The organism is Streptomyces sp. NPDC001568, from assembly GCF_042893755.1.
Taxonomy (GTDB): domain Bacteria; phylum Actinomycetota; class Actinomycetes; order Streptomycetales; family Streptomycetaceae; genus Streptomyces.
In genome coordinates this window covers 57,672-171,423 of sequence record NZ_JBIAVF010000021.1, presented here as the reverse complement: position 1 = coordinate 171,423, position 113,752 = coordinate 57,672, and the positions used below count along the sequence as shown (strand labels likewise).

General features: G+C 73.2%; 100 protein-coding genes and 4 riboswitches (2 of these 104 only partly in view). Of the genes, 53 read left to right on the top strand and 47 right to left on the bottom strand.

Annotated elements, in window-relative coordinates:
• Together ACFY0I_RS32800 and ACFY0I_RS32795 are read right to left on the bottom strand one after the other, a co-directional pair.
• Nucleotides 1–59 carry the 5' end (the start) of a helix-turn-helix domain-containing protein gene (locus ACFY0I_RS32800; RefSeq protein ID WP_388902542.1) on the bottom strand. It extends 697 nt beyond the left edge of the window, so only the first 59 of its 756 coding nucleotides appear in the window; the start codon lies at nt 57–59; its stop codon lies beyond the left edge, outside the window.
• 654 nt (nt 60–713) lie between these two features.
• Nucleotides 714–1,613, bottom strand: a complete 900-nt coding sequence (locus ACFY0I_RS32795) for an SDR family NAD(P)-dependent oxidoreductase (RefSeq protein WP_388902540.1) — start codon at nt 1,611–1,613, stop codon at nt 714–716.
• Between the two features lie 89 nt (nt 1,614–1,702).
• On the opposite strand from ACFY0I_RS32795, the gene ACFY0I_RS32790 reads away from it, so the two are divergent.
• Complete coding sequence (locus ACFY0I_RS32790; protein WP_388902539.1) at nt 1,703–2,170, top strand: MarR family winged helix-turn-helix transcriptional regulator; 468 nt, start codon at nt 1,703–1,705, stop codon at nt 2,168–2,170.
• 50 nt (nt 2,171–2,220) lie between these two features.
• Here ACFY0I_RS32790 and ACFY0I_RS32785 read toward each other — a convergent pair whose 3' ends face one another.
• On the bottom strand, nt 2,221–2,904 hold the full coding sequence (locus ACFY0I_RS32785; RefSeq protein ID WP_388902537.1) for a TetR/AcrR family transcriptional regulator: 684 nt from the start codon (nt 2,902–2,904) through the stop codon (nt 2,221–2,223).
• A 64-nt stretch (nt 2,905–2,968) separates the two neighbouring features.
• Between ACFY0I_RS32785 and ACFY0I_RS32780 the strand changes: the two genes are divergently transcribed.
• Nucleotides 2,969–4,579, top strand: coding sequence for an FAD-binding oxidoreductase (locus ACFY0I_RS32780; RefSeq protein WP_388902535.1), 1,611 nt, complete (start codon nt 2,969–2,971; stop codon nt 4,577–4,579).
• Between the two features lie 83 nt (nt 4,580–4,662).
• On the opposite strand, the gene ACFY0I_RS32775 is transcribed toward ACFY0I_RS32780, so the two are convergent.
• Nucleotides 4,663–5,019: a hypothetical protein gene (locus tag ACFY0I_RS32775; RefSeq protein ID WP_388902533.1), complete on the bottom strand. Its 357-nt coding sequence runs from the start codon at nt 5,017–5,019 to the stop codon at nt 4,663–4,665.
• A gap of 220 nt (nt 5,020–5,239) precedes the next feature.
• On the opposite strand from ACFY0I_RS32775, the gene ACFY0I_RS32770 reads away from it, so the two are divergent.
• From ACFY0I_RS32770 to ACFY0I_RS32755, 4 genes are all read left to right on the top strand, one after another.
• A complete protein-coding gene (locus tag ACFY0I_RS32770) occupies nt 5,240–6,136 on the top strand; it encodes a DUF4344 domain-containing metallopeptidase (protein ID WP_388902532.1) in 897 nt (298 codons plus the stop codon).
• Between the two features lie 46 nt (nt 6,137–6,182).
• Nucleotides 6,183–7,361, top strand: a complete 1,179-nt coding sequence (locus ACFY0I_RS32765; RefSeq protein ID WP_388902530.1) for a serine hydrolase domain-containing protein — start codon at nt 6,183–6,185, stop codon at nt 7,359–7,361.
• 167 nt (nt 7,362–7,528) lie between these two features.
• The gene (locus tag ACFY0I_RS32760; RefSeq protein ID WP_388902528.1) at nt 7,529–8,509 is read left to right on the top strand and encodes a TerC family protein; all 981 of its coding nucleotides are present in this window, start codon (nt 7,529–7,531) and stop codon (nt 8,507–8,509) included.
• A 103-nt stretch (nt 8,510–8,612) separates the two neighbouring features.
• Nucleotides 8,613–8,753, top strand: a complete 141-nt coding sequence (locus tag ACFY0I_RS32755) for a hypothetical protein (RefSeq protein ID WP_388902526.1) — start codon at nt 8,613–8,615, stop codon at nt 8,751–8,753.
• A 67-nt stretch (nt 8,754–8,820) separates the two neighbouring features.
• On the opposite strand, the gene dhaK is transcribed toward ACFY0I_RS32755, so the two are convergent.
• Nucleotides 8,821–9,825: a dihydroxyacetone kinase subunit DhaK gene (gene dhaK, locus ACFY0I_RS32750; RefSeq protein ID WP_388902524.1), complete on the bottom strand. Its 1,005-nt coding sequence runs from the start codon at nt 9,823–9,825 to the stop codon at nt 8,821–8,823.
• A 269-nt stretch (nt 9,826–10,094) separates the two neighbouring features.
• Here dhaK and ACFY0I_RS32745 point away from each other — a divergent pair, with 269 nt between their 5' ends.
• From ACFY0I_RS32745 to ACFY0I_RS32735, 3 genes are read left to right on the top strand one after another with little or no spacing between them, the layout of a single operon-like run.
• A complete protein-coding gene (locus ACFY0I_RS32745) occupies nt 10,095–10,943 on the top strand; it encodes an MIP/aquaporin family protein (protein ID WP_388902522.1) in 849 nt (282 codons plus the stop codon).
• 42 nt (nt 10,944–10,985) lie between these two features.
• Nucleotides 10,986–12,503, top strand: a complete 1,518-nt coding sequence (glpK, locus tag ACFY0I_RS32740; RefSeq protein WP_388902520.1) for a glycerol kinase GlpK — start codon at nt 10,986–10,988, stop codon at nt 12,501–12,503.
• A gap of 56 nt (nt 12,504–12,559) precedes the next feature.
• Complete coding sequence (locus ACFY0I_RS32735; protein ID WP_388902518.1) at nt 12,560–12,865, top strand: DUF6479 family protein; 306 nt, start codon at nt 12,560–12,562, stop codon at nt 12,863–12,865.
• A gap of 108 nt (nt 12,866–12,973) precedes the next feature.
• Here the strand turns inward: ACFY0I_RS32735 and ACFY0I_RS32730 are convergent, their stop codons facing one another.
• Together ACFY0I_RS32730 and ACFY0I_RS32725 are read right to left on the bottom strand one after the other, a co-directional pair.
• Nucleotides 12,974–14,062: a glutamate--cysteine ligase gene (locus ACFY0I_RS32730; protein ID WP_388902517.1), complete on the bottom strand. Its 1,089-nt coding sequence runs from the start codon at nt 14,060–14,062 to the stop codon at nt 12,974–12,976.
• Between the two features lie 78 nt (nt 14,063–14,140).
• Nucleotides 14,141–14,896 (bottom strand): DUF4232 domain-containing protein, encoded by a 756-nt coding sequence (locus tag ACFY0I_RS32725; protein ID WP_388902515.1) that lies wholly within the window; start codon nt 14,894–14,896, stop codon nt 14,141–14,143.
• Between the two features lie 212 nt (nt 14,897–15,108).
• On the opposite strand from ACFY0I_RS32725, the gene ACFY0I_RS32720 reads away from it, so the two are divergent.
• From ACFY0I_RS32720 to ACFY0I_RS32705, 4 genes are all read left to right on the top strand, one after another.
• Nucleotides 15,109–16,596, top strand: coding sequence for a helix-turn-helix domain-containing protein (locus ACFY0I_RS32720; protein WP_388902513.1), 1,488 nt, complete (start codon nt 15,109–15,111; stop codon nt 16,594–16,596).
• 173 nt (nt 16,597–16,769) lie between these two features.
• A complete protein-coding gene (locus ACFY0I_RS32715; RefSeq protein WP_388902512.1) occupies nt 16,770–18,446 on the top strand; it encodes an FAD-dependent oxidoreductase in 1,677 nt (558 codons plus the stop codon).
• Nucleotides 18,443–19,930: an ATP-binding protein gene (locus ACFY0I_RS32710; protein ID WP_388902510.1), complete on the top strand. Its 1,488-nt coding sequence runs from the start codon at nt 18,443–18,445 to the stop codon at nt 19,928–19,930. The genes ACFY0I_RS32715 and ACFY0I_RS32710 overlap by 4 nt, the downstream gene beginning before the upstream one ends.
• Nucleotides 19,927–20,289, top strand: a complete 363-nt coding sequence (locus tag ACFY0I_RS32705; protein ID WP_388902508.1) for a UBP-type zinc finger domain-containing protein — start codon at nt 19,927–19,929, stop codon at nt 20,287–20,289. Before ACFY0I_RS32710 ends, ACFY0I_RS32705 begins: the two co-directional genes overlap by 4 nt.
• Before the next feature lie 112 nt (nt 20,290–20,401).
• Here the strand turns inward: ACFY0I_RS32705 and ACFY0I_RS32700 are convergent, their stop codons facing one another.
• Nucleotides 20,402–20,755, bottom strand: coding sequence for an SH3 domain-containing protein (locus ACFY0I_RS32700; protein ID WP_388902507.1), 354 nt, complete (start codon nt 20,753–20,755; stop codon nt 20,402–20,404).
• A gap of 351 nt (nt 20,756–21,106) precedes the next feature.
• On the opposite strand from ACFY0I_RS32700, the gene ACFY0I_RS32695 reads away from it, so the two are divergent.
• Entirely contained in the window at nt 21,107–21,424 is a 318-nt protein-coding gene (locus ACFY0I_RS32695; protein ID WP_281204769.1) for a hypothetical protein, read from the top strand.
• 59 nt (nt 21,425–21,483) lie between these two features.
• Here the strand turns inward: ACFY0I_RS32695 and ACFY0I_RS32690 are convergent, their stop codons facing one another.
• The 3 genes from ACFY0I_RS32690 to ACFY0I_RS32680 all read right to left on the bottom strand — a co-directional run bounded on the left by ACFY0I_RS32690 (nt 21,484) and on the right by ACFY0I_RS32680 (nt 26,599).
• A complete protein-coding gene (locus tag ACFY0I_RS32690) occupies nt 21,484–22,959 on the bottom strand; it encodes a multicopper oxidase family protein (protein WP_388902505.1) in 1,476 nt (491 codons plus the stop codon).
• A gap of 120 nt (nt 22,960–23,079) precedes the next feature.
• Nucleotides 23,080–25,416 carry an FUSC family protein gene (locus tag ACFY0I_RS32685; protein WP_388902504.1) on the bottom strand — a complete coding sequence of 779 codons (2,337 nt, stop codon included), beginning with the start codon at nt 25,414–25,416 and terminating at the stop codon, nt 23,080–23,082.
• Nucleotides 25,417–26,227: 811 nt separating this feature from the next.
• Nucleotides 26,228–26,599, bottom strand: a complete 372-nt coding sequence (locus ACFY0I_RS32680) for a hypothetical protein (protein ID WP_388902502.1) — start codon at nt 26,597–26,599, stop codon at nt 26,228–26,230.
• Nucleotides 26,600–26,951: 352 nt separating this feature from the next.
• Between ACFY0I_RS32680 and ACFY0I_RS32675 the strand changes: the two genes are divergently transcribed.
• The 3 genes from ACFY0I_RS32675 (at nt 26,952) to ACFY0I_RS32665 (ending at nt 28,893) form a co-directional block, all read left to right on the top strand.
• On the top strand, nt 26,952–27,077 hold the full coding sequence (locus ACFY0I_RS32675) for a hypothetical protein (protein WP_388902500.1): 126 nt from the start codon (nt 26,952–26,954) through the stop codon (nt 27,075–27,077).
• A gap of 122 nt (nt 27,078–27,199) precedes the next feature.
• Nucleotides 27,200–28,705 carry an aKG-HExxH-type peptide beta-hydroxylase gene (locus ACFY0I_RS32670; protein ID WP_388902498.1) on the top strand — a complete coding sequence of 502 codons (1,506 nt, stop codon included), beginning with the start codon at nt 27,200–27,202 and terminating at the stop codon, nt 28,703–28,705.
• Entirely contained in the window at nt 28,702–28,893 is a 192-nt protein-coding gene (locus tag ACFY0I_RS32665; RefSeq protein WP_388902496.1) for a DUF2180 family protein, read from the top strand. The genes ACFY0I_RS32670 and ACFY0I_RS32665 overlap by 4 nt, the downstream gene beginning before the upstream one ends.
• Before the next feature lie 74 nt (nt 28,894–28,967).
• Here the strand turns inward: ACFY0I_RS32665 and ACFY0I_RS32660 are convergent, their stop codons facing one another.
• The 3 genes from ACFY0I_RS32660 to ACFY0I_RS32650 form a co-directional block, all read right to left on the bottom strand.
• Entirely contained in the window at nt 28,968–29,615 is a 648-nt protein-coding gene (locus ACFY0I_RS32660; RefSeq protein WP_388902495.1) for a response regulator, read from the bottom strand.
• Nucleotides 29,612–30,889, bottom strand: coding sequence for an ATP-binding protein (locus ACFY0I_RS32655; RefSeq protein WP_388902493.1), 1,278 nt, complete (start codon nt 30,887–30,889; stop codon nt 29,612–29,614). The genes ACFY0I_RS32660 and ACFY0I_RS32655 overlap by 4 nt, the downstream gene beginning before the upstream one ends.
• A 95-nt stretch (nt 30,890–30,984) precedes the next feature.
• Nucleotides 30,985–31,830 (bottom strand): DUF692 family multinuclear iron-containing protein, encoded by an 846-nt coding sequence (locus ACFY0I_RS32650; protein ID WP_388902492.1) that lies wholly within the window; start codon nt 31,828–31,830, stop codon nt 30,985–30,987.
• Nucleotides 31,831–32,048: 218 nt separating this feature from the next.
• On the opposite strand from ACFY0I_RS32650, the gene ACFY0I_RS32645 reads away from it, so the two are divergent.
• Complete coding sequence (locus ACFY0I_RS32645; protein ID WP_388902490.1) at nt 32,049–32,783, top strand: aquaporin; 735 nt, start codon at nt 32,049–32,051, stop codon at nt 32,781–32,783.
• Between the two features lie 97 nt (nt 32,784–32,880).
• Here ACFY0I_RS32645 and ACFY0I_RS32640 read toward each other — a convergent pair whose 3' ends face one another.
• Nucleotides 32,881–34,080, bottom strand: coding sequence for a helix-turn-helix domain-containing protein (locus tag ACFY0I_RS32640; RefSeq protein WP_388902489.1), 1,200 nt, complete (start codon nt 34,078–34,080; stop codon nt 32,881–32,883).
• A 219-nt stretch (nt 34,081–34,299) separates the two neighbouring features.
• Here ACFY0I_RS32640 and ACFY0I_RS32635 point away from each other — a divergent pair, with 219 nt between their 5' ends.
• From ACFY0I_RS32635 to ACFY0I_RS32625, 3 genes are all read left to right on the top strand, one after another.
• Complete coding sequence (locus tag ACFY0I_RS32635) at nt 34,300–35,742, top strand: alkyl sulfatase dimerization domain-containing protein (protein WP_388902487.1); 1,443 nt, start codon at nt 34,300–34,302, stop codon at nt 35,740–35,742.
• Nucleotides 35,739–37,106: an MFS transporter gene (locus ACFY0I_RS32630; protein WP_388902485.1), complete on the top strand. Its 1,368-nt coding sequence runs from the start codon at nt 35,739–35,741 to the stop codon at nt 37,104–37,106. The genes ACFY0I_RS32635 and ACFY0I_RS32630 overlap by 4 nt, the downstream gene beginning before the upstream one ends.
• 519 nt (nt 37,107–37,625) lie before the next feature.
• Nucleotides 37,626–38,924, top strand: a complete 1,299-nt coding sequence (locus tag ACFY0I_RS32625; protein WP_388902483.1) for a bifunctional 3,4-dihydroxy-2-butanone-4-phosphate synthase/GTP cyclohydrolase II — start codon at nt 37,626–37,628, stop codon at nt 38,922–38,924.
• Between the two features lie 48 nt (nt 38,925–38,972).
• Here the strand turns inward: ACFY0I_RS32625 and ACFY0I_RS32620 are convergent, their stop codons facing one another.
• The 3 genes from ACFY0I_RS32620 to ACFY0I_RS32610 form a co-directional block, all read right to left on the bottom strand.
• The gene (locus ACFY0I_RS32620) at nt 38,973–39,269 is read right to left on the bottom strand and encodes a hypothetical protein (RefSeq protein WP_388902482.1); all 297 of its coding nucleotides are present in this window, start codon (nt 39,267–39,269) and stop codon (nt 38,973–38,975) included.
• 60 nt (nt 39,270–39,329) lie between these two features.
• Nucleotides 39,330–40,811, bottom strand: coding sequence for a peptide MFS transporter (locus ACFY0I_RS32615; protein WP_388902480.1), 1,482 nt, complete (start codon nt 40,809–40,811; stop codon nt 39,330–39,332).
• Nucleotides 40,812–40,988: 177 nt separating this feature from the next.
• Entirely contained in the window at nt 40,989–42,329 is a 1,341-nt protein-coding gene (locus tag ACFY0I_RS32610; RefSeq protein ID WP_388902478.1) for an aspartate aminotransferase family protein, read from the bottom strand.
• A gap of 204 nt (nt 42,330–42,533) precedes the next feature.
• On the opposite strand from ACFY0I_RS32610, the gene ACFY0I_RS32605 reads away from it, so the two are divergent.
• The 8 genes from ACFY0I_RS32605 to ACFY0I_RS32570 all read left to right on the top strand — a co-directional run bounded on the left by ACFY0I_RS32605 (nt 42,534) and on the right by ACFY0I_RS32570 (nt 51,016).
• On the top strand, nt 42,534–43,988 hold the full coding sequence (locus ACFY0I_RS32605) for a purine-cytosine permease family protein (protein WP_388902477.1): 1,455 nt from the start codon (nt 42,534–42,536) through the stop codon (nt 43,986–43,988).
• 26 nt (nt 43,989–44,014) lie between these two features.
• The gene (locus ACFY0I_RS32600; protein WP_388902475.1) at nt 44,015–44,812 is read left to right on the top strand and encodes a nitrilase-related carbon-nitrogen hydrolase; all 798 of its coding nucleotides are present in this window, start codon (nt 44,015–44,017) and stop codon (nt 44,810–44,812) included.
• Nucleotides 44,813–44,989: 177 nt separating this feature from the next.
• Nucleotides 44,990–45,193, top strand: coding sequence for a hypothetical protein (locus ACFY0I_RS32595; RefSeq protein ID WP_388902473.1), 204 nt, complete (start codon nt 44,990–44,992; stop codon nt 45,191–45,193).
• Nucleotides 45,194–45,301: 108 nt separating this feature from the next.
• Nucleotides 45,302–46,240, top strand: coding sequence for an oxidoreductase (locus ACFY0I_RS32590; RefSeq protein WP_388902471.1), 939 nt, complete (start codon nt 45,302–45,304; stop codon nt 46,238–46,240).
• Between the two features lie 480 nt (nt 46,241–46,720).
• Nucleotides 46,721–47,938: a YcaO-like family protein gene (locus tag ACFY0I_RS32585; RefSeq protein WP_388902470.1), complete on the top strand. Its 1,218-nt coding sequence runs from the start codon at nt 46,721–46,723 to the stop codon at nt 47,936–47,938.
• Between the two features lie 4 nt (nt 47,939–47,942).
• Nucleotides 47,943–49,448, top strand: a complete 1,506-nt coding sequence (locus ACFY0I_RS32580; protein ID WP_388902469.1) for a TfuA-like protein — start codon at nt 47,943–47,945, stop codon at nt 49,446–49,448.
• 160 nt (nt 49,449–49,608) lie between these two features.
• Nucleotides 49,609–50,277 (top strand): DedA family protein, encoded by a 669-nt coding sequence (locus ACFY0I_RS32575; RefSeq protein ID WP_388902468.1) that lies wholly within the window; start codon nt 49,609–49,611, stop codon nt 50,275–50,277.
• 235 nt (nt 50,278–50,512) lie between these two features.
• The gene (locus ACFY0I_RS32570; protein WP_388902467.1) at nt 50,513–51,016 is read left to right on the top strand and encodes a hypothetical protein; all 504 of its coding nucleotides are present in this window, start codon (nt 50,513–50,515) and stop codon (nt 51,014–51,016) included.
• Nucleotides 51,017–51,046: 30 nt separating this feature from the next.
• Here the strand turns inward: ACFY0I_RS32570 and ACFY0I_RS32565 are convergent, their stop codons facing one another.
• The 3 genes from ACFY0I_RS32565 to ACFY0I_RS32555 all read right to left on the bottom strand — a co-directional run bounded on the left by ACFY0I_RS32565 (nt 51,047) and on the right by ACFY0I_RS32555 (nt 53,196).
• Nucleotides 51,047–51,781, bottom strand: coding sequence for a class F sortase (locus ACFY0I_RS32565; RefSeq protein WP_388902563.1), 735 nt, complete (start codon nt 51,779–51,781; stop codon nt 51,047–51,049).
• Entirely contained in the window at nt 51,781–52,608 is an 828-nt protein-coding gene (locus tag ACFY0I_RS32560) for a hypothetical protein (RefSeq protein ID WP_388902561.1), read from the bottom strand. The genes ACFY0I_RS32565 and ACFY0I_RS32560 overlap by 1 nt, the downstream gene beginning before the upstream one ends.
• Before the next feature lie 168 nt (nt 52,609–52,776).
• Nucleotides 52,777–53,196: a ribosome-inactivating family protein gene (locus tag ACFY0I_RS32555; RefSeq protein ID WP_388902466.1), complete on the bottom strand. Its 420-nt coding sequence runs from the start codon at nt 53,194–53,196 to the stop codon at nt 52,777–52,779.
• 652 nt (nt 53,197–53,848) lie between these two features.
• Here ACFY0I_RS32555 and ACFY0I_RS32550 point away from each other — a divergent pair.
• The gene (locus ACFY0I_RS32550) at nt 53,849–54,061 is read left to right on the top strand and encodes a hypothetical protein (RefSeq protein WP_388902465.1); all 213 of its coding nucleotides are present in this window, start codon (nt 53,849–53,851) and stop codon (nt 54,059–54,061) included.
• Between the two features lie 12 nt (nt 54,062–54,073).
• On the opposite strand, the gene ACFY0I_RS32545 is transcribed toward ACFY0I_RS32550, so the two are convergent.
• Both ACFY0I_RS32545 and ACFY0I_RS32540 read right to left on the bottom strand, forming a co-directional pair.
• On the bottom strand, nt 54,074–54,388 hold the full coding sequence (locus ACFY0I_RS32545) for an NIPSNAP family protein (protein WP_281204776.1): 315 nt from the start codon (nt 54,386–54,388) through the stop codon (nt 54,074–54,076).
• Nucleotides 54,389–54,425: 37 nt separating this feature from the next.
• Nucleotides 54,426–55,211 carry a fibronectin type III domain-containing protein gene (locus tag ACFY0I_RS32540; protein ID WP_388902464.1) on the bottom strand — a complete coding sequence of 262 codons (786 nt, stop codon included), beginning with the start codon at nt 55,209–55,211 and terminating at the stop codon, nt 54,426–54,428.
• A 327-nt stretch (nt 55,212–55,538) separates the two neighbouring features.
• On the opposite strand from ACFY0I_RS32540, the gene ACFY0I_RS32535 reads away from it, so the two are divergent.
• The 5 genes from ACFY0I_RS32535 (at nt 55,539) to ACFY0I_RS32515 (ending at nt 63,555) form a co-directional block, all read left to right on the top strand.
• On the top strand, nt 55,539–56,828 hold the full coding sequence (locus ACFY0I_RS32535) for a TerD family protein (protein WP_388902462.1): 1,290 nt from the start codon (nt 55,539–55,541) through the stop codon (nt 56,826–56,828).
• Between the two features lie 204 nt (nt 56,829–57,032).
• On the top strand, nt 57,033–59,699 hold the full coding sequence (lanKC, locus tag ACFY0I_RS32530; protein WP_388902460.1) for a class III lanthionine synthetase LanKC: 2,667 nt from the start codon (nt 57,033–57,035) through the stop codon (nt 59,697–59,699).
• Entirely contained in the window at nt 59,696–59,833 is a 138-nt protein-coding gene (locus ACFY0I_RS32525) for a SapB/AmfS family lanthipeptide (RefSeq protein WP_281204780.1), read from the top strand. The genes lanKC and ACFY0I_RS32525 overlap by 4 nt, the downstream gene beginning before the upstream one ends.
• A 66-nt stretch (nt 59,834–59,899) precedes the next feature.
• Nucleotides 59,900–61,759: an ATP-binding cassette domain-containing protein gene (locus tag ACFY0I_RS32520; RefSeq protein WP_388902459.1), complete on the top strand. Its 1,860-nt coding sequence runs from the start codon at nt 59,900–59,902 to the stop codon at nt 61,757–61,759.
• Nucleotides 61,756–63,555: an ATP-binding cassette domain-containing protein gene (locus tag ACFY0I_RS32515; protein WP_388902457.1), complete on the top strand. Its 1,800-nt coding sequence runs from the start codon at nt 61,756–61,758 to the stop codon at nt 63,553–63,555. The genes ACFY0I_RS32520 and ACFY0I_RS32515 overlap by 4 nt, the downstream gene beginning before the upstream one ends.
• Before the next feature lie 74 nt (nt 63,556–63,629).
• On the opposite strand, the gene ACFY0I_RS32510 is transcribed toward ACFY0I_RS32515, so the two are convergent.
• A complete protein-coding gene (locus ACFY0I_RS32510) occupies nt 63,630–64,238 on the bottom strand; it encodes a LuxR C-terminal-related transcriptional regulator (RefSeq protein WP_388902455.1) in 609 nt (202 codons plus the stop codon).
• Between the two features lie 538 nt (nt 64,239–64,776).
• Between ACFY0I_RS32510 and ACFY0I_RS32505 the strand changes: the two genes are divergently transcribed.
• On the top strand, nt 64,777–65,229 hold the full coding sequence (locus ACFY0I_RS32505) for an ATP-binding protein (protein WP_388902454.1): 453 nt from the start codon (nt 64,777–64,779) through the stop codon (nt 65,227–65,229).
• Nucleotides 65,230–65,323: 94 nt separating this feature from the next.
• Here the strand turns inward: ACFY0I_RS32505 and ACFY0I_RS32500 are convergent, their stop codons facing one another.
• The 9 genes from ACFY0I_RS32500 to ACFY0I_RS32460 form a co-directional block, all read right to left on the bottom strand.
• Nucleotides 65,324–66,175 (bottom strand): phosphatase PAP2 family protein, encoded by an 852-nt coding sequence (locus ACFY0I_RS32500; protein ID WP_388902452.1) that lies wholly within the window; start codon nt 66,173–66,175, stop codon nt 65,324–65,326.
• Between the two features lie 63 nt (nt 66,176–66,238).
• Nucleotides 66,239–67,192, bottom strand: a complete 954-nt coding sequence (locus ACFY0I_RS32495; RefSeq protein WP_388902450.1) for a YihY/virulence factor BrkB family protein — start codon at nt 67,190–67,192, stop codon at nt 66,239–66,241.
• A 69-nt stretch (nt 67,193–67,261) separates the two neighbouring features.
• Nucleotides 67,262–69,130, bottom strand: coding sequence for a diacylglycerol kinase family protein (locus tag ACFY0I_RS32490; RefSeq protein WP_388902448.1), 1,869 nt, complete (start codon nt 69,128–69,130; stop codon nt 67,262–67,264).
• A gap of 163 nt (nt 69,131–69,293) precedes the next feature.
• Nucleotides 69,294–69,614 (bottom strand): hypothetical protein, encoded by a 321-nt coding sequence (locus tag ACFY0I_RS32485; RefSeq protein WP_388902446.1) that lies wholly within the window; start codon nt 69,612–69,614, stop codon nt 69,294–69,296.
• Nucleotides 69,615–69,714: 100 nt separating this feature from the next.
• A complete protein-coding gene (locus ACFY0I_RS32480) occupies nt 69,715–70,827 on the bottom strand; it encodes a glutamate--cysteine ligase (RefSeq protein WP_388902444.1) in 1,113 nt (370 codons plus the stop codon).
• Nucleotides 70,828–70,955: 128 nt separating this feature from the next.
• Nucleotides 70,956–73,196 carry a catalase gene (locus ACFY0I_RS32475; protein ID WP_388902443.1) on the bottom strand — a complete coding sequence of 747 codons (2,241 nt, stop codon included), beginning with the start codon at nt 73,194–73,196 and terminating at the stop codon, nt 70,956–70,958.
• 159 nt (nt 73,197–73,355) lie between these two features.
• A complete protein-coding gene (locus ACFY0I_RS32470) occupies nt 73,356–74,540 on the bottom strand; it encodes an alcohol dehydrogenase catalytic domain-containing protein (RefSeq protein WP_388902441.1) in 1,185 nt (394 codons plus the stop codon).
• A 149-nt stretch (nt 74,541–74,689) separates the two neighbouring features.
• On the bottom strand, nt 74,690–76,723 hold the full coding sequence (locus ACFY0I_RS32465) for a S9 family peptidase (RefSeq protein ID WP_388902439.1): 2,034 nt from the start codon (nt 76,721–76,723) through the stop codon (nt 74,690–74,692).
• 44 nt (nt 76,724–76,767) lie between these two features.
• A complete protein-coding gene (locus tag ACFY0I_RS32460) occupies nt 76,768–78,549 on the bottom strand; it encodes an N-acetylglutaminylglutamine amidotransferase (protein ID WP_388902437.1) in 1,782 nt (593 codons plus the stop codon).
• A 313-nt stretch (nt 78,550–78,862) separates the two neighbouring features.
• Between ACFY0I_RS32460 and ACFY0I_RS32455 the strand changes: the two genes are divergently transcribed.
• Nucleotides 78,863–80,116 (top strand): spore photoproduct lyase family protein, encoded by a 1,254-nt coding sequence (locus tag ACFY0I_RS32455; RefSeq protein WP_388902436.1) that lies wholly within the window; start codon nt 78,863–78,865, stop codon nt 80,114–80,116.
• A 51-nt stretch (nt 80,117–80,167) separates the two neighbouring features.
• Here the strand turns inward: ACFY0I_RS32455 and ACFY0I_RS32450 are convergent, their stop codons facing one another.
• A complete protein-coding gene (locus ACFY0I_RS32450) occupies nt 80,168–80,479 on the bottom strand; it encodes a hypothetical protein (protein WP_388902434.1) in 312 nt (103 codons plus the stop codon).
• A 153-nt stretch (nt 80,480–80,632) separates the two neighbouring features.
• Between ACFY0I_RS32450 and ACFY0I_RS32445 the strand changes: the two genes are divergently transcribed.
• The 3 genes from ACFY0I_RS32445 (at nt 80,633) to ACFY0I_RS32435 (ending at nt 82,388) form a co-directional block, all read left to right on the top strand.
• A complete protein-coding gene (locus tag ACFY0I_RS32445; RefSeq protein ID WP_388902433.1) occupies nt 80,633–80,860 on the top strand; it encodes a DUF2945 domain-containing protein in 228 nt (75 codons plus the stop codon).
• A 159-nt stretch (nt 80,861–81,019) separates the two neighbouring features.
• A complete protein-coding gene (locus tag ACFY0I_RS32440) occupies nt 81,020–81,385 on the top strand; it encodes an STAS domain-containing protein (RefSeq protein WP_388902431.1) in 366 nt (121 codons plus the stop codon).
• 253 nt (nt 81,386–81,638) lie between these two features.
• Complete coding sequence (locus ACFY0I_RS32435) at nt 81,639–82,388, top strand: VOC family protein (protein ID WP_388902559.1); 750 nt, start codon at nt 81,639–81,641, stop codon at nt 82,386–82,388.
• 65 nt (nt 82,389–82,453) lie between these two features.
• Here the strand turns inward: ACFY0I_RS32435 and ACFY0I_RS32430 are convergent, their stop codons facing one another.
• The 4 genes from ACFY0I_RS32430 to ACFY0I_RS32415 all read right to left on the bottom strand — a co-directional run bounded on the left by ACFY0I_RS32430 (nt 82,454) and on the right by ACFY0I_RS32415 (nt 85,523).
• Complete coding sequence (locus tag ACFY0I_RS32430) at nt 82,454–83,323, bottom strand: S1 family peptidase (RefSeq protein ID WP_388902430.1); 870 nt, start codon at nt 83,321–83,323, stop codon at nt 82,454–82,456.
• Between the two features lie 102 nt (nt 83,324–83,425).
• Complete coding sequence (locus ACFY0I_RS32425; protein WP_388902428.1) at nt 83,426–83,872, bottom strand: hypothetical protein; 447 nt, start codon at nt 83,870–83,872, stop codon at nt 83,426–83,428.
• Entirely contained in the window at nt 83,859–84,311 is a 453-nt protein-coding gene (locus ACFY0I_RS32420) for an Ohr family peroxiredoxin (protein ID WP_388902427.1), read from the bottom strand. The genes ACFY0I_RS32425 and ACFY0I_RS32420 overlap by 14 nt, the downstream gene beginning before the upstream one ends.
• Before the next feature lie 76 nt (nt 84,312–84,387).
• Nucleotides 84,388–84,451: riboswitch (guanidine-III (ykkC-III) riboswitch) on the bottom strand.
• A gap of 52 nt (nt 84,452–84,503) precedes the next feature.
• A complete protein-coding gene (locus tag ACFY0I_RS32415) occupies nt 84,504–85,523 on the bottom strand; it encodes an AraC family transcriptional regulator ligand-binding domain-containing protein (protein WP_388902425.1) in 1,020 nt (339 codons plus the stop codon).
• 242 nt (nt 85,524–85,765) lie between these two features.
• Between ACFY0I_RS32415 and ACFY0I_RS32410 the strand changes: the two genes are divergently transcribed.
• Together ACFY0I_RS32410 and glgX are read left to right on the top strand one after the other, a co-directional pair.
• A complete protein-coding gene (locus tag ACFY0I_RS32410; RefSeq protein ID WP_388902423.1) occupies nt 85,766–86,539 on the top strand; it encodes a type 1 glutamine amidotransferase domain-containing protein in 774 nt (257 codons plus the stop codon).
• A 119-nt stretch (nt 86,540–86,658) separates the two neighbouring features.
• Nucleotides 86,659–88,779: a glycogen debranching protein GlgX gene (gene glgX, locus ACFY0I_RS32405; RefSeq protein ID WP_388902422.1), complete on the top strand. Its 2,121-nt coding sequence runs from the start codon at nt 86,659–86,661 to the stop codon at nt 88,777–88,779.
• A 10-nt stretch (nt 88,780–88,789) separates the two neighbouring features.
• Here glgX and ACFY0I_RS32400 read toward each other — a convergent pair whose 3' ends face one another.
• Together ACFY0I_RS32400 and ACFY0I_RS32395 are read right to left on the bottom strand one after the other, a co-directional pair.
• A complete protein-coding gene (locus tag ACFY0I_RS32400) occupies nt 88,790–89,290 on the bottom strand; it encodes a DUF5709 domain-containing protein (RefSeq protein ID WP_388902420.1) in 501 nt (166 codons plus the stop codon).
• 5 nt (nt 89,291–89,295) lie between these two features.
• Nucleotides 89,296–89,481 (bottom strand): hypothetical protein, encoded by a 186-nt coding sequence (locus ACFY0I_RS32395; protein WP_388902418.1) that lies wholly within the window; start codon nt 89,479–89,481, stop codon nt 89,296–89,298.
• Between the two features lie 1,252 nt (nt 89,482–90,733).
• On the opposite strand from ACFY0I_RS32395, the gene ACFY0I_RS32390 reads away from it, so the two are divergent.
• Nucleotides 90,734–92,215: a UDP-N-acetylmuramoyl-L-alanyl-D-glutamate--2,6-diaminopimelate ligase gene (locus ACFY0I_RS32390; RefSeq protein WP_388902416.1), complete on the top strand. Its 1,482-nt coding sequence runs from the start codon at nt 90,734–90,736 to the stop codon at nt 92,213–92,215.
• Nucleotides 92,216–92,447: 232 nt separating this feature from the next.
• On the opposite strand, the gene metE is transcribed toward ACFY0I_RS32390, so the two are convergent.
• The 4 genes from metE to aceA all read right to left on the bottom strand — a co-directional run bounded on the left by metE (nt 92,448) and on the right by aceA (nt 99,198).
• Complete coding sequence (gene metE, locus ACFY0I_RS32385; RefSeq protein ID WP_388902414.1) at nt 92,448–94,772, bottom strand: 5-methyltetrahydropteroyltriglutamate--homocysteine S-methyltransferase; 2,325 nt, start codon at nt 94,770–94,772, stop codon at nt 92,448–92,450.
• A 171-nt stretch (nt 94,773–94,943) separates the two neighbouring features.
• A riboswitch (cobalamin riboswitch) is annotated at nt 94,944–95,170 on the bottom strand.
• Between the two features lie 148 nt (nt 95,171–95,318).
• On the bottom strand, nt 95,319–96,203 hold the full coding sequence (locus tag ACFY0I_RS32380) for a 3-hydroxybutyryl-CoA dehydrogenase (protein WP_388902412.1): 885 nt from the start codon (nt 96,201–96,203) through the stop codon (nt 95,319–95,321).
• On the bottom strand, nt 96,200–97,798 hold the full coding sequence (aceB, locus tag ACFY0I_RS32375) for a malate synthase A (protein ID WP_388902410.1): 1,599 nt from the start codon (nt 97,796–97,798) through the stop codon (nt 96,200–96,202). The genes ACFY0I_RS32380 and aceB overlap by 4 nt, the downstream gene beginning before the upstream one ends.
• A 116-nt stretch (nt 97,799–97,914) precedes the next feature.
• Entirely contained in the window at nt 97,915–99,198 is a 1,284-nt protein-coding gene (gene aceA / locus ACFY0I_RS32370) for an isocitrate lyase (RefSeq protein ID WP_388902409.1), read from the bottom strand.
• On the opposite strand from aceA, the gene ACFY0I_RS32365 reads away from it, so the two are divergent.
• The 4 genes from ACFY0I_RS32365 to ACFY0I_RS32350 all read left to right on the top strand — a co-directional run bounded on the left by ACFY0I_RS32365 (nt 99,197) and on the right by ACFY0I_RS32350 (nt 101,744).
• Nucleotides 99,197–99,388 (top strand): hypothetical protein, encoded by a 192-nt coding sequence (locus ACFY0I_RS32365; protein WP_388902407.1) that lies wholly within the window; start codon nt 99,197–99,199, stop codon nt 99,386–99,388. The two genes, aceA and ACFY0I_RS32365, sit on opposite strands and share 2 nt — an antisense overlap.
• A 187-nt stretch (nt 99,389–99,575) precedes the next feature.
• Nucleotides 99,576–100,991, top strand: a complete 1,416-nt coding sequence (locus ACFY0I_RS32360; protein ID WP_388902405.1) for a short-chain fatty acyl-CoA regulator family protein — start codon at nt 99,576–99,578, stop codon at nt 100,989–100,991.
• Nucleotides 100,992–101,052: 61 nt separating this feature from the next.
• Nucleotides 101,053–101,601: a hypothetical protein gene (locus tag ACFY0I_RS32355; RefSeq protein WP_388902404.1), complete on the top strand. Its 549-nt coding sequence runs from the start codon at nt 101,053–101,055 to the stop codon at nt 101,599–101,601.
• A complete protein-coding gene (locus tag ACFY0I_RS32350; protein WP_388902402.1) occupies nt 101,544–101,744 on the top strand; it encodes a hypothetical protein in 201 nt (66 codons plus the stop codon). Before ACFY0I_RS32355 ends, ACFY0I_RS32350 begins: the two co-directional genes overlap by 58 nt.
• Before the next feature lie 113 nt (nt 101,745–101,857).
• On the opposite strand, the gene ACFY0I_RS32345 is transcribed toward ACFY0I_RS32350, so the two are convergent.
• The 3 genes from ACFY0I_RS32345 to ACFY0I_RS32335 all read right to left on the bottom strand — a co-directional run bounded on the left by ACFY0I_RS32345 (nt 101,858) and on the right by ACFY0I_RS32335 (nt 104,689).
• Nucleotides 101,858–102,679, bottom strand: a complete 822-nt coding sequence (locus ACFY0I_RS32345; RefSeq protein WP_388902400.1) for a CbtA family protein — start codon at nt 102,677–102,679, stop codon at nt 101,858–101,860.
• Nucleotides 102,680–102,693: 14 nt separating this feature from the next.
• Nucleotides 102,694–102,921, bottom strand: a complete 228-nt coding sequence (locus ACFY0I_RS32340) for a CbtB-domain containing protein (RefSeq protein WP_388902398.1) — start codon at nt 102,919–102,921, stop codon at nt 102,694–102,696.
• Between the two features lie 355 nt (nt 102,922–103,276).
• Nucleotides 103,277–104,689 carry a hypothetical protein gene (locus tag ACFY0I_RS32335; RefSeq protein WP_388902397.1) on the bottom strand — a complete coding sequence of 471 codons (1,413 nt, stop codon included), beginning with the start codon at nt 104,687–104,689 and terminating at the stop codon, nt 103,277–103,279.
• A 117-nt stretch (nt 104,690–104,806) separates the two neighbouring features.
• A riboswitch (cobalamin riboswitch) is annotated at nt 104,807–104,883 on the bottom strand.
• Between the two features lie 161 nt (nt 104,884–105,044).
• Nucleotides 105,045–105,114, top strand: a riboswitch (cobalamin riboswitch).
• Nucleotides 105,115–105,247: 133 nt separating this feature from the next.
• Here ACFY0I_RS32335 and ACFY0I_RS32330 point away from each other — a divergent pair.
• The 6 genes from ACFY0I_RS32330 to ACFY0I_RS32305 all read left to right on the top strand — a co-directional run.
• A complete protein-coding gene (locus ACFY0I_RS32330) occupies nt 105,248–108,040 on the top strand; it encodes a prenyltransferase/squalene oxidase repeat-containing protein (RefSeq protein WP_388902395.1) in 2,793 nt (930 codons plus the stop codon).
• Nucleotides 108,037–108,999, top strand: a complete 963-nt coding sequence (locus ACFY0I_RS32325) for a hypothetical protein (RefSeq protein ID WP_388902393.1) — start codon at nt 108,037–108,039, stop codon at nt 108,997–108,999. Before ACFY0I_RS32330 ends, ACFY0I_RS32325 begins: the two co-directional genes overlap by 4 nt.
• Nucleotides 109,000–109,003: 4 nt before the next feature.
• The gene (locus ACFY0I_RS32320; protein ID WP_388902391.1) at nt 109,004–110,191 is read left to right on the top strand and encodes an energy-coupling factor transporter transmembrane component T; all 1,188 of its coding nucleotides are present in this window, start codon (nt 109,004–109,006) and stop codon (nt 110,189–110,191) included.
• A complete protein-coding gene (locus ACFY0I_RS32315) occupies nt 110,188–111,843 on the top strand; it encodes an ABC transporter ATP-binding protein (protein WP_388902389.1) in 1,656 nt (551 codons plus the stop codon). The genes ACFY0I_RS32320 and ACFY0I_RS32315 overlap by 4 nt, the downstream gene beginning before the upstream one ends.
• Entirely contained in the window at nt 111,840–112,658 is an 819-nt protein-coding gene (locus ACFY0I_RS32310; protein ID WP_388902387.1) for an ECF transporter S component, read from the top strand. The genes ACFY0I_RS32315 and ACFY0I_RS32310 overlap by 4 nt, the downstream gene beginning before the upstream one ends.
• Nucleotides 112,659–112,932: 274 nt before the next feature.
• On the top strand, nt 112,933–113,752 hold the 5' portion of the coding sequence (locus ACFY0I_RS32305) for an alpha/beta fold hydrolase (RefSeq protein WP_388902385.1). Its footprint extends 737 nt past the window's final position; 820 of the gene's 1,557 nt are visible here — the first part of the coding sequence; the start codon lies at nt 112,933–112,935; the stop codon falls past the right edge of the window.

Genomic DNA, 113,752 nt, shown 5'->3' with positions numbered 1-113,752 from the left:
ACCACGGTCGCGGGCGTCCGGCCCGCGACGGGATCCCCGAGCAGAGCGGTTGTGGCCACGGGCCTACCTCCAGCACTGAAGCGCCCGGCCGTTCCGGGTCTCCGGGGACCGCAGCCGCCCCCTGGTCACGGGCGGGCCGGGCTCTCGACACCGAGCCACCCCCGCAAGTAAGGCTACCCTAAGTTCCGAGTTGGGCGGGGTGTCGTGCGGCCCCGGGCCCGGGCCCCGCCGGCCGCCACGGCCCCCGATCGAGGACATGGCCGCCGCGCCGGGCGGCGGCGTCGGGAGCCGGACCGCGCTCATCCCCCTGGACGGCGCCGACGGCTTCAACGAGGCCCGCTCCGGGCCGCCCGGGCATGCACGGTGAGCCGCCGGAGCGGAGCCGACACCCATGGGCACTCCCCGGCACGGCGGGAGACGACCGAGGCGCCCGTCACAGGACGTTCATCAGGATGATGGCCACGAGGTTCAACAGGATGACGGCGATGACGCCGCCCACGGCCATCCAGGCCCGTTGCGATTCGTCCATGCCCACGAGGCACCTCCCGGCTCGGGCGTGTCACCACGCGCGGCTCCGGCGGCAGCCGCTCGGAGCCGGTCCGCCCCCGGCCATCATGCCCCGGTTCCGCGCGGAGCACAGTTCGGCCGCCGGGGGCCGATCCGCCCGGGTCCGGCCCGGCCCGACTCCGCCGGGCCGCTCGCGGGACGGCCGGTCAGGAGACCCAGCCGGTGGTCATGCCGAGGACGGCGGAGCCGTCCCCGTCGGCCAGCTTCGTACCCGTGAAGTCCCGGGCCCACCGAGAGGTCTGGATGCGGAACGCGGGACGCTCCTCGGTCAGGGCCTCCATGACCGCCTCGGCCGCGCCGGCCGGGGTCTGGGCGCCGTCGAGGAACTGGCCGACCGTACGGTCGACGTAGCGGCGCATCGCGTCGGCGTACGGGCCGGCGGCCGCGATCCGGCCCTCGACGTCGAGTCCGATGTTGTTGACGAACTCGGTGGCCACGGCGCCGGGTTCGACGACGGACACGCTCACGCCGACGGCGCCCGCGACGGGCGCCAGGCTCTCCATGTACCCCTCGACGGCGAACTTCGCGGCGCAGTAGGCCTCGTTGAAGGGCTGGCCGACGACGCCGCCGACGCTGGTGACCGTGATCAGTCGACCCCCGGTGGCCCGCAGGTGCGGCAGGGCGGCCTTGGAGACGTTCAGTACGCCGAAGAAATTGACCTCCATGACCTCGCGGACGTCGGCGACGGTTTCGAGTTCGAGGGTCCCGACGTGTCCGGCGCCCGCGTTGTTCACGACGGCGTCCAGCCGGCCGTGGTCGGCGATCACTCCGTCGACCGCGGCGGCGACGGACCGCTCGTCGATGACGTCGAGCTGTCGGATGTCGATGTCCACGCCGGCTTCGGCGGCGGCCTCGCGCAGGGCGCCGGCCCGACCGATGTCACGCAGCGTGGCGATCGTACGCCAGCCGGCCCGGGCGGCCGCGATGGCGGCGGCCAGGCCGATACCGGAGGACGTTCCCGTGATCAGGACGGTGCGACGGGTGGCGTCCGGGGTTGCGGAAGCGGCTCCGGGAGTGGCTTCGGGGGTGGTGGGGAAGGACGACATGACGGTCACCTTTCACGGAACGTGATTTATGTGCGTGCACACACACCATAAAGTTATGTGCGTGCGCACGCAACCTCTAGACTGCCGACATGCCGAAGAAGCTCACCGAAGCCGAGATGTCGGCGGCCGACCACGCCTTCTACGGACTGGTCTGGGCCGGCACCGTGATGACCGACCGCGTCGACCGGGCCCTCATCAAGGCCCACGACCTTCCCGTGTCCTGGTTCGAGGTCATGCTGTGGCTGGCCTCCAGCCCCGAGCCCGTGCCCGCGTCCGTCCTGGGCAACAGCACCCTGCTCAGCCGCAGCCAGGTGTCGCGGGTCGTGGACGCCTTGCAGGCGCGGGGCCTGGTGACGCGCACGCCCTCGACCCGCGACGCCCGGTCGGTGGAGGTGTCCCTCACGGAGGCGGGGCGCACCGTGTTCGCCGAGGCCGACGCCACCCGCCGCGAAGCCCTCGCACCGGCCTTCACGGAACTCCTCGACGCACAGGACCTGGAGGCGCTGGGCACCGTGTGGCGCAAGCTCAAGGCCGCGAAGGGCGCCGAGGGCGCGTAGACCGAGCCCTCGGGTCCCGGGGCCGCCGGGGCCCCGGTGACGTCCGGGACCTAAAAGGCCTCGGAGCCGCCGGCGTCGGCGACATCGACATCGGCATCGGCATCGGCATCGACATCGGCGGTCGCGAGTCCCGCGGCGGCCGCGAAGAGTCGGGCGCAGCGCCGCGTCATGGCCTCGGGGGTCTGCTCCGGATGCTTGACCCACCAGCGCACGAGGGTGGCGACCAAGTCCCGCCAGACGTACTTGAGGGCGTCGGCGTCCAGCGGGTCGGTGGATCCGGTCGCGCGCAGCAGTTCGGCGGTGCCGCCCGCGGCGAGCCGGTCGATGGCCGCCCAGTACCGCGAGGCCCGCCGCACGGCCTCGCCGTCGGGCGGCAGGGTGGTGTCGTAGAGCACGAACCACGCCTCCCGCTGCCCCTCCAGGGCCGTGAACAGGGCGCGGAGCACGCGCAGGGGGGTGCTCGGCGAGGTCCCGTCGGGGCCCATGGCCGCACGGATGGTGGCGAGGACGCGGTCGCCGACGGGGACCAGGCAGGCGACGTAGAGGTCCTCCTTGGTGCCGAAGTACTGGTGCAGCAGCGTCTTCGTGACGCCCACCCGGGCGGCGATGGCGGGGAGCGAGGCGGCCGCGTAGCCGCGGGTTCCGAACTCCTCCGTGGCGGCTTCGAGCATCTGCTGCCGGCGGTGCTGCCGCGGGACTCCCTTGGTGCCGGCTTTCGATGGAGGGGTTGCCATGAACGGATATTATCAGTAAGTAATTTACCCCTAGGTAAATTCCTGCCACCTCCGGAGCGCATCCATGGCCGGCACCACCGTTCAGCCGACGTCCCGTACCCGCTCCTGGTGGGGCTGGGGCTGGGCGGACGCCCACCCCGACGACGCGGAGTGCGTGGCGATGGGCGCCCTGCTCCCCGGCACCCTCGCCCGGCCGCTCCCCGTGCCCCGCGTACGCGACCTGGACATCGCCGCTCCCGCCGTCGCGGCGCCGTCGAGCCTCGCCCATCTGGTCCGCGACGACCCGGCGGACCGCGCGGCGCACGCCATGGGCAAGGCGTACCGCGACGTCGTACGGGCCCTGCGCGGCCGGCCCGGCCGCATCCCGGACCTCGTCGCCCGCCCGACGGACGAGCAGGAGGTGGCCGACCTGCTGGACTGGGCCGGTGACCGGCAGGTCGCCGTCGTCCCGTACGGCGGGGGTTCCTCCGTCAGCGGGGGCGTCGAATACCGCGGCGACGCCCACCGCGCGGTGCTGTCCTTGGACCTGACGGCCATGGGCCGGGTCCTGGAGGTCGACACCGAGGGTCGGGCGGCCCGCATCCAGGCCGGCGCGCTGGGCCCGAGCCTGGAGGACCAGTTGCGGCCCCACCTGCTGACCCTGCGGCACTTCCCGCAGAGCTTCGAGTTCTCCACCCTCGGCGGCTGGCTCGCCACCCGGGCGGGCGGGCACTACGCCACCGGGCACACCCACATCGACGACTTCGTGCAGTCGCTGCGCGTCGTCACGCCGGCCGGCACCAGCGGCTCCTGGCGGCTGCCCGCCTCGGGTGCGGGCCCCTCCCCCGACCGTCTGTTCCTGGGCTCCGAGGGGGCGCTCGGCGTCATCACCGAGGCCTGGGTGCGCCTCCAGGAGCGGCCCCGCCACAAGGCGTCCGCCTCCGTGACCTTCACCGACTTCCAGGACGCGCTGCGGGCGGTGCGCGCCCTCGCCCAGTGCGACCTCTCCCCCGCCAACTGCCGGTTGCTCGACGCCGGTGAGGCGGCGCTGGCAGGGGCGGCTCAGGGTGACCGCGCCGTGCTGGTGCTGGGCTTCGAGTCGGCGGACGAACCGGTGGCCAGGCGGCTCGAACGGGCCGTGCGTCTCGCCCTCTCCTACGGTGGCCGGCGCGGCGGAGCCGGCGGCGGGTCGCCGGCGGCGACCCCGGGCGGCGACGCCGCCGTGCGCGCCTGGCGGTCCGCGTTCTTGCGGATGCCCTACCTGCGCGACGGCCTGGCCCGGATGGGAGCCGTCGCGGAAACGTTCGAGACCGCGGCGACCTGGGACCGGATACCGGGCCTGATCGACGCCGTGCGCACCGAGGTCGGCGCGGCTGCGCTCCGGGCCACCGGTCACCCCGCGACCGTCAACTGCCGCCTGACGCACGTGTACCCGGACGGCGCGGCGCCCTACTTCACCGTCCTCGCCGCCGGCCGCGCCGGTGACGAGGTGGCCCTCTGGGACGACCTCAAGGCCGTGGCGGGGGAGGTCCTGCACCGCTACCGCGCGACCATCACCCACCACCACGCCGTCGGCCGTGACCACCGCCCCGGCTACGACCTCCAGCGCCCCGAGCCCTTCGCCCTCGCGCTGCGGGCCGCGAAGGGGGCGCTGGACCCGCGCGGCATCCTGAACCCCGGCGTGCTCGTGGACTGAGCGGGGCCGAGGGGACCGGGTGGGGCCGAGGGGCTTCGCGGTCCGGCCGGCGGTCGCCCGCCGGTCGGGCCGTCAGTCGTCCGTCACCACGCCGACCAGGGCACGTGGCAGGTGTGGGGGCCGGCGCCTTCCGGGCACAGCCCCCTGATCACCGCCTTGCGGACCGCCCGGTAGGTGCGCAGCGAGCAGACCAGTCGGACGTGCAGTTCGACGGCCCGCCGCTCACCGGGGTCGGCGCCGGGATGCTCGATGGCCCACTGATCGACGAGGAACGAGTACGCCTCGGCCATCGACGGCTCACCGGCGGGGGACGTGCGTACGACGGCCTTGTCCGTGATGCGGGCCGCGCGGGAGGCGACGTGCCGGTCGATGATCTCCCCGACCCGGGCCAACCCCTCGGCGTCCGCGTACAAGCCGAACTTCACCCTGCGTGTCGCCACCGACCGCACCCTCCCCTTCTCGACGTCCCGCCAGGTCTTCACGTCCTGCACTCGACGCGCAGCGCCATGATCCCTCGGATGTTTCGTGGCGTCGACACCATTACGCAGCTCCGCGCAACCGCTCAGATCCCCCATCACCCGTCCGGTCCATCAGAATCGCCCGTCCGGCAGCCCTGCCGGATCGTGGCCCGTGGAATGCCGGACAGATCGGAGGTCTGCTGTGAACCGCTGGAGCAGTTCCCTCGCCGCCGTGACGGTGGCCGCGGCGTGGACCCTGTGCGTCGCGGCGCCGCCTGCCGGCTCCTCCGACGTCCCCGAGGGCGCGGCGCGCGCCGCCCGTGCCGTGCGCGCCGTCAGCCCCGAGCCGTCGGCCGCCGCCGAAGGAGCGTTTCTCGGCGCGTACGCGCCGATCGAGCAGCCGGACGAGGGCGCCGCGGCGCGCGGCCGGGAAATCATGCGGGGCGGCCGGTACCTGGAGGAGTACACGGAGCTGTCCAACGCCCTGCTGGCCATCCCGCAGGACATCACCGTCCGTGCCGCGCAGTGCGGCCACGCCAACGCCTCCTACCAGCAACGTCGGATCGTCCTGTGCTACGAGTACGCGGCCGAACGGGAGCGGATCTTCACCGAGGCCAACGCGGAGAAGGACGCCACCGCCCCCGGCTCCACCCACGACCCGGTACTGGCCGACGTCGAGGGGGCGATGCTGGGCACCTACTTCCACGAACTCGGGCATGCCGTGATCGACGTGTACGACCTGCCGACCACCGGCAACGAGGAGGACGCGGCCGACGAACTCGCCGTCCTGCTGCTCCTCGCGGTCGACCCGAGCGGCGACACCACGCGCAGCACCCTGTGGGCGAAGAAGCTGGCGGCCCGGGAGGAGGCCGGGGCCACCCCCGACTACTCGGACGAGCACGCCCTGAGCGGCCAGCGCTACTACAACCAGCTGTGCATGCTGTACGGCTCCGACCAGGTCAAGTACGCCTGGATCGTGTCCGAGGAATGGCTGCCGGAGCGGCGCGCGGGCCGCTGCGACGGGGAGTACCAACAGGCCCTGCACAGCTGGGGCCAGCACCTCGCCGGCCACTGGAAGAAGCAGCCGCCCCAGGAGTGACCGGCCTCCGCCCCCCGCCCGCCCCGACCTGCCTGGAGGCATCGTCGTGCGCCGTTCCAAGTCCCTCACGCTCGCCTGCCTGCCCCTGCTCCTCGGCGCCTCACCGGCCGTCGCGCCGGCCGTCGCCCGGGCCGCGGCGGCCCCCGCCGCGGCGTGCCCGGCCGGCCAGTCCTCCGTGCGCGGTACGTGCGTTCCCGCCGATGCGGCGGCGTTCGTGCGCGAGCGGGTGCGCGACGCGCTCGCCCGGTACAAGCTGACCGCGGCCATGGCCGAGGTGTGGATCGACGGCGAGCGCGTCACGGAGGCCGCCGCCGGTGAGGCGATGACGGGCGTGCCCGCCACCACCGACATGCGTTTTCGGATCGGCGCCGTCTCGATCCCCTACCTGACGACCGCGCTGCTCCAACTCGTCGACCGGGGCAAGGTCTCCCTCGACGACAAGCTCTCCCGCTGGCGCCCCGACGTGCCGCACGCAGACGAGATCACCCTGGGCATGCTGGCCTCGACCACCTCCGGCTACGCGGACTACGTCCGGGACCCGAAGTTCATCGCGGACCTGTACAAGGATCCCTTCCGGAACTGGACGGCGTCCGAACTCGTGAAGATCTCGGTGTCCAAACCCCTGGTGCGCGAGCCGGGTTCGGGCTTCGCCTACTCCCACGCCAACTGGGTGCTGCTCGGCGATGTCATCTCCCGGCTCAAGGGCCGCCCACTGGCCGAGGTGATGGAGGCGGACGTCCTGAAGCCGATGGGTCTGACCGCGACCGACATCCCGACCACGGCGGAGATACCCGCGCCCGTCCTGCACGGATTCGACAACGAGCGCGGCGTGTTCGAGGACGCCACGTACTGGAACCCCTCGTGGACGCTGGCACCGGGCGCGGTCATGACGGGCACCCTGGGCGACATGGCGAAGTCGTTCACGGCGATCGGCGAGGGTGAACTGCTGTCCCCCGAGTCCCACCGCGAGCAGCTCGCGCCGGTCTCGCGGATCGATCCGAACACGTCCTTCTCCCTCGGTCTGGCCCTGCAGAACGGCTGGATCGTCCAGAATCCGTCCTTCGCCGGGTACGCGGGAGCCGTCGCGTACCTGCCCTCGAAGAAGATCGCGATCGCGACGGTGGCCACACAGGGGCTGGGCAGCACGGTGCAGAACGCCGCCGCGTCCTTCCTGGCGGACATCGCCGGCCATCTCGTCCCCGAGGCCGCGCTGAAAGCGGAATGACCCGCGGACCGATCGGGGGCTCCGCGTCGCGTCCGGCCGTCGGAAGGTGGGCGACGGCCACGGATCTCACGGTGCGCCGGAGGGTGAAATGCCGCAGACTCCTGTAAGAGGCTCGACCGGGTAGGGCCCGTACGTCGCGTGCGGGTCGCCGTAAGGGTGTGTTCGGCGTGCTCGAAGTCCCGTTGTGGCTGTGGGGGACGTTCGCCGCGACCGTGGTGGTGTCGCTGGCGATCGACCTGTTGGCCCACCGCACCGCCCATGTGATCGGCTTCAAGGAGGCCGCGCTGTGGAGCGGCCTGTGGGTGAGCCTCGCCCTGGCCTTCGGGGGGCTGGTCTTCCTCGTCCTCGGTTCGACGGCCGGTACGGAGTACACGACCGCGTGGCTGCTGGAGAAGAGCCTGTCGGTCGACAACCTGTTCGTCTTCGCGGTGATCTTCGGCTACTTCAAGGTGCCCCGCGCCTACCAGCACCGGGTGCTGTTCTACGGCGTGATCGGGGCCCTCGTGTTCCGCGGGATCTTCCTGTCCCTCGGCGTCGCCGTCGTCACCCGCTTCACCGCCGTGCTGTTCGTCTTCGCCGCCGTCCTCTTCTACAGCGCGTACAAGCTCGTCAAGGACGAGCAGGACACCTTCGACCCGGGCAAGAGCTTCGCCGTGCGGCTGTTGCGCAAGGTCGTGCCGGTCCGGGACGAGTACGCGGGGACGAAGTTCTTCGTGAAGGAGGCCGGCAAGCGCGTGGCGACGCCGTTGCTCGCGGTGGTCGCCGCGATCGAGGCGGCCGACCTGATCTTCGCCGTCGACAGCGTCCCCGCCGTCCTCGCGGTCAGCGACGACGCGTTCGTCGTCTACACGAGCAACGCGTTCGCGATCCTCGGCCTGCGGGCCCTGTACTTCCTGCTGGCCGGACTGTTGGACCGGTTCCACTACCTGAGCAAGGGCCTGGCCGTCATCCTCGCCTTCATCGGCGTGAAGCTGATCTTCCAGGCCTCCCACAAGATGATCAGCCCGAGTGTTCCGGAGATCCCCTCGCCGGTCAGCCTGGCCGTCATCGTGGTCGTCCTGGCCTTTTCCGTCGTCCTCAGCATCCGCCGACCGCCCGACGCAAAGGAGGACGAGCCTTCGCGGTCGTCGGACGGACCGCACCCTTGACCTCCCATTCCCGGACAGACGGGTCTATTGTTAAAAAATGAGTAAAACCGAGCATGAGACCGGGCCTCAAGGCGCGCTTGCGTGCCCGGCCTGCAAGCAGTCCGTGAGCACCGCCGTCAAGAGGCGGCACAAGACGCTGGGGGTCTTCGTACCCGTGTGGGTCCCCGGCCCCTGCCACAACCCCGAGTGCCGCGAGTACCTGGAGGACACACGTCGCGCCGAGTACGGCCACGAGGCCCGCTGAGCGCACCTCCCGCGCACGACCCGACCGGCCCGCCCCCGGTGGACCGGTCGCGTCGGGCGCGGCTCCGTCAGCGGCCCCAGCGCAGGGCGGCCGTCTGTACGGGGGCGTCCCACAGTCGCAGCAGTTCGTCATCGGCCCGGCACAGGGTCACCGAGCAGCCCGCCATGTCCAGCGAGGTGACGTAGTTGCCCACGAGGGTGCGCGCCACCGGGACGCCCCGGGCGGCCAGGATCCGCGCCACCTCGGCGTGGAACCCGTACAGCTCCAGCAGCGGCGTCGCGCCCATGCCGTTGACCAGGGCCAGCACCGGCCCGTCGGCGGGGGCGACGGCCGCCAGGTCCTCCAGTACGGCGGCCACCGCCACCTCGGCGATCTCCCGCGCGGGCATCATCGGGCGCCGCTCACGGCCGGGTTCACCGTGGATCCCGACGCCGAGTTCGAGTTCGCCGTCCGGCAGGTCGAAGGTCGGGCTGCCCTTCGCGGGGGTGCTGCAGGCGCCCAGCGCCACGCCGAAGCTCCGGGAGGACGCGTTGACCCGGCGGGCCAACGCGGCGACCCGCTCCAGCGGGGCACCCGCCTCGGCGGCCGCGCCGGCGATCTTCTCCACGAAGAGCGTGGCCCCGGTGCCGCGCCGTCCGGCCGTGTACAGGCTGTCGGTCACCGCGACGTCGTCGTCGACCAGCACCCGCTCGACGCGGATCCCGTCCTCCTCGGCGAGTTCGGCCGCCATGTCGAAGTTGAGGACGTCGCCGGTGTAGTTCTTGACGACGAAGAGCACGCCCTGCCCCGAGTCGACGTCCGTCGCCGCCCGCACCATCTGGTCGGGCACGGGTGAGGTGAACACCTCGCCGGGACACGCGGCCGACAGCATTCCGTAGCCCACGAACCCGGCGTGCAGGGGCTCGTGGCCGGAGCCGCCACCGGACACCAGGCCGACCCGGCCGCCCTCCCGGGCACCGCGCCGTACGACCACCCGGCGCTCCACGTCCACATCGAGGTCGGGGTGGGCGGCGGCCATCCCCCGCAGGGCGTCGGCGACCACCGTTTCCGCACTGTTGATCAGCATGTTCATGGAGTACCTCCCGGGTGGCCGATGGCGGTCGGCGGTCGGTCGCGACCGGCCGCCGGGCCCCGCCGTACCCACCAAGTGTGCCGCCGCGCCGGGGAGATCCGCGAGGGTGGCGCGCCCGCCGACCGCCGCCGTCCGGCACCGCCGGGGGCGGGCCCGACGTAGGGGTGGCATATGTTCCGGTTCGCGGGGAATACGTCGATTATTGAACTGTGTGCGCAGAGCGCGGGGCGCAAGACGACCGGTTCCCGGCCGTCGGGAAAGGGACCCCCATGGTCAAGCGACTCAAGGAATCAGGGCTGGTCGGCGAACTCTCCGCCGAATTCGCCGGCACCATGATCCTCATCCTCTTCGGTTGCGGCGTCGTGGCCCAGGTGGTCGCCGGCGGAGGTCTGACGGACCCCGCGGGCGGGCTCGGGAACCACGACAGCATCGCCTGGGCGTGGGGCCTCGCCGTCACCCTCGGCGTCTACGTCGCGGCCCGGCTGAGCGGCGCCCACCTGAACCCGGCGGTCACCGTGGCCCTCGCCACCTTCAAGGGCTTCCCCTGGAGCAAGGTGGCTCCGTACGCGCTGGCCCAGACGGCCGGCGCCTTCGTGGCGGCGCTGATCGTCCGGTGGAACTACACCGAGGCCCTGGCGAAGTTCGACCCGGGCCACACGATCAAGACCCAGGGCGTCTTCTCCACGCTGCCGGCCAACGGCAACACGAACCTGCCGGTCACCGAGTGGGGCGCGCTGCGTGACCAGATCATCGGCACGGCGATCCTGCTGCTGCTGATCCTGGCGGTCACGGACCTGTTGGGCACGCCCCCGGGCGCCAACCTGGCCCCGTTCATCGTCGGCCTGATCGTGGTCGCGATCGGCATGGCCTGGGGCACCAACGCCGGCTACGCCATCAACCCCGCACGCGACTTCGGCCCCCGACTGGCCAGCTTCCTCACCGGCTACGGCGGGGCGTGGCGAGATCAGTACGGGCACTTCTACTACTGGGTCCCGATCATCGGACCGCTCATCGGCGGCGTGCTGGGCGCGGGCCTGTACAAGGTCTTCATCGGCCGGTTCCTGCCGACCGCCGAACCGGAGCCCCCCGGCCGGGTACCGGCCCCGGACGAGAGCTGACACCGGCCCGAGAGAGTGACCGACCCGAGAGGAGGCCCTCCCATGGCTGACTTCGTCGGCGCGGTGGACCAGGGGACCACCAGCACCCGTTTCATGATCTTCGACCATGCGGGCAACGAGGTGGCGAAGCACCAGTTGGAGCACTCCCAGATCCTCCCCCGCTCGGGCTGGGTCGAGCACGACCCCGTCGAGATCTGGGAGCGCACCAACTCGGTGATGCAGAACGCCCTGCGGCACGGGAACCTCTCGGCTTCCGACCTGGCGGCGATCGGCGTCACCAACCAGCGGGAGACGACCGTGGTGTGGGACCCCCGCACCGGGCGTCCCTACTACAACGCCATCGTCTGGCAGGACACCCGTACCGACTCGATCGCCGCGGCCCTGGAGCGGTCCGGTCAGGGGGACGTCATCCGGCGCAAGGCCGGACTGCCCCCCGCCACGTACTTCTCGGGCGGCAAGATCCAGTGGATCCTGGAGAACGTCGACGGGGTCCGCGCCGCGGCCGAGGAGGGCCACGCCCTCTTCGGCAACACCGACTGCTGGGTGCTGTGGAACCTCACCGGCGGCCCCGACGGCGGCATCCACGCCACCGACGTGACCAACGCCAGCCGCACCATGCTGATGGACCTGGAGACCCTCGACTGGGACGACGAACTCCTCGGCTTCTTCGACGTGCCGAGGGCGATGCTCCCGAGCATCCACCCGTCCTCCCACCCGCAGGCCTACGGACAGACCCGTACGTCCCGGCCGCTGCGCGCCGCCATCCCCATCACCGGGGTCCTCGGCGACCAGCAGGCGGCCACCGTCGGGCAGGTCTGCTACGCCCCGGGCGAGGCGAAGAACACCTACGGCACCGGCAACTTCCTGGTCCTCAACACCGGCACCGAGCTGGTCCGCTCGCAGCACGGGCTGCTCACCACCGTGGCCTACCAGTTCGGTGACGAGCCCGCCGTGTACGCGCTGGAGGGTTCCATCGCCGTCACCGGATCCGCGATCCAGTGGCTGCGCGACCAGTTGAAGATCATCAACGACGCGGCGGACAGCGAACGCCTGGCCCGCACCGTCGAGGACAGCGGCGGCATCTACTTCGTACCCGCCTTCTCCGGCCTGTTCGCACCGTACTGGCGCTCCGACGCCCGCGGCGCCATCGTCGGACTCGCCCGCTACCACGACAACGGCCACCTGGCCCGGGCCGCCCTGGAAGCCATCTGCTACCAGAGCCGCGATGTGGTGGAGGCCATGGAACAGGACTCCGGTGTGCACCTCGACGTGCTGAAGGTCGACGGCGGCGTCACCGCGAACGACCTGTGCATGCAGATCCAGGCCGACGTCCTGGGCGTACCGGTCAGCCGCCCGGTCGTCGCCGAGACGACCGCGCTGGGCGCCGCCTACGCCGCGGGGCTGGCCACCGGCTTCTGGCGGGACACGGACGAACTGCGCACCCATTGGCAGGAGTCCCGGCGCTGGGCGCCCCAGTGGTCCGAGGAACAGCGCGCGCAGGGGTACGAGGGCTGGAAGAAGGCGGTGGAACGCACTCTCGACTGGGCCAAGGTGGAATAGGCCCGGCACCCTCGGTCCGCGCACATGGGCCGTGCGGCGGCGGGTAGGCGCAGCCCATGAACACGACGCTCGCAACCTCGATCACCACGGCCGCGGAGACCTCGGGCGGCGCCTGGCTGCTCCCCCTGATCGGCATCGTCATCGCGGCGGTGCTGATCGGCGCCGTCTGGTGGGGGATCAAGCGGCGTCGGACGATGCGCCCCGGCCGCACGGCGCCGGCGGAATCCACCCCCGGCACCACCGCCACCCCGCCCCCGGCGGACCCCGGTGACTTCGCCGGCGACCACGGGCGGCACCGCGGACCGCACGACTTCCCCGGGTACGGGAACATCGGCGACGGCGGCGAGAAGCGCGACGGCTGACCGTCCCGGTGGTTTCCCCTTGGTGGGCCCGCACTCATGAGAGTGCGGGCCCACCAAGGGGTCGAGAACGGGGTCGAGTCGTCCGTGATCGGGCCGAGGGGTCGGCTATCAGGCCTGACCGCCGGTGATCAGGCCGAGGAGCCCGGGCAGTCCGCCCTCGGCCAGGGCGCGGCGCTGGCGGTCGGCGGGCGTGCCCTCGCGCAGGAGCCGGGTGACGAGGGCGCTCACCTCGCGGTGGTCGCCCGCCTCCTCCAGGGCCGGCCCGATGTGGCGCAGCAGGGCGCACATCACGTCGCCGCCGCTGTGCGGCCGACCCGCCGGATCGAGCAGGGTGCCGCTCAGGCCGTACCGGGCCGCGTGCCAGTTGCCGGCCTGGACGAGTTCCGGCGCGGTGACGGCGAGCGGGGCGCGGGCCCGCTCCTCGGCGATCGCGGTGGCGACCAGGGCGCGGATGATCCCGGCCAACATCACCGCCTCGTCGGCCTGGAGCTGTACGTCCGCGCAGCGGATCTCGACGGTGGGGTAGCGCTCGGAGAGCCTCGCCTGCCAGTACACCTGCCCCCTGTCCTCGATCACGCCCGACTCCAGCAGGGCGTCGAGGCGGCGTTCGTAGTCGGCGAGGCCGTCGAAGTGCGGCAGTGGCCCACTGACCGGCCACCGGCCGAACACGATGGTGCGCCAGCTCGCGAACCCGGTGTCCTCGCCGTTCCACAGGGGTGAGTTCCCGGACATGGCCAGGATCGTCGCCAACCACGGCCGGATCCGGTTCAGCACCGCCGTGCCGGTCTCCCGGTCGGGCACCCCCACGTGCACGTGCATCCCGCTGATCAGCTGTTCGCCGACCAGGTGCCGGGCCGTCCCCTCCATCCGCCGATACCGGGCGTTCGCGGTCACGGGGACGGGAACGGCCCCCCGCAGGGGTGCGGCGCCCGTGGCGGCGATCCGGCAGTCGTTCGCCTCGGCGGCCGAGGCCAGCGCGTGCCGCAGGCGCAGGAGGTGGCCCCCCACTTCCTCCAACCGGGTGCACACGGGCGTGGCCACCTCGATCTGTGCCTGGAGCAGCTCGTCCTGGACCTCGCCGCGTTCCGCGACGAGCCCGAGTCCGGCCGTACGGCGTACGTCCTCCACGCGTGGCGCGGGGAGCCCCGTAGTGGGGTCGACCAGCAGGTATTCCTCTTCCACACCGACAGTGATCACGATCTGCGGCTACCCGGAAGCGCCATGATCACCCCTGCGGGGTACGACGTACCCGCCCCCCGGACGCGTCGGAGACGTTCAGGATCCGAGGGCGTCCTCGACGTTCTGCTGCCAGTAGCCGACGGTCAGCGAGCTGTCGTAGTGGACGCCGGCGGCCGGCAGCGAGGGCGTGGCGGACGCGCCTCCGCTGCTGTGGGGCGTCATGCCCTGGAAGGCGACGGTGAGCCGGTGTCCGGTGGTCCCGCCCTCGCCGCTGCCGTCGGCCGCCGACAGCAGGGCCGCCGCGTAGCCGGACTCGCCGGGCGCGAGGGACACGACGGCCTGCGGCTGGGTCTCCTTGCGGGCGGCCGGCGCCCACTGCATCTCGTCGAAGCGGAGCACCGGGTAGTAGGTGAGGTCGCACGGCTTCGAGCCGGTGTTCTTCACCGTGATCAGCAGGTGGTTGAGGGGCCGCGACACCGGCTGGGCGGTGACGGCGGTGTTGGAGCCGTTGCACAGGACGCGCTTCCCTGCGGTCGACGGCTCCGCCGGGCCCTTCGATGCGGCGGGGCCGGTGCCGCTCTGCCCGCCGCCGTTGCTCTTCGCCCCGCCGGCGGTCGTCGCGGGAACCCGGTCGGGGGTGCTCGGTGTCCCCTGCGGGGTGGACGCGCCGCCCCGGGGGGCGCTCGTGGCGCTCGTCGGGGTGGCCGCCGCGGTTCCCTCGTCCTTGAGGCCCGTGCCGTCCTGACAGGCGGTGAGGGCGAGCGCGGCCACGACGGCGGCGGCGGCTCCCGCGAGCCGTCGGTGGGTGCGGGTGACGGACGTCGTGGTGGGGCTGGGACGGAGCTCGAACACGGCTGACTGCCTCTCATGCGGGGTGCCCACGGCGGCTGTCGGGACCGGCTGCCGGGGGCGGTGTGCTTGGATGGCAGCAGCCTGCGGGGTGATCCGTCCCGGGCACCACATCCGAGCGGCAATCAGGGATGCTGGGACGCTCACACAGGCTCTGAGCTGCTGAAACAACCCGTTCCTGGGATGCGGGACGGGATACTGGGGTGGGAGGAACAGTGTCGTCCGACACCGCTGGGTCCGAGTTCGCCGGGCTGCTGCGTGAGTTGAAGGACCGGTCCGGCCTCAGTTACGGGACGCTCGCCAAACGGCTCCACATGAGTACGTCGACCCTGCACCGGTACTGCGGCGGCGACGTCGTCCCGCCGGAGTACGCACCGGTCGAACGGTTCGCCCGGCTGTGCAAGGCGTCGCCCGACGAACTCGTCGCGCTGCACCGGAGTTGGGTGCTGGCGGACGTGAACCGGCCCCGCAAGGGCGGCGATCCGGGCAGCAGGACACCGGCCGGGCCGGTGGCGGCGGCGGCTCCCGAAACGGTGGCAGGCGAGGCGGTCGTAGGCGAGGCGGCGGCTCCGGTGGACCGGGTTGACGGGGAGGCCCCGGCTACGTCCGGGGCCCGGCCGCCCGAGTCGTCCCGGCCGTCCGAACGGTTGCTGGACGTGCCTGCGACGCCCTCGGAGGTGACCGGGCCGTTCGCTGCTCCGGCTGAGGTTTCCGTGGCGCAGGCGCCACCGCGCCGGCCGCGCAGGGCCGTCCTCGCCGGGATCGCCGTGGCCGCCGTCGCCGGGGCGGTCGTGTTCGCCCTGAGCCTGAACCTGTCGGCGGACACCGGCGTCCGGGGCCGCCCCGTCGGCGCGGCCTCCCCCGCGCCCGGCGAAGCCGGACGTACGGGGGGCGGGACGGCAGCCGCCGGCCCGCCCGCGGCCTCGCCCGCGCCGGCTCGGTCGGCGTCCCGGGGCGTGTCCCAGGGCCCTTCCCGGGGCGCGGGCGGCGGCCCCGCGGGCGCCGTTCCCGAAGCGGCCGGTACGGGAGCCGCCGCCGGGCCCTCCGCGCCCTCCCCCGGCGGCGCGGGCGCCGCCGGCGACCAGGCGTCCGCCGCGCCGTTGACGGTGGCGGCCCAGCCGCACACCTGGGAGTCGCCCTGCGGCCAGCACTACCTGATCGACAAGCCGCCGACCGAGGTGGGCCCGCCGCCCCTGGAGCGGGACGCGCCCGCGTGGGTGGCGGCGTCCGGAGCCGTGGCAGCGGGCGAGCAGTACGTCACGCTCACCCTCCAGGGCACGGGCAAGGAGACGGTGGTGCTGGACAGCATGACCGTCCGTACCGCCGGCAAGCGCACACCTCTGCCCTGGAACGACTACGCCATGGGCTATCCGGGGGTCGGCTGCGGCTCCGGCGTGCCGACGCGTTCCTTCACCGTGGCTCTCGACGCCGCGCGGCCGGCCTTCGCGCCCGTGGCCGGGGAGCGGAACTTCCCGTTCATGGTGAGCGAGTCCACGCCCGAGGTGTTCTACGTCAAGGCGGACGCCTCCGCGTACGACGTCAGCTGGTACCTGGAGCTGGCCTGGTCCAGCGGCTCCCGGCACGGCACCGTCACGATCGACCACAACGGCAAGCCCTTCCGTACCAGCGGCCACAACGGGCGGCCCGGCTACGAGTTCCCCCTGGGCGGAGAAGGCTGGGTCCCGGCGGGATCGACCTCCTGACCCGGCGCCACCGGCGTCCGCGCGTCTGACCGGGAGCGACCGGGGGTGTACCCGGAGCGCACGGTGGGTGGCGTCCCGGAGCGGTTCCGAACGATCGAACATACGATGGGCGGGAACCGGCGCGGACGGCTCGCCGTGCCGCCCGCCCACTGCACTCGGGGTGGAGACGACGTATGGCACAGGCCGCCGACACGGCGCGGACCGTCATCCTGACCGTGGACGACGACCCGGGAGTCTCCCGCGCCATCGCCCGTGACCTGCGGCGCCGCTACGGAGCCGAGTACCGGATCGTGCGCGCGGAGTCCGGGGAGTCCGCGATGGAGGCGCTGCGCGAACTGAAACTGCGCGGCGATCTGGTGGCGGTGATCCTCGCCGACTACCGCATGCCGCAGATGAACGGCATCGCGTTCCTCGAGGAAGCCATGGTCGTGTACCCGGGCGCCCGGCGCGTGCTGCTCACCGCGTACGCCGATACGAACGCGGCGATCGACGCGATCAACGTGGTCGACCTCGACCACTACCTGCTCAAGCCCTGGGACCCGCCCGAGGAGAAGCTCTACCCGGTCCTGGACGACCTACTCGCGGCCTGGCGCGCCAGCGACTACCGGCCGGTACCCGCCACGAAGGTGGTCGGGCACCGCTGGTCGGCGCCCTCCTCGGCGGTACGCGAGTTCCTGGCCCGCAACCAGGTGCCGTACCGCTGGTACTCCTCCGACGAGCCGGAGGGCCGGCGGCTGCTGGACGCTGCCGGGGCCGACGGGCAGCGGCTGCCGCTGGTCGTCACGCCCGACGGCGGCGTGCTCGTCGAACCGGAGCCGGCCGAACTGGCCGCCCGCGTCGGGCTCGCGACGACCCCGACCTCGGACTTCTACGACCTCGTGGTGATCGGCGGCGGCCCGGCCGGGCTCGGTTCGGCGGTGTACGGGGCGTCCGAGGGGTTGCGTACGGTCCTGGTCGAGCGGTCGGCGACCGGTGGGCAGGCCGGGCAGAGCTCCCGCATCGAGAACTACCTGGGTTTCCCGGACGGCGTCTCGGGCGCGCAGCTCACCGAGCGGGCCCGCCGGCAGGCCGGCCGGTTCGGCGCCGAGATCCTCACGGCGCGCGAGGTCACGGGGCTGGAGGTCAACGGCGCGGCGCGCGTCGTCCGCTTCTCCGACGGCTCGGCGGTCGCCGCCCACAGCGTGATCCTGGCGACGGGCGTGTCGTACCGGCAACTCCACGCGCCGGGCTGCGACTCCCTGACCGGCTGCGGGGTGTACTACGGCTCCTCGCTCACCGAGGCCGCCTCCTGCCAGGGGCAGGACGTGTACATCGTGGGCGGCGCCAACTCCGCCGGGCAGGCGGCGATGTACCTGGCGAGGGGCGCGAAGTCGGTGACGCTGCTGGTGCGCGGGGAGTCCCTCGCCGCGTCGATGTCGTACTACCTCATCCAACAGATCGAGGAGGCACCGAACATCACGGTGCGGCCCCGGACCGTCGTCGAGGAAGCGCACGGCGACGGACACTTGGAGCAGCTGACGCTGCGGGACGTGGACAGCGGGGCGACCGAGCTCGTCGATGCCCAGTGGATGTTCGTGTTCATCGGCGCGGCCCCGCTGACGGACTGGCTGGACGGGACGGTGCTGCGCGACGAACACGGTTTCATCCTGGCCGGCCCGGACCTCACGCCGGACGGCCGACCGCCGGCGGAGTGGCAACTGGACCGCTCTCCCTACCATTTGGAGACCAACGTCCCCGGTGTGTTCGTTGCGGGCGACGCGCGCGCCCAGTCGGCGAAGCGCGTCGCGTCCGCCGTCGGAGAGGGAGCCATGGCCGTGATGCTCGTCCACCGGTACCTGGAGCAGTCATGAGCGGGCAGGTCATGCCCTGCGGACCCCAGGAGATCGCCTCGCTGTTCCTGTTCGAGAAACTCTCCCCGGAGCAGCTCGGGCGGCTGTGCTCGCAGGGGCGGGTGGAACGGTTCGAGGTGGGGCCGGTGTACACCGAGGGCGACCCGGCCACCTGCTTCTACGTGATGATCGAGGGCACCGTCGTACTGGCCCGCCGGGTGGGCGGCGACGACGTCGAGGTCAGCCGTACCTCGCAGCGCGGCGTGTACGCGGGAGCGATGCAGGCGTACCTGGGCGACCGGGTGCCGCAGACGTACACGAACTCGATGCGGGTGACCGAGCCGACGCGGTTCTTCGTGCTGCCCTCGCAGTCCTTCGCGGACATCATGCAGGAGTGGTTCCCGATGGCCGCGCACCTGCTGGAGGGGTTGTTCTTCGGATCGAAGAACACGCAGCGGGCGATCGGTCAGCGCGAACGGCTGCTGGCCCTGGGGTCGTTGTCCGCAGGCCTCACCCACGAGCTGAACAACCCGGCCGCGGCGGCGGTACGGGCCACCGCGGCGCTGCGGGAGCGGGTGGGCAAGATGCGGCACAAGCTGGCCGTCATCGCCCAGGGTCCGTATCCGCGCGAGGTGCTCGCCGGCCTCATCGACATCCAGGAGCGCACCGCCGAACGCGTCGCCAAAGCACCGGCGTTGAGCCCACTGGAGGCGTCCGACCGGGAGGACGAGCTCGCCGACTGGCTCGACGACCACGGCATCACGGAGGGCTGGCGGGTCGCACCGACCTTCGTCCAGGCCGGCTTGGACACGGACTGGCTGGAGCAGGTCGCGGCCGCCGTGGACCAGGACATCCTGCCGGGGGCGATCGGCTGGCTCAACTACACGGTCGAGACCGAACTGTTGATGGACGAGATCAACGACTCCACCACCCGCATCTCCCACCTCGTGGACGCGGCCAAGCAGTACTCGCAGCTCGACCGCGCCCCGCACCGGGTGGTCGACGTCCACGAACTCCTCGACAGCACCCTGTTGATGCTGTCCGGCAAGATCGGCCCCGGGGTACGGGTGGTCAAGGAGTACGACCGCTCCCTACCGGACGTGCCGGCCTATCCGGCGGAGCTCAACCAGGTGTGGACCAACCTCATCGACAACGCCGTCTTCGCCATCGGGAGCACCGGCGACGAGGGCGTGTTGACGGTCCGTACGGCACGGGAGGGGGACCGGCTGCTGGTGGAGTTCCGCGACACGGGGCCCGGTATCCCGGCGGACGTCCGCAGCCGCATCTTCGACCCGTTCTTCACCACCAAACCGGTCGGTGAGGGCACCGGGCTCGGCCTGGACATCTCCTGGCGGATCGTCGTCAGCAAGCACCACGGCAGCCTCCAGGTCGAATCGGTGCCGGGCGACACCCGTTTCCAGGTGCTTCTCCCGCTGACCGCTCCGGAGGTCGAGGCGGTCCCCGAGGGTCCCGAAACCGACACCACCGAGGAGGACTCCGCATGACCGGCATTGACGGCATCGACGGCATCGACCCGAGCGTCCCGCCCACCGGCACCGGCTGCGCCGACTGCGACGAGGCGGGCGGCTGGTGGTTCCACCTGCGGCGCTGCGCCCAGTGCGGCCACATCGGCTGCTGTGACTCCTCGCCGGGCCAACACGCCACCGCGCACTGGAAGTCCAGCGGCCATCCCCTGGTGCGGAGCTTCGAGCCGGGCGAGGAATGGTTCTGGAACTACGCCACCAACGCCATGTACGAGTCGGGGCCCGAGCTGAAGCCGCCGGGCGGCCACCCGCCGGACCAACCGTCGCCGGGGCCGGCCGACCGTGTCCCGCAGGACTGGGCGGACCGGCTGCACCGCTGAAACCGCGATCCCGCCCCTGCCGTCGGCTCACGGAACCGGGACGACGGCAGGGCTCAGCGGGAATCAGGGGGAATCAGCGGGAATTCAACAGCTGGGAACGCGGGGGCCCCGATCAGCAGGAGCGGACCGGCTGGAGGTTGTGCACGAAGCGCGCCGAGACCCAGCCGTTGTAGCCCTGGATCCGGTACCAGAGAGGGTTGCCGTCCACCCACCCGCCCCGCTTCTGGCAGTTGAGCTGGATGCGCTGGTGCGGACGCAGCACCTTCACGACGTCCGAATACACGGTCGGCTTCTGCCGGACGTGGAGCGGGGCGTCGGAAACCACCTCCCCGACCGGGTAGGCGGCCTTGGGCGCTCCGTGCGCCGCGGGGACGGCTCCGTACGGCCCGGCAGCTCCTGCCGTGGCGGCTCCGGGGCCCAGCAGCACGGCTGCCCCCACCGTGCACACGAGTACCGTTCTCTTCATCCTTGCACCGCTCTCCACGAATCCGTACCGGCACCCGAGGGACCGGCGGCGCCCTTCAGGCCCCCCACGACTATCCGCGCGGACGGCCGTCCCGGAGGCCGGACACGCCCGCCCTCCTCCGGATGGCCGAGGGCCGGGAGGCCCGGGCTCACGACGCGGCCCGCGAACCCGGGGCCACGAACCGCCACCGGCGGCCCCGCGCGGCAACCCCGTCGCAGGCGCGGGTGGGTTTCCTGACAGGCGTCGGCACGGAGGGGGCGAGCAGGTGAAACCCGTCGAATGTCGAATTCGGTGCCAGCGCGCCGACCGGCTTCAACTGCGGCAGGCGCAGGGCGGATTAGGCTCGGCACGATGACGGAGAATGAGATCCAGCTCAAAGCGATCGCCGCGCTCACGGCCATCAGGTCCGGCGCCGACAGCCAGTTCGTCTCCGACCTGCTGGGAGAAGTGATCCCCGCCGAGTTCGTGGTGCCGGTCGACGCCGGCTTGGAGGAGACGGGGCTCGCGGTCCTGCGGCAGGTCTCGCAGCCGCTCAACGCCCTGGTGAACGGCTTCATCCTCGCGTTCGACGTCGTCGCCACGGCCCTCGACGCCGCGGGCCTCGACACGTCCACCGAGGACCTCCTGCAGACCCTCGCCCTGAGCCTGGCGGTCGAGGACACCGAGTGAGAACGCCGGTACGGGCGCGGACCGGTGACAACCCGTCCGCGCCCGCACCGCGCCGGCCGCTAGTTGTCGATCTGGAGCGTGGCCATCATGCCCGCGTCCTCGTGGTTGAGGATGTGGCAGTGCAGGACGGTCCTGCCCGTGTAGTCCAGGAACCGCGACCGGACCACGATGTTGCCCCGGGCCGGGACGTCGACGGTGTCCTGGAACCCGTAATTGACCTCCGGCTTGCCGTTGATGCTCATCACCTGGAAGTCGTTGGTGTGCACGTGGAACGAGTGGACCTCGTCACTGTCGTTGCGGATCGTCCACTCCTCAACCGTGTTGAGCTTGACCCGGAAGTCCGTGCGGTTGTGGTCGAACTGCTTCTTGTTGATGTAGAACTGCGTGCCGTCCGCGTTCTCCGTGAACACGATCGTCTTGCGCCCCGCGACGGTCGCCGTCCCCAGGTCGTCGATCGGCGCGAACGTGGTCGGCAGCGTGGCCGGCTCCACCGGGTCGCCGGAGGTCTCCACCGTCGCCAGGGTCGCCTGCGGGAACTGGTTGCCGGCCTTGCCCGAGTTGTACGGCAGCGTCTGCAACTCGGCGGTGCCGGCCTTGCCGCCCTGCACCAGTACGTCGTAGCGGGCGCCCGCCGGGATCACGATCGAGTCGGCCGAGTAGACCTTGTTCACCGGATAGCCGTCCTGGGCCACGACGTGGAACTTGCTGCCGGGCAGGGCCACCTTGTAGAAGATGTTCGCCCCGATGTTGGCCAGGCGCCACAGCTGCGTCTCCCCCGGCTTGATCCGGATGCGCGGGTTGAGCTGGCCGTTCACGGTGCGGGTGGTCGGCGCGCCCATCTTGAGGTCGGCCGTCTTGATCTGGTCTCCGACGATCTGGAAGTCCTTCAGCGCCACCACGTGCTGGGTGATCCCGTGCAGCTCCGGCGGCAGGTACCGGTCGAGGCCGTCGACCACGATGATGCCCGCCATTCCGCCCGCCGTCTGCGCGGCGGACAGGGTGTGCGGGTGCGGGTGGTACCAGTACGTCCCCGGTTCCAGGCTCTTCGGGAATTGATAGGCGAAGTCGAAGGTCTTTCCCGGTGCGATGTTCAGGAAGATGTTGTCGGAATTCCCGGTCGGTGAAACGTGCATGCCGTGCACATGGAGATTCGTCTGCTGGTCGAGCTTGTTCTCGAAGGAGATCTCCATGCGGTCGCCGGGCCGCAGCCGCAGGGTGGGCGGCATGTACAAGCCGTTGTACGTGAGCGCCCACAGGTTCCGGCCGGCCAGCCGGACCTGCTTGCGCTCGACCACGATGCGTGTCTTGAGCAGGCCGTTCCGGCTGACGACCTGGGCGGGGTCACGGAGGTCCTCCGTGGCCGCGGCGGTCAGCGCGGGTGAGGGCGAGACCGTGGAGGCCGGCGAGGCGGCGGCGGAGGCCGTGGGCGCCGATTGGCCGTGGTCGGTCCGCGCGGTACCGCAGCCCGATGCCAGGGCGAGCGTGCCGAGCAACGAGGCGACCGCGGTCCACCGGGCGAATTGATGTCTTCTCATCCGGACTCCGAGATTTGGTGGGCAGCAGCTCCACGGCCCTGTGGGGCCGCCTTCGGGAGATCATGCCGCTCCGGGACCGGGAATCAATTCAATGACCCGCACTATGAAGGCAAAGGCGGATCATTTCCTCCCGCCGGAATTAATGTCGTACCGGACGGAAATGACCCGACCCATCGCCCGTACGTCGTCGTCCAGGCGCTGGAAGTGCCGCAGGAACCGTACGGTGTCCCGGCCGGCGCCGAGTGCGGCGACGCGCGCCCCGAACTCCGGCCCGAGGACCGCCGTGCGGGGACGGACTCCCGCCGGCGCGGCGGCGGTGCACACGGAGCCGTCGTCCCGGGTGTCGTCGGTACCGCCGGCGACCCGCTCCGTGAGGTGGGCCAGTTTTCCGTTCACGGCGCGTACCGATTCCTCCAGCAGCGGCCCGGCCGGTGACCGGGACCAGGCGCCGGGTTCCATCCGCTCCGCCTCCACCGCGAGCGTCCGCGCATGGTAGGCGCAGGTCTCCAGCAGGCCCATGACCCGGAGCGCCGCGCTGCGGCGGTTGCGGTGCGGCGCGACGGGATGGACCACGGGCGTCACCGAACCGGCCAGCTCCGCGACGGCCCGGTCCAGGGCCCGCACCGCGCGTACCGGGTTCGTCGGCTCCTCCGGGGCCCGCCCGGATCCCGGCCCGGTCACCCTGGCCGCGGTCGCCTCCAGCGCCGCGGCCAGGGCCGCCAGGGCCGCGGCGAACCGGGCGTCGGTCTGCCGTGCGGTCGCCCGGGGCAGGATCGCGACGGCGGCGAGCACCCCGCACAGCACCCCGAACCCGGTCTCCGCCATGCGGATCAGCAGCAGACCGCTGGTGTAGTCCCCGAGCAGGTCGGACAGCAGGGCGATCATCAGCGTGATGAAGCAGGTGGCCACGGTGTACGACAGGGCCGCCGTGTACGCCATGCCGAACACGCAGGCGAGGGTGAGCACGAAGGCCGGCCAGGGATGCCCCGCGAGGCCGGCCGCGGCGACGATGCCGACCAGCATTCCGGCGGCGGTACCGAGCACCCTGCGGTAGCCCTTCAGCGCGATCTCTCCGGTGGTGGAGGTGTTGAAGAAGACCATCCAGCAGGCCAGGACCGCCCAGTACCAGTGGTCGACGGAGATCAGCTGCCCGCCGACCGTGGCGAGGGCCGCGCCGCAGGCCACCTGGACGGCCGCGCGGGTGGTCGGACGGCGCCACCCGGCCGGTCCCGGCGACGCGACCGGGGCGGCCCGCGCCCCGGGGCCCGTACCCGCCCCGGGAACGGCCGCGCCCGGGTCGCGGAAGGCGTCGCGCAGTGCGACGGCGGCCCGCTCGAAGTCCTCCAGGGCCAGGTACGCCTCGGCTCGGACGGGATCGGTACCCGGTGGCACCGCGGAGCGCGGCGACGGCGGCCCACCGGCCAGGAACGGCGCAAGCGCCCGTACCCGCGCCGTCAGCGCGGGCAACGGCGCGGTCGGCGGGGCCGGCGCGAGGGATCCGGAAGGCCGACCGTCGAAAGCGGCGGGGCCCTCGTCGGGCCGCGACACGGCCTCCGGCAGGTGCAACCGGTGCGCGAAATCGGTGGCGGCGGTGCCGCCCTCGACGGACCTCAGCACCATCACCACCATGCGTTCGGCCCGTACGTCGATCTCGGTCATCCGGGACCGGACGAGCTCGGCGACCGGCGGGGGCGCGCACACCTCGACGCTGTCCTGGAGCATGAGGGCGCAGGTGTGCAGGCGCCCCAGCCCGCGCCGCACCGCCCTCAGCCGTGCCTGCGCCCTGGGCCCCGGGGTCCCGTCGCCGACGAGATCGACGAGGGCGGAGGCCAGGTCGGTCAGGCAGGCGCGGACGGACCGCTGGAGCCGTACGAACGACCGGGCCGGGGTCGTCCTCAGCAGTCCGAACCGGACGACCGCCCCGCAGCCGAACGCCACGGCCACGGCCGCCCACAGCCGCGGGAGCTGCGCCGTCGTGAACGTCACGAACTGCATCACGAAGTACATCTGGAAGGCGTTCATGCCCAGCGCGGTGCCGCGGGGACCGTAGCGGCGCACGTACACGGTGACGAACAGCAGGGCCACGAACACCGCGCCGGACACCTCCGGGTACGGCCCCAGTAGGACGGCGACCGTCGCGGAGGCCAGTGCCACCGGCAGGCTCAGGGCGTGCGTGACGGCCTGTTCGCCGGGCAGCGGTCCGGTGAGCACCATCGACCACACCAGGGCCGAGGAACCGGCCGCGACCAGGTACGGGGTGGCGAAGCCGAGGGCCCACAGCACCGCCAGGGTGAGACAGATCGCGACGACGGTGTTGGCGGCCCCCACGAGGCGGACCGAGCCGGGATCGGACGCGTTGAGCGCCTCGCGCACCGCCCGAACCCTCTCGCGCACCGCGCGCGGTCCCGCCCGCGTCGCGCCCGGTGTCTCGTACGCCACGTCGTCCACGTCGTCCACGTCGTCCTTCCCGGCCGCCCCTTCCAGTGAACAGCCGGAGCGGGGCGGGCACCGTTCGGGATGTGCTGCGGGGGTCTACTCGCGGATTGGTCACCGTCGGGTCTTCCACCCGAGTGAGCGGTTGCCGTCGCAGCCGCGCATGCTCCTCATGTCGCGGACTTCCCGAACTTCCGGCCTGCTTGTTCCGTTGTCCTGCCCTGTGCACGCGACCGACCCTACGAAGTCCATCGGCTCCTGTGAGCCCTCGTTCGGTCGGCGCACCGATGCGGCGTCGTTCCTCCGATCGGTCCCCCCGCACCGAACCCCTCGACCACCCGGACCGACGACGCCCGGTCCACGGCGCGCCTTCGTCCGGCTGGTCATCCGTTCGTATGACCGGTCCGAGCCCCGTCGCTCCTAACGTCGTAGGAAGAACCCCCACCGAGAGGAGCACGACGATGGTGAAGACCAATACGACCCCCGTCACGGGTCGTGGCGCACCGCTGGGAATCGAGCTGGTCCCCGCGGCCGCCCGCCGGTACGCCGAACCGATGACGCGCTGTATCTCCTGCGCGGGCCCCCCGCCCCCGCCCCCGGGCTGCAGCACCCGCGTCCGGTTCTGACGGACGGGCGAACGAACGGTCGACGGAGGCCGGACCCCGACGAGGGGTTCGGCCTCCGCTCCGACTTCCCCACCCGCCGGGCACCCCCCGGCGGGTTCCGTCACGCACGCGTCCGGACACCTCGCCCCGACCGCGCCCGGTCCGCCTTCGCCGGCACGACCGAGGGGCCCGGAGCCTCGTACGGCTCCGGGCCCCTCGGCGGGACGCCGTCAGGCCACGGACTTCTCACCGGCGGGAAGGGAGCTGATCGCCTTCTCGGTCGGCAGGGACCTGATCGCCTTCTCGGAACGCAGCGAGCCGATCGCCTTCTCCGAGGGGAGAGCGTTGATGGCCTTCTCCGACGGCAGGGCGCTGATCGCCTTCTCCGTCGGCAGGGTCCTGATGGCCTTCTCGGTCGGCAGCGCCGTGATGGCCTTCTCCGTCGGGATCCGGTGTGCGGCGGTGGCGACGGCCGGGTGCTTGCCTCCCGACGCCTGCAACTGCGGCCCGGTGTCGGCCTGGGCGGTGAAGGCGGTGACTCCGGTCAGGGCGAGCACGCCGGCGGTCAGGCCGGCGGCGGTGAGGGCACGGGTGGAAAGCATGGTCTGGTCCTCCAGCGGTTTCGGGGATTCGGGGGATGTGGGGATCGCGGGGACAACGGGGATGCAGCGCGGTGACGGTTCCTGTGCGGTCCCGGGGAGGGGGTGTCCCGAGCGCCGGGTTCCAGTGAAAGCCGGGGCGCCCGGGCGTCGCGTCCCTCGATCGGTCACCGGGTGGAGGAACGGCGGCGGCCGGCCGGACCGCGAGCCGTCGTACCGCCAACGGGCGGACCGGGTGCGTCGGCGCGTCATCCCCGCCGCCCGCCGAACGGATGACGAGCGGGGACGGCCGCGCTGCCTAGCGTGAAGGCGCGGTGGATCCACCGTCCCATCCCCCTCCGACGAAGGAAGCGCCATGCCCACCTCACACGTCGCCCCGCCCCGCCTGACCGCACCGCTGCTGGACCTCCCCGAGGTCAACTCCGACCTCGCCGAGGAGCGCGACTGGATCCCGCCGCTGGTCGCGCCGGCGGCCCGGTGACCGGGGGCGGTCCCCGGGCCGGCGTCCTCGCCGGTCCGGGGACCGCCCGCCGAAGCCGGAACCCCCGACCCGACCCCGCTCCCCCTTCCCCTCCCACTCCCCCGCACAGCAAGGTGAATCGCATGCCCCGGAACCTCACGGAGATCGACCGGAACCTCGGTACCGACCCGCGGTTCGGCTCCGCCGACACCATCGACGACCGCAACACCGCCCGGTTCCGCGTCGGGTTGCGGATCCTGGCAGGCCGTCATCCGCGCCACGCGGCGGAGTTCGGCCGCGTCGGGCGGCTGCCGACCGCCGACCTGCGGCGCCTCCTGTGCGATCCGGTGCTCCGCAACGCCTTCGAACGCGATCTCGCCGTGGCCCTGAGTCGGCCCGGGGAGCCGAGCACCCTGGCCCTGATGCTCCGGCAGGCGGGCTCCGTCGCCGACGGACTCGGCCCCTGCGAAGGGCTCATGGACACCCACCACCAGCCGTGGCCGGCCCTCGGACCGGCCTGGGTGTGGACGTCCAGCCTGCCGGAGGAGGCACACCCGCTGCTCACCGCGCTCGGGCGGCGGCGCGACGACGTCTTCGAGGAGATGGGTGTCAGCCGCCGGGTCGAGCCCGACGACCAGGCCCTGGCCGCGCTGTCGCGGGGCGCCGAGCTGCTCGCCGAACTGCTGCCCCACACCGGGGCGGGAGCGCTGCGGCACGTCGCGCTGGTCGGGTTCGCCGAGGGCGAGGACGAGGACGGCAGCGTGCACTCCTTCGCCTGTGGCGACCGGCTGCCCTCCGCGCTCTTCCTGTCGCCCCACGCGCTGACCGACCCGTGGAAGGCCGCCGAGCTCCTGTTCCACGAGTCGCTGCACCTCAAGATGTTCGACATCATGCGCACCGGCGCCCTGGTCTCGGACATCGGCCGGATGACGGGGACACCGCCCTGGCGGGTGGTGGACTGGAACCTGCGCCGGGTCTACAGCTCCCTGCACGTCTACGCCCACATGGTGCTGTTCTTCGCCGCCGCGGCCGACGCCCCGGCGGACCTGCGGCGCCGCTTCGGGGAGCCGCCCGCCCGCGAGTCGGTCGGTGCCTGCACGCCGGGCAGCGTGGCCGCGGCGGAGGGTACGTACGCGACCAGCGAGGAACGCACCCGGTACCTGGCCTGTCAGGCGCTGCACGCCCACGGCGACGCGCTGACCTCGGACGGCCGGGCCATGGTCGTGCGGCTCCTCGACGCCGTGGCGCCGCTCGTCCCCGGGCTGCCGCCCACGGACCGGCAGCCGGAATCCCCTGCGCCCCGATCGGCGCCCGAGTCCGCGGTCCTCGCGCACCCGGACGGCTACCAGCAGCGCCGGCCGATCACGGTCCTGCCGATCCAGGAGCAGGGCACGCTGCTGGCCGTCGCCCCCGGATCGAGCCGGATGGTGTGGCTGAACGCGCACGCCTGGTTCGTCTTCGCCCTGTGCGACGGCCGGGACCTGCGGGCCATGGAGGCGGCGTACCTGCGGAAGGCGCCGGGCGGGCCGTCCGGTCTGGGGAACGCCCTCGACGCCCTGCTGTCCGCCGGCCTGATCTCCCCCAACGCCATGCCCGCCACCGCTCCGGCCTCCGCCGGATCCCGTCCGATCGAGGAAGTAGCGCGATGAACTGTCACATCTGCCGGAAGGACTCCGGACAGCACCGGTCCGCCGAGGCCGTGTGCCGCGTGTGCGGCGCGGCCGTCTGCGAGGCGCACGTCCGCGTGGCGCGCCGCGAACTGACCCAGGCCCGGGGCATGGGGACGAGCAGTGTCCGCGTCGTCACCGCCATGCACTGCGCGAGCTGCGGCGGCTGAGGAACCACGGCGGCCCGACGCCACCGGCCCCCGGGACGGAATCGTCCGGGGGCCGGTCGCATGCGCGGGGCCGGTCACTCCAGCATGTGCGTCCGCATCGCCTTCGCGACCGCCGCGCCTCGGTCGGAGACGCCGAGCTTCTCGTACAGCCTGCGGATGTGCGTCTTGACGGTGGTGGGGGCCAGGTAGAGCTCCTTGGCCATGTCGGGGACCGACAGGCCCTGCGCGATCATCTGGAGGACCTGCCGCTCGCGGGCGCTGAGCAGCGGTTCCTCCGACCGGGCCCGCAGTCGGACTTCCGAGGCCAGGCCGGTGACGAGTTCCGGGTGCAGTACGTTCTCGCCCTTGGCGCAGGCCATCACCGCCGCGATGATGTCGTCGCGGTCGGACTCCTTGGAGAGGTAGCCCGCTGCTCCCTCCTGCACCGCCCGGTACACCACGTCGCTCTCGGTCGAAGCCGACAGGAGCAGCACGCGGGTCGCGAGCTCGTCCCGGGCGACGGCGTGCGCGACCTCCAGGCCGTCCAGCTCGGGCATGCGGTAGTCGAGCAGGGCCACGGCCGGCAGGTGTTCGCGGATCGCCTCCAGGGCGCTGCGCCCGTCGCCGACCGCCGCCACCACCTCCACCCGGCCGCTGCCGTTGAGCGCCGAGACGATGCCGTCCCGGTACACCGGGTGGTCGTCGCCGACCACGACCCGCACCCTGGGCTGTCCGTAGGTCATGGTGCCTCCACATCGGCGCGGTCCGGCTCGGGCAGGGTGACGCGCACCCAGGTGCCCCTTTCGGTGGGGACCAGCTCCATGCGGCCTCCGAGGGCCTCCACCCGTGCCCGCTGGCTGGCGAGCCCGATGTGTCCCTCGGCTAGCCGGTCGGCGCGTACCTCCGCGTCCATGCCGACCCCGTCGTCCCTCACCTCAAGAATCACCGCTGCTCCGGTGTCCCGCAGCCCCACGCGGACGTGCTCGGCCGCGGAGTGGCGTTCGACGTTGGCCAGCAGCTCCCGTGCCACGCCGAAGGCGACCGGGTCGACGCCGTGGCGCCCCGGGTAGTCCAGCTCGCACTCCACGGTGATTCCGGTCCGCTCCGAGGTCGTCCGGGCGAGGGACCGCACCGCCGACGCCAGCCCGGCCTGTTCCAGTACCGACGGGTGGAGGGTGACGCTGACCTGCCGCAGTTCCTGCGATACGACCCCGAGCAGCTCGAAGGCCCGTTCGACCAGGTCCGGGGCTCCGTCCGGGGCCTTGCGGGCCTGCCCGAGGTCCTGGCGGACGGCCAGTACGGTCTGCAACGGCCCGTCGTGCACGGACTCGGCGACGGTGCGGCGCTCGCGCGCCTCGGCGGACACCACGTCCCGCAGCAGGATCGACCGGCTGATGGTGAGGGCGGCGACCCGCTCCAGCCGGCGGTCCTGCACCCGGGACACGGCCATCGCCACCACGCAGAGCAGGATCAGCATCGCGAGCAGCGTCAGGCCCTCGGGTCCGGTCAGCTCCCGGCGGAAGGCCGAATCGGTCAGTACGGAGCCGCCGGCGGCGATGGCGGCGACGGACAGGAGCAGCGCCCGCCGGCCGGGGTGGGTGGCCGTGAAGAACGGCAGGAACGCCAACAGGCCCAGGGAGAGGTAGCTGCCGATGGACAGGAACTGCAGGGCGGACACCGCGGCCACGTCGACGATCGCCATGGGGGCCAACCGGCGGATGCGCTGGGCCCGCTCGGGGCGGTGCCGCCACATCCACCAGGTGAGGACGGACAGCAGCCCGTACCCGCCGACCAGCGCGAACTGCGCGGGCCACTGGTCCGGCGGCGTGCCCGCCCAGGCCACGAGCGCCATGACGCCCACCAGGGCGAGCCGCAGGATGCTGCGCAGCCGCTGGGCCTGCCGGTCGAAGTCGAGGTAGATGTCCGCGACCGCCCGGGCCCCGGGAGCATCCGGCTCCACCGGCGGCCAGTGTCCGACCGCGCGTTTCGCTGCCATGTCGCTGCCGCTGTGGCGCACACGCCCAGTTTAGGTACCTTCGTACGGATCCTGCCGTGCGTGGGGTCCGTGCCCTGCCGGCGGCGCGGGGCGGGTGGGGGACGTCGCCGGCGCGCTCAGCGCGGGACCGCTCCGGCGGCGTTCAGGATCCCGCGGGCCCGGCTGAGTTCGGCGCTCAGTTCGCCGAAGTCGTCGGGGAAGTCCTGGTCGCGTTCGACGAGGGTGGCGCGCACCGACGGCGTGCGGTTCACGAGTCGGCCCAGCAGGTGCCACACCGCTTCGGGTACGGGGGCACTGTGCGTGTCGGTGGCCATGTGGTCCTCGTCGCCCTCGGTCCCGCCCGCGAGGTGCACCTGGACGACGCGTTCGAGCGGAATCGTGCCCAGGAACTGCTCTGCGTCGTAGCCGTGGTTGCGGGAGTTGATGTCGAGGTTGGTGAGGTCGAGCAGCAGGCCGCAGTCGCAGTGCTCCATCACTTCGGTGATGAACTGGGCCTCGGTCAGGGGCGACGGCAGGTCCAGGTAGTAGGTGATGTTCTCCAGGAGGAGCGGGACTCCGACGGCGTCCTGCACCCGTTGCGCGCGGCGTCCCACGTCCGCCGCGATGCCCCGCAGTCGGGGCAGCGGCACGAGCGTGCCCAGGGATATTCCGCCGGCCCGGGTGAAGCAGAGGTGGTCGCTGAACCAGGGCGCGTCGATTTCGGCCACCAGGGCCGCCAGCGCGTCGACGTAGCCGGTCGCCGGTTCCTCGGGGGCGCCGAGCGACAGTTCCAGTCCGTGCGGCACGAGCCGGTGGTGCCGCCTGAGTTGACGGAGGCTTTCGCGTGCGTCGGGCGGGGCGTCCAGGTAGTGCTCGGTGATGATTTCCAGCCAGTCGGCGGCCTCGGGGCAGGCGTCGATCTCCGCCGAGATCTCGGTGCGGTAGCCGAGACCGGAGCCGAGGTACGGAAGGTCGGCAAGCATTCCTGGTCCTCCTGTCCGTGGGACGGGCACCGGGGAACCGGCGCTGACGCCACGCTAGGGCGGGCCGGGAACGGGGCCTGTCGTGCGTTCGGATGAGGCGGTGGCGGAACGGGCCGTCGCCCGCGCGGACCGCCGGGAGGACACCGCCCCGGCGCTCCCCCGGGAACAGTCGAGGCAGCACACCGTCCATCCACTGCCGCGTCACGGAGCTCACCACGATGAACAGAGCTTGCCTTTCCGAGTTCGCCGGAACCGCCCTGCTGGTCTTCTTCGGCGTCGGGGCCGCCGCCCTCGGCGCCCCCGTCATCGGGCCGACCGGCGTCGCCCTCGTCTTCGGTCTGGTCCTCGTCGGACTGGCCTACGCCCTGGGCCCGGTCTCCGGCGCCCACCTCAACCCCGCCGTCACCCTCGGCATGCTGTTGGCCCGGCGGATCGGCCCCCGTACGGCGGCGGCGTACGCGGTGGCCCAACTGGCCGGCGGCGTCGTCGGCGCGGCCGTCCTGTACGCGCTGGCGCACACCGTTCCCGGGGTCGTCACGCACGGGGCCTTCGGGTCCAACGGCTGGGGCGTCCGCTCCGAGGTGGGCATCAGCGGCGCCGGCGCCTTCCTCACCGAAACCGTCCTCACCCTGCTGCTCGTCCTGGTCGTGCTCGGCGTCACCCGCCGGACCGCCGCGCCGGGGGTCGGTGGCGCCGCCGCGGGGCTCACCCTGGCCGCCGTGGTCTTCGTCGGCTTCCCGCTGACCGGCACCGGGGTGAATCCGGCGCGCAGCCTCGGCCCCGCCCTGTTCGCCGGCGGACCGGCCCTGTCCCAGCTGTGGCTGTTCCTGCTGGCCCCGCTGGTGGGCGGCGCCCTCGCCGCGGGCATCGACCGGCTGCTCCACCCGGTGGGCGTCGCCGCCCTCCGGTCCGCGGAGCCCCTCCGGGGGAAGCTGGAGGTCCCGGCGGCCTGACCTCGGGCCCGTGTCCACCGGTACGCACCACGAAGGTCCCGCCCCCCGGCGCCGGGGGGCGGGACCTTCGACGGCCCGGTGCGCGGACGGCCGGGGCTCAGCGCGCCGGCGCCTCGCGGAGCAGTTGCGCGGCCAGGGCCAGCGCGGTGCCGTGCGGCGAGGACAGGTCGAGGCCGGTCAGGGCCGCCAGCCGGGTCAGCCGCTTGTCCACGGTGTTGGGGTGGACCCCGAGCGCCGAGGCGGTGGAGCGGCGGTCCAGGCACAGCTCCAGATGGGTCCGCAGGGTCGCCAGCAGCTCGGGCCGGTCGGCCACCGGATCGAGCAGCGCGGCGATCCGGTCGCCGCTGGGGCCGGGCCGCGACAGGTGGAACTCCAGCAGGACGTCGTCCAGCCGGTGCACCGTGCCCGCCGGCAGCCCCCGGGCCCGCGCGATCCGGACGATCTCCCCCGCCGTCCGGGACGCCTCCGGGATCCCGGAGGCGTCGCGGGCGACGGCCGCCGCCACCCGTACCGGCGCCCCGTACCCCTCCTCCAGCAGCCGGGGCAGGTCCTCGGGCACCTCCTCGCACCCGGCGACGAGGGCCTGGCCCCAGGCTCCGCCCCCGTCCGGCGCCTCGTCCGTCAGGGCCGGTACGTCCGCTCCGAAGGCCGACTGGAGGGCGGCGCGGATCCGACGCTGCCGGCGCCGCTCGGCGACGGGACCGTCCGGGGCGTCCGCCCGCCCGGCGCGGAAGGCGAGGAGCAGCAGCGGGCCGTCCAGGACGAGCCCGGCGCGCCGTGCCTCGTCCGGATCGAGCACGCCGTGCAGCAGTGCGCGCACCAGCCGGATCCGGTCCGTCCGACGGGCGGCCTCCAGGGCGTCCCGCTGCTGGAGGTAGTGCTGCGTGACCGCTCCGACGACCTCGGTCTGGGATCGGAACAGCAGGTCGACCAGCTCGGCGAGGGCCGATCCCTCGTCCGGCCCGGCCTCCTCGCGCATCACCTGCCACAGGCCGTACACGCCCAGGGCGTAGGTACGGAGCAGCAGGTCGAGCGGCACCCCTTCCTCGGCGCGCTGCGCGGCCCGCTCCCGGAACAGCCGGTACCCGTCGGGGGCGGGGGGCGGGGAGATCACGCCACGGAGGAAGAGGCGCACCCCGTGGCGTACGGTCGCCGCGATCTCCAGGTCCTTGACGTCCGCGGGCAGGGTGCCGTAGCCCGGTACGCTCTCGAAGAACTCCCTGCTCATCCGCCGCGCAAGGGCGTTGGTCCGGGATTCGCAGCGCACGGCCAATGCGCGGGCGGAGTCGGAAACCACGCGTCCCCCCGAGTCGCGAGATGTGACCCGTCACCCTAATGGCCGTGGCCGGGTGTGACGAGGGCCGGTGTCGCCGACCGGCCGGCGCGCCCAGACTCGGCTCCCGGGGCGCCGCTCCGGCACCACCCCCGACCGGCGCGGCGCCCCGACCACCCCGCCCGGCCCGCTGGTTCGGAGCGGACCACCCCCACCCGACCGGACCGTTGAGGAGCCCCGCGCATGACCGCACCCTCCGCACCCGCTTCCCCGGAGCCGCCCACCGGCCGTACGACGCACGAACGGTCGCGGGAGTACCTCGCGTACGCCGACCGGGTGTGGCACGGCAAGGCGGACCTCGGCGCCCACCTGGCCGGGGAGTTCACCGGGAACCGGCTGGTCCTGGTGGCCGCCGACATCGGCTTCTACCCCGGGTTCGCCAACTCGATGGCCTTCGACACGGGCGAGGGTCTGGTCCTGGTGGACTCCGGCGACGTGATCACCGCCGCGGACCGGCACGCCGCGGTGCGCGCGTTCTCGGCCGACCCGGTGCACGCCGTCGTGCTCACCCACGGCCACGTCGACCACGTCGGCGGTCTCGCGCCCTTCGACGCCGAGGACGGGCGCCCCGAAGTCGTCGCCCACGAGGCGCTCGCCGCCCGCTTCGACCGCTACCGGCGGACCGCGGGCTACAACACGTGGATCAACCGCCGCCAGTTCGGCGTCCCGTGGCTGGAGTGGCCCACCGACTACCGCTACCCCGACACCACCTACCGCGACCGGTTCACCCTGCGCCGGGGCCGCCTCACCTTCGAGCTCGTGCACGCCCGCGGCGAGACCGACGACCACACCTGGGTCTGGGTGCCCGAGGCCCGGACGTTGTGCACCGGCGACCTGTTCATCTGGCACGCCCCCAACGCCGGGAACCCGCAGAAGGTTCAGCGCCACCCCGAGGAATGGGCCCGCGCCCTGCGGGACATGGCGTCCCTGGGGGCCGAACTCCTGCTCCCCGGCCACGGCGTACCGATCGTCGGGGCCGAGCGGATCCATCGGGCCCTCACGGACACGGCCCGACTGCTGGAGACCCTGTGCGACCAGACGCGCGCACTGATGAACGAGGGCCACCGGCTGGACACCGTGGTCCAACGGGTACGCGTCCCTGCCGAGTTGCTCGCCCGGCCCTATCTGCATCCCGGGTACGACGAGCCGGAGTTCGTGGTCCGCAACCTGTGGCGGCTGTGGGGCGGCTGGTACGACCTGAACCCGGCCCACCTCAAGCCCGCCCCGGAGGCGGAGGTCGCCGCCGAGCTGGCCGCCGCCGCGGGCGGCGCCCGCGCGCTGGCCGACCGGGCCGTGCGGCTGCTGGAACAGGGGCGGCTGCGGCTGGCGTCGCACCTGGCCGAGACGGCCGCCCTCGCCGCGCCGGAGGACGCCGCGGTGGCCCGGATCCGGGCCCGCGTCTACACCCATCGGGCGGGCGCCGAGCAGTCGACGATGGCCCGAGGCATCTTCGCCTGGGCCGCCGCCGAGTCCGCCGCGCAGGCCGAGGGGACGGACGTGGCGACCGAGCTGGCCCGGACGCCCCAGGGGGCACGACGCGCGGCGGGCCGGATCGGCGTGGGCCTGACCGACGGGGCCGAAGCGACCCCCGACGCCGATGGCGGTACGGACGGCACCCCGGCATGACGCCCGGTGCCGGCGGGCCGTCCGGCGGCGCTCCCGCGTCGCCCGGGGCCTGGGCCACCGCCTGGATGCTGCTGCTGTTCATGGTCGTCAACTTCGCCGACAAGGCGGTACTGGGCCTGGCCGGGCCCGAGATCATGCGCGAACTCGGACTGAACCGGGAGGAGTTCGGCGCCGCCCAGGCCGCGTTCTTCGCCCTCTTCTCGCTCTCGGCGATCGGCGTCTCGCTGCTCACCCGCAGGGTGGGCACCACCGTCCTGCTGCTGGTGATGGCAGTGGCCTGGTCGGCGGCCCAGCTGCCGATGCTGGCCGCGGCCGCCGGCTTCGGGACGCTGATCGCCACCCGAATACTCCTCGGCGCGGCGGAGGGCCCGGCAGCCCCGGTCGCCGTGCACCACCTCTACGGCTGGTTCCCGCAGCGCGAACGCACCCTGCCGACGGCCGTCCTGTTGGTCGGCGCGGCCGTCGGCGTCGCGGTCGCGGCCCCCGCCCTGTCCCTGGTGATCGCCCGGTGGGGATGGCGCTGGGCGTTCGGCGCCGTCGGCCTCGCGGGCCTCCTCTGGGCCGCCCTGTGGGCGGTGCGGGGCGCCGACGGACCGCTCGCGCCGCGGCCCGACCGCGCCACGGGCCGCGGTCCCGCCGCCGGGACCGACCCCGCTGAGCCGTCGCCGCGTCGGATCCTGCTGTCCCCCACCGTCCTGGCCGGGAGCTTCGGCTGCTTCGCCGCCTACTGGCTGATGAGCTCGCAGCTGACCTGGGTCCCGGACTACCTGCACACCGCCTTGGGCTGGGACGCGCACCAGGTCGGTGTCGCCGTGGCCACCGGGGCTCTGGCCAACGCCGCGGTCCTGCTCGGCCACGGCGCGCTGAGCCGGCGCCCGGCCCGCCCCGGACGCCGACGCCTGCCGCCCGGGGCGGGCGCGGGCCTGCTGATGGTCTGCTCCGCGGCGGCGGTCGCGGTGTTCGCCGCCGCGCAGGTCCTGTGGCTGAAGCTGCCGATGATGCTGGGCATGGGCCTGTCCATGGTGATGATGACGGTCGGCCAGACCGCCTGCGGCCGCATCACGACGCCCCGCGTGCGGGGCGTCGTCCTGGGCACGGTGGTCGGCGTGTCCTCGCTGGGCGGGGTGTTGTCCCCGGTGCTCCTGGGTCGGGTGGTGGACGCGGCGCCGACCGCGGTGGCGGGTTACGCGCACGCCTGGTTCCTGACCTCCGCGCTGCTGGCCGTCGCGGGCCTGGTCACCGCGCTGTTCCTGCGCCCCGAACGGGACGCGCGGCGGCTGGGCGTGCCGGATCCGGAGTCGCCCGCCGTGGTCGCCGCACCCTCGGGCCGACCGCCGCGCGCCGGTCCGGCAGGGACCCCGTAGGGCCCGGGCGGACGAGGGGAGGCGGGGGCGCGGGGCGGCGGGGCGGCGGGGGCAGGGAGGCGACGGGGCCGCAGGGACGTCCCGGCGGCGGCCGACCGGTCCCCGGGCCGGCGATCGGTGGCGCCGTCCACCCGCCGGCGCCACCGCCGCCGGCCACGGAGCGCGGCCGCGGGCGGGCCCGTCGGGCCGATCAGGCACGCCCGCGGTCGCTCCGCGGGGCCCGCGCGGCCACCGGCCGCCTCCCGGTGCGGAGAGGACCGCCCCGCAGGGCCGCGTGAGAAGGCGCACGGGCGTCGTCCCCCCACGGACCTCCCGCGCGCTCCGCCCGCGCCACGGCGCGCCCGGCACCCTGCCGCCGATCGCGACCACTCACATCCACCGGCGGCCGGACCACTCGGCGCCCACCCCGCGCTCACCCGATCGCAGGACACGGGCCCCGTGCTCGAGATGGCCTACTCGGAGAAACCCCCACGTCCGCCAGCGGGGCGGCGTCGGGCCGAAGGCCGGAGGGCCCCAGCCATGACCAGTACTCCCACCACCGCCACCGGTGCCGCCGGCCGCTCCCGCGGTCCGCAGGCCGCCCGGGGCGTCCTCGACTCCGTCGAGCACGCCGTCCGGGAGATCGCCGCGGGCCGCCCCGTGATCGTCGTCGACGACGAGAACCGGGAGAACGAGGGCGACCTGGTCTTCTCGGCCGCGCTCGCCACGCCCGCCCTGATGGCCTTCACGGTCCGCCACACCTCCGGTGTCATCTGCGCCCCCATGCCGGCGGACGACCTCGACCGCCTGCGGCTGCCCCCGATGACCGCGGTCAACGAGGACCCGAAGGGCACCGCCTACTCGGTGTCCACCGACGCCCGTGACGGCATCACCACCGGCATCTCCGCCGCCGACCGGGCCCGTACCGTACGTCTCCTCGCCGATCCCGCCACCGGGCCGGACGAACTCACCCGCCCGGGGCACGTGTTCCCGCTGCGGGCCGTCGCGGGCGGGGTGCTCGTCCGGCCGGGACACACCGAGGCCTCCGTGGACCTGATGCGCCTGGCCGGTCTGCCGCCCGTCGGCGTGATAGCGGAGGTCGTCAACGAGGACGGGACCATGGCCCGGTTGCCGCAACTGCTGGTGCTGGCCGCCGAGCACGCTCTCGCGGTCATCTCGATCGAGGACCTCGCCGCGTACCGGCGCCGGACGGAACCCGCGGTGGAACGCGTCGCGACCGTCGCCCTGCCCACGGCCTTCGGCGAGTTCACCGCGGTCGCCTACCGGGCCACCGGCACGGACTCCGAGTACGTCGCCCTGGTCGCGGGAGGTCTCGACGAGCACGGCGAACTGGCCGGAGCCGACGCCGACGTACCCGTCCGACTGCACTCCGCCTGCCTGACCGGGGACGTCTTCGGCTCGCTGCGCTGCGACTGCGGCCCGCAACTGGACGAGGCCCTGCGGCGGATCGCCCGGCACGGGCGGGGCGTGGTCCTCTATCTGCCCGACCACGAGGGCCGTGGCATCGGCCTGGTGCAGAAGCTGCGCGCCTACGAACTCCAGGAGGCGGGCCGCGACACCGTGGACGCGAACCTGGACCTCGGTCTGCCGGCCGACGCGCGGGACTACGGGGTGGCCGCGGACGTCCTGAAGGACCTGGGCGTCCACGCGTGCCGGCTGCTGACGAACAACCCCGCCAAGACGGCGTCCCTGGCCGCCCACGGCGTGCGCGTCGGTCGTACGGAGCCGCTCGCCGCGCCCGCCGGCGACCACAACATTCGCTACCTGGTCACCAAGCGGGACCGGATGGGCCACGACCTGCCCTGGCTGGTCTCGTAGCCACCTGCCCGCGACGCACCGGCGCGGCCGGTGCGACGCCGGTGGTGCTCAGGTGTCGCGGTCGCAGGCCGCGCAGATCACCGCGCCGCTGATGGGCGGCCACCAGGACTCGCCGGCCTCCCCGGGCCGGTCGCCCGGTGCGGGGCGCAGGTCGGCGGTGCTCATGCCGCACAGGGTGAGCGGTCCGGGGAGCGTTCCGGAGTCGTCGATCTCGGCGGCGTGCACCGTGCCGATCCGGTCGGGGCCGGTGCGGTCCCTCGCGATTCCGTCCGTGAAGACCTCGTCCGTGAGGGTTGCGTCCGTGCCGCTGGAGCGCACCTCGTAGACCGCCGCGTATCCGTTCACGCGCCCCACGCTAGGCGGTGCCGGTCGCTCCCGCTCCCCGACCGGACGGAGCAGGGGCCGTCAGTGGTGCCCGAGGAAGCGGGCGGCCACGGCCTTGCGGGCCAGCAGCACGGCCACGCCCGCCCCGACGGCGACCAGCACCTCCACCGCCACGACCGGGAGGCCGTTCAGGTTCGCCCCGGCGATGGCGGCGAGCGAGGTGGCGCAGTCGCCGGCGGTCACCGCGAGGAACCAGACGCCCATCATCTGGCTGCCGTACTTCTCCGGCGCGAGTTTCGTCGTCGCCGACAGGCCCACCGGCGACAGGCACAGCTCGCCCAGGGTCTGGATCAGGAAGATGAGGGCCAGCCAGAGCGGGGTGACCTGGGCTCCGCCCTCCGCCGCTGCCAGGGCCAGCAGGAACACCGCGAAGGACAGTCCCACCAGGATGAGTCCCATGCCGAACTTGGCCGGTGTGGACGGCTCGCGGTCGCGGCGGGCCAGCCACTGCCACAGCCAGGCGAACACCGGGCCGAGCAACATGATGAACAGCGGGTTCAGCGACTGGAACCAGCTGGAGGGGAAGTCGTAGCCGAACAACGTGGTGTCGGTGTTCTCGTCGGCGAAGATGTTGAGGGTGGAGCCGCCCTGGTCGTAGACCATCCAGAAGACGGCCGCCGCGACGAACAGCCAGATGTAGCCCGACACCCGGGACTTCTCGGCCGGGGTCAGTTCCGGGTCCCGCCGGATCCGCGTGAGCGTCCACGCCGGGAAGACCAGCCCCAGCACGGTGAGCGGGACCATCACCCAGTTCAGGGTGTAGTGCCCGGAGAGGCCGACGACGAGGTAGAAGACGACCGGTACGAGCAGCCAGAGCAGCCCCTTGCGCAGCATGGCCCGCCGATCGGCCGCGCCCATCGGGGAGGGGACGAGGTCGCTGTGCGGGCTCAGCGAGCGCCGGCCCAGCAGGTACTGGGCCAGCCCCAGGGCCATGCCCACGCCGGCCACCGCGAACCCGAGGTGGTAGCTGACCTTCTGGCCGATCGTGCCGATGACCAACGGGGCGAAGAAGGCACCGAGGTTGATGCCCATGTAGAAGATCGTGAAGGCGCTGTCCCGGCGCTCCTCCAGCGGCCCCTGGTAGAGGTGGCCGACCATCGTCGAGATGTTGGCCTTCACCAGGCCCGAGCCGACCGCGACGAAGAACAGGCCGGCGAAGAAGAACGCGGTGGTGGGCACGGCCAGCAGGAAGTGCCCGATCATGATGATCACGCAGGCGGTCGTGACGGACCGCCGCGGCCCGAGGAAGCGGTCGGAGACCCAACCCCCGGGCAGTGTCAGCAGGTACACCATGGAGACGTACACGCTGTAGATCGCCACCGCCGTGCCGGTGGAGTAGCCGAGGCCGCCCTCGGCGACCGGAGCCGCCAGGTAGACGGCCAGCAGGGCGCGCATTCCGTAGTAGCTGAACCGCTCCCACATCTCGGTGAGGAACAGCGTCGCGAGTCCTCGTGGATGTCCGAAGAACGTCCGCGGTTCGACTTCCCGGGCCTCTGTGCCCACGGTGCCCCCGTACTCCTGGTTCCGGCCTGCGCGATGACAGCTGCAACGTACGTCGGTGCGGGGGCGCGGGGGCGGTGGCCCGGCCCGGCGGGACGCGCGGGTCCGGCCGAGTTCCGCCGTTCGGGGGCGTCCGAACCGGCGGAGGACGCCGTCGCGGGCGCGGGCGGTCGGTGCGGGTCAGCCGCCCAGTCGGCGCACCTCGCCCGTCACCACGTCGGCGACGCGCTGCGCCTGCACGTCGGTGATCACCAGCGGCGGGGTGAGCCGGATGACGGGGTGGGCGTGCGGGATGAGGACCCCGGCCTCGGCGGCCCGCCCCGGCAGCAGCCGGGCCCGTTCGGCGACGGCGGGGTCCTCCGTGAGTTCGACGGCCAGCATCAGGCCGCGGCCGCGCACCGCGCGGACCCAGGGCAGTTCCTCCAGCGGCCGCAGGGCCGCGAGCAGCCGGGCGCCGGTCTCCGCCGCGCGCTGCGCGAGCCGCTCCCGCTCGATGATGTCCAGGTTGGCCAGGGCGACGGCCGCGGCGGTGGCGTGCCCGCTCGCCGTGAAGCCGTGCAGCAGCGGGAAACCGTCCAGCATGCGCAGGGCCCGCGCTCCCGTCAGGACGGCTCCCATCGGGATGTAGCCGCTGGTCAGGGCTTTGGCCGTGACCACCAGGTCGGGGTGCATGCCGAACCGGGGCGCGGCGAACCAGTCGCCGGTGCGGCCGTAGCCGGTGGCGACCTCGTCGGCGATCAGCAGGATGCCGTGCTCGTCCAGGACGCGGCGGACGCCGGCCCAGTAGCCCTCGGGCGGGACGATGTTGCCGGCGACGCCGAGGACGGGTTCGCCGATGAGGGCGGACACCCGGTGCGGGCCGGCCCGCCCGAGGGCGCGTTCGAGTTCCGCGAGGAGCGCGGGCACGGGAAGAGGACCGAGGCGCGCGGGATCCGGCCGGGTCAGCCGGATCACGTGCCCGGGCGGCGGCCCGAGGCCGCGGTGGGCCGCGGCCAGGGTGGTGACCGCGAGGGCTCCGGCCGTCATGCCGTGGTAGCCGCCGTCGAGCGCCAGGACCAGGGGGCGGTCGCTGCCGTCGTGCTGGAAGTGGGCGAGCCGGGCGAGTTTGAGAGCCGTCTCCACGCCCTCGCTGCCGGAGCTGGTGAAGGACACCCGGCTGCCGGGGACGGGCGACAGCTCGGCCAGTCGCTGGGCGAGGAGCAGCGCGGGTTCGTTGACGGGTCCCGCGTGCAGGGGGAACGCGGACAGTTCGCGCATCTGGGCCGCGGCGGCGTCGGCCAGTTCCGCGCGCCCGTAGCCGACCGCGCACTGACCGAGGCCCGCGAGGGTGTCGATGAGCTGCCGTCCGGCGCTGTCCCACACCACGGCGCCGCGCCCGCGGACCAGGCACAGCGTCTTCGCCGGCTCCCTGCCGATCACCCCCCTCGGCAGCAGCACCGGGTAGGGGCGCCGCTGCGGGGCGGCGCCCCGGCCGGCGCGGAGGTCGGCCCCTGCGGCCCCTGCGAGGGTTCTGGGCTTCATCGCGTTCTCCTTCGGCGGGGCGCCGCCGTCGGGTCCGTCGGTCGGTCGCACGGGACGCCGATCCCACGCTAGGAGCGCGGCGGCGGACGATCGGTCATGCAGTCGATGGATGGTGCGGAGGAGCGGTCGGTGCGGTGCCCGCCGTGCTGCCGCTCGTCCGACCGGACGACAGGGGCGGCGCCGACGCGGTGGGACGGTGGCGTCATGACTCGCATCGCCGGCCCCGTCGGCCGTCCGCCCCCGGCCCGTCCGCCCCGCGGTCGCCGGACCCTCGGTCGTCGGTTGGCGGACGCCGTCGAGACCCGCGGCCTGGAACCGGTGCCCGACGCGGAGCGCACGGCCCGGGTCCGCGGCCTGTTCCCCACCTGGATGGCGGGCAACACCAGCGTGTTGCTGCTCGCCATGGGCGCCGGCCTGACCGTCGCGGGCCGGCTCTCCTTGGCCCAGGTGCTGGTCGTCGCGGTCGTCGCGCCCGTGCTCTCGTACGGGATCGTCGGCGTCGTCTCCGTCGCCGGCAGGCGCGGCGGGGCGCCCGGAATGGCGCTCGCCCGCGCCGTGTTCGGTACCCGCGGCAATCTGCTGCCCGGCACCGTGATCTGGGTGGCCCGCTGGGGTTGGGAGACCATCAACGCCGTCACCGGCGCCTACGCGCTGCTCACCGTCCTGCGGCTGCTGACGGGGACCGGGGAGAGCACCGTACTGATCGTCGCCGCGCTCGCCCTGTTCGTGACGGGCAGTTTCGTCGTGTCCGGCCTCGGCCGGGCGACCCTGCTCCGGGCCGGCCTGTGGGCGGCCTGTCTGTTCGGCGGATTCAGCGTCCTCGTCATCGCCCGCGTGGCGGCCACCACCGACTGGTCCGTCGTGTGGCACCGTCCGGGCGGCTCGACGGCCGTGCTCATCGCCGGGATCGGCACCATCGCGGCGGGCGGGATCAGCTGGGTGCCCTCCGCGCCGGACTTCACCCGGTACCTGCCCCGGACCGCCTCCACGACCGCGATGGTCGCCACCACCGTCGCCGGCGCCGCCGTCGTGGTCACGCCGCTCGTCACCGTGGGCGCGGTCCTCGCCGTCGGCAACCCGGGCCTGGCGGGAGCACCCGACCCCGTCGCGTTCATCGGCGGGCTGCTGCCCGAATGGCTCGCCGTGCCCTACCTGTTGACGGCGGTGGTCGGGATGGTCCTGATCAACGCGATGTCGATGTACTCCGCCGGGTTCACCGCGCAGACCCTGGGCGTACGGCTGCCCCGGGTGTGGGCGGTGTCCCTGAACGCGGCCGTGAGCCTGGTCCTCGGCACGCTGATCATGGCGGTCGCCCGGAGCTTCCAGACCACCTTCGTCTCCTTCCTCACCCTGCTCGCGGTGGCCTTCTCCGCGTGGACCGGGGTGTTCGTCGCGGACATGCTGCGCCGGCGGGCCTACGACCCCGCCGGGCTGCTCGACGTCCGCCGCACCGGCCCGTACTGGTACCGCGCCGGCTTCGCCCCCGGCCGCCTGGTGGCCTGGGCCGTGGCCGTCGGCGCCGGGCTGCTCTTCACCCGGGTCGCCTGGTTCGACGGCCCCCTCGCCTCGACCTGGGTGGGCCGTTACGGCCTGGGCTGGGTGGCCGGCATCGCCGTCGGCGCCCTGCTCGGTTCCCTCACGCACCCGCGCCCCACCTGAACCCCCCTTCCGACAGGAGAGAAACCATGCGCGCCTCACTCATCCAGCTCCGCGTCGACGCCACCGAGAGCGCCGAGGACCGCCGCGCCCGGGCGGTCCGTACGATCGTGCGGCGGGCGGGCGACGACCTCGTGGTCCTGCCCGAGCTGTGGACGGCGGGAGCGTGGGCGCACGACACGTGGGACCGGGACGCCGAGGGTCTGGACGGGCCCACCGTCGCGCTCATGGCCCGGGCCGCCCGGGCGGCCGGCGTGTGGTTGCACGCCGGGTCGATCCTGGAACGCGGCCGCGACGGCACCCTCTACAACACGGCGCTGGTCTTCGACCGGGACGGCGAACTGCGCGGCCACTACCGCAAGATCCACCGCTACGGGTTCGACAGCGGCGAAGCGGTGCTGCTGGGAGCGGGGGACGCGGCCACCACCCTGCCCACCGACTTCGGCACGTTGGGCCTGGCCATCTGCTACGACCTGCGGTTCCCCGAGCTCTTCCGGGCCCTGGTGGACGCCGGCGCCGAGCTGATCGTCGTTCCCGCGGCCTGGCCGGCCGGACGCCTCGAACACCTCCGACTGTTCGCGCGCACCCGCGCCGTCGAGGAGCAGGTCTTCCTCCTCACCTGCGTGGCGGCGGGCGAGCACGGCGGTGTGCGCCAGGCCGGGCACAGCATGGCGGTGCACCCGTGGGGCGGGGTACTGGCCGAAGGCGGGTCCGGCGAACAGGTCGTGACCGCGGAACTGGACACCTCCGAGGTCGGGCGCGTCCGCAAGGAACTGCCGGTGCTCCGCGACCGGGTCCTCGGCATCCCGGCGCCGGTCCGCGCCTGAGCCGTTCCGCTCCGTTCCCCGCATCAGGACCCGTCCCCTTTCCCTTTTCCTCACCCTTCGCCGGCCGCCGGTGCCGTCGCAAGGTTCGTCCTGCCAACGGACCGGTCGGAGGACGGGGCTCGGGACGGATCGGCGGTGTGCTGGAGCTCCGGAGAGCTCCACGGAAAGGTCCATGTCATGTCCGCACCTCACCCGTTCCGGTCCTTCCGCGCCTCGGCCGCCGACCCGGACGCCACCGCCGGCGATGCCACCGGCGCGCCCGCCGCAGCGGGCAGGACGCGCGCCTCGTTCCTCGCCCTGCGGCTGCCGCGCGTCACCGGTTGGCCCGCGCCGGCGGCCTCCGGCGACGCCCGCCCCCTTCCCTGCTCCCACCACAGTTGACCGGCGCGTGGAGCGCCGATCCGCGCGCAGGCCCGGAAGCGCCCGCGACCTTCGCGGGCACCGCCCCGCCGCACCCGCCCCACCGCACCCGCCCCTGGAAGGAATCCCATGTCCTGGAACACCCGGCTGTTGCCCGACCTCCGCGGCAGGTCCGCCGTCGTGACGGGCGGAACGTCCGGAATCGGCTTCTTCGTGGCCGAGCAACTCGCCTCGGCCGGTGCCCACGTGACCCTCGCCGGACGCAGCCCCGAACGGACCCGGGCCGCGGTGGCGGCGCTGGCCCGCTCCGCGCCCGACGTCCTGTTCACCTCGGTCCGCCTCGACCTCGCGGATCTGGAGTCGGTGCGCGAGGCGGCCGACACCATCCGCGCGGCGGGCCCCCTGGACATCCTCGTCAACAACGCCGGAGTCACCGCGGCGCCCCGGCGCGCCGAGACCCGCGACGGTTTCGAGCTGATGCTCGGCACCAATCACCTCGGGCCCTTCGCCCTGACCCTCCAACTGCTGCCGGCGCTCGTGAGCGCCGGGCCCGCACGCGTGGTCTCCCTGGGCAGCCTCACCCACACCCCGGCCCGGATCGACTTCGACGACCTGCACGGGCAGGGCGCGTACCGTTCGATGAGGGCCTACGGGCGTTCCAAGCTCGCCGCCCTGCTGTTCGCGTTCGAGCTGGACCGTCGGCTGCGCGCCGCGGGCAGCGCCGTGTCGAGTCTGGCCGCCCATCCCGGTTGGGCGGTCGACGGCCTCACGCCCGCCCGGCCCCCGATGTGGGAGCCGTCACCGTGGCTCCGGCGCCGCGGCCGACCGCTGGCGGTGGTGGCACAGGGCAAGGACCGGGGGGCCTGGTCCGTGGTGCGGGCCGCGTCGGACCCCGACGCGCAGGGCGGGCAGTACTTCGGGCCGAGCGGCCCGGGCTCCCTGCGGGGGCTCCCCGCGATCGAGCACGCGGCGGACCACGCCTACGATCCGGCGGCCGGCGCCCGCCTCTGGGAGGTCTCCGAGGCGCTGACGGGCGTCCACTGGGAACAGTCGCTGTCGGCCTGCTGACCTGCGCCTCGACTCCCGTCGTACCGCCGCCGTACCGCCGTCGTCCCTCCGTCATCCTCCGGATGGACCGATCGCAGGACAGGGGCCGCGTCCGCCCCGTGGTGTTCTCGTGGGGAAGGCGCGGACGGACCGCGCCGACCACCCGAACGGAGATGATCACCATGGCAGAACTCGCGGCGGAACTCCCGGTAGGCCTCGCGACGGAACTCGCGGCGGAACTCGCCCGCGCGGTGGAGCAGGAATTCGGCGCCACCTCGGCCAGCACCTTCGCAAGCCGGTAGCGGGGAACCGCCGAGCCGCGTTCGCGCCCCGACTCCCGGCTGCGCGCCCGCCGCCGGCCGGGGCACCGCCCACCGGCGGGGCCCCGGCCGGTCCCCCTCGCACGGGAAGCCGTCGCTCGCCGCCCACCGCCCGCGGACGGCCTCCCTCCACCTCTCCCGAAAGCGACCCGCCCCGATGACGTGCCAGCCCTGCCGGACCGTGACCCGCCCGCCCCTGGCCCCCGCCCCCGCCCCCGCGGCCGGCTCCTCCCCGTCGACTGCGCGACGGAGCGTCGAGCGGCTCGGTACCCACCGTGTCGTCGCCGCCGAGACCACCTGGCAGCGGCTGCGCCCGCTGCTGGCGGACGCCGGGATCACCCGCGTGGCCGACCTGACGGGCCTCGACGACATCGGCGTACCGGTCTGGCAGGCCGTCCGCCCCAACTCCCGCAACCTGTCGGTGTCACAGGGCAAGGGGTTCACGCACGCGCTCGCCCGCGTATCGGCGGCGATGGAGTCCTACGAGTCGTACGCCGCCGAGCAGGAGCGACCCGACGCGATCACCGCGAGCACGGCCGGCCTCACCGGGGAGCTCACCTACGACCCGTACGCCCTCGGCTCCGCCCCCGGCCACCGGCCGCGGCCCGACGCTCCCGTGCGTTGGTGCCCGGCCGAGGACCTGATCGACGGGCGCCGGACCTGGCTGCCGACCGCGGCCGTCACCGTGGACCTGCGGGTCCACCGCACCTGGATCCCGCCGACGGGTTCGGGCTCCTCCAGCAACGGGCTCGCCGGCGGCAACACCCTCACCGAGGCCACCCTGCACGCGTTGCTGGAAGTCGTCGAGCGGTCGGACCTCGCCCGCGTCCACGTCTCCGGGAGCCTGTGGTCGGGCGCCCTGCCGGTCCGCCCCGGCCGGGCGGGCGCGGCCGCGGCCGTGCTGCGCAGGTGCGCGGGGGCCGGCGCCGTCGTCGAGGTGGTGGACTGCACGGGCCCGTGGGGGGTGCCGACGTTCGCCGCGCGCCTCTGGTCGGCCGGCGTGCCGGCCTGGTTCTCCGGGTCGGGCACCCATCCCGACGCCGACGTCGCCCTCTCCCGGGCGGTCACCGAGGCCGTCCAGTCCCGGCTCACCGCGATCGCCGGGGCCCGCGACGACCTCCCGCCCATCCGTTGCCCCGTCGACCGTCCGGTCGCACGGAGCGGCCCCGCATCGGACGGTCCCGACAGCGACGCGCTCCTGGGACGGCACCGGGACGCGCCCGCGGACGACCACCCGGCGGCCCGCGACCTCCACGCGGACCTCGCCGGGCTGGTGCGCTCGGCCGAACGCCACGGCCTGCGCGTGCTGCGCACGGACCTGACGCCCCCCGGCTCGCCCTTCGCGGTCGTCCGTGTAGTCGTCCCGGGGGCCTCCTTCGACCACACGGCCTGGAGCTGACGTGATGACCACCGCCCTCGCCGAACACGACGTCCGCGCCGCAGGCGCCCCCCGCACGGCCCGCACCGTCGTCACCATCGGCCCCACCCTGACGCGCGCCGAAGTGCTCCGGCACCTGCCGGACGCCGAGGTCCGCGAGCCCGTCGCGGCGGGTCAGGTCCTGCGCTGGGACCTGCGGCGGGGGGACCGCCTCCTCGTCGTCGACGGCCTCTTCCTCCAGTCCCGCGCCGTCCGCCACAAGGAGTTGCTGGCCCTGCTCGACCTGGGCGTCGAGGTCTACGGAGCGTCCAGCATGGGCGCGCTGCGCGCCGCGGAGCTCGCCCCGTTCGGCATGGTGGGCATCGGCTCGGTGTTCCGGGCCTACCGGGACGGGGAGATCGTCGCGGACGACGAGGTCGCGCTGGTCCACGCAGACGCCGGAGCCGGCCACCGGCCCCTCGGCTGGGCCCTGGTGGACCTGCGGCACGCCGTGCGCCACGCCGTCCGTACGGGGACGGTCGGCCGGGCCACCGGCGACCTGGTCGTGGAGGCCGCCCGGCGGCTGCCCTTCTCCCGGCGGGACTCCCCCACCGTGCTGGAGGCCGCCCGCCGCGACGGCGCCGACCCCCGTGAGCTGGCCGCCTTCGTCGCCGGGTACGCCCGCGGCGGCCCCCGGATCAAGCGACGCGACGCGCTCACCGCGCTGCGCTACCTGGCGGGCCGGCCGGGGCCCCGACCCGAGGGCCGCTCCCCGGTGGGCGGCGGAGGTCACCTCACGTATCGGGGAGCGCCCACCCCGCTCGCCGAAACCGTTTTCCTGCGGGCCTGGCGGTCCACCCCGTTGCCGCCCGTGGCCGCCGCGCCGCAGGCCGAGCACGCTCCGGCCCGGGCCGCCGACACCGGGGACGCCGGCCTCGCGGGCGTGGGCTGCGAGCAGGTCGTCGAGGCGATGGCGCTGACCTGGCCCGGCTTCCCCGCCTTCCTGCGCGACCTCGCCGCCCGGGAACTCCTCGCCACCCTGGCGGCACCCGCGCCCCGGCAGGGCGACGTCATGGCCGAACTCGCGGCCGGCCTCCGCGAACTGTGCCTCCCCACCGACGGGTTCGAGGCCGCACCGTACGCGGCGCTGCTACGCCCCCGCGAACGGGCGCTGCCGGCGGCGCGGACCGGCGCCCTGCTGGCCACCCGGATGTGGCGCGCCACCACGCTGCTGGACTGGCGCACGCCCGTCGTCGCCGCCCTCGTCGATCACCCGGCGTTCACCCGGACCGCCGCGGACCTCGTCGCGACCGGCGGCGCCCTGGTTCCCGCCGAGGAGGAGGAGTCGCAGACCGCGGCGCAGTGCGCGCGGCTGTTGCGGGCCTGGCGGGTCGCCGACGCGACGGAGGTGGTGCCGGCGCTGCGGGAACGCGGCTTCCTCGACCTCGCGGAGTTCGTCAGTACCGTCCGCGCCCACCTGTCGTTCCTCGTGGCGTCCGACGCCGAGCCCCTGCCGCTCGACCGCCTCGCCGCCCACCGCGTAGGGCGGTGACCCGCCGTCCCGCGGCGCTCAGCGGGTGGGTACCGTGGTACATCCCACCCGGATCGGACGGACCTCCTCATATCGGCGCTGAGCTGCGGTTTCCCGTACGGACGGGAGCGCGCGGCAGCCGCCTCCCCGGCCGACCGGACCCGCCTCCTGGAGATTCCCCATGACCCTCACGACCGTGGCGACGCCCCAAAAACCCACCGACGGCTTCGCGGGCTGGGCTTCCGGCCTCGTGGAAACGTTCGGCGGCCCGGGGGCGGGCCTGGCGATCGCCCTGGAGAACCTCTTCCCGCCGCTGCCCAGTGAGGTGATCCTGCCGTTGACCGGATTCGCGGCCGGGCAGGGCGTCCTCAGTCTGAGCTCGGCGCTGTTCTGGACCACCCTCGGCTCGGTCGTGGGCGCCGTGGCCCTCTACTGGATAGGTCTGCTCCTCGGGCGCGAGCGGATGCACGCGATCTGGGCGAAGCTGCCGCTCGTGAAGGCCTCCGATCTGGAGCGCACCGAGAAGTGGTTCGCCAAGCACGGTACGAAGGCCGTCTTCTTCGGGCGGATGGTGCCCGTCTTCCGCAGCCTCGTATCGGTGCCGGCGGGCGTGGAGCGGATGCCGCTGCCCACGTTCCTGACGCTGACGGCGCTGGGCAGCCTGATCTGGAACAGCGTCCTGGTCATGGCCGGTTACTGGCTGGGTGACCAGTGGGACGTGGTGGGGACGTACGTCGGAGTCCTGTCCAAGGTGGTGCTGGTGCTGGCCGTCGTGGCCCTGGTCGCCTTCCTGACCGTCCGGCTCCGCGGCCGCGACCGGGACCGGGACCGCGACCGCCGTACTCGGTAACCCCTCCCCGGCTCGTCGCCGCCCTCCTTGTCCGGGTGCGGCGTTGGCCCGCGCCATGGCCTCCCGGGACCTGTCGGGCGAGTTGCCCGCCTGCGACGGGGTGGGTACGGCCGCCGGGCGCCGCTGCCGACGGACTCCCGGCCACGTCCGAAAGGCGTGCGCGCGGGGCGGAGGAGGAACCGGATCCTTCCCGAGGGCCTCTCACTGGTCGGACAGGACGACGAGGAGGCCGAGGATGACGGACCGGGTGGGCGGCGCGGACGGAACGGGTGGGACGGGCGGGGCGGATGCCGGCCCGGCGGGCCGGCGGCCCCGGGAGGTCGACGCCGCGTGGAGGCTCACCCTCCTGGCCGTCGTGGCGGCGCTCCTGGTCTGGGTGTTGGGCTCCTTCCTGGTCGCGCCGACGGGTCTGGACGAGCTGAGCGAGGTCTCCGGTAGGGCCGGCGCCTACCGTCAACTCGCCGTGTCGGCCGGCATCACGGCCGTGCTGCTGGCCGGCTGGTTGACCGTGGGCCGGTACATGAGGGCCGGCCGGGGGTGGGCCCGGACGGTACTGACCGTGCTCACCCTGCTGAGTCTGCTGTTCACGTTCGCCGACTCGGGCATGGACGGGCCGTGGCCGGATGGTTGGGCGCTGTTCTCGGCGCTGCCCGACCTACTGGCCACGGCGGCCGTCGTGTTCATGCACCTGCCCGGGGCGCGCGGGCACTTCCCGTCCCGCACGCGGCAGCCGGCCTGACCGGCCGCCCTGCCCCGTCGGGCGGGCCCGCTAGGCGGTCCCCGTCATGCGGGCGTAGACGACGACGTTGCTGTCGTAGTAGTGCTTCTTCGGGTCGAAGTCGCCGCCGCAGGTGACCAGGCGCAGGCCCGCGTGGTCGAGGTTCTTGTACACCTCCAACGTGGGGAACTGCGCCTTCGGATACTCGGCGACCTTGTTCACCGTGAACGTGACGGTCTTGTTGTCGCGCCGCGTCACCTTGATGGTGTCGCCGGCCTTCATCGTCCGCAGCTTCTCGAAGACGGCCGAGGCGCCGTTCCACGTGACGTGGCCGGCGATCACGGCCGGACCCTGGGAGCCGGGCGTCGGCCCGGGCTCGTACCAGCCCGCGAGGCCGGGGTCCTTCGGAGTCTGCATCGTTCCGTCGCCGTTCAGCCGCAGCGTTTCCAGGGAGCTGGACAGGCCGAGGGACGGGATCGTGATCTTCTGCGGTTCCGAACGGGCGAGGGCGGGTTCGGCCCGCCCCGCGCCCGCCCCGTCAGGGGATCCGCCGCCGGAGGGCGCCCCGTGGCCGGCGGACGCCTCCCCACCGGGCGACTTCGCGGCGGGCGCCTTCGCCGCCCCGTCGGCCGGTGCTCCGCTCCCCGCCGCCTGCCCCTGGGGGGCCGGCGGCGCCGGGTCCTGGCCGGCGCATCCGACCAGCAGCGACGCCCCCAGGGCCGCCGCCGCGACGGGTCCCGCGATCCGGCGGGACCGGCGTGTCGGTTCGACGACCGCGATGCCCATCACGCGGCGCCGTCCTCGGTCTTCGTACGGCCGGGGGCCACGGTGGCCCGCTTGCGCGCGAGCGTCATCGCGCCCGCCATCGCGACGTACGCGAGGACCGCCGCTGCGGCCGTCGTCGCCAGCGGGACCGCCGCGTCCGTCGCGGAGTCCCCGCCACCGGTTTCGATGGCGCCGACCGGGATGGACCCCACGGCAGCGCCCTTCACCTCACCACAATTCGTCGGAGCGGTGGCCTCCTGGGGCAGCTTCGGGTCGAGTTCGCTCTTGCCGGCGCCGTCGAAGTCGTACTTGTCGTTGTCGTTGCGGTCGATGCCGTGCTGCACGACGTGGAGGTCCTTGATGTGGTCGACCACGTCCTGACCGACGGTGATGGTCCGCTGGTAGGAGACTTTGCCCTGCTTGTCGGCGACGGGCATCCGGTCCACGGCGAGACCGCTGGTCGCCTTGGTGTCACCGGACGTGGTGAGCGAGATGTTGATGTCGCCGTAGTCGACGGTCGCTTCGGTGTTGTTGAGGATGCCGTCGCCGTTGGTGTCGTCACTGGCGTCGGGGCAGTGGAAGTCGTGCCCCTTGGTCGAGCCGTGCAGGTGCTGGGCCGAGGGCTGCCCGGGCACCATGCCCTCGGACTCGATGCGCACGGTCAGCAATTTGCCCTTGAGGCTCAACATGACCGTGCCGCGGGAGCCGGAGTCGTTCAGCTGCGCCAGGTCGATCTGGTACGCCTTGCCCTCATCGGCGAGGGCCGGTCCGGAAAGGCCCAGGGTCAGGAACACCGCGGCGGGTACGACGGATATGACCGCGAGACGGCTACCGGCACGCTTGACTATCACATTCACTCCTGTTCCGTGGATTCCCGGGACGGGAATCACTGATCGCGCGGGGTGGAATGATCTCCCGGAGAGGTTCTCCGTCACTTCTTCGGAGCCCCAACGCCCTTGGACGGGTGATTCCTTGAAGAACTTTGAAGAATCTTTCGGGAATTCATCGCACGCCGGTCACGCGGCTGCCCACGGCGCGATCGACAAGGGGCCACCGGTCATCCAGATACGTGAAACGTCGTCCGCCAATCGAGGGGAACGGGCCGCCGCACACAGCATTTCCGACAGCACGAGGATCCCGCGCGCCGTGCACCTCGGGTCGCTGTTGCGGTGCAGCCAGATCACCGCGTTGATCATGGGGCGGCGCCCCACGGGCAAGGCCGTACGTCCGACGCCGGCCACCGCCTCCAGGTCGGACGGGCCGCCGCCGAACGGGAGGGCCGCCGTACGGGGCATGCCCGGGGGCGCCATCGAGTCCCGCACGTACCGGAAGTAGGCCTCCGGCGGCGCCTGCCCGTTCTCGAAGGTGTTGCGGAACCCGACGATCCGAACATCGGAATTCTGCGCGAGGAACTCGATGTACAACTCGATGGACAAGCCCCTCAATCGAATGTTCAGGGGCAGGTAGCGCACCGATTCCTCCGCGCTCCCCGCTCTTCTGGGAAACCACAGCGCCTCCGCCGTACTGGACCGGACGGCCGACACGAGGAGCCGGTATTCCGACACCGAAGCGTCCTCCACCGAAAACGAAACGGGTTTCAGTACGACGGCATCGGTCAGTTGGAGGAGATCGGAACTCGCGCTCCCCGCCGGAAATCCCGTCGCAGCCGGTTCGATCCTGCCGCATTCACGCACGCCACATCCACCGCCTTGACATCACCCCGGTCGACGACGGGTTCGCATCACCCTTGTCGCCGGGCCTGGTTCGGTCCGGTTCTTTGTAGTCGTCCATGCGGGGCGGAAACGAATACTTGGCCTCTGATGCTAAGAACTCCTCACGTGCCCGAGGATCGATCACCATCCGCGCCCCGTCACACCCACCGCGCCCCGCAGCGGACCGGGAGCACGGCCGCCCGGTCCCGCGTCGGGGAGTTCGACTCCCCCGCCGTCGCCCGGCCCACCCGGTCATCGGGCATTCGGGTGGCCGGGCGACGTGTCGGGGGCGGTGGGGGTGGGGCGGTTCTGCATTCTGGGCCGGGCACGGCTGCGCGTTTCGGCGCCGCCTCCCCCGAGCAAGAAGGAGTACAACATGACCGCGGACGCGGTAGGGCGGTTCCTCGCGGCACTGGAACCTCGGCAGCGGGAGGCCGTCGCCGGCAGGCCGCGGGCCGATCAGGAGCGCCTCGCGGGCGCCTGGGAACAGGAGCTGGCATCGGACGACGAGCTCGACACCCTCGACGAACTGTCCCCGCCCGCGGCGGAGGCCGAGGCGGCCCGGCGCGTGATGGACCGCGAGGCGTGAGACGGCCCGTGTTCAGTCGCCCGGGGTTTCCAGCGGGCGCAGGAAGCGGCGTTCGTACCGCTTGATGCAGCGGGTCTCGCGCGCCAGGTCGAAAGCCGCCTGGCACTCCGGATCGGACATGCTGTCCGTGCGGTACTGCTCGTAGGCCGCGAAGCCGGGGAAGGAGAAGAGGGCGTAGGCGATGTCGCTGTCGCCCTCGCTGGGCAGGAAGTAGCCGTGGTGGGTGCCGCCGAACCGGTTGACCAGGCGGACCCAACGGCGCCCGTACTCCTCGAAGTCCGCGAGCTTGTCGACGTCGATCTCGTACTTCAGATGAATGGTGATCACCCGCCCATCATGCCCGTCGACATCCGCGGGTCGGGCGTCAGGCGCACTCGCTCCGTTCGTTCACCGGTGTCCAGTCCGACGGGCCGACGGCGTTGATCGCCCGTATCTGGAAGCACTGCCGGCCCAGGGGCAGGTCGGGCCAGGTGAAGGACGTGGCGTCCGGGGCCACTGCCTTGGACTGGTTGAGGGTGGTGTTGCGGATCTCCAGGTGCGTCTCGTCGGTCGCGGGGTTCTCCCACTGCAGCTGTACCTGGGTGAGGCCCACCGGGTCGGAGCCGGCCCTGGTGGCCACCAGGGCCGACGGTTCGGCCGGGCTGCCGATTCCCGTTCCGGTGCCGCCCGTGTGTTTCAGGGTGAAGTCCGTCGTGGTGAGGTCGCCGGAGAAGGCCTCGTCGTTCGCGGCCGACAGCGACACCGTCATGCTCTGGCGTGGCCTGAACCCCTTCTGGATGCCCTGGTCCTCGGCGTCGAGATCGTTCGAGCCACAGCTCGATCCCTCGTAGAGTCGCAGGGTGGGCGAGACCACGACCATCTCGTCGGGCCTGAGCTGGAGGTGGACGCTCAGTTGGCCACGGGATTCCCCGCCCACGCACGCCGACATGTCCAGCGTGGCGGTCGGTCTGTCGTGGCTCAGGTCAGCGGTCCTGTTCATGTTGAAGGTCTTGCTGGACGCGCTCGTGCCGATGCCTCCCGCGTTCGCGACGAAGAGCGTTCCGGTCAGGGTGATGGTGTGCGTGCTTGCCGCGGCGGCCGGCGGGGCGATCCACACGCACAGGAGGGGAACCGGTACAACCGCCGCGGCGGCGAGACGTCGCAGTTTCATCGCCACACCTCGCAATCGCCTCGTCGCGCCCGGAGAAATCCGGGCGGAAAGCAGTGGGACCTTCATCGTCGCGCCCTCCCCCGGCGCCGTCCACCGCTGGCCGACCGGTGCCGGCACCGATTCCCCGTTCCACGACGAAACCTGCTGGTCGCACGGGCGCCGACCCGCGCCTTCGCGCACGGGCGACGCGCTCCGTCCCCACATGCGCACCGGACGGGCTCCCGCAACTTGTGCCGCGGCGGCAGCAATCGCGCCCTTCGGGGAGGGGAGGCCGCCGAAACCTCGTACGCTGCGACGGAGTGGGAGACGTCGTGGAGGGGGATTCACATGTCCTTGCAGAAGGGCGCCAACGTACCGGTGCCGAGTGCCAGGGTCCGGGTGGAACTGGGCTGGCGGGGCGGTCCGGGAGCGCCGGACGTGGACGTGTCGGCGCTGTTGCTGACGGCGGCGGGCAAGGTGAGGTCGGACGAGGACTTCGTCTTCTACAACCAGCCCGTGCACGCCAGTGGTGCCGTGCGCCACGAGGGCCGGCGCCAGGACGGATCCGGCCCGCTGGAGACCATCGCGGTGACGCTGTCCGCGGTCGAGCAGGAGATCGGGACCGTCGTGGTCGCGGCCTCCACCGACGGCACGTTCGGTCAGGTGGCCGGTCTGTTCGTGCGCGTGCTGGACGCGGACAGCGGCGCGGAGACGGCCCGGTTCGACGCCACGGGTGCCACCTCCGAGACGGCGTTCGTGCTCGGGGAGCTGTACCGGCGCGGCGGTGCGTGGAAGTTCCGCGCGGTGGGCCAGGGCTACGCCTCCGGGCTGGCAGGACTCGCCACCGACTTCGGGATCACGGTCGACGATCCGCCCCCGCCGGCGCCCGCGCCGCAACCCGCGCCCGTGCGGCAGCCGGTGAGTCCGCCCCCGGTCCACCGGCCGGCGGCGCCGGCCCCGCAGCCGGCGCGGACCCCCCAGCCCGCGCACACCCAGCCCGTACGACTCTCGAAGATCACTTTGACGAAGGCGGCGCCCGCCGTATCGCTGGCCAAGCAGGGGGCCACCTCCGGCGGCATGCGGGTCAACCTCACGTGGAGCGCCGCCACGCCGTCGCGCGGCTGGATGCGGAAGGGGATGGAGGCCGTCCGGCTGGCGGACGTCGACCTCGACCTCTCCTGCCTGTGGGAACTGCAGAACGGCACGATGGGAATCGTCCACCCCATCAACAACCAGTTCGGCTCGTTCGACCGGCCCCCGTACGTCCTGCTGGACCAGGACGACCGGACGGGAGGCAGTGACGAGGGCGAGAACCTCATGATCAACCTCGATCACACCGCCGACATCAAACGCCTCCTGGTGTTCGTGTCCATCTACGCCGGGGCCACCAACTTCGCGGGGCTGCAGGGCGTCGCCACGTTGTATCCGCCCGTCGGTCCGCCGATCGAGGTCCGCCTGGACGAATGCACCGTCCCTTCGCCGGTGGCCGCGATCGCGCTGATCGAGAACGTGGGCGGTGAGCTCATCGTCCGGCGGGAGGCGAAGTACATCGTGCTCCCGCCCGGCATCCTCAAGCAGCAGGCGGTGGACCTGGAGTACGGCTGGGGCATGGGCTGGGAGCCGGCCAGCAAGGACTGACCGCTCCCGCCGCCCCGAACCGGCCCGTGACCTGCTGGAACGCCCCGACGCGAGGACCCGCGTCGGGGCGTTCCCGCGTCCAGGTCGGGTGCGGCGGCGCAGGTGACTCGTGCGTACTGCACACCCCGTCGATGACAGCCGTGACTGTCGCGCCCCTCGGTCCGCGTGACAGCGTGAGGACATCACCGACCGAGGGGAGCAGGAGTGAACAAGGGGTACGCCGCCTTCTGCGACGCCGACCGCTGGTTCTACGACGCGCCGTACCGGCGGGCCGAGGAGAACTACCCGGTCGCCCTCGCCCCCGTACCGGCGGGGTGGCAGACACACCGCAGCGGGGACTGGCTGGCGCTGCGCCCCTTGGACGCCCAACTGCCTTCCCAGGGCTGGAAGATCCACGTCTCGGCGTGTCTGGACAACGCCGAGTCCGTGCTGGAGCGGGTCCACCGCTACTGCCTGGAGCGTCGGATCGCCTTCAAGTTCGTGCCGAGCCGGTACCTGCTGCACCTGCGCAACGCGAAGTACGCCGACCGCGCGGCGAGCGGCAAGTTCCTCACCGTGTACCCGGCGGACGAGGAACAGTGCGGGCGCGTCGCGGAGGACCTCGACGCGTTGCTCACCGGCGAGCCGGGTCCCTACATCCTGAGCGACCTGCGCTGGAACGACGGGCCCGTGCACCTGCGTTACGGCAGTTTCACCTTGCGGCACTGTTACGACGACCGCGGGGAGCTCGTCCCGGCGATCGAGGCCCCGGACGGCCGGCTGGTGCCGGATCCGCGGGGGCCGGTGTTCCAGCCGCCCGAGTGGGTGGAGCCGCCCGCGTTCCTGGCGCCCCATCTGGCCCGGCGGGCCTCCGTCACCCTGGAAGGCCTGCCCTACACCGTCGAGCGGGCCCTGCACTTCTCCAACGGGGGCGGCGTCTACGCGGGGCGGGACGTCCGCTCCGGCGAGCGGGTCGTCCTCAAGGAAGGGCGTCCCTTCGCGGGCCTCGCGGCCGACGGCGCCGACGCGGTGACCCGGCTGCACCGCGAACGCAGGGCCCTGGAGCAGCTGGCCGGGCTGGACTGCGTCCCGTCGGTGCACGGCACCTTCACCGTCGGGGACCACCACTTCCTCGTGATGCAGCACCTGGAGGGCAAGCCCCTCAACACCTACTTCGCCCGACGGCACCCGTTGATCGAGGCGGACCCCGATCCGGCGGAGCTCGCGGAGTACACCCGGTGGGCGCTGGAGGTCCACCGGCTGGTGACGCAGGCCGTGGAGGCGGTGCACGCCCGCGGCATCGTCTTCAACGACCTGCACCTGTTCAACGTGATGGTCGCGGAGGACGGGACGACCGGCGCGCCGTCGGTGGCGCTGCTCGACTTCGAGGCCGCCGCCCACGTCGACGAGGGGCTGCGCCAGACCGTCGCCAACCCGGCGTTCGTCGCCCCGGCCGACCGGCGCGGTTTCGCCGTCGACCGGTACGCCCTGGCCTGCCTGCGGCTGGCCCTGTTCCTGCCGCTGACCAGCCTGCTGGTGATGGACCGGACGAAGGCGGCGCACCTGGCCGACATCGCCGCCGAGCAGTTCCCCGTACCCCGTGAGTTCCTCGACGAGGCGGTACGGGAGATACTCGCCGGCCCGGACAGCGGCCCCGAAGGAGGGCCCGGGGGCCCACCCGGACCTGGCGGTCGGGCGGCGGTCGCGCGGAGCCCCTACCTGCCGGTCGAGCCCGGCGACGGGGAAGCGGCCCGGGCCTCGATGACGGCCGCGCTGCGGGCGAGCGCGACCTTCGACCGCGACGACCGGCTCTTCCCCGGGGACACCGCCCAGTTCGCGACCGCCGGCGGCGGCACCGGCTTCGGCTATGGAGCGGCCGGCGTCCTGTACGCGCTCGCCGAAACCGGCTCCGAACCGTGGCCCGAAGCCGAGGAATGGCTGCTGGCCCGGACGAAGGAACCCGCCTCCGGCATGCCGCTGGGTTTCTACGACGGCCTCGCCGGTCTCGCGTGGACCCTGGAACGGCTCGGGCACCGCGACCGCGCCCTCGCACTCGCCGAGCAACTGCTCGGCCAGTCATGGCAGTCGGCCGGACCCGACCTGCACGGCGGACTCGCCGGCATCGGACTGGCCCTGGATTCCCTGGGGTCGTCCACCGGCGAGGGGGCACTGCACGCCGCGGCCCTGCGCTGCGCCGAACTCCTCTGCGAACCCGGGGCCCGGCCGAACCGGGCCGGTCTCCTCCACGGCCACAGCGGCCCCGCCCTGTTCCTCCTGCGGCTCTACGAACGCACCGGTGAGCAGGAGTTGCTGATCCGGGCCGGGCAGGCCCTGCACCGCGACCTCGACCGCTGCGTGACCAGCGCTTTCGGCACCCTTCAGGTCGACGAGGGATGGCGCACGATGCCCTACCTCGGCGGCGGCAGCGTGGGCATCGGCATGGTGCTGGACGACTGGTCGGAGCACGCCCGGGACGAACGCTTCGAACGGGCCCGGCCGGAGATCGTCCGCGCCGCGCAGGCGACGTTCTACGCCCAGCCCGGCCTGTTCCGCGGCGCGGCCGGAATGATCCTCCACCTGGCGCGCACCACCACACCGGGCCCGGGGTCCGCCCCCGAGGACATCGCCCGGCAGGTGGAGGCCCTCGCCCGGCACGCCGTCCCCTACCGAGGCTTCCTGGCCTTCCCCGGCGAGCAGATGATGCGCCTGTCCATGGACCTGTCCACGGGTACGGCCGGCGCTCTCCTCGCCCTCGGCAGCGCCGCGCCCGGCGGGCGCGCACAGCTGCCGTTCCTCCCCCCGCCGCGCTCCGCCGCGGCGGCCCCAGAGCCGGTCCCCGTCACGGGGGCCGTGACCCATCGGAACACCACAGTGAAGAGGAATCAGACATGACGCTTCTGGACCTGCAGTCGATGGACACCCCGAAGGAAGAGACCACCGAGGCCGCGCACCTGACGGGCGGCGGCAGCCGCGCCAGCCTGCTCCTCTGCGGCGACAGCAGCCTGAGCATCACGACCTGTAACTGATCAGGTCGTTCAGGGCCCGGGCGGTTCACCGCCCGGGCCCGCACCACACCCCTGGAGCCGCCGCCCATGACAGCGCCCGATCCCGTCGGTGAGGCGGCGGCCGTCCGCGGCGCCGACCGGGCGCTGCGGGCGGCCGCTCGCCACAGCGCCGGTCGCCTCGCCGCCGGCACCGTCTGCTCGGTGGCCGCCGCCGGCGCGGCCCTGGCCGAACCGGCCGTCCTCGGCCACACCCTCGACCTGCTGCTCCGACAGGACCCGGCCGGCGCGCGCTGGACCGCCTGGTGTGCGGCGGTCATCGCCGCCGAGGTCCTTCTCGACGCCGTGACGGCCCGGATCAACGGCGGCGTGGATGCCCGTTCCACCTCCTGGTTGCGCCGCACGGGCCTCGCCCGACTGCTGCGCACCGCGCCGCACCGGGCCGCCCGGCACTCCCCCGGTGAACTCTCCGCCCGGCTGACCTCGCACGCCACCACCGCGGGCGCCGTCCCGGCGGCCGTCGTCGGAGCGGCCGTGGCCCTGTTGCCCCCGGTCGGTGGACTCGTCGCCCTGTTCCTGGTCGACGTGTGGACCGGGCTGGCCTTCCTCGCCGGACTCCCGCTGCTCATCCTGCTGTTGCGGGCCTTCGCCCGCGATTCGGGCGCCAGCGTCGGCCGCTACCAGGAGGTGCAGCTCGCCATGGCCGGCCGCCTCGTGGAGGCGCTCGCCGGCGCCCGTACGATCGCCGCCGCCGGCACCGCCGAGCGCGAACAGGCCCGCGTACTGGCCCGGTTGCCGGAACTCGGCGCCGAGGGGCGGCGTACGTGGCGCATCTACGGATCGACCGTGGCCCGTACGAGCGCCCTCATGCCCCTGCTGCTGTACGTGGTCCTCGGCGTCGGCGGGGTCCGCCTCGCCGACGGCGCGCTCGGTGTCGGCGGTCTCCTCGCCGCGGTCCGCTACGCGGGCCTCGCGGCCGGGGCCGGCGCCGTGACGGGACGACTGGCGGCCGTCGTCCGCGGCCGGGCGGCCGCCCGCCGCACGGCCGCCCTCTTCGACCTGCCCGAACTCCGGCAGGGGGCGGGCCGGTTGCCCGAGGGCGGGCCGGGCACGCTGGAGCTGCGCGGGGTGCGCGTCGTACGCGCGGGCACCGTGGTCCTGCGCGACGTCGACCTGCGGATCCCCGGCGGTACGACCGCTGCCGTCGTCGGCCTCTCCGGCTCCGGCAAGACGACGCTGGCCGCCGTGGCGGGCCGGCTGACCGCCTGCGACGAGGGCCGGGTCCTGCTCGACGGGGTACCGCTGGACGGACTGTCCGTCGAGGAGCTGCGTCGGGAGGTCGGCCACGCCTTCGAACGGCCGGCCCTCTTCGGGGCGGACGTCGCCTCCGCCCTCGCCTTCGGCAGCGGCCCGGCGCCGACGCCGCAAGCCGTGCGCGCCGCCGCGCGGGCGGCCGGCGCCGACGGCTTCGTGCGCAAGCTGCCCGAGGGCTACGCGACGGCGCTCGCGGACGCGCCGATGTCGGGCGGGGAGCTGCAACGGCTGGGTCTGGCGCGGGCGTTCTGCCGCGCGGGGCGGTTGCTCGTCCTGGACGACGCGACGTCGAGCCTGGACACCCTCACCGCCCGGGAGGTGGAACGCGCGCTGGCCTCCGACGTCCGGCCGGGTACCCGTCTCGTCGTCGCCCACCGCATCTCCTCGGCCGCCCGCGCCGACGTCGTCGTATGGCTCGACGCGGGGCGGGTCCGGGCGACCGGCCCGCACGCGGAGCTGTGGCGCGACCCCGCCTACCGGGCGGTGTTCGGCGACGGCACGGAAGCGGCCGGGGCCACGGCCGGCCCGTACGCCGACGAGGACGCCGACGAGGACTCCGCCCCGGGAACCACCGGCCCGTACGGCGCCGGCCTGCGGCCCGCGCAGGAGCCTCCCGGGCGCGAGGCGGTCCGATGAGCGAGTACGGAACCTGGCGGCGGGTCTCCGGTGAGGGCCGCCGCTTCCTGCGCGAACGCCCCGGGGCGCTGCGCCGGCTCGCGCTCTGGTCCCTGCTGGAGTCCGCGCACACCTTCCTCGGCGGTTACGCGGTGGCGCGCGCCCTCGACGACGGTTTCCTCGCCGGGCGGACCGGGACGGGCATCGGCTGGCTCGTGGTGGCCGGCGTGGGCGCCCTGCTGGGCGCGCTCGCCCTGCGTGGCGTGTTCGGCGGACTCGCGGACCTGGTCGAACCGCTGCGGGACGGGCTGGTGCGGCGCTCGGTGCGCCAGGCGATCGGGCGGGCCGTGGCCGATCCCGGGCGGGCCGGTGACGCGGGCGCGGTCTCCCGGCTGACGCAGCAGACGGAGATGGCCCGGGACTCCTCGGCCGGACTCGTCCTGGTCGCCCGGTCGTTCGTCTTCACCGCCCTGGGCGCGCTGGTCGGGCTGGCCGCGCTGTCCCCCGTACTGCTGGTCCTCGTACTGCCCGCGCTGCTGCTGGGCACGGCCGGGTTCCTGGCCACGCTGCACCCGATGGCGCGCGTGCAACGGGCCGCGCTCGACACCGACGAGGCGCTGTCCGCGCGCGCCGCGGAACTGGCGTCGGGGCTGCGCGACGTCGTCGCGTGCGGCGGCGCGGCGAGCGCCGGAGCCGGGGTGGAGCTGCTGATCGCCGAACAGGAGCGGCTGACCGTGCGGCTCGCGCGGTGGACCGCGCTGCGCACGCTGGCCCTGGGCGTCGCGGGTCGGCTTCCGGTCGTCGTACTGCTCGCCGCGACGCCCTGGTTGCTCCGGCGCGGGGTGAGCGCGGGCGCGGTGGCCGGGGCGCTCACCTACCTCATGCAGTCGCTGCTCCCCGCTCTGGACGCGCTGATGACCGCCCTGGGGGCGGCGGGCACCCGCCTGCTGGTGGTACTGGACCGGTTCTGCGAGCGGGCTCCGGAAACGGTGACGCAGTCCGTGCGGGCGCCGGCCACGGAACCCGCGCCCGTATCCGTACCCGTACCCGTACCCGTATCCGTACCCGTACCCGTATCCGTACCGTCGCCCGCGCACGCACCCGCCGTCGAGCTCCGGCGGGTCCGCTTCGCCTACGGGCCCCGCGCGGACCCGGTCATCGACGGGCTCGACCTGGTGGTACGGCCGGGTGAGCACCTGGCCGTGGTGGGGCCGAGCGGCATCGGCAAGTCCACCCTCACCGCTCTGATCGCCGGCCTGCTGCCGCCCGGCGACGGCACCGTACGGGTCGCGGGCGCCCCCGCGTCGGGCGCCCCGGGGCGCGGCCCCGATGTCCGTCGGACGCTGCTGCCCCAGCAGGCGTACGTGTTCACGGGCACGGTGCGGGAGAACCTGACCCACCTGTGCCCCGGCCCGGTGTCCGGGGTGGAGGTGGACCGGGCCGCGGCCGCCCTCGGCGCGGACGGGCTCGTGGCCCGGCTCGGCGGACTGGACGCGGCGCTCGACCCGGGCCGGCTCTCCCAGGGCGAGCGCCAACACCTCGCCCTCACCGCCGCCTACCTCTCCCCCGCTCCCCTGCTGCTGCTCGACGAGGCCACCTGCCACCTCGACCCCCGGACCGAGGAGCGTGCCGAACGGGCGCTCGCGGAACGCCCCGGCACCCTGGTGGTGGTCGCCCACCGCATCTCCTCCGCCGTCAGGGCCGACCGGGTCCTCGTGCTCGACGGGACCCGGGCGGTGTGCGGCACGCATGCGGAGCTCCCGGCCAGGTCGCCCCTGTACCGGGATCTGGTGGGCTTGTGGAACGCGCGGGGGTGAGGCGCGCGCGGCCGGCCGGAGCGCTCGTCGGGCGTCGGGGACGCCGGGGTGCGGGGGAAGGTCGGGCCTGCGGCTCAGACCCAGCCGGCCCGACGGGATATCCGGATGGCGTCTATCCGGTTGCGGGCGCCGGTCTTCCTCGTCACGGCGGCCATGTAGTTGCGTACGGTTCCGCTCGCCAGGTGCAGGGCGCGGGCTATCTCCGCGACCGAGTCGCCTTCGGCGGCCCGGGCCAGAACGCTGAGTTCGCGGGGGCTGAGCGGCATGGGGTCGGCCTCCATGAAGGCGGAGGCGAGCGTGGCGTCGATGAAGCGTTCTCCCGCGGCGACCTTCACGATGGCCCGGACGAGCCGGGCGGGCGAACCGTCCTTGTCGACGTAGCCCAGTGCCTGGGTCCGGAAGGCGCGCCGCAAGGTGCCGGGCGTGTCGGCCCTGGCGAGGACGATCAGGGGGGTGGGCGAGTCGGGCAGCAGGCGGCCGGCGTCGGTGTCGGCGAGGAGTGCGGCCGACACCTGCGGACAGTCGAAGTCCACGATCGCCACGTCGGGTCGTAAGAACTCCGCCTGACGCGCGGCGGCGCGCCAGCCGGAGGAGGTGACTTCGAAGTCGCCTTCGGATCTCAGGAGTGCGGCCAGGGCAGACCTCACCAGGCACACGCTGTGCAGTACCAGGACCTTGGTCATCGGGGGTTCCCCTCACGTGACGAGCGATCAGCATCAAGCGGCTGCCCAGCTACCGGCATGAGGGAACGTCACGGCGGGAGGCGTACGGGGGCGCGTGGCCGAAGCCGGGCGCTCCTCCTGTGCCACCCCCTTGCGACCGGTGGCCCTCCGACCTCGGAGGGTGTCCGGGAAGCGCCGTGCGAGGCCTCGGAACAGCAACATCCGGATGGGCTGATTCCGCGCGCATTCGGCGGGATCCGCACGCCGCGCACGTCTCTCGGGAGCCCCGGAGCGGGGCGCCCGGGGGTGACCGGTTCCGGCGTCGGGTTTCGGACCTCGCTCAGCGGCCACACGAGCGGGGAGCGACGGACCACGAGGAGAGGAAGCACAACCATGACGACGATGGCCCTCCTGATCGTGCCCATGGTGCTGGCCCTGCTGCTCGTCCACCGCAAGGGCGGACACCGTGCCCGCCACCGGGCGAGCCGGTTCTGAGCCGTGTCCCGGCCCGTCCGGGCCGGTGCCACACACGAGCGGAAGCGAGGTGAGTGCGGTGTCCATGCGTGCGAAGGGGTGGGCCAAGTCCTTCCCGGTGCACAAAGGTGTGCGCGAGGCCCGCCGTTGGACCCAGGACCATTTGGACTCCCTGCGGTGGACGGCGGACGCCCCGGACACCGCCCACTCCGTCCTGTTGACGGTGTCGGAACTCGTCACCAACGCGCACGTCCACGCCCACAGCAGCGCCCGACTGGTGCTGACCTGGGACGGCCAGTGCCTGCACGTCAGCGTCGCCGACAGCGACCCGAGCCTGCCCGCGCCGCGCAACGCCTCCCAGGAGGCGACCTCGGGCCGGGGCCTCGCCATCATCGACGCCCTCGCCGACACCTGGGACGCGCATTCCTTCCACGGCGGCAAGACCATCACCGCCTGTTTCCACCCCTTCGCGACGCCCGCCCCGCACGCCGGGGCGGGCCCCGCGAACCCGCACGCCGACGGATCGACCGGCGCCTGACGGGCCCCGGGACGACCGCCCCGCAGTGTGAATCCCCCGCCCGGTGGCGGGGGTTCCGCGCGTCCGGGTGCGCGCGGATCCTCCGCCCCCGCGATCATCCCCTCGGCCCGGCCTCGGACCCGGTCCCGGGGGATGCCCCGAGGGCCGGCTCGGGGTCGGCCGCGGAGATCTCGGGCTCCAACCCCTCCCCGACGGCGGTCCGGCGGCGTCCGGCATCGGCCCGCCAGGCCTCGAAGACGAGCGTGGTGGCGGTGACCACCACGAGGCCGAGGAGCCAGCCCCCCACCACGTCACTGACCCAGTGCACGCCGAGCGCGACCCGGGTCCAGCCGACCCCGATGACGCTCGTCACCGCAACCGCCCACGGCAGGAACCGCCAGGCGCGCGGCACCAGCGGGAGCAGGACGAGGAGCAGGATCGCGCAGGAGACCATGGCCGTCATGGCGTGCCCGGAGGGGAAGGAGAACCCGGGCGCGTGGGAGACGGGGTCGGGCAGGTGCGGGCGCGCCCGCTCCACCACGCTCTTGGTGAGGAACCCGATGAGGGCGCCGGCCGTCGCGGTGACGGCCGCCCAGGTCGCCAGGCGCCACGCGCGGCGCCGCAGCAGCCATATCACCAGGAGCGCCACCAGCAGCCGCATGGTCACCGGGTCCCACAGCACGCCGGTGAGGAACTCCAACACCCGCACCCGGTCCGGGTCCTCCAGAGCGGCCCGGTGGAGCCGTTCGGCCGTGTCCCGGTCGAGGCGGTACAGCGGCGACCACCGGGATTCGACGAGCACCAGGGCGAGCACGAACGGCACGCTGACCACGGCCGTCGCCACCACCGTCAGCGCGAGCCTCGCCCCGAAGGCCGCGTCGGGGCCCGATCGTCCGCTCAGGAACGAGCGGATCGCGTGGCGTCGAGGGCGGGAACCGGTTCCGGGACGGGGCGGGAGCTGTGCCATGGTGAGCGACTTTCGGTCGGGAACGGCCCCGCGGGACCGTCCGGTTGGTGGGAGCGGCGGGGATCAAACCCCGGGGTCCTGCGCGACGGGCGCGCGCACACCGGCCCGTACGGCTTCCAGTTGGGCGGAGAAGGCGAGGCCGAGGAACAGGGCCATCGAGGTCAGGTAGGACCACAGCAGCAGCGACACGAGCGCGCTGAGGGGGCCGTACACGCTGGTGAAGGTGCTGCTGGCGCCGACGTACAGGCTGAGCGCCCAGGTCGCCGTGATCCACAGCAGGAGGTAGACGACGGCGCCGAAGGCGAGCCAGGTGTAACCCGGTTGGTCGCGGCGGGGGGCGAGGCGGAAGATCGCGCTGGTGGCGAGTACGGCCAGCAGGACGCCGACCGGCCAGCGCAGGATGTCCCAGGCGCGGATGGTGTCCGGGCCGAGGTGGTAGACCTCGGCGAAGGCGTGGGTGAGGTCGGCGCCGAGGACGGTGAGGACGAAGCTGAGGCCCAGGGGAAGACCGGCGAGGGCCGCCATGACGACACCGCGGGCGTACTTGCGCAGGAAGGGCCGGTCGCGTTCGTTGCCGTATATCCGGTTGGCGCCGCGCTCGACCTGACACAGGCTCGTGGTGACGTTGACGAGGGAGAACAGCAGGCCCAGCCAGAGCGCGACCTGACCGCCGTCCCCGGCGTGCCGGCGGCTCTCGCGCAGCGCCTCGTCGACCACCTCCCGGCTGGGACCGCTGGTGATCCGTCCGATCGTCAGCTCGGCGACGCGGCCTATGTCCTCGGTGTGCAGGACGGTGGACAGACCGATGGCGGCGATGGCCAGCGGCACGATCGACAGGACCGTCTGGAGGGCGAGGGCGCGCGAGTGGCTGAACCCGTCGGCGTAGCGGAAGCGTACGAAGGAGTCGCGGGCCAGGCTCCAGCCCCCGTAGCGCCGCAGGGCGGCCCACGCCTCGTCCCCGGACAGTTCCTCGCCCACTACGTCACGTCTTTGCGGTACCCGGGTCGCGGTTCCCATCGGCTTCCTGACTGTGTGTGGTCCCGGCGCGCCGTGCGGCGGGACGGGGGGCAGTGGTGGGCGGGGGGTTCAGTGGTGGGCGGGACGGGGACGCGCGTGCTCGTCTTCGTGCTCCGCGCGGTGTGCGTCCGCGTGGGCTGCCGGGTGCGCCGCCCGCTCGCGCCGGAGCGTTCCCGGGGCTCCGGGCAGCCGGATCCGCAGGGCGCCCGGTTCCACCTCGGCGAGCAGGTGGGAGCCTTCCGCCATGGTGTCGCCGTCGACCTCCCGGGGTTGCGCCCCGGCGAAGCGGATCTCGATCCGGTGGGCGCTGAAGTACTCCAGGGACCCGCCGGCCACCCTCCGGCCGCCGACCTCGGGGTGGCCGGGGCCGTCCGGCGCGGGAGCCCCCTTGCGGACGACCCGGGCGGCCAGGTGCCCGGCCGCGGCGAGCCAGCCCGCCGCGCCGTGCGGGTCGAAGAGCACGAGTTCCAGTCGTCCGCTGTCCGGCCGAGCCCGGGGCAGGAGTTCGAGGCCGCCCTGAAGGGCGCCGACGTTGCCGACGACGACCATCCGGGCCCGGCGCCGACGCGGACGGCCCCCGTCCAGCCGTACGGTCAGCCGCATGCCGGGGTCGGCGAGGTGGCGGGCGCCGGACAGGACGTACGCGGCCCATCCCAGGCGCGCCTTGAGGGCGGGCGAGGTGTCGCGGACGGTGGCGGCGTCGAAGCCGGCGCCCGTCATCACCGTGAACCGCGTCGTCGGGAGGCCGTCGCCGCGCACCCGTCCCACGTCGATCGGGAAGTCGGAGCCGGTCAGGGCCTCTTCGAGGGCGGATCGGGGGTCCAGCGGGAGGTCCAGGTTGCGGGCGAGGAGGTTGCCCGTCCCGCAGGGCACCAGCACGATCGGGATGCCGGTGTCCGCCGCGACGTCGGCGCAGGCACGGACCGTACCGTCCCCGCCGCAGACGACGACCAGGTCCACTCCGGGCTCCGCGCACTCCTCGGGCAGCGCCCCGCAGGGTCGTTCGACGGAGGTGTGGGTCCACCGCTGGTCGGTCCACCCGTGGTCGTGGAGGCTGATCCGCACCTGTTCGGCCAGGTCGTCACCGCAGCCGTGCGGATGACGGACCACGACGGCCCTCCGTCCCGGACCGCCCTCGGCGGCCGTACCGGAAGGCACGGCGCCGCCCCGGGCGGCGGGGACGACGCCCGCCGTGCCGGGGGCGGTCGGGGCCGGGGCGGTCGGGTCGGGGACATCCGGCAGGACCGTGTCCGCGCCTTCCTGCGGTTCGCCGTCGGTGTCGCGGGTGCGGCCGGCCAGGAACACCGCGCCCACGACGAGCAGCGTGGCGACGCCGTTGATCAGGCCGCCCGCGACGTCGGACGGGTGGTGCATGCCCCGGTACATCCGGGACACTCCGACCGCCGGTGCGACCAGTACCAGGAACGTCGTCGCGACGTAGCGCCACGGTCCGCGGACACGGGTCCACGCCAGCACGGCGAGTCCGCCGTACAGGGCCACGGAGGCGCCGACGTGGCCGGAGGGGAAGCTCGACGTGGGCGGCGCACCGTCCAGGCGGGGCACGTCGGGGCGGGGGCGTTCCACGCACATCGTCACGGCCAGGAAGACCGCCGACTGCACGGCGACCGACGCGCCCAGGAAGACCGCGTCGGCCCAGCGCGGGCTGCCGGGCAGCACGAGCAGGGCGACGACGCAGAGCAGTGCGACGCCGATGATCGCCTCCGTGGAGGCGATGATCGACAGCCACTCCGTCACGGCGTTCGCCCACGGGGTCCGGTGTGCGGCGAAGCCGTCGGTGACGCGGTCCTCCGCCGACAGCAGTCGGGCCATCGGCGCTCCGGTCACGAGCAGGCCCAGCGCCACCATCGCGGCGAACTGGGCCGGTAGGAGCCACAGGAACCGTGCGCGTCTCGCGGCCGTGCCGCTATCCGTCGTCATGGCAGCCTTGTTGCCCGTGTCGGCCCGTTGATGCGCCGCCGATCCGGGCGACCGCCCCGACCGGCCCCTCGGTGTCGTGAGCGTGGTCACAGCGATGCGCTGTCACGGCCCGCGTGGTCCCCCGGGGACCGGAGCGGCGTGACGGGCACCGGCCGGGCGCCGCTCAGCCCTCCGGGCGTGGTCCCGCCGTCGGATCCGGGGCTTCGGCGCCGCCGCCGGCCCGGATCCGGGCCAGGGCCTCCTCGTGGAGGGCCGCCAGGCCGGCCTCCGGCAGGGGGACGGGGCTGCCCGTGAGGGTGTACCACTCCCACGCCCCCGTGTACTGGACGGTCAGGTCGGCGCGGCCCGCGCCGTCGTCCTCGGTGGCGAGGGTCAGCTCGCCGGTGATGACACCGACCTCGTCGGTCATCGCCCCGCCGGGCCCCGCGATGGCGAAGCCGACCAGGCGCACGCCCGTGTCGGGCTGGGTCCAGGCAGTGGTCACGGGTCGCGTGTGGTCCTGCTGCTGTTGTCCGGTCATGACCATCGCATGCCCAGTTTCCGGCCGGGTGAGCGTCTGCGCCAGGCCTGGGCGAAGAGAGGCCCTAGCTCGTCGTCAGGACTGCGCACCGGGTCACGACCCGGGCGAGGTCGCCCCCGCCGCGCAGGAGTTGGCGCTGGACGCGGGCGCCGTTGCCCTGTGCGTGGAGGTGTGCGATCCCCTCGCGCACCCGTTCGTCGTCGCCGTGGTCCACCAGCGCATCCCGTACGTGCCGGTGGAGGGCGTCGACCACCTCGGCGGCGGGTGTCTCCCGCATGGTCCCGGGGTGGAGCAGGGGGCCGTCCAGACCGGAGCGGCCGGCCCGCCAGGAGGCGAGCCGGAGCAGGCTGGTGGCCATCCGGGCCGGCGGCTCCCCGTCGCGCCAGGCGCGGGCGGCGGTCTCCACGAGGCCCCGGATCAGCGCGGCGAGCAGAACGGGGGTCGTCGCGTGCAGGCACACGTCCGCGACCCTCACCTCCACCGTCGGGTAGCTCGCCGACAGCCGCGCGTCGTAGTAGACCATCCCCTCGTCCCGCAGCACCCCGGTCCCGATCATGCCGCGGACCTGCTCGTGGTAGCGGTCGGCGGAGCCGAAGACGTCCACCGGTCCCGCCGAGGGCCAGCGGTTCCACACCCGGCTGCGGTAGCTGCCGTACCCGCTGTCCTCGCCCTGCCAGAACGGCGAGTTGGCGCTCATCGCGGTCAGCACGGCCAGCCACGGACGGATCCGGTCCAGGACGGCGACGCCCTCCTCGTCCGATTCCACCGACACGTGGACGTGCATGCCGCAGGTCAGCTGCTCCTGCGCCGTCAGCCCGAACCGCTCGCCCAGCCACTCGTAGCGCTTGCCCGCGTTCAACGACGGCCGCACGGCCAACGGGGACGTCGCGACGGCGGCCACCACGGCTCCGGCATCCGCCGCGTGGCGGGCCGCCTCGCCCCGGATGCGGGTGATCTCGTCCTGGAGTTCGCCCATCTCCGTCACCGGCTTGGTGGCGAACTCCACCTGCTCCTTCTGAAGTTCCTCCTCGAACTCGTGCGGGTTCGCGCCGGCCCCACCCGGCCGCCGCCACGCCAGACGGTCGGCGGCGGCCAGCACGGCCCCCGATACGGCGAGGGGCGCGCCCGTGCGCTCATCGACCAACAGCAGTTCTTCTTCGACACCCACGCTGCGCATACCGCCACCTGAAGTCGCCCGTCACGTCCTCCTCCGCGTGCCCGGCCCGTCCCCGACCATGTGCGCAGGGCGGTGGCGGGGAGGGCGGGCCGGGACGCGGGGTTCGGGCGGATCGGCGTGCGGACCGGTCAGAGCGCGGGCGGGAACCTGTCCCAGGCCCGGTGTCCGCCCAGTGCTGCGACAGCGGCTTCCACCGCCTCCGTACCGCTGCCGGCCACGACGATGCCGGGCCCGTCCGAGCCGATGCCAACGGTTTCGAGGAGCGCGGAGGCGTCGTTCCAGCCGCCGACGGCCTTGCCGTGCCGGTAGGCCTCGGTGAGCAGCAGCAGGACGCGGGGGTCGGCTCCCGGCCGTGCCGGACCCCCGGCCTTGGCGTCCCGTGCCCCGTAGGCGTCGGAGGCCGGTTCGGGTGCGCCGGCGAACAGGAGGGCGTCGAATTCCACGGACCGGGCGGTGGCGAACGTCCGCTGGACGGCCACCGGGTCGCCGTCCGTACCGAGCGTGCCGCCGGTCGGCGCGATCACGAGCGGCACCATGCCCCCGTCGAGCACGGCCTGCCGGGCGGCGCGGAGGCCCTCCAGGTCGGCGGCCCCGTCGGCGACGATCCCGATCACCCGGCCGTCCGTCGGCCAGGTTCCGCCCATCTGGGACAGGGCCGGGCTGGGGTCGCCGGTGACCAGGGGCACCGTGGCCTCCGGCGCCGGCAGGCCCAGTCCGGCGGCCACCTCCGCGCAGAGCCGCGGGTCGATGTTGGCGAGCACCTTGAGGGTGCGTTCCTTGATCGCCTGCTCGAAGCACTTGTTCAGCTCGAAGGTGTAGGCGGCGACGATGTGTTCGCGTTCCGGCGGGGTCATGCTGAGCCAGAAGGTCCGGGGTTGGGTGAAGTGGTCGGAGAAGGAGGCGGGTGCCTCGCGGACCTTGCTCGCCGCGGGCACCTTGACGGGTGTCTCGACGAAGGCGCCCGTGTCGGCGCCCGCGAGGAAGGGACAGCCGCCGTCCAGACTGTTGGGTCGGTACGGCGCCACTCCGGTGTGGACGGCGCTCTGGTGCATGCCGTCGCGGAGCATGTCGTTGACGGGGGCGTGCGGCCGGTTGATGGGGAGCTGCCCGAAATTCGGTCCGCCGAGCCGGCTGATCTGGGTGTCGAGGTAGGAGAACAGTCGGCCCGCGAGCAGCGGATCGTCGGTGACGTCGATGCCGGGGACCAGGTGGCCGGGGTGGAAGGCGACCTGTTCGGTTTCGGCGAAGTAGTTCTTGGTGTTGGCGTTCAGGGTCATCAGCCCGATCGGTTGTACGGGGGCCAGCTCCTCCGGGACGATCTTGGTGGGGTCGAGCAGGTCGATCCCCTCGAACATCTGGTCCGGGGTGTCGGGGAAGACCTGGATGCCCAGCTCCCATTGCGGGAAGGCGCCGGATTCGATGGCGTCGAAGAGGTCCCGCCGGTGGAAGTCCGGGTCCATGCCGTTGATCAGCTGGGCTTCTTCCCAGACGAGGGAGTGGACGCCGAGCTTCGGCTTCCAGTGGAACTTCACCAACGCGGTGTCCCCGGCGGTGTTGACCAGCCGGAACGTGTGGACCCCGAAGCCCTCCATCATCCGGTAGGACCGCGGGATGCCCCGGTCGGACATGTTCCAGATGGTGTGGTGGGTGGCCTCGGTGTGCAGGGACACGAAGTCCCAGAACGTGTCGTGGGCGCTCTGTGCCTGCGGGATCTCGCGGTCGGGGTGCGGCTTGCCCGCGTGGATGACGTCGGGGAACTTGATGGCGTCCTGGATGAAGAAGACCGGGATGTTGTTCCCGACGAGGTCGAAGGTGCCCTCGTCCGTGTAGAACTTGGTCGCGAAGCCGCGGGTGTCGCGCACCGTGTCCGCGGAGCCCCGGGACCCGAGGACGGTGGAGAAGCGGACGAACACCGGGGTCTCCACGTCCTTCGCCAGGAACGCGGCTCTGCTCACCTCACCCGCGGTGCCGTACCCCTGGAACACTCCGTGGGCGGCGGCGCCGCGGGCGTGCACCACCCGCTCCGGGATCCGCTCGTGGTCGAAGTGCGTGATCTTCTCGCGCAGGTGGTGGTCCTGGAGCAGGACCGGTCCGCGCGCTCCCGCCTTCAGCGAGTGATCGCTGTCGTGCAGTCGCGTCCCCTGCGCGGTCGTCAGGTGGGCGCCGCTCTGTGCCCTGCGCGCCTGGTCCGCGCCGGTGGCCTGCCCGGTCGGGCTCACGGTCTCGGGACCGGCCTGGTCGGGCTTCGGGGGAAGGGGTTCCGTCGGCTGAGTGGGCTCGGCCACGGTCGGGGACACCGGCCCCGGCTTCCCCGGCAGGCCGCCGTCGTCGCCGGGGGTGGGGGTCCGGTCGGACTTCTGAGGGGTCATCGTGGCTCCAACGGGACGGCATGGTGGACGCCTCAGCCATGACCGGGAACGGTCCTCGGCCAAACGGGGTCCGGGGGGTTGTCACTCGCATCGCCCGCGGGTCGCGGCAAGTGCCCCGATGCCGTGACGTCCGCGCTCGTTCCGGTGTCCGTGCCCGGATCAGGGAGCGAAGAGCACCTTCACGGCGCCGTCCCGCTTCTTCTGGAACATCTCGTAGGCGTCCGGGGCCTCCTCCAGCGACATCCGGTGCGTGGCGAAGTCGTCCACGCCGAGCGGATCGCCGTCGGTGAGCAGGGGGAGGATGTCACCGACCCAGCGGTGGACGTTGGCCTGGCCCATGCGGAGCTGGAGCTGCTTGTCGAACATGGTGAGCAGGGGCAGCGGGTCGGCCGCGCCGCCGTAGACGCCGGACACGGAGATGGTGCCGCCGCGCCGGACGAGGTCGATCGCCGTGTGGAGCGCGGAGAGCCGGTCGACCCCGACGCGCTTCATGAGGGCGCCGGCCAGGGAGTCCGGCAGGTGGGTGGTCATGTCCTGGACCGCGGCGGCGACGCGGCTGCCGTGCGCCTCCATCCCCACGGCGTCGATGACGGCGTCCGGTCCCCGGCCGCCGGTGAGCGCCCGCACGGCGTCCGTCAGGTCGTCGCCGCATTCCCGCAGGTCCAGGGTGTGCGCGCCGCGCCGGCGGGCCCGCTCCAGGCGTTCGGGAACGAGGTCGATGCCGATGACGGTGCCGGCTCCCCGGTGGGCGGCGATGCGGCAGCTCATGTCACCGATGGGCCCCAGGCCCAGTACGGCGACGCTGCCCCCGGGCGGGACGGCGGCGTACTCGACGGCCTGCCAGGCCGTGGGCAGGACGTCGGAGAGGTAGACGAAGCGGTCGTCCGGCGGCCCGTCGGGGACCGGTACGGGAAGGGTGTTGCCGAAGGGGACGCGTAGGTACTGGGCCTGGCCGCCCGGGACCTGGCCGTACAGCTTCGTGTACCCGAAGAGCGAGGCTCCGGTGCCGTGCTCGTGGACCTGCGTGGTCTCGCACTGCGAGTGCAGGCCCCGGTCGCACATGAAGCACTTGCCGCACGAGATGTTGAAGGGGATCACGACCCGGTCCCCCGCCTTCACGGCGGTGACGGCCGGGCCCACCTCCTCCACGATGCCCATGGGTTCGTGCCCGAGGATGTCACCGGGGTCGAGGAACGCGCCGAGCACCTCGTAGAGGTGCAGGTCCGAGCCGCAGAGGCCGGTCGTCGTCACCCGGACGATGATGTCGTCGGCCTCTCGGACGGTGGGATCGGGGACGGTGTCCACGCGTACGTCCCGCTTGCCGTGCCATGCGAGTGCCCTCATCACGTCTCCTGGTCGACCGTTGCGTCCGGGTTGTCACGCCTTGTTCCCGCGCCTGCCCCTCGCGCCGCCGCCGAACCGACCCGAGCACCTTTTCCACCCGTCGCGCGCCGCTCGGGGCCCGGGCTCCCGCCGATACCGGTGCGGGAAGGTCAGGACGTCGCGCCGCCGCCCAGGTGTCGTTGCAGCCAGCCCGCGGCGGCGCGGCGGTAGGTGCGGCGATTGTCCGCGCGCAGGAATTCGTGTCCCTCGTTGCGGAGCACCAGCAGCTCGGCCGGTAGCCCGCGCTCCCGGGCCGCCCGTACGAACTGCTCGGACTCGGCCGGCGGGACGTTGGTGTCGTGCTCCCCGTGGACCGCCAGGACGGGCACCCGCAATTCGTGGACGAGGCTCATCGGGGAGAGGTCCCGCAGCAGCTCCCGGTCGTGTTCGGGGTGACCGTACTTGGCCGCCGCGGACCGGGCGATCCACGGTTCCGTGCCGGCGAAGAACGTGGCGAAGTCCGACATCCCGCAGACGGCGACTCCGGTGCGGAACAGCTCGGGGTGCCGGACCAGCGAGGCCATGGTGAGGTAGCCGCCGTACGAGCGGCCCATGACGCCCAACCGCAGCGGGTCGGCGTAGCCGAGCGAGACGACGTGTGCGGCGCAGTCGGCCACGTCGTCGATCGCCGCGAACCGGCCGGCGCCGAGGTCCGCGTCGACGAAGGAGCGTCCCCAGCCGGACGAGCCGCGGACATCGGGGGCGAAGACGTCCAGGCCGCGGCCGAGGAGCTCGTGGTAGAGCGGGTTGAACACCGGCCGTTCCTGTTCCTCCGGCCCGCCGTGGAGGTGGATGACGCACGGTCCGGGCCGGCCCGGGTCCCGCTCCGGGGAACGGTGGTACCAGCCTCCCAGCATCAGTCCGTCGCGGGCTCGGCAGCGCAGGGGCACCGGACGCACGGGGGGCCGGCCGGGCGGGGCCGCGTCCTCGTCGCGCGCCGACCAGGGGGTGCGAAGGGGGGTCGCGCCGCCCTCCAGTTCCCAGACGCCGGGTCGTCGTCCGGAGCCCGACAGGGCCACGAACACGGCTCCGCGGCCGGCCGCGGCCAAGCGGGTCACCACCTCGTGGGGCAGGTCCGGGCGCAGCAGGTGCGGGGCGATGTCGCGCTCCTCGACGGGGGCGTCCGGGGTGGGCAGGCCGATGCCCTCCAGCTCGCCGGCGCCGTGGACGTTCCACACCAACAGGGCCCACCCCCCGTGGTCGGGGACGGCCAGCAGGTCGAGGGCGCGGTCCTGGCGGCCCGCCGCGACGGATACGTCCCGGCCCGCGCCGTCCTCGTCGACCCGGACCTTCAGGAGGGCCGCGTGCTCGCGTTCCGCGTCGCTGCGCAACCAGAGGGTGCGCGCGTCGGGCGAGAAGCGGCCGATCCACGGGTCCCCGTCGGCGACCCGCAGGGCGAAGGTGGTGCGGCCGGACGTCGTGTCGAGGACGAGGCCCTCGCGGTGGCCGCGCGGGCCGCGGCGCAGCAGCGCGAACCGGCCGTCGGCGCTCAGGTCGCAGACGCGCAGGGAGGCGGCCGCGGCCTCGGCGAACAGCAGGACCGGGGCGTTCGTACCGTCCGGGTCGATGAGGTAGGCGGCGAGCGCGCCGCCGTCGGACGACCGTGCGAGGGTGACGGCCAGGGCGGATCCGTCGCGGCTCCAGCAGCCCAGGTGCGCGGAGCCGCCCGCCTCCGCACCGGCCAGGACCCGCCGGCCCGTGCCGTCGGGGCGCACCACCAGCACGCGGGTGTGCTCACCGCCGCCGGGGGCGCAGGTGTACGCGATCCACCGTCCGTCGGGGGACCACGAGACCTCGGTCACCGGGTCGGGGCCGGCATCGAGGACGTGGGCCTCGGCGCTGCGGGCGGGCCCGCTCCACAGTTGCGGGACCCCGGCCCGGTCGCAGATGAACGCCACGTGGTCGCCGGTGGGGTCGGCCGACGGGTACCAGCAGCCGTGGGCGGTGAGCAGTGTCGGCGGATCGCCGTGGTGGTCGTCCGGCACCGGTACGGGCGCGGGCGCCGGTACGGGAACCGTCGGCGCGGGGGCGGCCGGCGGGGTTTCCCGTACCGGGGCCGCCGGCCCGTCCGGCCCCGCCGCGAGGGCCTCCGGCGTTCCGGGGGCGTTCGGGCGGGTCGTGGGGTGTGTGCGCTCCAAGGGCATGGCCGCCTCTCCAGGGGGTTCCGCTCGCGACGGGCCGTCGCGGATCAGTGGATGCCGTGCGCCTGGAGCCAGAGCTCCAGCGTGGCCACCTGCCACAGCGTGTTGGCTCCGCGCCTGGCGCGGTGCCGATCGGGTTCCGCCAGCAGTTCCGCCACGTGCCGCTGGTCGAAGACCCCGCGCCGGCGCGCCTCCGGCGCCGTCAGGGCGTCCCGTACCCGGGCCAGCACCGGCTCGGCCATGTGACGGACCCCGGGCACCGGGAAGTAGCCCTTGGGGCGGTCCACGACCTCCGGGGGCAGGATCTTGCGGCCGATGTCCTTGAGGACGGCCTTGCCGCCCTGCGCCAGTTTGAGCTCGGGCGGACACGCGGCGGCGAGTTCGACGAGCTCGTGGTCCAGGAACGGCACCCGGGCCTCCAACCCCCAGGCCATCGTCATGTTGTCGACCCGCTTGACCGGATCGTCGGGCATCAGCGCGTGGACGTCCATCCGCAGGGCCGCGTCGAGGGCGGTCTGGGCGCCCGGCGCGGCCATGTGGGCGCGGACGAAGTCCGCCGAGACGTCGCGGGGCGTGCCCGTGCCCGGGTGCAGCATGGACGCGAGGGCGTCGTGCGTCCGGTCGAAGTAGGCGTCGGCGTACGCGGCGGGTGCGTCCTCGCGGTCCGCCGCGGCGATCGGCGGGTACCAGTGGTAGCCGGCGAACACCTCGTCCGCCCCTTGGCCGCAGAGCACCACCTTGACGTCCTTGGCGACCTGTTCGGACAGCATGTGGAACGCCACCGCGTCATGGCTGACCATGGGTTCGCTCATGGCGGCGATCGCGCCCTCCAACGCGGCGGGCAGCCGGTCGGAGGGGATCATGAACTGGTGGTGGTCGGTCGAGAAGGTGCGGGCGACCAGGTCCGAGTAGTGGAATTCGTCGCCCTCCTCACCGTTCTCGGATTCGAAGCCCATCGCGAAGGTCGGCACCTTCTCCCGGCCCTCCTCGGCCAGCAGGGCCACGATCAGGCTGGAGTCGAGGCCGCCCGACAGCAGCACGCCCACGGGGACGTCCGCGACGGTGCGTCGGCGGACCGCGGTGCGCAGCGCGTCGTGCACGGCTTCCCGCCAGAGCGCCGGGTCCGCGCCGAGTGCGGAGTGCCGGGTGTAGGAGGGCTGCCAGTAGCAGTGGTCCTGGTGGGTGCCGTCCGGCTCGATGACGCGGACGGTGGCGGGCGGGATCTTGCGTACGCCCGCCAGTACGGTGCGGGGCGCCGGCACCGTGCCGTGCCAGCTCAGGTACTGGTGGAGCGCCGCCGGGTCGAGGGAGGTGTCGACTCCCCCGCCCGCCAGCAGCGCGGGCAGGGTGGAGGCGAACCGCAGTCGGGCCGCGTCCTGGGTGACGTACAGGGGCTTGATGCCCAGGCGGTCCCGACCCAGTACGACGCGGCCCGTGTGGTGCTCCACGAGCGCGAAGGCGAACATGCCGACGAGGTGGTCGACGCACTCACGGCCCCATTCGGCGTAGGCCTTGACGAAGACCTCGGTGTCGGAGTCGGAGAAGAACCGGTGCCCCACGCCTTCGAGCCGACGGCGCACCTCGCGGTGGTTGTACACGCAGCCGTTGAACACCACGGTGAGGCCCAGTCGGGCGTCGGTCATGGGCTGGGCGCCGCGCTCCGACAGGTCGATGATCTTCAGCCGTCTGTGCCCCAGGGCGACCGCCCCCTGCGACCAGGCCCCTCGGCCGTCGGGGCCCCGCGGCTCCAACACGTCGGTCATGCGTTCGACAGCGGCGAGGTCGGGGCGACCGCCGTCGAAGCGCACCTCACCGCTCAGGCCGCACACGGAGTGCCCCCCGATCGGTCGTCGTGCGGCAGCCGTACCTCGACGGCCCTCACCTGGGAGGGCTTCACCACGTCCATCATGTTCGTTCGCTCCCGTGCCCTTCGATCCCGCGCCGTGTGCGGCCCGGCCGAACGGGCGATCGACTCCTGAGGCGCCTGCCCGCGCACCCGTGCCTTAAGCCCCGCACCCACTCCCCCACCGGCGCGGACCCGACCGGCATGGGCGCCTACAGTGGGCTCCCCAACCACCTGCCGCCGCCGCCCCGAGCCCCTCGGCACGCGACGTCGCCGGCGCGAGGAACCGGAGTGCGGTCATGGGCGAGAGTGCGGCCTCGGGCGGCCACCGGCCACCGGACGGAGCCGATCGGCCCCGCGGGGCGCCGGCGTCCACCGGCCACGCGGACGCGCTCTTCGGCCTGGAGGAGCTGCGGTCCGGACCCGCGGGCACCCCGCCGACGGCCCCCGGCGGACGGGCCGCGCACGGACCGCCGTACCGCGATTCCGCGGCGGCCCGCCGGCTGCTGTCCGTGCGGGAGATCCACGCCGAACCCGCCGCCGCGGCGTCGCCCCGCGGCCGGGAGATCCTGGCCCGCTTCCCCGACGCCCGGGTCGTCGACGTGGACTCGCACTGGCGGATCCCCGAGCTCCACGGCAACGAGGGCAACCTCGAACGCTGGGTCCGCGTCAAGAGCGAGGTCCTGGTCCTGGGCGAGAAGAAGACCCTCGCCACGCGCCCGAACGGCAGATCGGCCGACTGGATCGCCCCCGGCCCGTCGAACGGCTGCGCGATGGCCTGCGCCTACTGCTACGTACCGCGGCGCAAGGGCTACGCCAACCCGATCACCGTCTTCACCAACATCGAACGGATCATCGCCCACCTCGACCGGCACATCACGCGCCAAGGGCCCAAACGGGAGCCGAACCAGTGCGACCCGAGCGCCTGGGTCTACGACATCGGCGAGAACGGCGACTGCTCGGTGGACGCCCTCATCAGCGAGAACGTCGCGGACCTGGTGCGGACCTTCGCCCGCCGGCCCACCGCCAAGGCCTCCTTCGCCACCAAGTTCGTCAACCCCGACCTGCTCCTCCTCGACCCGCGGGGCCGCACCCGGGTGCGGTTCTCCGTGATGCCGCCGTCGGACTCCCGGCTGCTCGACATCCGCACCAGCCCGGTGGAGCAGCGGATCGCGGCGGCCGGCGATTTCCTGGAGGCCGGGTACGAGGTCCACTTCAACCTCTCGCCCGTCGTCATCCGGCCGGGGTGGGAGGCGGACTGGAGCCTGCTCCTGCGGCACATGGACGACGTCCTGCCGCGGGCGGTCAAGGAGCAGGCCGCGGCCGAGGTGATCATGCTGACGCACAACCGGGACCTGCACGGACTGAACCTCGGCTGGCACCCGCGGGCGGAGGACGCCCTGTGGCGCCCCGATCTGCAACAGGCCAAACGCTCCGAGAACGGCAGCTGGAACGTCCGCTACCGCAACGACACCAAGGCCGAGGCCGTCGAGAACGTCCGCCGCCTGATGGCCGCGCACGCCCCCTGGCTGCGGATCCGCTACGCCTTCTGACGTCAGCCGCCGCCCGGGCCCCCGGGCAGCGCGACCCGGGTTCCGGGCAGGTCAGGCGTCGAGCGCCGCGAGCCCGTCCCGCCAGCGCGCGGCGCGCTCCCGATCGCTCTGGTCCCACCACGGGGTACCGCGTTCCCCGAGAGCCACCTTCGCGATCTGCACCCGGTCCCGGGCGGCGCGCTCCGCCTCGGGGTCGCCGGCCCGCCGCGCGGCGCCCACCCCTCGACGGGCCGCCATCAGGTGGACCCGCAGCCGGGCCCCGGCGTCCTCGGGCACGGCCGGGTCGGTGGCCCGCCAGCGGCGGCCCCCGATGACGACGTACCGCCCGTCGGGGGTGAGCGGCGGCGGTGGCTTCGAGGTCACCGGGAGCGACTGCCCCCACCACCCCGGATCAACCCTCCCGGACCGGCCCCTGCGCCCGGCGTGCGGTGGGCACCGCGGGGCAGGCGCCCGGGGAACGGCCGCGAAGGCGGCCCCGCGGTATCGAGGCGGCCCCGCACCATCGAGGAGGACCACATGACCAGGCACGACGACGACCCGCACCAGGGCGACGAGGTCTCCTGGAAGAGCCACGGCCGGCGCGTGAGGGGGGAGGTCAAGCGAAGGATCACCGAGCGGACCCGGTCGTCCGGCCGGACCGTCGCCGCCTCGCCCGAGGAGCCCCAGTACGAGGTGGAGAGCGACGGGACGGGGCGCACCGCCGTCCACAAGCCCGGCGCACTGCGTCGCGAAAGCGGCGGCTGACCGGTGCCCGGGGGGCCCGCCGGCGCCGCGTGGTGGGCGGGGCGAAGGGTAGGCCATCGCGACTGCCCCGTGCATCTCCTCGCGCCCCGCGCGCATACGAACGCCACGGACGGGCACGCGGTGCGCACAAGGTGTGATTGGCGTAGAGAAGGAGTGCCCGTGCTGCCCAGCAAGGTGACCGACAGTGGCGTGCTGATCATCCGCCTGCGCGCGGACCTCGACATCGGTAGCCGCGCCACGGCCGCCTGGGACATCGACGACCTCCTCGCGGCCCACCGCTCGGCCCCCGTCGTCCTGGAGCTGTCCGGGGACGCGGTGAGCCCCGCGGCCGTGAGCACCGTCGTACGGACCCACCGCACCTGCTTCGGCGCCGGCGTGCCGTTGGCCGTGGTCGCCCCGGGTGCCGAGGGGCGCCGCGCCCTGGAAGCCGGCGTCGGGGTGCCCGCACCGGACGTCCACGCCACCGCCGCGCGGGCCGTCGCCGCCGTCGAGGCCCTCTGCGCCCCGGTCGGCGCGGCCGCGTGATCCCGTAGGGTGCTCGCGCCCGCCGGTCCCGCACGCGCCACACGCGTGCCGTCGCCGACGCCGCACGCACCGCACCCGTGCCGTCGCCGCCGGACGCCTTCGCGCGTGCCGCGCGGGCGGCCGGGCCTCGCGGGCCCGGCCGGCCGGCCGGGCTACTGTGGGAACGTCCGTCACCCGTGAGCGGCAGATGAGGCTGGTGACCGTGTCGACATCGAGCCACGACATCTCGGGGGCGCCCTGCTGGGTCAGTCTGCTGGTCCGGGACCTCGGCTCCGCGCAGCACTTCTACGGAGCCGTGCTCGGCTGGGAGTTCCGGCCCGCCCCCTTCGGCGACGACTTCAGCGTGGCGTTCCGCGACGGCGCGCCCGTCGCGAGCATCGGCGCCGTGACGGACGTCTTCAACGTCCCGGCGGCGTGGACCCCGTACTTCGCCGTCCAGGACGCCGACGTCGCCGCCTCCCGGATCCGCGAGCGGGGCGCCACCATGGCCGTCGGGCCCCTGGCCTTCGGCACCGGGCGGGCGGGACTGGCCGCGGACCCCGCGGGGGCCGTCTTCGGACTCTGGGAGGGCGACGTACTCCCCGACTGGTCGGTGGGCCGCGGCAGCGCCCCGGCCTGGCTCGAACTGCGGACGCGCGACGCGTTCGCCGCCGCGATCTTCTACGGGGAAGTGCTCGAATGGGCCGGCGAGCGGCCCGGCTGCTGCACCGTGTCCTACGAGCAGGACCACGTCGTCCTGCGCCACGGTCGGGACACCATCGCCCGCATCCGCGGCGGGGCGCTGGAAGCGGCGCCGGACCCCGCGGTCCGTCCCCGCTGGCACGTCCACTTCCGGGTGAGCGACCTGGAGGCGGCGGTGGAGGCCGCCGTACAGCTGGGCGGCAGGGCGGGTTCCCCCGTCGAGACCTCACCCGCGAGCCGGCGGGTCGTCCTCATCGACCCCGACGGGGCGCCGTTCACCCTCGTCGCGCCCGGAAAGACGGCGCGAACCGCGGGATCCTGACCGGCCGAACACGACCGGACCGACCGGCCGGCCCCGCGCCCGCACGTCCGTCCGTCCGTCCGCCGTCAGTGGTGGGCGGCGATGGTCCGGTTGATCCAGTCCTTGTACGCGGACACCGACGTCCAGATCCCGGGACCGCTCCCGCAGTGCGGGTCGACTGCGTAGTCGCCGTCGCCGGAGGTCACGCCGACCAGCTCCCAGCGCCCGCCCACCCGCTGGACCTGCGGACCGCCCGAATCCCCGGAGCAGGCCATCGCGCCGCGGACCTTGCTGCTGGTGCAGAGCTCGCCCTTGCCGTTGATGTCCATGCAGTCCGACGTGGCGGTCCGGCGCGTGTCCAGCTCCTGGAGCCGGTCGGGGAACACCCACCTACCCGGCTCGGGGTCGTCCACCACGGTGCCGAAGCCGATCACCCGGGTGTCCGCGCCCACCTCGGGGGCGCTGCCCGCGATCCGGACCGGCTGCTGACGGACGGGCCGGTCCAGTTTCAGCAGGGCGATGTCGTCGTTCGAGCGCTTGTCGCCGGCGGCGTCGAAGCCGGGGTGGACGACCTTGGCGACGATCTTGCGTACGGTGCCGCCCGCGTTGCGGTGATCACTGCCGACGCGAACCGTGCCGCTGGGGTGCGCCGGCATCACCTCCTGCGCGCAGTGCCCGGCCGTCACCACCCACTGCGGAGCGATCAGGGCCCCACCGCACATGGCGTCCATGGAGCCCTCGCCGTCCCCCGGGGTCATCGGGATCGCCACCATGAACGGGTACGGCTCGGAGGAGTCCGTTCCGCGCACGATCGCCTGGGCTCCGGTGCCCGTCGCCGCCGTGTACAGCACGGCGACGGCCCCCACGGCCACCGCCCGGGTCAGCAGCCGGCGTCCCGGCCGGGGCCGGGCGGCTTGCTGTCGGTGCTGAGCGGGCAGTGGGGCGGAACCAGCCATGACGGGCACTTTCGAACGGGGGCAGGTGGATGATCGGACCGAGTGCTTCCGGTCGCGTTCCCTCTTCCCTGTCCACGGCGCCCTACACCTCCGGAAGGCAGGTCACAGCCTCCGGTACGTCCCCTCCGCCGCGGAATCGACGTGCACCACGTGCCGGCCGACACGCACCACGTGGTGGTCCGCGCCGGCCCAGGAACCGGTGGCGCCGTCGGCGTCCGGAAGCGGGGTCCAGACCTCCAGGAAGGTGCTGCCGTCCGGGTTGGTGCCCCGTTCGACGAGGTTGGCGCCCTCCCACCGGAAGGTGCCGGCGTCCTCGCCGGGTTCGCCCGTGAGGTGGTGGAAGCGCACCTGCGAGCCGTCGAAGGAGGTCGTACCGGCGAAGCCCCGGCTGTCGGCGTAGTACCGCCCGGCCTGCAGCCACACCACCTCGCGGTCCTCGACCAGGGGTCCACCGTCGCGGCTGATGCCGCGCCGGAGCCAGGCTCCGCGCTCGGGCACCGGAACGCCGGGGCCGCCCGGGGCCCGGCCCGTCGGCTCAGGTCCGGTCATGGGCGGCGGGGTCGTCCAGGGCGGTCAGCATCAGCGGTACGTTGCCGCGTACGGCCTGCGAGTAGGGGCAGACCGCGTCGGCCCGGTGCAGCAGTGGCCGCAGGTCCGCCGCCCGCCACCCCGGCAGGCCGACGGTGAGGGCCACGGCGAGGCCGTAGCCCGCGGGCGTGTCGGTGGTGCCGAGCCGCACCTCGCAGGCCACCCGCGCGGCGGAGGCGTCCGCCCCGTACTCGGCGGCGACCTCCGCGAGCGCGGAGGTGAAGCAGGCGGCGAAACCGGCCGCGAACAGTTGCTCGGGGTTGGTCGTACCGGGCACCTTCTTGCGCGGCGGGGCCAGGCGCAGGTCCAGGCGCCGGTCATCCGTGTGGACGGAGCCGCTGCGGCCCCCGACGGCATGCGCGGTCGTCCGGTACAGACTGCTGGTGAGTGGCACGGTCATCGCGGGTCGGCCCATCCTGCTCGACGAGGACGCCGCCCGGGTGCGGACGGCGTTCGGCGCCGCTCGTGCGGCACCTCGCGCGTCGTCGTGCGTAACCGGGTACGGCGCATCTCGTCCGGGGTCGTGGGTCCGACCGCCGGAAAATCTAGCAACGGCGACCGTGCCCCGGGGTGGCGCCGGCGGTGACGTTCCTCACCCGCCGGCGGCCCGGCCCGGCCCCGGGGCCGCGTGCCGGTGCCGACTGCGGTACGCCCCCGGCGGCATGCCCTCCCACCGGGTGAAGGCCCGGACCAGGGCCGTCGCGCCGCTCAGACCGACCAACGGGGCGATCCGGTCGAGCGGCAGGGCCGTGGTCTCCAGCAGGCGCCCGGTCCGGTCGCGGCGGGCGGCGTCGAGCAGTTCGCGCCACGACGTGCCCTCGGCGTGCAGGGCCCTGCGCAGGGTTCGGACGCCGATGTTGAGGGCCTCGGCGGGGCCCTCGGGGCCCACGTCCGCGAGCACGGCGTGCTCCAGCCACCGCCGTACCCGCGCGGCCGTGGTGACCTCGGCGGTCAGCCGCTCCAGCAGCCTTTCGGCGTAGGCCCGGTGGAGGGCGTCGAGCGCCGGATCGTACAGGGGACGGCGCCGGTCGAGGTCCTCGTTGCCGACCGTGATCGCGTTCTCCGGAGCGTCGAAGGCGACGGGGCAGCCGAGGACGCGGACGTACGGTTCGGCCGCGCCGACGCGGGGATGGGTGAACGACACGGCCAGCGGCGCCCAGTCGTCGCCGGCGATCCAGCGGGCCGCCCGCACCATGCTGCTGACGACCGCCTCCACCTGCTGGGGGTGCATGGCCGCCGGTTCGACGGTCGGCCGGTAGCGGATCCGGCTGTCGGCGCCGCGGCGGTGCAGGGTCACCGTGCCCGCCTGGCTCACCAGGGGGTGGTAGCGCTCGGCCGCCAGGGCGGCGTCGCCGAGGCCGGCGCAGGTCAGGACGAGGTGGCCGAGGATGTGCAGGTCTTCGGGCCTGATCCGGTCGCCCACGAGGAGCCCGGTGTGCGGGCCGGCGTCCGGGGCGCCGAGCACCGCGTCCCACAGGGCCCGCATCTCGCCGAACTCCAGCCGGTCCGTGGGCAGCGCCCGGGCCGTCGGCCCGCCGGCGCCCTGCGCCGAGCCGCTGAGGACGGCGCGGGCGTAGCTCGCGGTGACGGAGGGCGGCTCGGTGGTGGACACGGCCGCCAGTCAATGCGGGCGCACCACCCCCGTCAACACCGTGGCCGCGCGCCCGCTCCGGGTCGGGTCGGGTCGGGTCGGGGGTGCCGGGCCGGCCCGGGGGGTCAACGGAGTGGCCGCCCCGGTGCATGACGGGGCGGCGATCGGCTCCTATCGTCGACCCCGGAACCCGGGGAAGCGCACTGCCCTGATCACCGTCGCGTCCTGCCGCCGACCGCGGCCGCATCCCGGAGGAATACATCGTGATTCTCTTCCTGCTCCCCGCGGGCGACTACGACCCGACCGAGGCCGCGGTGCCCTGGGCCGCGCTGCGGGACGCCGGCTTCGAGGTGCGGTTCGCGACCCCCGGCGGGCAGGTCGCGCTCGCCGATCCCCGGCTCACGGACCTCGGCTTCTCCTGGCTGTCGCCCTGGCTGATGACCCGTCGCACCGAGCTGGCCGCCTACCGCAGGCTGACCGAGGACCGCTGGTTCCTCGCCCCCTCCTCGTACGCCGACGTCGACCCGGCCACGATCACGGGCCTGTTCGTGCCCGGCGGCCACGCGACCGGCATGCGGACGCTGTTGGAGGACGCCACCGCCCAGCGGCTGTTCGCCCGGGTCTTCACGCAGGGGCTGCCCGTGGGCGCCGTGTGCCACGGCGTGCTGCTGGCCGCCCGGGCCGAGGATCCCGCCACCGGACGCTCGGTCCTGCACGGTCGGCGGACGACGGCCCTGACGTCCTTGCTGGAGTTGACCGGCTGGAACCTCACCCGGCTCTGGTTGGGCCGCTACTACCGTACGTACCGCACGACCGTGCAGCGGGAGGTCACCGCGGCGCTCGCCGATCCGAGCCACTTCCGCGCCGGCCCACCGCTGCCCCTGCGCGACACGGCCGCCCGCCCCGGGCGGGGCTTCACCGTCACGGACGGCAACTACGTCTCGGCCCGCTGGCCCGGTGACTGCCACCGCCTGGCGGCGGACTACCTGGCCCTGGTCCGCGCCCACGCGTCGGGCGCGGCGCGCCCGACCGGCTGAGGCCGACCCGTGCCCCGGGCACCGGCGGGTCGCCGGCCGGCCGCCCGGGCGGGCCGGGCGCGCTCGTTCGGCCGAACCGGATCCGGGCACATGGTCGTATCCCGTGCTTACCTTCCTTCATGGATATCTCCGCAGGACGTCCGTACCCCCTCGGCGCGACCCACGACGGCTCGGGGACCAACTTCGCCCTCTTCTCCGACTGCGCGCAGAAGGTGGAGCTCTGCCTGATCGGCGAGGACGGCGGCGAGCTGCGGATCGCGCTTCCTGAGGTGGACGGCGGCGTGTGGCACGGCCGGGTGGCCGATGTCGGCCCCGGACAGCGGTACGGCTACCGCGTCCACGGGCCCTGGAACCCGGACGAGGGCCTGCGGTGCAATCCGGCCAAGCTGCTGCTCGACCCCTACGCGCGGGCCGTCGACGGCCAGATCGACGGTGACCCGTCGCTCAGCGGGCACCACAGCACGGACCCGGGCCGTCCCGACGACCGCGACAGCCTGGGCCACGTCCCGCTCGGCGTCGTGACGGACGGGGAGTTCGACTGGGAGGGGGACCGTCCACCGGGGCACGCGTTCCACGACTCGGTCATCTACGAAGCCCACGTCAAGGGGCTGACCCGCCGCCACCCCGAGGTCCCCGAAGAGTTGCGGGGCACGTACTCCGGGGTCGCTCACCCGGCCGTCATCGCACACCTGCGGGCGCTCGGCGTCACCGCCCTCGAACTCATGCCGGTGCACCAGTTCACCCAGGACGGCTTCCTCGTGGACCGGGGCCTGTCGAACTACTGGGGGTACAACACCATCGGCTTCTTCGCCCCGCACCACGCCTACGCGGCCGGCGGAAGCCTCGGGGGCCAGGTCCGCGAGTTCAAGTCCATGGTCAAGGAGCTGCACCGGGCGGGCATCGAGGTCATTCTCGACGTGGTCTACAACCACACGGCCGAGGGCAACGAGCAAGGACCCACGCTGTCCTTCCGCGGCATCGACAATCCGTCCTACTACCGCCTGGTCGACGACAGTCCCGCCCACTACTTCGACACGACCGGCACCGGCAACAGCCTCCTGATGCGGCATCCCGCCGTCCTTCAGCTGATCATGGACTCGCTGCGGTACTGGGTCACCGAGATGCACGTGGACGGGTTCAGGTTCGACCTCGCGGCCACCCTGGCCCGCCAGTTCCACGACGTCGACAAGCTCTCCGCCTTCTTCGACATCGTCCACCAGGACCCGGTCATCAGCCGGGTCAAGCTCATCGCCGAACCCTGGGACATCGGGGAGGGCGGCTACCAGGTCGGCAACTTCCCCGCCCTGTGGAGCGAGTGGAACGGGCGCTACCGCGATGCCGTCCGCTCCTTCTGGCGGGGGGACGAAGCCGCCCTGCCGGAGTTCGCCGCCCGAATCGCCGGCTCCGCCGATCTCTACCAGTCCGACCGCAGGCGCCCCCGCGCTGGCATCAACTTCATCACCGCGCACGACGGTTTCACCCTGCGCGACCTGGTCTCCTACAACGACCGCCACAACGAGGCCAACGGCGAGGACGGCCGCGACGGCGACGCGGACAACCGCTCCTGGAACTGCGGTGCGGAGGGCCCCAGCGACGACGAGGAGATCCGCCGCCTACGGGCCCGGCAACAGCGCAACATGATGGCGACCCTCTGCCTCTCCCTGGGTGTGCCCATGATCGCCCACGGCGACGAGCTGGGCCGCACGCAGGACGGCAACAACAACGTCTACTGCCAGGACAACGAACTCTCCTGGGTGGATTGGGAACTCGAATCCGAACACACCGAGCTGCTCGCGTTCACCCGGAGGGCGTTGGCCCTGCGCCGCGCCCAACCCGTCCTGCGCCGGCGGCGCTTTCCGCAGGGCGCGCCCACGGACGCGGCCGCACCGGTCGCCGACATCGTCTGGCTCCGCCCGGACGGCATGAGCATGACGCAGGAGGACTGGGACCGCTCCGACGCCCGCAGCATCGGCGTCTACCTCTGCGGGGACCGCCTCACGGCGGACGGCGACCCCGCCCCCGAGCCACCGGACTCGCTGCTGCTGATGTTCAACGCCTCGGCCGAGGAAACGGCCTTCCGCCTCCCGCCCGCCACGTACGGGGAGACCTGGAGCGTGGCCCTCGACACCGCCCTCGACGGGGACGACGCACAGGACGAGACGGAGCTCAAGGCGACGGCGACGACCGTCCTGACCGCCCGCAGCATGCGCGTCCTGCGCCGCCCGGGCAGAAGGCCGTGAGGACGGATCCCTACGCGTACGCGCCGTCGTCCGGCTCGTCCCGCTCGTCCGGTTGTACTTCGACCACGTGCATCGCGGCCTCTTCCGCGCCGGCCGCGCCGCCGTCGATGCCGTGGTCCTCGGCGACGAGTTCCTTGGTGGTGTTGGGGTGCGCGCCCTCGTCCGGAGCGGTCAGCCGGCCCGCGCGCACCGTGCCGGCCTCGGCGTCCCACAGTTCTCCGTCGCCCCCGGGCAGGTCACCCAGCCCGTCGCCCGGATCAGGGGCCGTCTCGGGCACCTCCTGGGCCAGCCGCTGGTCCAAGGACTCGCCCTCACGCTGCTCTGCGGCGGTCGTACCGTACTTCGTCACGCCCAGCGGCTTCTCCGGCGGGGAGTAGCCCTCGTCCAGCATGTCGTCGTACGTCCGCTCCCCCACGGCGTTCTGCAGGTCCAGCGGCGCCGCGTCCTGCTGCTCCTCGTTGCCACCGGTCGGCTGGTACACGTCGTCCGCCGTCTGCTGCTGGTCGCTCATGGCATTCACCCGTCCCGTTCGGTCCGCCCGGCGCTCCTGGGGCTCGCCTCGTCAGCGGCCTCGCCGCCCCCGCCGTCTCCCGTTCCCTCGACGATCGCGTCCTGCGCCTCCTCGCGGGCGGCGCGGTCTCCGCTCTCCCCGGGCGCCTCGGAGGGCGGGGTCGGCTTGCGGTGCTGCTGCTTCTCGCTCATGGGGCGTCCCTTTCGTCCGGACGTACGTACCGTTCAAGCCGTTCAAGCCCGCTCGACAGCCGGGCCCGGCCGGCATGCGCGGGGACCCACCGCCGAGACTGGGCGCCTACCCCGCATCGCCCCCCGCAAGCGGCACCGGCCGGCCCGACCCGCCCTCCGGGCCGGACCGCCCCCGCGATGGACGGTGACGCTTCGTGCTCGGCTGCCGCCGCATTCCCGCTTGGGTGACGTCCTGTCGGAAACCGGACGGTTCTCCTGCCGCTGGGTTGGGTCGCCAACAAGGTTGCTGCTCCGAGGAGTTGGATCGAATGGGTGACGTGGTGCGCATCGGTTCCCGAGCGAGCAGGCCGGCCAGGGCCCAGGTCGCGGAGTGGCTCGCTCCGATCGCCGAGCGGTTTCCCGAGGTCACGTTCAAGCGGGAGACCATCCTGGAAGGCGGCGACCAGGATCGGGTGACCCCGACGCTCGCCGAGGTCGCCAGGTCACCGCGTCGGGAAGGGGGCCGGTCGACGCCCCCGAGAAGCTGGGCGCGTGTGTCGCGGAGGACCTTCTGGGTCAGGGTGCGGTCGGCATCTTGGAGTCGATCAGGATGGCGTGAGGCCCGGGGCCGGGACGGCGTGAGGCCCGGAGCGATCGCGGCCGCGGTGGCGTGAAGGTCCCCAGCCGGCCCTGGGCGCCACCCACCCGGTACCGGCCCGGGGGAGAACGGGCGCGGGGCGGGACATGGCGCCGGGGCCGTACACTCGGCCCATGAATCGCAACGGTGTGGTGAGGAAGAGCCCGCGGGCTGCCTCGGCACCGTACCCGGCCGCCGGCCCGGCGCGTCAGGGCCGGGCTTCCGCCTCCCCCGCCGAGGCGCCGCAGTCCGGCCTCCGGGCGCTGCACGGCCACGGCTAGCTGCTTTTCCCCCAAGTACCGCAGGGCCGTTTCCCGCGCCCTTTCGGCCATGTCCGCTCGGCCGGTCACGCCGGGGAAAGGCTCCGCCGACCGGTGGGGCCCGAACCCGCGGCCCGTGCGGAGCGCCGTCGGCGAGAACGCCGCGTCCGCTCCATCGACCTCGGGCCGCGCGATCCCGGCGTCCGTTCCCCCCTCCCCAGCGCACCACAGGGACTGCACCTGCCGGACGTGACCCGTCACGCCCCCGCCGGCCACAGCCCGTACCACGTCACCACCGCAGCTTCCGGCACGCCGCCGGCGCTGCCGTCCGGCGACGGCCGCGCGACCGGGCCGCGCCGCATTCGAAGGAATAACTGTGAAGCTCAGCGACATGCTGGCCGGGCACGACCACGAAGTGCTCAAGGGTGACACCGAGGTGCTGGTCACCGCGGGAATGACCTTCGACGCCCACCAGGTGACCTCGGGCTCACTGTTCATCGCCGTACCCGGCCACCGGGCGGGCGGACCGGAGTCCGTCGGCGCCGCCATCGCGCGCGGTGCGGTGGCGGTACTCGTGGAGGGCGGACCACCGGACCTTCCCGCGGCGGTCGGGGCTTCCGGGTCCGGAGTGTGCCTGGTGCGGGTGGCGGACACCCGCAGGACGGCCTCGATCACCGCCTCCCGGTACCACGGTGAACCGGGACGACGGATGGACATGGTGGCGATCACCGGGACGAACGGGAAGACCTCGGTCTCGTACATGGTCGAGTCGGTGCTGCGGATCGCCGAAGGGGTGAGGACCGGGGTGATCGGGACGGCCGGCAGCAGGATCGGCGACGAGCTGATCCCGATGCCGCCGTCGGTCCTCACCACCCCGGAAGCACCCGACCTGCAGTACCTGCTCGGGTGCATGCGGGACCGCGGGGTCGCCGGCGTGGTACTGGAAGCCACCTCCATGGCCCTGCTGACCCACCGGGTGGACCACGCCTTCATCGACGTCGGGGTCTTCACCAACCTGACGCAGGATCACCTCGACGACCACGGAACCATGGCGAACTACCGGGACGCCAAAATGCGCCTGTTCCAAGGCCTGTGCCGGCGCGCGGTGGTCAACGCCGACGACCCGGTCGGGGCGGGGATCAGGGAGCTGATGCCCGACGCGGTGACCACGTACGCCCTCGACGCCGAGGCCGACTACCGGGCGACGGACATCGACATGGACGCCTCGGGCACCCGGTTCACCCTGCACCACGACGGCCGCGCCTACCCGGCCTCGATCCCCGTGCCCGGTCGGTACTCGGTCGCCAACGCGCTCGCCACCGTGGCGGCCTGCCACACCCTGGGTCACGACCTGGCCGGGCTGGTCGCGGCGCTCGACCGGATGCCTCCGATCCCGGGCCGGTTCGAACGCTTCGAGACCCCGGGCAAGACCTCGGTGATCGTGGACTACGCCCACTCCCCCGACTCCCTGCGCAACGTCCTGACCACGATCCGGGGCTTCGCCACCGGTCGGGTCATCACCGTCTTCGGATGCGGCGGGGACCGCGACACCACCAAACGCGCCGAGATGGGCGAGATCGCCGGAACCCTCTCCGACCTGTGCGTCCTGACCTCCGACAATCCGCGCACCGAGGACCCCGAGGCGATCCTCGACCAGATCGCCCCCGGCCTCGCCTCGACCGGCACACCGTTCGAACGGTTCACCGACCGTCGACTCGCGATCGGCTTCGCCCTTTCCGCAGCGGGTCCGGACGACATCATCCTGATCGCCGGGAAGGGCAGCGAACCGCACCAGATCATCGGCGAGGAGCTCATTCCGTTCAGCGACATGGCGATGGTGCGCGAACTCGCCGGGTAGGGCCTGGGCACGTGGAGTCCGCCCGGGCCCCCGGTGCGGGACTCAACGGACCGCCATGGTGACCGCGCGAGCTCGGCCACCACATCCCCGAAACGGCGCGGCTGTTCAGGTCGTGGCCACACCCGCGCCAGTGCGTCAGGACGGCGGACGAACGGGCAGGTCCTCGGCCCGCCGGATGGCGACGCCGTCGGGCCGGAACATCCGGTCACGGATGTTCCGACCCGAACGCGGATCAGACGGTCACGTCACCGGCCTCCGCGCGGACCTCGCGAGCTGCTGCGACGAGGTTCTCCAGCGAAGCGCGTGTCTCGACCCAACCACGGGTCTTCAGACCGCAGTCGGGATTGACCCAGAGCCGCTCGGCCGGGATGGCCTCCAGCCCCTTGCGCAGGAGGGCCGCCGCCTCCGCGGCCGAGGGGACGCGCGGAGAGTGGATGTCCCACACGCCGGGGCCGGCCTCGCGCGGGTATCCGTGCTCGGCGAGCTCGGTCGCGACCTGCATGTGGGAGCGGGCCGCCTCCAAGCTGATCACGTCGGCGTCGAGGTCGTCGATGGCCTGGACGATGTCACCGAACTCCGCGTAGCACATGTGGGTGTGGATCTGGGTCTGGGGCCGCACGCCCGAGGTCGTCAGGCGGAAGGACTCCGTTGCCCACTCCACGTAGTCGGCGTGGCCGTCCGCGCGCAGCGGCAGCGTCTCGCGCAGGGCGGGCTCGTCCACCTGGATCACCGAAGTTCCGGCCGCCTCCAGGTCGTTGACCTCGTCGCGCAGGGCGAGTCCGACCTGGCGGGCGGTCTCCCCGAGGGGCTGGTCGTCGCGGACGAAGGACCAGGCGAGCATGGTGACCGGGCCGGTCAGCATGCCCTTGACCGGCTTGGACGTCTGCGACTGGGCGTACGTCGTCCAGCGCACGGTCATCGGCTCCGGACGGGAGATGTCCCCGGCCAGGACCGGCGGCCGCACGTAGCGGGTGCCGTACGACTGGACCCAGCCGTGCTGGGTCGCCAGGTATCCCGTCAGCTGCTCGGCGAAGTACTGGACCATGTCGTTGCGTTCGGGTTCGCCGTGCACGAGGACGTCGAGGCCGGTCTTCTCCTGGAAGGAGAGCACCTCTCGGATCTCCTCCTCGATGCGCTCCTCGTACCCGGCGGTGTCGATCCGGCCGGCCCGCAGGTCGGCGCGCGCCACCCGCAGTTCGTCCGTCTGCGGGAAGGAACCGATGGTCGTCGTCGGCAGGAGCGGCAGTGCCAGGTGGGCCCGCTGGGCGGCGGCGCGCTCGGCGTACGGCTGCGCGCGGCGACCGTCCGCATCGGTGATCGCCTCCGTTCGCGCCCGGACCGCGGGGTCGCGGGTGATCGGGGACGCGGCCCGGGAGGCCAGGTCGGCCCGGTTCGCGGCGAGTTCGGCGGTGATCGCTCCGGCGCCCTGGGCGAGGCCGCGGGCCAACGTCGTGATCTCGGCCGTCTTCTGCCGGGCGAAGGCCAGCCACCGTCGGACCTGCGGATCGATGTCGCGCTCGACGCCGACGTCCAGCGGGACGTGCAGCAGTGAGCAGGAGGCGGCGACGTCCACCCGATCGGCCAGGCCGAGGAGGGTGCCGAGCGTGCTCAGCGACTTCTGGTAGTCGTTCAGCCAGATGTTGCGCCCGTTGACCACGCCCGCGACCAGCCGCTTGCCGGGCAGGCCGCCGACGGCGGCGAGGTCGGCGAGGTTGGCGGCGGCCCGGTCGGTGAAGTCGAGGGCGAGGCCCTCCACCGGAGCCTTGGCCAGGACGGGCAGGGCCTCGCCGAGCCGGTCGAAGTACGAGGCGACCAGCAGCTTCGGGCGGTCGGTCAGTGCGCCGAGTTCCCGGTAGGCACGGGTGGCGACGTTCAGCTCGGCCGGGGTGCGGTCCTGCACCAGGGCCGGCTCGTCGAGCTGGACCCATTCGGCGCCGGCCGCGCGCAGTTCCGCCAGCACCCGGGCGTAGACGGGCAGCAGCCGGTCCAGGAGGGTGATCGGCTCGAAGTCGGCGGCGACGCCGGGCTCGGGCTTGGCGAGGAGGAGGTACGTCACCGGGCCGACGAGGACCGGGCGCGCGCGGTGGCCGAGGGTGAGGGCCTCCTTCAGCTCGGCGACCTGCTGGGCGGAGTCGGCCGTGAAGACGGTGTCGGGCCCGAGTTCGGGAACCAGGTAGTGGTAGTTGGTGTCGAACCACTTGGTCATCTCCAGCGGGGCGACGTCCTGCGTGCCGCGCGCCATGGCGAAGTAGCCGTCCAGGGAATCGGACGCCACGACGGCCCGGTGGCGGGTGGGGATGGCGCCGACCATGACCGTGGTGTCCAGGACGTGGTCGTAGTACGAGAAGTCGCCGGTCGCAACCTCGGTGATGCCTGCCTCGGCCAGCTGGGCCCAGTTGGCCCGGCGCAGGTCGCGGGCGGTCTCCCGGAGGGCATCCGCTGCGACGCGGCCCTTCCAGTAGCCCTCGATCGCCTTCTTCAGTTCGCGGTTCTGACCCTGGCGGGGGTACCCGTACACAGTGGCCTGTACTGCCGCGGCTGCGGACTCGGTGGTCACGGAACTCTCCTTCGCGAGCTTGTCTCCATGGACCCGGTGAGGGGCCGAAGGCGCGAAGGGTGCCGGAACGGGCGGACCGCCAAGGTCGCGTACGTCCGAGTACGCGACGGGGAGGATCCGCCTGGAGCACGCCGACCCGCCCACGAGGTCACCGGGAAACCGGGCGCGGTCGATCGCGCTCGGGCAACGGGCAGGTCTTCGGACTCGCGGGCACGCCTGCCGGTATCCCGGCGGGCACCTACTGGCCGTCGCTTCCCAGAACCGTTGTCCGGTCCCAGTGCGTATGACGCCGGTCGTTCCCACTCACCGCTGCGGGGCAGTCCCGGATTCCCACCGGGTTCCCTCTTACGACGCATCCCGCCTGGCGGACGGGGCGAACCAGCTGCGAGGCCCACACTAGGTCGGTGACCGGGGAATGAACACCGCTTTCCACATGCCGGACGGGGAAATGAGACGCGTTGGGGGTGCGGCGACACCACTCGCCGCACCCCCACCGTTCTCCTGCACCTCCGGCGCACCCTCGGCCCCGGAGCCGTGCCGGGCCCCTCAGACCCGGCCGTACGGGTGGAACCCGCGGCCGCTCTTGCGGCCCAGCAGCCCCGCCTGAACCATCCGCCGGAGCAGCGGGGGCGGGGCGTACAGCGGTTCCTTGAACTCCTCGTACAGCGACTGCGCGATCGCGGCGACGGTGTCCAGGCCGATCAGGTCGGCGAGCTTGAGCGGGCCCATGGGGTGGGCGCAGCCCAACTCCATGCCGGCGTCCACGTCGGCGGCGCTCGCGAACCCGGATTCGGCCATCCGGATGGCCGAGAGCAGGTAGGGGATCAGCAGCGCGTTGACGATGAAACCCGCCCGGTCCTGGGAGCGGACCGTGGTCTTGCCGAGGACGTCACGGGCGAACGTCTCCACTGCGGCCAGGGTGTCCGCCGACGTGTGGAGGGAGGAGACGACCTCGACCAGCGGGAGGACGGGGACGGGGTTGAAGAAGTGCAGGCCCACCACCCTGTCCGCCCGTCCGGTGGCCATGCCCAGCCGCATGATCGGGATGGCCGACGTGTTCGTGGCGAGGATCGCCTTCGGGTCCGCGACGATCTTGTCGAGGGCCGTGAAGACCTCCGTCTTGGCTTCGGGGTCCTCGGTGACGGCCTCGATGACGAGCTGCCGGTCGCCGAGGTCCTCCAGGTCCCCGGTGAACACGAGCCTGGCCAGGGCGTCCTCGGCGGAGAGTCGGTCGAGCTTGCCGCGCCGGACCGCGCGTTCCAGGGAGACGGCCACGCGCTGAGCGGCGGCGCGGGCGGCGGCCGCGTCCGCTTCGGCGACGACGGTGTCGAGGCCGGCGCGGGCGCACACCTCGGCGATGCCCGCTCCCATCCGGCCGCCGCCCACGACTCCGACGCGGTGGATGTCGGCGGGCCGCGGCAGGGCGTTCACGCGTTCACCCGCGCGGGGACACGGCGGACGAGGTGTCGGGTGTAGGCCTCGGGCGTGAAGAACAGCGGAAGCCGCACCGAGAGCGCGCAGTCCACGAAGACCTCCCGGGCTTCGAGGACGAGCGCCTGCGGGTCCTCGGCCTCCAGGGCCGCGCATTCGGCGTCGAGGAGGTCGACGACCGCGTTCCGGTCCACCCGGTCGTGGCGCAGCCACTGCCAGATCTGGACGCGGGCGATCTCGGCGGTGGCCGCGTCCTCCATCAGCCCGTGCAGGGCGACGGCGCCGCTGCCGCGCAGCCAGGCGTCGAAGTAGCGCAGGGCCACCGCCACGTTGGAGCGGATGCCCTCGGAGGTCGGCGGGGCGGCGATCCGGCGTACGGACAGCAGGTCTGCGGCCGTGGCCTCGACGTCCTCCCGGGTGCGCTCCAGCTGGTTCGGCCGCTGCCCGAGGACGTCGTCGAAGACCTCCCGGCAGACGGGGACCAGCCCGGGGTGGGCGACCCAGGAGCCGTCGAAGCCGTCCTCCGCCTCCCGTTCCTTGTCGAGCCGGACCTTCGCGAACGCGGCGGTGTTCGCGGCCGGTTCCCTGCTCGGGACGTGGGCGGCCATGCCGCCGATGGCGTGGGCGCCGCGCCGGTGGCAGGTGCGCACGAGGAGTTCGGTGTAGGCCCGCATGAAAGGGGCGGTCATGGTGACCGCGGCCCGATCGGGCAGCTGGAAGTCGGTGCGGTGGCCGAAGGTCTTGATCAGGCTGAACAGGTAGTCCCAGCGGCCCGCGTTGAGGCCGGCGCTGTGCTCGCGCAGTTCGTGGAGGATCTCCTCCATCTCGAACGCCGCGGTGATCGTCTCGATGAGGACGGTGGCGCGGACCGTGCCGCGGGGGATGCCGAGCAGTTCCTGGGCGTACACGAAGATGTCGTTCCACAGACGCGCCTCGGTGCGGTTCTCCAACTTCGGGAGGTAGAAGTACGGGCCGTACCCGGCGTCGATCTGCCGCTGCGCGCAGTGGAAGAAGTACAGACCGAAGTCGACGAGGGAGGCGGGCACGGGCCGCCCGTCGATCTCCAGGTGCTCCTCGGTGAGGTGCCAGCCGCGCGGGCGGACCATGATGGTCGCCAGGTCCGCGCCGAGGCGGTACTCCTTGCCCTCGGGAGTCGTGAAGTCGATGCGCCGCTCGATGGCGTCGAGCAGGTTCAGTTGACCACCGATGACGTTGTTCCAGGTGGGTGCGGTGGCGTCCTCGAAGTCGGCCATCCAGACCTTCGCCCCGGAGTTCAGCGCGTTGATCGCCATGCGGCGTTCCGGCGGACCGGTGATCTCCACGCGGCGGTCGGTCAGGCCGGGCGCGGGCGGGGCCACGCGCCAGTCGTCGTCGGCGCGGACCGCGGCCGTGGCGCGGGAGAAGTCCAGCGGCGTCCCGGAGGCCAAGTGGGCGGAGCGGCGGCGGCGTTCCTTGAGGATCTCCAGGCGGCGGTCCGCGAAGGCGGCGTCGAGCCGGCCGATGAATTCCAGGGCCTCGGGAGTCAGGATCTCCTCGTGGCGCTCAGCCGGCGCGCCGAGGACCCGGACGCTGCTGATCAGGGGCGTGAGTGGCATGGGGTTCTTCTCCTCGGCGTGGGGCGGCGGGCGCCCGAGGGGAAACCCTCGGGCGCCGTCGAACGGCGAGCGGCAGGGCGCCGGGTCGGACTCGGGTGGGCCAGGAGCAGGGGGTCCTAGTGGAACTGCTCTTCCTCGGTGGAACCGGTGAGGGCCGTGGTGGAGGAGGCGGGGTTGACGGCGGTGGAGACGAGGTCGAAGTAGCCGGTGCCGACCTCGCGCTGGTGCTTGACGGCGGTGAAGCCCTGGGCCTGGGCGGCGAACTCGCGCTCCTGGAGGTCGACGTACGCGGTCATGCCGTGCTCGGCGTAGCCGCGGGCGAGGTCGAACATGCCGTGGTTGAGCGAGTGGAAGCCGGCCAGGGTGATGAACTGGAAGCGGTAGCCCATCGCGCCGAGCTCCCGCTGGAACTTGGCGATCTGGTCGTCGTCCAGCGCGGCCTTCCAGTTGAAGGACGGGGAGCAGTTGTAGGCGAGCATCCGGTCCGGGTACCGGGCGTGGATGGCCTCGGCGAACTCGCGGGCCTGGGCCAGGTCCGGGGTGCCGGTCTCCACCCAGATGAGGTCCGCGTACGGGGCGTAGGCCAGGCCTCGGGCGATGACCGGGGCCATGCCGCCCCGGACGTGGTAGAAACCCTCGGCGGTGCGCTCGCCGGTGCAGAACTCGGCGTCGCGTTCGTCGACGTCGCTGGTCAGCAGGGTGGCGGCGAGGGCGTCCGTACGGGCGATGATCAGGGTCGGGGTATCGGCGATGTCGGCTGCCAGGCGGGCCGCGTTGAGGGTGCGCACGTGCTGGGCGGTGGGGACGAGGACCTTGCCTCCGAGGTGGCCGCACTTCTTCTCGGAGGCCAGCTGGTCCTCGTAGTGGATGCCGGCCGCGCCCGCCGCGATCATCGCCTTGGTCAGCTCGAAGGCGTTCAGGGGGCCGCCGAAGCCGGCCTCGGCGTCCGCGACGATCGGCGCGAGCCAATCCGTGGTGTCCGTGCCGCCCTCGGCGGTGGCGATCTGGTCGGCCCGCAGCAGGGCGTTGTTGATCCTGCGCACCACCTGCGGGACCGAGTTGACCGGGTAGAGGCTCTGGTCCGGGTAGGTGTGTCCGGCCTGGTTCGCGTCGGCGGCCACCTGCCAGCCGGAGAGGTAGATCGCCTGGAGCCCGGCCCGCACCTGCTGGACCGCCTGGCCGCCGGTGAGCGCGCCGAGGGCGTGGATGTAGTCCTGCTCGTGGAGCTGACGCCACAACCGCTCGGCGCCGCGCCGGGCCAGGGTGTGCTCCTCGCGGACGCTGCCCGACAGGCGGACCACGTCCTCGGCCGAGTAGGTGCGCTCGATGCCCGCCCACCGCGGGTCGTCCGCCCAGCGCTGCTCGAGCTGCTCGGCTGCCGCCTTGTTCGCCTCTGCCATGACCGTCACCGTTTCCGTCGTCGCTTGTTCTGCCAATGCCCCCGACAGGGATCCGCGCATTGACACTCTGTGCCTGGATGAAGAAGATGCGGCCGCCGAACCCGCCCGTGGGCCGGAGCTGAGCAATGCTGCCGATCTGCCGGAGCGGACGGCCAGACCACCGAAATCAGGGCATGAATCGACGTTCTGAGGTCCTCCCGGCCACCGGTTCCGGCCGGCCGCAGGACTGACTCTGGCACTGGCACTGGGTGCCATCAAGGAGGGACGTCTGCCAAGGTTTGCGAATCTTCGAGGCTGAAATTGCCAAGCTTGCGAAGGTTACCGATGAGTCCGCTCGCCGTATGCTGACGGCACCCGTCCGACGGTGGAGGAGTTCGGTGAGCAAGACCTACGCGGGAGCACGGCTGCGGCGGCTGCGCGAGGAACGGCGCATGACGCAGGCGGACCTGGCCAGGGTGCTGGGCATCTCGCCCAGCTACCTGAACCAGATGGAGCACGACTCCCGCCCGCTCACCGTCCCGGTGTTGCTGCGCCTCACCGAGGCGTTCGGGGTGGACCCGGGGTTCTTCTCGGAGCGCGACACCAGCCGCATGGTGGCCGACCTTCGCGAGGCGCTGGCCCATGAGGTCGCCGAGGCCCGCGTCTCCTCCTCCGACCTGGCCGAGCTGGCCACCCGGATGCCTGCGGTCGCCGCGGTCCTGCTGGACCTCGGGCGACGCGGCCAGCTCCTCGCGGAGCGGCTCGTCGACGCGGCCGAGGGGCGCGGCGCCCCGGCGGAGGCCCCGCGTTCTCCCCACGAGGAGATCCGCGAGTTCTTCTACCGGCGGCAGAACTACCTCCCCGACACCGACCTCGCCGCCGAGGCCCTGGCCCGCGAGATCGGAATCCGCCCCGGGGACGTCATCCGCGCCCTGACGCACCGTCTCACCGACCGGCACGGGGTGAGGATCACCGCTGACTCCGACCGCCTGCACCACTACGACGCCGATGCCCGCGCCCTGCACCTGTCGAGCAGACTTCGTCCCGGTCAGCAGGCCTTCCGGATGGCCACGCAGCTCGCCCTCCTCGAGTACGGGGACGAGTTGGACCGACTGGCCGCCGAGGATTTCCCGGCCGGGTCCGAGGCACGCCCCTTGGCCCGGATCGGCATCGCCAACTACTTCGCCGCCGCGCTGATCCTCCCGTACACGGCTTTCCACACCGCCGCCGAGGAGTTCCGCTACGACATCGAGCGGCTCACCGACCACTTCGGCCTCGGCTACGAGACCGTCTGTCACCGCCTCAGTACCCTCCAACGCCCCAGGCTGCGCGGGGTCCCCTTCTCCTTCGTACGGGTCGACCGGGCCGGGAACATGTCCAAGCGGCAGTCGGCCACGGGATTCCACTTCTCCCGTGCGGGCGGCACCTGCCCGCTCTGGAACGTCTACGAGGCCTTCAGCGCCCCCGGCCGCATCCACGTCCAGGTCGCCGCCATGCCCGACGGACAGCGGTACCTGTGGACCGCCCGGGCCGTCACCCGCCACCGCGGCGGCTGGGGCGAACCCGGCAAGACCTTCGCGATCGGCCTCGGCTGCGAGATCCGGCACGCCTCCCGGCTCGTGTACGCCGACGGGCTCGACCTCGACAACACGGCGGCCGCCACCCCCATCGGCATGGGCTGCCGCCTCTGCGAACGCCTCGACTGCCCGCAGCGGGCCGTGCCGCCGCTCGGGCGGGCGCTGGCCGTGGACGAGAACAGCAGCACGTTCGTCCCGTACCCCGTCACCGGCGCGTCCTCGTCCCTCCGCGGCTGACGCACCCGGCGCCGGCCCGGGCGGCGCGGACACGCCCCACCCCCTACGAACCATGGTGGTCATGGAGCCTTCGACCCATCCCGAACCCGACGTACGTCTGGCGCGCCTCGCCGACGCGGTCGGTCTCCCGCCCGCATGGCCCGCCACCGATGCGTTCCTCGACGACCTCGCGGAGCGGACCGGGCTGCGCGTCCACGACCTGCGGCTCGTCGCGGACCTCCCCCTACCCGCCACCGCGTGGCTCTTCGACGAGCCGGCCGGCGCTTCCAGTTCGCTGGTGTCGCTCTCCCTCGCTCTGCCCGTGTCCGGCAGGCAGCTGCTGCGCACCCGGGCGCGCTCCATGACCGCGCCGGTGGGCACGCTCGCTCCGTGGAAGCCCCGTCCCTACGAGGAGTACGCACCGGGCTTCGGCTCGCTCCTCCTGCGCATGCTCGCGCTCCGCAACCTGAACTGGTCCGGGACGGCCAAGGCGATGTGCCTGATGTCCGGAGTGTGCAAGGCGGCCTCGACCATCGGCGCGGTGGGACGGGGCGCAGGCAGCTCGACGCGCAGATGCTCGACGGCTTCGCGGCGACGCTCGGCGTCCGGGTCACCGTGCTGGCCGAGCTGACCGGCGTCCGCCCGTCGGGCGGTCATCGCGAACCGGCGCCCGAGGTGGTCGACACCGCCTCGCTGATCTGGGAGACCCGGCACGTGACCAGGGGTCAGATCGGTGAACTCAGCGCGTACGCCAAGGTGCTGGGCGGGAAGTGAAACCGTCCGGTGCGTCGATCACCCGCTCGTGAACACCGGATACGGAACGTACGAGCCCTGCCTCCCCGCGGGTACGGGGAGACAGGGCTCCGGGTCGGCTGCGGGTGCGTCGATCAGCCGAGAACCGACTCCGGCCGGGCCGGCGCCTCGGTACCCGCGGGGTCGGTGCGGTGGGCCAGGAGCCGCTGGGCGAGAACGCCGAAGACGATCCCGAACACGGCCCACATCACGACCTGTACGGACAGCGAGGCCACCCGGAACTCCCACAGCAGGGCCGCGGGGAACTCGGGCTTGACGGCGTCCGTGTTGTCCGGGAGGACGAGGAAGGCCAGGCCCGTGGCGACGACGAAGCCGGCGCCGGCGGCGAGCGTCGCGTTCCAGTTGCCCAGGCGCGGTGCCAGCCTCCGCCCCAGGATGATCGCGCCGACACCCAGCAGGACGCTGAGCAGGATCATCAGGAAGAACAGCGTGGTGCGCTGCCCGATGGTGTCCGGGTTCCCGACCGCCGGCGGGGCGGCCGGGTACTTCAGGAACGGCACCAGGTAGACGGTGGTGAAGGCGCCCGCGGCCGTGAGCGCGGCCGTGGCCCTCGGGCTGAACCCGCCGACGCGGCCCAGGACGAAGGAGAACGCGAGGGAGGCGATGCCGCCCAGCGCGACCCCGTAGACCAGCACGCCGGTGGCGAGGCCGACGGTGGACTGGACGGGCCGGCTGACGAGCTCTTCCTCTTCCTCGGCCGGGGCCTCGGCACCGCCGTGACCGGCGTGGCCGGACGCGGGGGCGGCTTCCTTGGCGGCCGCTGCCTCTTCGACGGCGATGGAGCCCCGTACCGGGGGCTCGCCCGCCACATAGGCGACGGCGAAGGCGAACAGCCCGGCGATCAGGCCCGCGAGCATGCCGCGGACCAGCAGACCTCTGACAGTGGAGGCGTACATGTGCGTGGCCTCTCTCAGTGGCAGGGGAAGCCGAGCAGGTGGCGACCGTCGTGCACCCACTCGTGCACGCCCTCGCCGGCGAACACGGCGGTGGCGCCCTGCTCGGCACCGACGAAGTAGAGGGCCACGACCATCAGGAGACCGACGAAGACCGCCCAGGGCAGTACCGCGCGCACGGGCAGCGGAGCCGACGGCGAGACGGCGGTGGTGGGTATGACAGCGGAAGCGACAGCCTCGGCCATGATGGAACCTCCTCGGGGAACAACGCGTCCCATACGGTGGTGCAGGACGACGGTCCTCGGGTCTGACTCGCCGCGGCCGTCACCCCCTGGAGGGGAGCGCCGTCGCAGCACACAGTGGCGCGACCATGCCGGATTCACACCGGTCTTCCGTCTCGCCGTCGTCGCTATGTGTAAATGTCGCGGTGACGCTACCGTGCGGCGGGCCGGCGGCCAAGACGGTGAGTCCCTGATCACAAAGGATGTCCGAGGCTCAGGACGGGCGGCTCCCGGGGATGCCATCACCGGCGAGGCTTACCGCGGTGCCCCGTGCGGGTCGCGGGCCCCGGGCCCGCGACCCGCACGGTGGTCGAATCGATCAGACGCCCCACCGCAGGGCGATGGTGTCGCCCACGTTGATGACCTTGTTGCGGGCGGCCCCGGCGAACGAGGACCCGTCCACGCTCACCTTCCACGTGTTGGAGCCGCTGTTGGCCTTGCCGTTGACCGCGGTGACGGTGCCGGTACCGGAGGACGGCGTGACGGCGGTGACGCAACCGGACGGGGCGGCGGCGGTGAGCGCGGCGTTGAGCACGTCACCGAGGGTGGTGGTCGTACCGGTCGGTGTGAGGGACACCGAGCAGACCTTGAGGTTGCCGGCGCCGTCGTCGACGGTCAGCGCCAGCTTGGTCGCCGTGCCGGCGGTGAAGGTGGACTGGGCGACCCACTGCGGAGCGCCGGGGGTGACCGGGACGGGCGGGGCGGTGGTGAAGCCCCCGCCGGCGACGGCACGCAGCGCGTCGATGGAGGAGTAGGCCGAGGGCGTGGTGTCGGACGGCTTGTACTTGAAGCCGCCCGCCGGGTTGTACTGGTTGGCGATGAGGAAGTCGATCGGGGTCTTGCCGCTGCCGGTGAGGAAGTCGCCCGTCTGCGGGTTGAATCCGCAGGCGTTCAGGCCGGCGACGCCCCAGCCGTTGGAGCTGGTGTTGACGCCGTAGAGGGAGTTGAAGGCGCCGCTGCCGGAGACCAGGGTGCTCTTGAGGAAGTTCTTGGCCTGGACGACGTCGGTGTCGGTGTTCGGGACACCGGAAACGCACAGGGCCGCCATGGCGGCGCCGGTCATGTCGACGTCGCCCGCGGAGTTCAGGACGGTGGGATTGCCCTCGCCCTTCTGGTAGGTCCAGCCGCCGTCCACGTGCTGGTTGGCACGGATGCGGGTGACGATGGAGTCGGTCAGCGCCTGCGGGACGCGCGGCCCGCCGCCCTGGGTCTTGGCGCCGCCCAGCGAAAGTCCCGCGAAGACCGTGCCGTTGAAGTTTCCGGAGGGACCGAAGTAACCGGCCTCGGCCGTCTGCCAGTACGAGTAGATGTTGGCTATGAGGTTGCGGGAGGCCGAGACGCGGGCCGGGTCGATGCCGGCGGCGTAGGCGTTGAGGGTGCCGCGCTCGTAGTCGGTGACCACCGGGGACGCCTGCGGCCAGCCCGCCGTCGACAGCAGGTTGCGGTAGACGGTGCGTGCGTTCTTGGTGGTGTCGCCGCCCGGGTGGACGTCGACGACGGCCGTACCGGTGGCCGCGAAGGTGCTGAACGCCCACTCGTTGGACAGGCCGCTGCCCGCGTACGAACCATCGGCGGCCTGGAGCGACTTGAGGTAGGTCACACCGTTCGTCTTCGACGTGGCGATCTGCGCGGGCGAGGAGGTGGCGAAGGCCGGCAGCGTCGCGAGGGCGAGGGCGCCGAGTGCTGCGGGCACCGCGAGTGAGAGGCGGCGGGAGGTTCGGGTTCGGGACAAGGCCTGCTCCTGGAATGGGGGACGCCGACCTGACCGGGACTCGTGCGGGCGGGCAGCCCGGAGCGCGGTGGCGGCCGTCCGAACGCGTGGTACGGCTTGTGATGTGCCTCGCCGCATGGGCATTCGGGCTCGGAGACGGCCCCCTGCCGTCCCACACCGCTGCGCGTCAGCCCCGGATTCGCACCGGGTTCCCCCATGTGGCAGCCCAGGACGCTACCCGAGTGATCAAGGCTCCGCCAGCCGCTCCGCCCGGGACCTTTCGAGGCGGCCGACGCCGTGTCACATGAGATGCAGACCACCTTGACGCTGTCTTTATCCGCGTGGTCCACTCCGACTGATAAGCACTCAGCTCCAGGGGAAGCCGGTCGAAATCCGGCGCTGACCCGCAACCGTAGGCCCGGCACCGCCGGGCGAGTCGGAATGCCTGGAGCCTGGTTTTCGCAGCGAGAAACGCCGTCGCGGACTACGGCGTGGTTCGAACGGCTTCCCCGTGCGCCCATGGGCTGTGGAAGCCCTTTCGCCACGCACTGGTCCGCCCGGCCGACACGAGGGGCCGTGGTGGGGACCGCACAGCAATCAGAGCGACACCTGGGGAGCAAGGGGCTGTTGTCGCTCGTATCGGCGGCGCTGCTGACCTTCGCCGCGAGCGCGGCCCTCGTCGGCGCGACGGTGCCCGCAGCGGCCGACCCGATCGAGCAGTGCTCGGCCACCACCGGGGCGATCGTCGCCGTGGACTTCGGCCCGTTCGGCGGCAAGCGGGAGAAGGGCTGCGACACCACGCCCACCACCGGCTACGAGTTGCTGCAGACCGCCGGGTTCACCATGGAGGGCACGGCCCACGACGGCCCCGCGTTCATCTGCCGCATCGGCAAGGGCTCCGGTACGCAGTACCCCACGCCGGACAAGGAGAACTGCGTCCTCACCCCGCAGGCCACGGCCTACTGGTCGTACTGGGTCGCCTCCCCCGGGCAGCGCAAGTGGTCCTACAGCCAGCAGGGGGCCATGGCCCGCAACCCGAGGCCCGGCGACGTGGAGGCCTGGGTCTACGGCGGCACCGACATCGCCGGCACCAAGGGCAAGCCGTCCTTCTCGCCCGACGACATCCGCGGCTTCACCACGGCGGACCCGACCGTTCCGACGGCCCCGCCCACGGTGCCGGCGGGTGCGATCAGCGTGCCCGCGGCCACCCGCTGGGTCACCGGCACGCTGACCGACGGGGAACGCGTCGTCGACGAGGGCTCCACCGCCGCGAACCACTTCCTCACCACGGAGGCCGTGTTCGCGCTCGCGGCGGCCGACCGCAAGAGCCCGGTGGCGAAGAAGATCGCCGACTTCCTCGCCACGCCCGCGCAGACCGACGCCTACGCCTACCCGGCCGGCAAGGACGGCGTTCCGGACGCCACCGCGGCGGCCCGACTCGCCCTGGTCGCCGAGGCCACCGGCAAGGACCCCCGCGCGTTCGGCGGCCACGACCTGCTCGGCGACCTCGTGAAGTACGCCTGCCCCCGCGACATCGGCGACGGCGAAGCGATCGAAGGCTGCTTCACCAAGGGCGACTTCCGTACGACAGGACAGGCCGACGCCCAGGCCATGGCCGTCATCGCCCTCGTCAACGCCGGTGTGACACCGCCGCCCCACTCCGTGGCCCGGCTCACCCACCTCCAGTGCGAGGACGGCGGCTTCACCAGCGTCCTCATCCGCCCCGGAAGCATGGGGTGCGAGAGCGAGGCCGGCGCCACCGGCCTGATCACCCTGGCCCTGGAACGGGCCGGCGGCCACGAGGCGGTCCTCCAGAAGGCCCGCGGCCACCTGAAGAGGTCCCAGCTGGCGACCGGCGCGTGGCCCGCCGTCTCCTACGAGACGATCGGCAACCCGACCGCCACCGCCTGGGCCGCGCAGGCGCTGCGCGCCCTCGGCGACGAGGCGTTCGCGGACGCCGGTGTCTCCTGGCTCTCCAAGCGCCAGCTCCGGACGGGTGGATTCGGCTTCGCCGAGGACGACACCGAGTCGAGGCTGTACCCCACCGCCACGTCCGCGATCGCGGGCGCCGGCAGTGATCTCGCCTCCCTGACCGCCAAGCCGATCGAACCGCCGACCCCGACCACGCCGCCCACCCCCACCACGCCGCCGGCCGGCGGGGGGCCCGACCTGAAGAAGGGCGTCACGTACCTGACCGCCCCGTCCCGGCTGGTCCAGGGCCGCTTCTACGAGAGCCAGGCCGGCACGGGCTTCGCCGACTACGGCCTGACCATCGACGGCGCGTACGCCCTCGCCGCCACCGGCGAGGACAACACCGCCCTGCGCAACATCGTCGACTTCATGGACAAGGGCGGCAAGGACGGCCAGAAGCGCGGCATCCACGAATGGACCCTCATGGGCACCAAGTACGCGAACGGCGGTTCCCTCGGCAAGGCAGCCGTACTCGCCCAGTCCGTGGGCCGCGACCCCCGGAACTTCGGCGGTCAGGACCTGATCGCCGCGCTCGCCAGGATCACCTGCCCGGCGAAGACCTCGACCCGCCAGGAATGCGCGGCCAAGGGCAACTACGCTTACGCGACATCCGTCTTCAAGCAGTCCCTCGGCGTCATGGCTCAGCTCCGCGCCGGTGAGAAGGCCGCCGCGGCCGAGCCCGCCGCGTACCTCAAGAGCCTCCAGGATCCTTCGGGTGCCTGGGTCAGTCTGATCGGCGAGCCCAGCGGCCCCGAGGTGGACTCCACCGCCATGGCCGCCATGACCGTGGAACTCCTCCCCGACGCCGACTCCCAGGCGGCGGTCGACAAGGCCCTCGCCTGGCTCGCGGCCCAGCAGAAGGAGGACGGCGGCTTCCCGGGCGCTTCCGGGAACTCGGTCAACTCCGCCGCCCTGGCCATCCAGGGACTCTCGCTGGACGCGCCCCGGTACGGTGCGCAGATCGCCAAGGCCCGCACGTTCCTGACGAGCCAGCAGAACGGCGACGGCGGCTTCAACGTCGCCAAGGGCGGCCAGACCGGCTCCGACCTGCGCGCCTCCACGCAGGCCGTCGGCGGCGCCACCGGCATCTCCTTCGGCACGTTGACCCGTGACCTGACCGGCACCACCCCCCAGCCCATCCCCAGTACGTCCGGCGGCACTTCCGGGGGAAGCACCGGAGGGAGCACCGGAGGTGGCGGCTCGCCCGTCATCGTGACACCGGGCGAGAACGGCGGTGGCTCGGGCTCCGCGGGTGGCTCGGGGGCCGGGGGCGGTCCTCTCGCCTCCACGGGCGCCCAGGTCGGCACGCTCGCCGCCGCGTCGCTGGCACTGGTCTTCGGCGGCTGGGGCATCACCCGCGCCGCGCAGCGCCGCCGCGAGACCTCGGGAAGTGGGGCATGAGCCGCGACCGCGTCGTGCGGGCCCCGGCCCGGACCGCTGCCGCGCTGGGGCTGACGGTGGCGGCGTTCGCCGCGACCGCCGCCCCGGCCGGCGCCGCGCCGCAGCCCATGGGGCAGTGCACCACCTCCTCGGGGGTCGTGCTCGCCGTCGACTTCAGCCGCTGGGGCGGTCCGGTCTACCGCTCCTGCGGCACGACACCCACCACCGGCTACGAGTTGCTCAACCAGGGCGGCTGGGCCACCACCGGCACCGGCCACGACGGCCCCGCCTTCATCTGCCGGATCGGCTACAGCGGCCACCAGGGCGGCAGGCAGTATCCGACCCCGCAGCAGGACGACTGCGTCCTGACCCCGCCGGCCTCCGCGTACTGGTCGTACTGGCACGCGAACCCGGGCCAGAACACGTGGGAGTACAGCCAGCTGGGCGCCATGCTCTACAAGCCCACGCCCGGCAGCGTCGATCTGTGGATCTTCGGCGGGACGAACATCGAGGGCACCGAGGGCAAGCCCACGCTCACCCCCGACCAGCTCCGGGCCAAGAACACCAAGCCCACCGGGGGGCCCGCGCCCCAGGACACCCGTACCGCCCAGCCGCTCCCGCCGAACGTCAACACGGGGCCCAGGCCGGAGAACCCCCGCCCCGTCGACCCGACGCAGCCGGCGCAGACGACATCGGCGCCCGCGCCCTCGGCCCCGGAGAGCCCGACACCGTCGGCGAGCCCCTCGACGAGCCCCTCCGTGAGCGCCACGCCCACGCCGACCCCTTCCACGCCGCAGCCGTCCGGCCCTCCGGCCGAGGCCGCACCGGCCGCCGGCCCCCAGGTCGTCGACGCGGCGCCCGCCGCCGACGCGAAGCACGACATCGGGTCGTACCTGCCCGCCGTCGCCACCGGAGCGCTGGTGCTGCTGATCGGCGCCGCCGCCTGGTACGCCGCCAAGCGCCGCCGTCGTACGGAGTAGCCGCGTGTCACGCACCACCACCGCGGCGGCGACCAAGCCGCCCCTGTCCGGCCCCGCGCCGGACACGGGCGGACGCCGCCTGCCCCGCACCCTGCACCCCGTCGCCTGGTGGATCTGGGCGCTCGCCCTGGCCACCGCCGTCAGCCGCACCAACAACCCGCTGCTGCTCTTCCTCGTCCTCGCCGTCCTCGGCCACGTCATCACCATGCGCCGGACCGAGGCTCCCTGGGCACGCGGCTTCAAGTACTACCTGTACCTCGCGCTGACCGTCGTCGCGATCCGCGTCACCTTCCGCGCGATCTTCGCCACCGGCATCACCCCGCGCGACCACTTCCTCTTCTCCCTGCCCCACATCCCCACCCCGGACTGGTACGCGGGCATCCGGCTCGGCGGTCCCGTCTCCCTGGAAGCCCTGCTCTCCGCCGCGACGGACGGGCTGCGCCTCGCCTGCATGCTGTGCTGCATCGGCGCCGCCAACACCCTTGCCAACCCCAAACGGGCCCTGCGCGTCCTGCCGGGCGCCCTCTACGAACTGGGGGTCGCCGTCACCGTGTCCATCAGCGTGGCCCCGCAGCTCGTCCAGAGCGTGCAGCGCGTCCACCGTGCCAAGCGCCTGCGGGCAGGCCGCGCGAAGGGGCTCCGGGCCTTGCGCGGCATCATCGTCCCGGTCCTCGAGGACGCCCTCGAACGGTCCCTGCGCCTGGCCGCCGCCATGGACTCCCGCGGCTACGGCCGCGCCGGCACCGCCACCCGCCGCTCCCGCCGGCTGACCGGCGCCCTCATGCTGCTCGGCATGTGCGGGCTGTGCGCCGGGGCCTACGGACTGCTCGACGCGACCGCGCCGAAGCTGCTCGGGCTTCCGGCCATGGGCGCCGGAGCCGTGCTGTGCTTCGCCGGGCTGCGCCTGGGAGGCCGCCGGATCACCCGGACCACCTACCGGCCCGATCCGTGGCACTTCGCCGAATGGGCCGTCGCCGGCTGCGGCGTCCTCTCCGCCGTCCTGCTCTTCACCCACGTCGGCTTCGACGCGGCCGAGCTCAACCCCTCGATCCACCCGCTCAGCTGGCCCACCCTGCCACTCGTACCCGCCGCCGCGATCCTCCTCGCGGGCACCGCGGGCTTCCTGGCCCCGCCCCCGACCGCGCCGGCCCGCCCGACCGTCCCGGCACAGCGCACCGAGGAATCCAAGTGATCACCTTCGACCACGTCACCGTCCAGTACGAGGACACGGCCGAGCCGGTCCTGCGGGACGTGGACCTCACCATCGAGGAGGGCGAGCTCTGCCTCGTCGTCGGCCACACCGGCGTCGGCAAGTCCACCCTCCTCGGCGCCGTCAACGGCCTCGTCCCGCACTTCACGGGCGGCACCCTCTCCGGCCGCGTCACCGTCGACGGCCGCGACACGGCCGCCCACCCGCCCCGTGAACTCGCCGACGTGGTGGGCGTGGTGGGCCAGGATCCGCTCGACGGTTTCGTCACCGACACCGTCGAGGAGGAACTCGCCTACGCGATGGAGCAGTTGGCGATTGCGCCGGCCACGATGCGCAAGCGGGTGGAGGAGACCCTCGACCTCCTCGGCCTCGCCGATCTGCGCCACCGCTCCCTGCACGAGCTGTCCGGCGGCCAGCAGCAGCGCGTCGCCATCGGCTCCGTCCTCACCGCCCACCCGCGGGTGCTCGTCCTGGACGAGCCGACCTCCGCCCTGGACCCCACGGCCGCCGAGGAGGTCCTGGCCGCAGTCACCCGCCTCGTGCACGACCTGGGCGTCACCGTCCTCCTCGCCGAGCACCGCCTGGAGCGGGTGGTCCAGTACGCCGACCGCGTCATCCACCTGCCGGGCAACGGCCGCGTCGTCCCCGGTGCCCCCGCCGAGATCTTCCGTACCTCCTCCATCGCCCCGCCCATCGTCGAGCTGGGCCGCGCCGCGGGCTGGACCCCGCTGCCGCTCTCGATCCGCGACGCCCGCCGCGCCGCGGCCCCCCTGCGAAGGCGGCTGGCCGGCGCCGTTCCCCCGCCGGTGCGGCCCGCCCCGGCCGCGGACCCCCCGGAACTCCTCGCCGCACGCGGCATCACCGTGACCTACCACGGCGTGCCGGCCGTCCGCGAGGTCGATCTCACCCTGCACGGCGGCGAGATCACCGCGCTCATGGGCCGCAACGGCTCCGGCAAATCCTCCCTGCTCTGGGCGCTCCAGGGTTCCGGGCCGCGCAAGGCCGGCTCGGTGGCCGTCGGTACTCCGGGCGATCCGAAACCGGTGGACCCGCGGAAGCTGTCCGCCGCGCGAGCCCGGCAGCTCGTCGGCCTCGTTCCCCAGACCCCCACCGACCTGCTCTACCTGGAAAGCGTGAAGCAGGAACTGGACCAGGCCGACGCCGAGTCGGAGGTCGCCCCCGACGGGATCCGGGCCCGCACCGTCCTGGACCGGCTCGCGCCCGGCATCCCCGACTCCACCCACCCCCGTGACCTGTCCGAGGGCCAGAAGCTCGCCCTCGTCCTCGCGATCCAACTGACCGCCGCACCCCGGGTGCTGCTCCTGGACGAGCCCACCCGCGGTCTCGACTACCGGGCCAAGAGCGCGCTGATCCGCATCGTCGACGACCTCGCCGCCGAGGGCCGGGCCGTCGTGATCTCCACCCACGACGTCGAGTTCGTCGCCCGCGCCGCCGACCGCGTCGTGGTCATGGCCGAGGGCGACGTCGTCGCCGACGGGCCGACCGGCGAGGTCATCGTCGCCTCCCCCGTCTTCGCCCCGCAGACCGCGAAGGTCCTCGCCCCGCTCCCCTACCTCACGGTCGCGCAGGCGGCCGCCGTCCTCACCGACCACGGGACGGACCCGGCCTCATGACCGCACGCGCCGCAGCCATCCGGATCAACGCGCGGGCCGGAATCGTCATCGCCATGGCGGCCTTCCTCGGCATCGTCGCGTTCTTCTGGCCGTTCCTCGTCGCACCGGGCAAGTTCGGCTCGAACTACGCGCCGCCACTGATCTTCGGCGTCCTGCTCGTCATCGTGCTGTGCGTCGTCATCTCCGAGATCGCCGAGGGCGGCATCAACTCCAAGGCCTTGGCCATGCTCGGCGTCCTGTCAGCCGTCAACGCCGCCATCCGACCACTCGGAGCGGGTACGGCGGGCATCGAGACCGTCTTCTTCATCCTCGTCCTGGCCGGTCGGGTGTACGGGCCGGGCTTCGGCTTCACCCTCGGCTGCACCTCCCTGTTCGCCTCCGCCCTCATCACCGGCGGGGTGGGCCCCTGGATGCCCTACCAGATGTTCGGCTGCGCCTTCGTCGGCATGCTCGCCGGCTTCCTCCCGAAGGCCGGCGGCCGCAAGGAGGTCGTCATGCTCGCCGTCTACGGCTCGGTCTCCGGCTATCTCTTCGGCTTCCTGCTCAACCTCTCCTTCTGGCCCTTCTCCCTCGACCCGAACAGCTCGATCGCCTACCTGCCCGGCCTGCCCTTCACCGAACAGTTCCAGCGCTACCTCGCCTTCGACCTGGCCACCTCGCTGGGCTGGGACACCGGCCGCGCCGTCACCAACTTCGTCTGCATCTGCCTGGCCGGCCCCGCCGTCCTCACGGTCTTCCGCCGCGCCGCCCGCAAGGCGCGCTTCCGGGCGCCCGTCCACTTCGAGCCCCGGGCGGCCCCGACGGACCCGAGCTGATCGCTCCCCGCGCCCCCTGCGTCCCGGACGCCCTGCGCGTCATCGGGTCCGGGAGGCGGAGGATCCCGGACGGATGGCCCGGCCGTGGCGGGGGCGGCCCCGTCGCCGTACTGCCCCCCGGGGGGCGGCGGCCCGGTGGCCCGTCGGTCCCGGCCGCTCCGGGTGCACGCGCGGCAGCCGCCCGGTAGCGTCGGAAGGAGGCCGTTCCGCCCAGAACACCGCTGCCAGGCACCGCACGGCCGCTGTGCCGTGCCGGGCAGAGGAACGAGACCACATGCCACACCACAGCATCCACGCGGCGACGACCGCCGCGGTCGCCCTGGTCTGCCTGACCACGATCGGCCCCGCGGGCGCCGGCGTCCCTCCGGGACCCGCCCGGCCGGCCGGTGGGCCCGCCGCGGCGGCTCCCGCACGGTTCGTACCCGGTCCCTGCCCGAAGCCGCCCGAGCCCGTCGAAGCGCTGAGCGACGCACGCTGCGGTTTCCTGGAGGTCCCCGAGAACCGCGCCCGTCCGGGCGGCCGCACCATCGAACTGGCCGTCGCACGCATCCCCGCCACCGCCGCGAAGCCGGTGGCCGACCCGGTGGTGTTCATGGCGGGCGGGCCCGGCGCCGACACGTTCGACGACATCCCGTTCCTCGTCGAGTCCGGTCTGAACAAGGACCGCGAACTGATCGTCATGGCCCAGCGCGGCAACCTCCACAACCGGCCCAACCTCGCCTGCCCGGAGATCGACCGCTTCAATGGTCGGGCCGTCGGCCTGGGCTACGACGCGCAGCAGGCGAAGCAGTCGTTCCTGAAAGCGGTCAAGGACTGCCGGGACCGCCTGACGGCCGACGGCACCGACCTGGGCGCGTACAACACCACCGAGAACGCGGCCGACTTCGCCGACCTGCGGAAGGCGCTGAAGATCCCGCGGTGGAACGTCTACGGCTACTCCTACGGCAGCAACCTGGCCCTCACGTACCTGCGCCTGCACCCCGAGGGAATCCGTGCCTTCGCGATCGACTCGATCACCCCTCCCCGGGTGGTGACCCTGCCGTGGGCGTGGGGCAGCACCGCCGAGGGAATCGACAACATCCTCGCGGCGTGCG

Bases quoted from the DNA above. Each gene is read 5' to 3' on its own strand.
- ACFY0I_RS32695 (WP_281204769.1), top strand. From the start codon at position 21,107: ATGACGGAGAATGAGATCCAGCTCAAAGCGATCGCCGCGCTCACGGCC.
- ACFY0I_RS32480 (WP_388902444.1), bottom strand. From the start codon at position 70,827: ATGCGCAGCGTGGGTGTCGAAGAAGAACTGCTGTTGGTCGATGAGCGC.
- ACFY0I_RS32340 (WP_388902398.1), bottom strand. From the start codon at position 102,921: ATGGCCGAGGCTGTCGCTTCCGCTGTCATACCCACCACCGCCGTCTCG.
- glgX (WP_388902422.1), top strand. From the start codon at position 86,659: ATGGATATCTCCGCAGGACGTCCGTACCCCCTCGGCGCGACCCACGAC.
- ACFY0I_RS32565 (WP_388902563.1), bottom strand. From the start codon at position 51,781: ATGGGCATCGCGGTCGTCGAACCGACACGCCGGTCCCGCCGGATCGCG.
- ACFY0I_RS32670 (WP_388902498.1), top strand. From the start codon at position 27,200: ATGCCCCGGAACCTCACGGAGATCGACCGGAACCTCGGTACCGACCCG.
- ACFY0I_RS32660 (WP_388902495.1), bottom strand. From the start codon at position 29,615: ATGACCTACGGACAGCCCAGGGTGCGGGTCGTGGTCGGCGACGACCAC.
- ACFY0I_RS32495 (WP_388902450.1), bottom strand. From the start codon at position 67,192: ATGGGAACCGCGACCCGGGTACCGCAAAGACGTGACGTAGTGGGCGAG.
- ACFY0I_RS32430 (WP_388902430.1), bottom strand. From the start codon at position 83,323: ATGGCTGGTTCCGCCCCACTGCCCGCTCAGCACCGACAGCAAGCCGCC.
- ACFY0I_RS32610 (WP_388902478.1), bottom strand. From the start codon at position 42,329: ATGAAGCCCAGAACCCTCGCAGGGGCCGCAGGGGCCGACCTCCGCGCC.
- ACFY0I_RS32665 (WP_388902496.1), top strand. From the start codon at position 28,702: ATGAACTGTCACATCTGCCGGAAGGACTCCGGACAGCACCGGTCCGCC.
- ACFY0I_RS32705 (WP_388902508.1), top strand. From the start codon at position 19,927: ATGACCGGCATTGACGGCATCGACGGCATCGACCCGAGCGTCCCGCCC.
- ACFY0I_RS32715 (WP_388902512.1), top strand. From the start codon at position 16,770: ATGGCACAGGCCGCCGACACGGCGCGGACCGTCATCCTGACCGTGGAC.
- ACFY0I_RS32535 (WP_388902462.1), top strand. From the start codon at position 55,539: ATGTCCTTGCAGAAGGGCGCCAACGTACCGGTGCCGAGTGCCAGGGTC.
- ACFY0I_RS32500 (WP_388902452.1), bottom strand. From the start codon at position 66,175: ATGGCACAGCTCCCGCCCCGTCCCGGAACCGGTTCCCGCCCTCGACGC.
- ACFY0I_RS32600 (WP_388902475.1), top strand. From the start codon at position 44,015: ATGCGCGCCTCACTCATCCAGCTCCGCGTCGACGCCACCGAGAGCGCC.
- ACFY0I_RS32400 (WP_388902420.1), bottom strand. From the start codon at position 89,290: ATGAGCGACCAGCAGCAGACGGCGGACGACGTGTACCAGCCGACCGGT.
- glpK (WP_388902520.1), top strand. From the start codon at position 10,986: ATGGCTGACTTCGTCGGCGCGGTGGACCAGGGGACCACCAGCACCCGT.
- ACFY0I_RS32550 (WP_388902465.1), top strand. From the start codon at position 53,849: ATGACCGCGGACGCGGTAGGGCGGTTCCTCGCGGCACTGGAACCTCGG.
- ACFY0I_RS32625 (WP_388902483.1), top strand. From the start codon at position 37,626: ATGACCAGTACTCCCACCACCGCCACCGGTGCCGCCGGCCGCTCCCGC.
- ACFY0I_RS32595 (WP_388902473.1), top strand. From the start codon at position 44,990: ATGTCCGCACCTCACCCGTTCCGGTCCTTCCGCGCCTCGGCCGCCGAC.
- ACFY0I_RS32505 (WP_388902454.1), top strand. From the start codon at position 64,777: ATGCGTGCGAAGGGGTGGGCCAAGTCCTTCCCGGTGCACAAAGGTGTG.
- dhaK (WP_388902524.1), bottom strand. From the start codon at position 9,825: ATGAACATGCTGATCAACAGTGCGGAAACGGTGGTCGCCGACGCCCTG.
- ACFY0I_RS32345 (WP_388902400.1), bottom strand. From the start codon at position 102,679: ATGTACGCCTCCACTGTCAGAGGTCTGCTGGTCCGCGGCATGCTCGCG.
- aceA (WP_388902409.1), bottom strand. From the start codon at position 99,198: ATGGCAGAGGCGAACAAGGCGGCAGCCGAGCAGCTCGAGCAGCGCTGG.
- ACFY0I_RS32445 (WP_388902433.1), top strand. From the start codon at position 80,633: ATGACCAGGCACGACGACGACCCGCACCAGGGCGACGAGGTCTCCTGG.
- ACFY0I_RS32465 (WP_388902439.1), bottom strand. From the start codon at position 76,723: ATGCCCTTGGAGCGCACACACCCCACGACCCGCCCGAACGCCCCCGGA.
- ACFY0I_RS32690 (WP_388902505.1), bottom strand. From the start codon at position 22,959: ATGAGAAGACATCAATTCGCCCGGTGGACCGCGGTCGCCTCGTTGCTC.
- ACFY0I_RS32575 (WP_388902468.1), top strand. From the start codon at position 49,609: ATGACCCTCACGACCGTGGCGACGCCCCAAAAACCCACCGACGGCTTC.
- ACFY0I_RS32645 (WP_388902490.1), top strand. From the start codon at position 32,049: ATGAACAGAGCTTGCCTTTCCGAGTTCGCCGGAACCGCCCTGCTGGTC.
- ACFY0I_RS32785 (WP_388902537.1), bottom strand. From the start codon at position 2,904: ATGGCAACCCCTCCATCGAAAGCCGGCACCAAGGGAGTCCCGCGGCAG.
- ACFY0I_RS32675 (WP_388902500.1), top strand. From the start codon at position 26,952: ATGCCCACCTCACACGTCGCCCCGCCCCGCCTGACCGCACCGCTGCTG.
- ACFY0I_RS32325 (WP_388902393.1), top strand. From the start codon at position 108,037: ATGAGCCGCGACCGCGTCGTGCGGGCCCCGGCCCGGACCGCTGCCGCG.
- ACFY0I_RS32635 (WP_388902487.1), top strand. From the start codon at position 34,300: ATGACCGCACCCTCCGCACCCGCTTCCCCGGAGCCGCCCACCGGCCGT.
- ACFY0I_RS32490 (WP_388902448.1), bottom strand. From the start codon at position 69,130: ATGACGACGGATAGCGGCACGGCCGCGAGACGCGCACGGTTCCTGTGG.
- ACFY0I_RS32710 (WP_388902510.1), top strand. From the start codon at position 18,443: ATGAGCGGGCAGGTCATGCCCTGCGGACCCCAGGAGATCGCCTCGCTG.
- ACFY0I_RS32780 (WP_388902535.1), top strand. From the start codon at position 2,969: ATGGCCGGCACCACCGTTCAGCCGACGTCCCGTACCCGCTCCTGGTGG.
- ACFY0I_RS32570 (WP_388902467.1), top strand. From the start codon at position 50,513: ATGACGGACCGGGTGGGCGGCGCGGACGGAACGGGTGGGACGGGCGGG.
- ACFY0I_RS32420 (WP_388902427.1), bottom strand. From the start codon at position 84,311: ATGACCGTGCCACTCACCAGCAGTCTGTACCGGACGACCGCGCATGCC.
- ACFY0I_RS32510 (WP_388902455.1), bottom strand. From the start codon at position 64,238: ATGACCAAGGTCCTGGTACTGCACAGCGTGTGCCTGGTGAGGTCTGCC.
- ACFY0I_RS32590 (WP_388902471.1), top strand. From the start codon at position 45,302: ATGTCCTGGAACACCCGGCTGTTGCCCGACCTCCGCGGCAGGTCCGCC.
- ACFY0I_RS32515 (WP_388902457.1), top strand. From the start codon at position 61,756: ATGAGCGAGTACGGAACCTGGCGGCGGGTCTCCGGTGAGGGCCGCCGC.
- ACFY0I_RS32650 (WP_388902492.1), bottom strand. From the start codon at position 31,830: ATGCTTGCCGACCTTCCGTACCTCGGCTCCGGTCTCGGCTACCGCACC.
- ACFY0I_RS32425 (WP_388902428.1), bottom strand. From the start codon at position 83,872: ATGACCGGACCTGAGCCGACGGGCCGGGCCCCGGGCGGCCCCGGCGTT.
- ACFY0I_RS32735 (WP_388902518.1), top strand. From the start codon at position 12,560: ATGAACACGACGCTCGCAACCTCGATCACCACGGCCGCGGAGACCTCG.
- ACFY0I_RS32605 (WP_388902477.1), top strand. From the start codon at position 42,534: ATGACTCGCATCGCCGGCCCCGTCGGCCGTCCGCCCCCGGCCCGTCCG.
- ACFY0I_RS32395 (WP_388902418.1), bottom strand. From the start codon at position 89,481: ATGAGCGAGAAGCAGCAGCACCGCAAGCCGACCCCGCCCTCCGAGGCG.
- ACFY0I_RS32630 (WP_388902485.1), top strand. From the start codon at position 35,739: ATGACGCCCGGTGCCGGCGGGCCGTCCGGCGGCGCTCCCGCGTCGCCC.
- ACFY0I_RS32540 (WP_388902464.1), bottom strand. From the start codon at position 55,211: ATGAAACTGCGACGTCTCGCCGCCGCGGCGGTTGTACCGGTTCCCCTC.
- ACFY0I_RS32470 (WP_388902441.1), bottom strand. From the start codon at position 74,540: ATGAGGGCACTCGCATGGCACGGCAAGCGGGACGTACGCGTGGACACC.
- ACFY0I_RS32525 (WP_281204780.1), top strand. From the start codon at position 59,696: ATGACGCTTCTGGACCTGCAGTCGATGGACACCCCGAAGGAAGAGACC.
- ACFY0I_RS32475 (WP_388902443.1), bottom strand. From the start codon at position 73,196: ATGACCCCTCAGAAGTCCGACCGGACCCCCACCCCCGGCGACGACGGC.
- ACFY0I_RS32520 (WP_388902459.1), top strand. From the start codon at position 59,900: ATGACAGCGCCCGATCCCGTCGGTGAGGCGGCGGCCGTCCGCGGCGCC.
- ACFY0I_RS32365 (WP_388902407.1), top strand. From the start codon at position 99,197: ATGACCGTCACCGTTTCCGTCGTCGCTTGTTCTGCCAATGCCCCCGAC.
- ACFY0I_RS32580 (WP_388902469.1), top strand. From the start codon at position 47,943: ATGACCACCGCCCTCGCCGAACACGACGTCCGCGCCGCAGGCGCCCCC.
- ACFY0I_RS32680 (WP_388902502.1), bottom strand. From the start codon at position 26,599: ATGCTTTCCACCCGTGCCCTCACCGCCGCCGGCCTGACCGCCGGCGTG.
- ACFY0I_RS32745 (WP_388902522.1), top strand. From the start codon at position 10,095: ATGGTCAAGCGACTCAAGGAATCAGGGCTGGTCGGCGAACTCTCCGCC.
- ACFY0I_RS32350 (WP_388902402.1), top strand. From the start codon at position 101,544: ATGCTCGACGGCTTCGCGGCGACGCTCGGCGTCCGGGTCACCGTGCTG.
- ACFY0I_RS32700 (WP_388902507.1), bottom strand. From the start codon at position 20,755: ATGAAGAGAACGGTACTCGTGTGCACGGTGGGGGCAGCCGTGCTGCTG.
- aceB (WP_388902410.1), bottom strand. From the start codon at position 97,798: ATGCCACTCACGCCCCTGATCAGCAGCGTCCGGGTCCTCGGCGCGCCG.
- ACFY0I_RS32795 (WP_388902540.1), bottom strand. From the start codon at position 1,613: ATGTCGTCCTTCCCCACCACCCCCGAAGCCACTCCCGGAGCCGCTTCC.
- ACFY0I_RS32355 (WP_388902404.1), top strand. From the start codon at position 101,053: ATGGAGCCTTCGACCCATCCCGAACCCGACGTACGTCTGGCGCGCCTC.
- ACFY0I_RS32790 (WP_388902539.1), top strand. From the start codon at position 1,703: ATGCCGAAGAAGCTCACCGAAGCCGAGATGTCGGCGGCCGACCACGCC.
- ACFY0I_RS32310 (WP_388902387.1), top strand. From the start codon at position 111,840: ATGACCGCACGCGCCGCAGCCATCCGGATCAACGCGCGGGCCGGAATC.
- ACFY0I_RS32455 (WP_388902436.1), top strand. From the start codon at position 78,863: ATGGGCGAGAGTGCGGCCTCGGGCGGCCACCGGCCACCGGACGGAGCC.